Below are 110,449 nucleotides of genomic sequence, written 5' to 3'. Positions count from 1 at the left end.
CCGCATCGACCCGTTCTACGACGAACCCACCGTCTTCCTGCACTGCGATGTGATCGATCCGGCCGACGGCAAGGGCTACGACCGCGACCCGCGCTCCATCGCCAAACGCGCCGAAGCCTATCTTAAGGCCTCCGGCCTGGGCGACACCGCCTATTTCGGCCCGGAACCGGAATTCTTCATCTTCGACAGCGTGACCTGGGGCACAGACATGTCCGGCTGCTTCGTCAAGATCAAGGCCGAAGAAGCCGCCTGGGCTTCCGCCGAGGAGTTCGAAGGCGGCAATATGGGTCACCGCCCGGGCATCAAGGGCGGTTACTTCCCGGTGCCGCCGGTGGATTCCTCGCAAGACATCCGCTCCGCCATGGTGCTGCTGCTCGAAGAGCTGGGCATCCCGGTGGAAGTGCACCACCACGAAGTGGCCACCGCCGGCCAGAACGAGATCGGCACCAGGTTCAGCACCCTGACCCAGCGCGCGGACTGGACCCAGATCCTGAAATACGTGGTGCACAACGTGGCCCACAGCTACGGCAAGACCGCCACCTTCATGCCCAAGCCCATCGTCGGCGACAACGGTTCCGGCATGCACGTGCACCAGTCCATCTGGAAGGACGGCAAGAACCTGTTCGCCGGCGACGGCTACGCCGGCCTGTCCGAAACCGCGCTCTACTACATCGGCGGCATCATCAAGCACGCCAAGGCGCTGAACGCGATCACCAACCCGGGCACCAACTCTTACAAACGCCTGGTGCCGCACTATGAAGCGCCGGTGAAGCTGGCCTACTCCGCCAAGAACCGCTCCGCGTCCATCCGCATTCCGCATGTGGCCAGCCCCAAAGGCCGCCGCATCGAAGCGCGCTTCCCGGACCCCTTGGCCAACCCCTATCTGTGCTTCTCCGCTCTGCTGATGGCCGGCCTGGACGGCATCCAGAACAAGATCCACCCGGGCGACGCCGCGGACAAGAACCTGTACGATTTGCCGCCGGAAGAAGACAAGCTGATCCCGACCGTGTGCGCCAGCCTGGACGAGGCGCTGGCCGCTCTGGACAAGGACCGCGAGTTCCTGACCCGCGGCGGCGTGTTCTCCAATGACTGGATCGACGCCTACATCGAGCTGAAGATGCAGGAGGTCAACCTGACCCGCATGACCACCCATCCGGTGGAATTCGCGATGTATTACTCGCTGTAATACCGGCGCATGGAAAAACGGCAGCCTCCGGGCTGCCGTTTTCATATATGACTTGTCCGGCGGATTTGCATATCATTGCAGAGCTGAAACCCGGAACTCGACACGCCGCCCATGAAAACTCTATCGCTTTGTCTCTTGCTGTTGCTGAGCGCCTCCGCTCACGCCACCGTTTACAAGTACGTGGACAAAGACGGCAACGTCACTTTCACCAATGTGCCGATACGCGGCGCGCAGGCGATCCGGCTCAACCCGCTCTCCTCCTATCCCAGCCAGCACAAGAAAAGCGCCTCCCCCGCCAATAGCAGCGGCGGCAACGGAGACGCCAAGCCCTCCGGCAGCTACCCCAGCGTCGATCCCGGCACCCAGAAGCAGCGCGACAACGGCCGCCGCAAGATCCTGGAACAGGAGCTCGCCAATGAGCAAAAAGCGCTGAGCGAGGCGGAAAAAGCGCTGACCGACGGCAAGGCCACGCGCAACGGCGACGAAACCCGCAATTACCAGAAATACCTGAACCGGGTGCAGAAGCTGCAGGACGAAGTCACCGACCGCCAGAAAAACGTGGAAGCCTTGCGTCGCGAGCTGGGGCAGAACTAGTTTGACGCACCATCATGGTGCATACTGAAAAGAAATGGGCCATTCCCGGGCGCGCGGGCATGGCCCGAATTTTGCTCAGCCTGCGCAAGCCCTCCGCCTCAGCCTACAGGACACACCGCACCATGCCGCCGACCAGCTTTGCCGGACTAGAACTGCTGGACACCCCCGTGCTGATCGTCGACGCCGACGGCGCGCTGCATTTCGTCAATCCCGCATGCGAGAACCTGCTGGCGCTGGGCAGCCGCGAACTGCGCCGCCACAGCCTGTTCGATCTGTTCCAGCCCTGCCCGGCGCTGCGCCAGGCGCTGTCCACCGCGCTGCGCCACAACGCCAGCTTCATCGAGCACGATCTGGAACTGATCCCGCAGCACAGCGAGCAGGCGCTGCACATCGCGCTGTCGGTGGCGCCGGTGGACGCGGACGGCGGACTGGCGCTGATCGAACTGCGGCCGCTGGATCAGCAGTTGAAGATCGCCAACGAGGAACGGCTGCTGCTGCAACACCAGGCCAATCGGGAGCTGATCCGCAACCTGGCGCATGAGATCAAGAACCCGCTGGGCGGCATCCGCGGCGCGGCGCAATTGCTGGAGCACGAGTTGCTGGACCGCCCGGAGCTGAAGGAATACACCGCGGTGATCAAGGAGGAGGCGCTGCGGCTGCAATCGCTGGTCGACCGGCTGCTGGCGCCGCACCGCAGCCATGTGCGCGGCGAGATCAATATCCACGAAGTGCTGGAACGCGTGCGCAGCATCGCGCTGGCCGAATATCCGCAGGGCCTGCAGATTCGCCGCGACTACGACACCAGCCTGCCCCAGCTGGTGGCCGACAAGGAACAGCTGATCCAGGTGGCGCTCAACATCGTCAAGAACGCCGTTCAGGCGATGAAGGGCCGCGGCCAATTGATTCTGCGCACCCGGGTGGCGCGCCAGGTGACGCTGGCGCGCAAGCGCCACACCCTGGCATTGAAATTGCAGATCATCGACGACGGTCCCGGCATCCCCGACGAGATCAAGGACCATATTTTCTACCCGCTGGTCACCGGCCGCGCCGAAGGCACCGGCCTGGGGCTGACCCTGGCCCAGGCCTTCGTCCACCAGCACGGCGGCAATATCGAATTCGACTCCCGGCCGGGACAGACCTGCTTCACCGTGACCTTGCCTTTCGCCACGGATTGAGCGGACCCGCCCACCCCAAACACATTGCCGCCGCCCGCTCACGCCGGCGGCGCCGAGCACAAGGATTTCGCGATGAACCAAGCGGTATGGATTATTGACGACGACAAGGCGATACGCTGGGTGCTGGAAAAGGCGCTGGGGCGCGCCGGCATCGGCTTCGACAGCTTCGCCAGCGCCGACGACGCGCTGAACGCGCTCTACGACCGCGCCCCGCAAGTCATCATTTCGGACATCCGCATGCCGGGCACCGACGGGCTGAAATTCCTATCCAAGGTCAAGTCCGAGCACCCAACGCTGCCCGTCATCATCATGACCGCGCACTCCGACCTGGATTCCGCGGTGGCGGCCTTCCAGGGCGGCGCCTTCGAATACCTGCCCAAACCCTTCGACGTCGATCAGGCGGTGCTGCTGATCGAGCGCGCGCTGGCGGAAAGCCGGCCGGACATCGCGGTCAGCGATCATCCGGAAGCGATGCCGGTGCTGCTGGGCCAGGCGCCGGCGATGCAGGACGTGTTCCGCGCCATCGGCCGGCTGTCCCAGTCCAACGTCACCGTGCTGATCACCGGCGAATCCGGCACCGGCAAGGAGCGCGTGGCCGAGGCCCTGCACCGCCACTCGGTGCGCGCGGGCAAACCCTTCATCGCGCTGAACACCGCCGCCATTCCCAAAGACTTGCTGGAGTCGGAACTGTTCGGCCATGAAAAAGGCGCGTTCACCGGCGCGCAAGCCACCCGTCGCGGCCGCTTCGAGGAGGCCGAGGGCGGCACCCTGTTCCTGGACGAGATCGGCGACATGCCCACCGAGCTGCAAACCCGACTGCTGCGCGTGCTGTCCGACGGGCACTTCTACCGCGTCGGCGGCCACACCCCGATCAAGGCCAATGTCCGCGTCATCGCCGCCACGCATCAAAACCTGGAACAGCGCGTGCGCGACGGCCAGTTCCGCGAAGACCTCTACCACCGCCTGAACGTAATCCGCCTGCGGCTGCCGCCGCTGCGCGAACGGCGCGAGGACATCCCGCTGCTGGCCCGCCACTTCCTGGCCAAGAGCGCCACCCAGCTGGGCGTGGAACCCAAGCGGCTCAGCGACGCCGCCATGGACGTGGTCAAGCACAGCCTGTTCTCCGGCAATGTCCGCGAACTGGAAAACCTGTGCCAGTGGATCAGCGTGATGGCGCCCGGCCAGACCGTGGAAGTGGCCGATCTGCCGCAGGAACTGCGCGACCCGGCCGCCGGCGCGCGCCATGCCGGCGGCGCGGAAGCGGGACAGCTTGACTGGCCGCAGCTGCTGGCCGAAGAGGTCAGCCGCCGCCTGCGCGCCGGCGAGGCCGGCATCATCGACGAGCTGACCCGGCGCTTCGAAACCAGCTGCATCCGCAGCGGCCTGACCCATACCGGCGGCCGCAAAGTGGAGGCCGCCCACCTGCTGGGCTGGGGCCGCAACACCCTGACCCGCAAGATCCAGGAACTGGGTTTGGAGGCCCATGCCGATGAAAGCCATGACAAGGCCGATCTCGGGCTCATAAAATGAATCCATGATCATTCCGCAAGGACCCGCCCATGTCCAAATCCGCGCTGGCGCTGCTCACCCTGCTGGCCGGCGGGTGGGTCCACGCCGCTCCCGTCCTGCGCATCGTCGTCGGCAGCGCCGAACCGGCGCCCTTCATCCAACAGACCTCCTCGCAACTGTCCGGCCCCGTCATCGACCTCGCCCGGCAAGCGGCGGAACACTGCGGCCTGCACGCCCAGTTCCAACAGCTGCCGGCGCGACGCCTGCTGCGCAGCCTGGCGCTGAACCAGGCCGACGCCGCCGCCATGCTCTCCTTCCAGACTGACCGCGCCAAGCAGATGCTCTATCCGATGCGCGGCGAGCTGGCGGACAGCCGGCTGAGGCTGACCGCGCTGTCCTACGTGCTCTACGTTCCGCAAACTTCAACACTGCGTTGGGACGGCCACCGGCTGGACCTGCCCGAGGACGACAGCGTCGGCGTCAATCGCGGCTGGTCGGTCATCCGCGTATTGAAAGCCCGCCGGATTCCCACCGAGGCCGGCGCCGATCTGGAAGAAAATTTCGCCAAGCTGCAGGCGGGCCGCATCGCCGCCTTCGCCATGCACGAACCCGGCGGCGACGCTTACCTGGCGCAACACTCGCAGCTGCGCATGAAAAAGCTGCTGCCGCCGCTGAAGACCGAAAACAGCTATCTGGTGTTCGGCAAGGCTTACGGCCAGGCGCATCCGGAACGCATGCGCTGCGTCTGGAATCAATTGCCGTCGCTGCGCCGGCAATTGGACCTGCCCTAAGAGCCGGTTCACAGTCTCGTGAGCAAGGGCGAGACCAGCGGAGAAAGCGGAATCTACTCGTGGCGCATGAGCATGTCGCAGACGGCGCGCAGCCGATCGTAAACCGCTTCCCAGTCAGGCGGCCGCGCCCAGCGGCGTCAGCCCCGGCAAGGTGGCGAAGCTCTGCTCTCTCACCGTGACCAGAAAATCCTGCATATAGGCGAGGCCGCCGTCGTCGCTGCGCACCGCCGCGTACAACTCGCTGCTCAAACCGCTCTCGCCTATCGGCCGCGCCACCACATAGCCGCGCTCAAGATAGGGCTTGACCGCCCAGTAGGGCAAGGCCGCCACCCCGCGGCGGCTGGCCACCAGCTGGATGATGGCGATGGTCAGCTCGCTGCTGCGCCGCGCCGGGTTGACGCCCGCCGGGCGCAAAACCTTGCGCACCAGATCCAGCATCTCGTCCGGCACCGGGTAATGGATCAGCGTTTCCCCGGCGAAGTCCTCCGCCAGCCAGCAGCGCTTGTTCGCCAGCGGGTGATCCCGCGCCACGATGCCCACCATCTCATAAGCGAACAGCGGCTGGTAATCGACGCCGGCCTGCGGCTCCGCCTCCGACACGATAGCCAGATCGGCGCGATGGCTCAGTAGCAGGCTGACCGGATCGGTGTGGAAGCCGGACACGATGTCCAGTTCAACGCCCGGCCAATGCTGGCGGAATGCGTCCATCGCCGGCATCAACCAGTCAAAGCAGGTATGGCACTCCACCGCCACCCGCAACTCGCCGGCCTCCCCTGGCGCAGCCGCGCCAGATCGCGCTCCGCCGACGCCACCCGGGCGTTCAGGTCATGCGCCAGCGCCAGCAGCCGCTCGCCGGCGGCGGTGAAGCGCAGCGGCTGGGTCTTGCGCTCGAACAAGCTCATGCCATAGCCCTGCTCCAATTGTTTCAACTGGTGCGACAAGGCGGACTGGGTCAGGAACAGGCGGCTGGCCGCCAAAGACACGCTGCCGGTTTCGGCCAGCGCCAGCAGGGTGCGCAGATGTCGGATCTCCAGAATGCTCATCATGAATTCATTTCATGTTAACTGGCAAAATAATGAGTTTGTATCATACAACAGCTTGCGCAATGCTAGGGACATCACGAACCAAGGAGTCCGCCATGACCACCCTGCACCTGCTCGGCTTTCCCCGCATCGGCGCCAAGCGCGAACTGAAGACCCTGCTGGAAAACTACTGGAAAAACGAAATCGACGAAGCCGCGCTGCTGAGCGGCGCGCGCGAACTGCGCCAGCGCCACTGGCTGCTGCAAAAAGGCGCCGGCGTGGAACTGTCCCCGGTAGGCGACTTCTCCCTGTACGACCACGTGCTGGACGCGCAGCTGCTGGTGGGAGCTATTCCGCCGCGCTTCGGCTTCGACGCCGCCCGGCTGAGCACCGAGCAATATTTCCAACTGGCGCGCGGCAACGCCGGCCAGCCGGCGCTGGAAATGACCAAATGGTTCGACACCAACTACCACTATCTGGTGCCGGAATGGCATGAGGACACCGCCTTCCAGGCGCAGCCGGAGCGCCTGCTGGCGCAAGTGCGCGAAGCCCAGGCCCTGGGCCTGCGCGCCAAGCCGGTGCTGCTGGGACCGCTGTCGCTGCTGTGGCTGGGCAAGGCCAAGCACGCCGGCCTGGACAGGCTGTCCTTGCTGCCCGCCCTGCTGCAGGCTTATCGCGACGTGCTGGCCGCGCTGGCGGCGGCCAAGGTGGAATGGGTGCAGATCGACGAGCCCATTCTGGCGCTGGACCTGCCGCCGGAATGGCTGGCCGCCTTCGAACCCGCCTACCGGCAATTGCAGGGCAGTTCCTTGAACCTGCTGCTGGCGACTTACTTCGGCAGCGTCGCCGAACACGCCGAGCTGCTGCAACGCTTGCCGGTGGCCGGCCTGCACCTGGACCTGGTGCGCGCGCCGCTGCAACTGGCGGCCTTCGCCGACGGCTGGCCGCAGGACAAGGTACTGTCCGCCGGCGTCATCGACGGACGCAATATCTGGCGCGCCGATCTGTCCCGCGTGCTGGCCAGCCTGCAACCCTTGGCCGCCGATCTGGGCGAGCGTCTGTGGATCGCCCCCAGCTGCTCGCTGCTGCACGCGCCCTTCGACCTGGCCGCGGAAACCCAGCTCGACGTCGACGTCAAAACCTGGCTCGCCTTCGCGGTGCAAAAACTCAATGAGCTGAAAGTGCTGAAACGCGGCGTGGAGCAAGGCCGCGAAGCCATCGCCAACGAACTGGCCGGCAGCGACTACGCCCGTCAGCAGCGCGCCGCCAGCCCGCTGATCCACCGCCCCGAAGTCCAACAGCGCCTGGCCACGCTGCCGGCCGACGCCGACCGCCGCCACAGCGCCTATCCGGCGCGCGCCGCCGCGCAGCAAGCTTGGCTGAAGCTGCCGCTGCTGCCCACCACCACCATAGGTTCCTTCCCGCAGACGGCCTCCATCCGCGGCGCTCGCGCCGCCTTCAAACGCGGCGAGCTGTCCGCCGACGCCTACCGCCAGGCGATGCGGCAGGAAATCGAGCTGGCGATCCGCCGTCAGGAGGCTTTGGACATCGACGTGCTGGTGCACGGCGAGGCCGAACGCAACGATATGGTGGAGTACTTCGGCGAGCAATTGTCCGGCTTCGTGTTCACCGCGGGCGGCTGGGTGCAAAGCTACGGCAGCCGCTGCGTGAAGCCGCCCATTTTGTTCGGCGACGTGGCGCGGCCGCAAGCAATGACCGTGGAATGGGCGGAGTACGCGCAAAGCCTGACCCCGCGTCCGGTCAAGGGCATGCTGACCGGCCCGGTCACCATCCTGCAATGGAGCTTTGTCCGCGACGACCTGCCGCGCGGCGAAGTCTGCCGCCAGATCGCCCTGGCGCTGAACGACGAGGTGCGCGACCTGGAGACCGCCGGCATCCGCGTGATCCAGATCGACGAACCGGCCATCCGCGAAGGCCTGCCGCTGAAGCGCGCCGACCGCGCCGCCTATCTGGATTGGGCCGGCGAGGCGTTCCGGCTGTCTTGCCACGGCGTGGCCGACGCCACCCAGATCCACACCCATATGTGCTATTCGGAGTTCGGCGACATCCTGCCGGCCATCGCCGCGCTGGACGCCGATGTGATCACCATCGAAACCTCGCGTTCGGACATGGAGCTGTTGCAGGACTTCGGCCACTTCCGCTATCCCAACGCCATCGGCCCCGGCGTCTACGACATCCACAGCCCGCGGGTGCCGCCGGAAGCAGAAATCCAGCAGCTGCTGGAAAAGGCGCTGCAAGTGATCGAGCCGGAAAAACTGTGGGTCAACCCCGATTGCGGCCTGAAAACCCGCGGCTGGCCGGAGGTGGAAGCCGCGCTCTCCAGCATGGTCAAGGTCAGCAAGACGCTGCGCCGGCGTCTGGCGCAGGAGGCCGACGCCGTCGTTTGAAGCGTTCAATCTGCCGGCACAATAGAAAAGGCCCCTCGATCGAGGGGCCTTTTTTCGTTCCGACTCAAGGCTGCAACATGCCCGGCGTCATCATCGCCTTCAAACGCGTCTGCTCTATGCCGTGGCGCTCGCGGTGGCTCAACCACCAGATCGAGCCCTTCTTCACGCTCCACAACTGCTGCTGCTCGGACAACAGGCTGGACGCCAGCCAGCCGATATAGGGCTGATGGCCGACCAGCACCACGGTGCGGTCCGTCTCCGGCCAGCCTATCGCCTCCAGCACCTCCTCCGGCGACGCCGTCGGGTTCAGCGCCGGCAAGGTCTGAAAGCTTTTCGCCAGCAAGGCCGCCGTCTGCTGCGAACGCTTGGCCTCCGAGGCCAGCAGCAGATAATCGCGCGGCAGGCGCACCCGCAGCCAGGACGCCATCTGGCTGGCCTGCTGCTGTCCGCGCCGCGTCAGCGCGCGAGCCAGATCATCGGAGCCGTCCTCGGCCTCGGCGTGGCGCCACAAAATCAAATCCATACACACCCCTCGTCAAATATTTTTAATTCGGCACAAGCGAGCCAAGTCGGGCACCCGCCCAGGGCGGGATGCGCGGCTTGGCGCGACTGCGAAATGAAAACCGCCGGCGCGCTACAACGGGAACAGCGCCAGCAGCAAGGGCACCAACAAGGCGGTGAGCACCCCGTTCAAGCCCATCGCCAGGCCGGCGAAGGCGCCCGCAGTCTCCGACAGCTGAAACACCCGCGCCGTTCCAATCCCGTGCGCGGAAATGCCGGCGGCCACGCCCAGCGCCATATCGTCGCGCAGGCGCAGACCGTTGAACAAGGGCCGCGCCGCCACCGCGCCGAAAACGCCGGACAGGATCACGCACATCGCCGCCAACTCCGGCACCCCGCCGATGCTTTGCGACACGCTCATCGCGATCGGCGTGGTCGCCGCCCGCGTGCTCAGCGACAGCAAAACCTCGCGCGGCAAGCCGAACAGCCAGCCCAGGCCCACGGCGCTGACGACGCCGGTGACGCCGCCCAAGGCGATGCTCAGCGCCAGCGGCCCGGCCGCGCGCTTGAGCCGGCTCAGATTGCCGTACAAGGGCACCGCCAAAGCCACCGTCGCCGGCCCCAGCAACATCTGTATCCACTGCGCGCCCTGCATGTACTGCCGGTAATCGGTGCGCGTCAGCAATAGCCAGCCCAGCACCAGCAACACCCCGATCAAGACCGGGTTGGACAGCGGATGGCCGCGGCAACGGCGATTAAACCCCAAGGCCAGCCGGTAAGCCAGCAGCGTGATGAACACCCCGGTCAGCGGCGACTCCCTCAGCGCGGACAATACGCCGACGCTAGTCATGCCCGCCTCCTCGCCGCCGCGCCAGCATCCAATGCAAGGCCAGCCCCGGCACCAGCAAGGTGATCAAGGTCGACAAGACCAGCACCGCCGCCAGGCGCGCGCCGTAATCGGCCAGCAAGGCCTGATACGCCAGCACCGCGCCGCCGGCCGGGATGAACAGCAAGGACATATGCGCCAGAAAACGCGGCGCATGGGTCTGCAGCGTCGCCGGCACCCCGCGGCGGGCGCACAAGGTGACGAACAGCAGCAGCATGCCCAGAACCGGTCCCGGCACCGGCACGCCCAAACCGCGCGACAAGACCTCCCCCGCCAATTGATAGCCCAGCAGCCACAGCGCAGTCTCCATCATGCGATCATTCCTCCTTCCCCTTGATGACGCCATGATAATCCGCCGGCTTGCGCTTGGGGATAGACAGATGGGCGCGCGTCGCGTCGCAGAAGGGGCGGGACAAGCCCCCGCCGGCTTTGGCATAATGCGCGCCATGCCCAATCCTCCAATCTGGCTGCCGGAACCGCCGGCGCTGTCCGCCGCCGCGCAATCCTGTCTCACCGAAGCCGGCTCGCTGACCGAACGGCTGCAAAGCACCGGCCGCCGCTTCGCCGTGCGCGTGCTGCGGCAAGGCCCCGACGCCTGCCTGGAAGACGAGGCGCAGCCGCTCGGCCTGGCCGCCGGCGCGCCGCTGCAGGCCCGCGAGGTGGCGCTGACCCTGGACGACACCCCGGTGGTGTTCGCCCGCAGCGTCACCCGTCTGGACTGCGCGGCCTGGCAGCCCATTCTAGACCGCGGCAGCCGCTCGCTGGGTCTGACATTGTTCGGCGGTCTGCCCGATTTGCTCCGCGACCCGCTGCGCTACCGCCTCATCGCCGCCGATCATCCGCTGTTCGCGCCGGCGGCCCGACTCAGCCCGCACGCCAGCTACCCGGCGCGGCGCTGCCGCTTTCTGCTGCGGCAGGCGCCCTTGCTGGTTTGCGAACTCTTTTTGCCGGAGCTGGAGAATTTCCTGCGATGAACGCCACCCGCCTCAATGAACGTTTGACGGTTTACATGCAACTGATGCGCATGGACAAACCCATCGGCACTTTCCTGCTGCTGTGGCCTACGCTGTGGGCGCTGCTGATCGCCGGCCAGGGCCGGCCCGACCCGCTGATCGTGCTGATCTTCGTCGTCGGCACCTTTCTGATGCGCTCGGCCGGCTGCGTGATCAACGACTACGCGGACCGCGACTTCGACGGCCACGTGGCGCGCACCCGGCAACGGCCGTTCGCCCGCGGCGCGGTCGGCAAGAAGGAGGCCTTGCTGCTGGCAGCAGGTCTGGCCTTGCTGTCGCTGCTGCTGATCCTGCCGCTGAACGGCCTGACCCTGCTCTTGAGCGTGCCGGCGCTGTTCATCGCCGCCAGCTATCCGTTCACCAAGCGCTTCTTCCCGGTGCCGCAAGCCTATCTGGGCCTGGCCTTCTCCTTCGGCATCCCGATGGCCTTCGCCGCCCAGACCGGCGAGGTGCCGGCGCTGGCCTGGCTGCTCTTGCTGGCCAACGCCAGCTGGACGCTGGCTTACGACACCGCCTACGCGATCAGCGACAAGCCGGACGATCTCAAGATCGGCATCAAGACCTCGGCGATCACCTTCGGCGACTACGACGTGCTGGCCATCATGCTGTTCCACGCCGTCTTCCTCGCGCTGATGGCCGGTATCGGCCTGCATCTGGCGCTGGCCTGGCCTTTTTACCTGTCCTTGCTCGTGGCCGTCGTCTTGATGGCCAAGCAATATCAGGACATCAGGGAACGCGACCGCGCCGCCTGCTTCAAAGCCTTTCTCGACAATAATCGCGTAGGCGCGGCCATCCTCGTCGGCGTGGCGCTCAGCTACTGGTTGCCGTAAAACCCAATGTCATCATTTTGCGGCGCAGCGATACTTTGTGAATTCCTGTGAACTTTTCGAGAAGGGTTCAATCCCAGAGAAGGCATATTCCACCCATTTGGAATTGCAGCCGACATGCACCACCGGCTTCACACAAGAAAGGACATATCATGAAACTGATTTCCGCTCTGATCGCCGCTGCTTTCGCCACTAGCGCCCTGGCCGCCTCCCCGGCGTCCGCGCCCGCCGCCGAAAAGAAAATGGAGCATAAGGCCGAACACAAGCAGGCCGGCAAAAAGCACCACAAGAAGCATGCTTCGGGCGCCGCGCACCACAAGAAATCCGGCCACAAGCATTCGGGAAAGAAAGCTGAACACAAAGCGGCTTCCGCCGCCAAGTAATTGATCGCCGGGCCGAGGGCCCGACGCAAAAACGCCGCGGCTCGCCATGCGCCGCGGCGTTTTCATATCCGGGTACGATCAAAGGCCGGCCGGAGGCCGGCGGCGGGCGTCAGCCGGGCGGAGAATTATTCGCCGAAGCCACAGAACACCTCGCGCATCATCTTCAAGACTTCCAGCGTGCGGATGTCGCCGACGCGGTAATAAACGCGGTTGGCGTCCTTACGCGTGCGCAACACGCCCTTGTCGCGCATAATGGCCAAATGCTGAGAAATATTGCTCTGCGACGTGCCCACCTGCTCGACTATATCCTGCACGCTCACTTCCTGGTCTTCCAGCACCGATATGATCTTCAAACGCAGCGGGTGCGACATAGCCTTCATCGCCCTCGAGGTCTGCTCGATCTGGTCATCGTTGAACAGCAAGGCTTCTCTCCCTGTAGAGTCATTTTATTTAGTCTGACTGCGGTACAATACTACACTAAATCCAATACCATCAAGATTTTCTAATATTCAGAATGTGAATGCCATGAAATCCATCAAACCGGTGTTGTTGTTGATTCTCGACGGTTTTGGCCATCGCACCGAAGGCGATGACAACGCAATTCTTCATGCCTCGATGCCTAATTGGAACCGTCTGCGCCAGACCTTCCCCTACGGCACCATCAACGCCTCGGAAAACTTCGTCGGCCTGCCCTCCGGCCAGTTCGGCAATTCCGAAGTGGGCCACCTCAACATCGGCGCCGGCCGCGTGGTGCAACAGGACATCAGCCGCATAGACTGCGACATCGAAGACGGCCGCTTCGCCGCCAATCCCGCGCTGGTCTCCGGCATCGCCAAAGCCAAGGACGCGACGCTACACATCATGGGCCTGCTGTCCGACGGCGGCGTTCACAGCCATGAAAACCACATTCACTCGCTGATCCGCGCGGCCCAGGCCGCCGGCGTCGCGCGCATCCACGTGCACGCCTTCCTGGACGGCCGCGACACACCGCCGCGCAGCGCCAAGACCTATCTGGAACGGCTGGACGCGGTGCTGGCGGAATGCCCGGCCGCGCGCCTGGCGTCCGTGACCGGCCGCTACTGGGCGATGGACCGCGACAAACGCTGGGAGCGCCTGGAGCCGGCTTACCGGCTGCTGGTGGAAGGCGAAGGCCTGTTCCACGCCCGCAACGGCCTGGAAGCGCTGGAAGCGGCCTACGCCCGCGACGAGAACGACGAGTTCGTCAAGGCCACCGCCATCGGCGAGAGCGCCCGGATGCGCGACGGCGACGTCGTGGTGTTCATGAATTTCCGCGCCGACCGCGCGCGCCAATTGGTCAGCGCGCTGACCGACCCGGCCTTCGACGGCTTCAAGGCGCGCCAGCCCAAGTTCGCCGACTTCGTCACCCTGACCTCCTACGGCGAAGCCTACAGCCGCCTGTCCATCGCCTATCCGCCGCAGAAAATCAGCAACGGCTTCGGCGAATACCTGGCCAGCCAGGGCCTGAAACAGCTGCGCATCGCCGAAACCGAGAAATACCCGCACGTCACCTACTTCTTCAACGGCGGCGAGGAGCAGGTCTATCCCGGCGAAGACCGCATCCTGGTGCCATCGCCCAAGGTGGCCACTTACGACCTGCAGCCGGAAATGAACGCAGGCGAAGTCACAGACAAAATCGTCGCCGCCATCGCCTCCGGCCAATATCAGGCCATCATCTGCAATTACGCCAACGGCGACATGGTGGGCCACAGCGGCATCTTCGACGCCGCGGTCAAGGCGGTGGAAGCGCTGGACGGCTGCGTCGGCCGCTGCGTGGAGGCGATGCGCGCCGCCGGCGGCGAGGTGCTGATCACCGCCGACCACGGCAACTGCGAGCAGATGTACGACGCAGAGCATCACCAGCCGCACACCCAGCACACGCTGAGCCCGGTGCCCTTCCTCTACGTCGGCCGTCCGGCCCGGATTCGCGCCGGCGGCTCGCTGCGCGACATCGCGCCGTCGCTGCTGGCGATGATGGGCCTGGAACAACCAGCGGAGATGACCGGTCAATCGCTGATCGAACTCCAATAAGACCCGCCGCCGCCGGCCCCGCCGGCGTCAAGGAGCCGGACCCCTCGCTCGAGGACGGGGCGTCCGGCCCGCGGCCCAAGCAGAAAGCATATTCCCGGCCATGAAACCCTATGTCCTGATGGCAGCCTTGATCGCCGGAAGCAGCCACGCCGCGCCTCCGGCCTCCGCCGCGCTGTCCACCGCCCCGCACCAGCAAGATCTCAAATCGGTGCGCAAGGAAATCGACACCCTGAAAAAAGACATCGCCCAGAAACAGGCGGTGCAAAAAGAAGCCCAATCGGCGATCAAGGAATCGGAACAAGCCATTAGCCAGACCAGCCAGGCGCTGGTGAAGCTGGAAAAGAAACAAAGCAGCTCGGAACAGCAGCTCGAAGCGCTGCGCGCCCAGATCAACGCCAGCCGCAACAGCCTGGCCGCGGTGCGCCAGCGCGTGGCCCTGATGCTGGCGCGCCAGTACAAGAGCGGCCAGCACGACGCGATGAAGCTGATGATGAACGCGAACGACCCCAATCAGAGCGCGCGCGACCTCGCCTACTATCAGCACATCGCCCGCGCCCAACAGCAATTGGTGGCCCAGCTGATCACCCACCAGCACGAGTTGGAAGCGCTGTCCTTCCAGCTGGAGCAGGAACTGGCGCGGCTCAACTCGCTGTCGGACCGCAAGAGCCAGGAAAAGAGCTCGCTGCAGCAGGACAAGGCCAGCCAGCAGCAAGAACTCAACAAGGTCACCGGCGAGATCAAGACGGGACAGAGCAAACTCAGCCAGTTGCAGGAAAACGAAAAACGCCTGACCGGCCTGATCGCCCAGATCAACAAGGAAATCCAGCGTCGCCGCGCCGAGATCGCGCGCAAGGCGGCGGAAGAACGCAAGGCCAGGCTGGCCGCCGCCCGCGAAGCCGCGCGCAAGGAAAACGAACGCCGCCGCAAGCTGGCGGAAAACGCCAAGAAACAAGGCAAGCCGGTGCCGGAGGAAGCCAAGCAGACGGTCACGGTGAAAGAGGAAGCCATCACCGACGTGGCCGACGACAGCGCCGCCGGCCGCGCCTTCGTCAGCCTGCAGGGGCGGATGAAAATGCCGGTGGCCGGACAATTGGTCGGCCGCTTCGGCAAGCCGCGCCAGCAAGGCGTCAGCTGGAAAGGCCTGTTCATCCAGACCGCCAACGGCACCCCGGTGCGCAGCGTGGCCGACGGCACCGTGGTGTTCGCCGATCAACTGCGCGGTTTCGGCAACGCCGTTCTGGTCGATCACGGCGGCAATTACATGACGGTCTATACCGGACTATCGGTGATAGGCAAATCCGTGGGCAGCAGCGTCAAGGCCGGCGACACGATCGGCAACACAGGAACACTGGACAGCGGCGAATCCGGCCTGTACTTTGAAATCCGACACATGGGACGACCCCTAAACCCGCAAGCCTGGGCGCGCTAAGCCAGGCAACGGAGACAGATAACAAACATGAGCAGCCAAAGAATGAAGAAGATTGCCTGGCTAGTGGCCGGCGCCATGGCCGGCGGCGTGCTGACGCTGAGCATGCAAGCCTTTGCCGACAAGGGCGAATCCCCTCTGCCGCTGAGCGAGCTGCGCACCTTCGCCGAAGTGTTTGGCCGCATCAAGCAGGACTACGTCGACCCGGTGGAAGACAAGAAGCTGATCACCGCCGCCATCAAGGGCATGCTGACCGGTCTGGACCCGCACTCCGACTACATGGACCCGGAGGCCTTCAAGGAACTCAAGGAAGGCACCCAGGGTGAATTCGGCGGCCTGGGCATCGAGATCGGCGCCGAGGACGGCCTGGTCAAGGTGGTGTCCCCTATCGAGGACACGCCGGCGCAGAAGGCGGGCATCAAGAGCGGCGACCTGATCATCAAGATCGACGACACCCCGGTGCGCGGCCTGTCCCTGACCGACGCGGTGAAGAAAATGCGCGGCAAGCCGGGCACCAAGGTCACGCTGACCATCGCCCGCAAGACCGAGACCAAACCGCTGGTGTTCACGCTGGCGCGCGCAGTGATCAAGACCAAGAGCGTCAAATACAAGCTGTTGGAGCCGGACTTCGGCTATGTGCGCATCACCCAGTTCCAGGAGCACACCTCCGAGGACCTGGCCGCCGGCGTGCAGGCGCTTTACAAGGAAAACAAGCAGGGGCTGAAAGGCCTGGTGCTGGACCTGCGCGACGATCCGGGCGGACTGCTCAACGGCGCGGTCGGCGTATCCGCCGCCTTCCTCGCCAAGAACCAGCTGGTGGTCTACACCGAAGGCCGCACGCCCGACGCCAAGATGCGCTTGACCGCCAATCTGCAGAACTACGCTCGCCCCAACGGCAGCGACCCGCTGGCCCGGCTGCCGGTGGAAGCCCGCAACGTGCCGCTGGTGGTGCTGGTCAACGGCGGCTCCGCCTCGGCGTCGGAAATCGTCGCCGGCGCGCTGCAAGACCACAAGCGCGCGGTGCTGGTGGGCACCCAGACCTTCGGCAAGGGCTCGGTGCAATCCATCATGCCGCTGGGCAACGCCGGCGGCATCAAGCTGACCACCGCGCGCTACTTCACGCCCAACGGCCGCTCGATCCAGGCCAAGGGCATCGTGCCCGACGTGGTGGTGGAGGACGGCACGCTGACCGCGGCGGAACAAGCCATCCGCGTGCGCGAAGCCGATCTGGAAAACCACTTGGCCAACCCCAACGGCGAGGACAAGCCGGCGTCCAAGAGCAGCGTCAAGCCGGCTCCCGCTCCGGCCCCCAGCCGGCCCCGGCCAAGCCGGACGACGGCAAGGACAAGGCCAAGCCGGAAGAAAAGAGCCAGTTCGGTCCGCGCGATCCCAACCCCAAGAACGACAACCAGCTGTCGCAGGCGCTGAACATTCTCAAGGTGCAGCAAATCCTGCAGAAAAAAGGCAGCTGATCCCGCGACGGCAGCCATCGCGCGCCCCTGGTTTTTCCAGGGGCGTTTTTCATGCGCGCCCGCTATTGTCCTCCTGCAAAACACCGTCATTCCTGCTACGCTATCCGGCTCAACCCTAGTTTTCCGGCCGGAGCCGCTGACCCCATGCTTACCCGCGAATTCGTGCTTTCCTTTCGCGAAGCCGCCCCTATATCAACGCCTACCGCGGCAAGACCTTCGTGCTGGCCGTCAGCGGAGAAACCCTGCAGGACGGCGAATTCGCCAGCCTGGCCCAGGACATCAACCTCTTGGTCAGCCTGGGCGTGCGCATCGTGCTGGTGCACGGCATCCGCCCGCAGATCGAAGGCCTGCTGAAACGACACGGCATCGCCCGCCTGTTCCACCGCGACCGCCGCGTCACCGACGCCGCCACCATGGATGTGGTCAAGCAGGCGGCCGGCGCCACCCGCTGCGACATCGAAGCGCTGCTGTCCATGGGCATGCCCAATTCGCCGATGCACGGCGCCCATCTGCGCGTGGCCGGCGGCAACTTCGTCACCGCCCAGCCGCTGGGCGTGCTGGACGGCGTGGACATGCAATACACCGGCCAGGTGCGCCGCGCCGACGGCGCCGCCATCCGCGCCCGCCTAGACCACGGCGAACTGGTGCTACTGTCGCCCATCGGCTACTCGCTGACCGGCGAGGCCTTCAACCTGACCATGGAAGAGCTGGCCACCCATGTCGCCATCACCCTGAAGGCGGAAAAGCTGATCTTCGTGATCGAGCAACGCGGCGTGATGCTGGACGAGGAACTGATCAGCACGCTGACCGCGCAGCAGGCCGAGGACCTGCTGGCCTCCGGCCGGCTGCAGGAAGACGTCAGCGCCTACCTGCCCTACGCCATCCGCGCCACCCGCGAAGGCATTCCGCGCGCCCACTTGATCAGCCGCCACGCCGACGGCGCCTTGCTGGTGGAACACTTCACCCGCGGCGGCAACGGCACCATGATCGCCCGCGATCCGCTGGTGAGGGTGCGCAACGCCAGCATCGAAGACATCGGCGACATCATCGGCCTGATCCAGCCGCTGGAAGAACAAGGCGTGCTGGTCAAGCGCAGCCGCGAACACCTGGAAGTGGAGATCGGCGAATACTCGGTGCTGGAGCACGACGGCAAGATCTACGGCTGCGTGGCCATGCACTCCTTCCCCGACTCCGGCACCGCCGAACTGGCCTGCCTGGCGGTGGCTCAGGACAAGCGCGACGGCGGCTTCGGCGAGATGCTGCTCAAACATGTGGAATACCAGGCGCGCACCCAGGGCCTGCAATCGCTGTTCGTGCTCACCACCCAGACCGCGCACTGGTTTGTCGAGCGCGGCTTCGCCGAGGCGGACAAGAGCGCGTTGCCGCTGGCGCGGCAGCAGTTCTACAACTATCAGCGCCGCTCCAAGGTTTTCGTCAAGGTCTTGTAAGCCTAGGGCCGCGTCGAGGTTGGAAGCGTTTCATCTCTGTGACACAATATTGAATTAACCTTTTTCCGATATTTTAAGGATTGCGCCATGAGCAGAACCGTCAATTGCGTCAAGCTGGGCCGCGAAGCCGAGGCCCTCGACTTCCCGCCGCTGCCGGGCGAACTGGGCAAGCGAGTGTTTGAGAACGTGTCCAAGGAAGCCTGGCAAGGCTGGCTGCGCTATCAGACCATGCTGATCAACGAAAACCGCCTGAGCCTGGCCGACGCCCGCGCCCGCCAGTATCTGGCCGCGCAGCTGGAAGCCTATTTCTTCGGCGACGGCGCCGACGCTCCCGCCGGCTATACTCCGCCGCAGAACTAATCGCCATGCCCAGCCCTCCAAGCGAGGGCTTTGTTTTTCCCTGAACTCTCCACTGTTGGCTTGAACCCCGTATGTCACACACGCAAGACCTGCTGATCAACCGCGAACTTGGCCTGCTCGAATTCAACCGCCGCGTGCTGGCCCAGGCGGAAGACGCCAACCTGCCGCTGCTGGAACGGCTGAAATTCCTGTGCATCGTGTCCTCCAACATGGACGAGTTCTTCGAAGTGCGCGTGGCCTGGCTGCAGGAAACCGCCGAGGCCACCCCGGAGCGCATCCTGGCCGACGGCTCCACGCCGGAACAGGCGCTGGCCAAGGTGGCCACCGCCGCGCACCAATTGGTGCGCGACCAGTACGCGGTGATGAGCGAAGTGCTGTTCCCGGCGCTGCGCGAGGAAAACATCATCTTCCTGCGCCGCAATGAATGGAGCCCGGCTCAGCAGCAATGGGTGCGGGATTTCTTCTTCCGCGAACTGATGCCCATCCTGACCCCGATAGGTTTGGACCCGTCCCACCCCTTCCCCAAGGTGCTGAACAAATCCTTGAACTTCGCGGTGGAGCTGGAAGGCCGCGACGCCTTCGGCCGCGCCTCCGGCATCGCCATCGTCCAGGCGCCGCGCATCCTGCCGCGCGTGATCAAGCTGCCGGCGGACGTCAGCGACGGCCACCGCCACACCTTCGTCTTCCTGTCCTCCATCCTGCACTCGCACGTGCACGAGCTGTTCAGCGGCATGGCGGTCAAGGGCTGCTACCAATTCCGCGTCACCCGCGACAGCGAGCTGACGGTGGAAGACGAGGAAGTGAAAAACCTGCGCACCGCCTTGCAAGGCGAGTTGCGCCAGCGCCAGTTCGGCGACGCGGTGCGGCTGGAGATCGCCGACACCTGCCCGGCGCACATGGAAGAATTCCTGCTGACCCAGTTCAACCTCAAGCCGCGCGACGTCTACCGCGTCAACGGCCCGGTCAATCTGGTGCGGCTGATGCAGGTGCCGGACCTGGTGGACCGGCCGGATCTGAAGTTCACGCCCTTCATCCCCACGCTGCCGGAAATGCTGCGCAAGAAAACGCCGCTGTTCGACGCCATCCGCAAAGGCGACATCCTGCTGCATCACCCCTTCCAGAGCTTCCAGCCGGTGATAGACATGCTGACGCTGGCCGCGTCCGATCCGCACGTGGTGGCCATCAAGATGACGGTGTACCGCACCGGCACCGACTCGGTGCTGATGGAATCGCTGATCGCCGCCGCCCGCGCCGGCAAACAGGTGACCGTGGTGGTGGAATTGATGGCCCGCTTCGACGAGGAAGCCAATATCGGCTGGGCCAGCCGGCTGGAAGACGCCGGCGCCCACGTGGTCTACGGCGTGATCGGCTACAAAGTGCACGCCAAGATGCTGATGGTGGTGCGCCGCGAGGAACACGGCCTGCGCCGCTACGTGCACCTGGGCACCGGCAACTACCACCCGCGCACCGCCCGCCTCTACACCGATTTCGGCCTGCTGACCTGCAATGAGCAGATCGCCAGCGACGTCAACGACATCTTCGTGCAGCTGACCGGCCTGGGCCGCGCCAGCCAGCTCAAGCTGCTGTTCCAGAGCCCGTTCACCCTGCACAGCATGGTAATGGAGGCGATAGACCGCGAAATCGCCCACGCCCAGGCCGGCAAGCCGGCGCAGATCATCGCCAAGATGAACGCCCTTCTGGAAAGCCAGGTGATTCACGCGCTGTACCGCGCCAGCCAGGCCGGGGTCAAGATCCAGCTGATCGTGCGCGGCGTGTGCGCGCTGCGGCCCGGCGTGCCGGGGCTGTCCGACAACATCGTCGTGCGCTCCATCGTCGGCCGCTTCCTGGAACACCCGCGCGTGTTCTACTTCCACAACGACCGCAAGGAAGACCTGCTGATCGCCAGCGCCGACTGGATGGGCCGCAACTTCTTCCGCCGCATCGAAACCTGCGTGCCCATCGTCGACGTCAAACTCAAGCGCCGGGTGATCAAGGAAGCGCTGCGTCTCTATCTGGACGACAACGTCAACGCCTGGGACATGCTGCCGGACGGCAGCTACAAACGCCGCAGCTCCCGCGGCAAGCCGCACTGCGCGCAACTGCAATTGCTGGAAGAGTACACCCGCTGACACCCGGCCCGCGGCCAGGCCGCGGGCGCGTTCCCCCGCAAGGACCACCATGGAAATCGCCGGCTACAGTCTTGCCGCCCTGCTCATCGTCGCCGGCCTGGCCGGCACCATGCTGCCCATCATCCCCGGCCTGCCGCTGATGTTCGGCGGCCTGCTGCTGGCCGCCTGGCTGGACAACTTCAACCACCTGGGCGCCATCAGCCTGATCATCATGGCCCTGCTCACCGCGCTGGGCCTGGTAATTGACTTCTTCGCCGGCCTGCTGGGCGCCAAGGCTAGCGGCGCCAGCAGCCAGGCGCTGTGGGGCGCCTTCATCGGCGGCATCGTCGGCATGTTCTTCGGCCTGGCCGGCGTGCTGCTCGGCCCGCTGGTCGGCGCCGTCATCGGCGAGTTCATCGCCCGCAAGGACGCCTTCCAGGCCGGCAAGGTCGGCATCGGCACCTTTATCGGCTTCATCGTCGGCGCGGTGGCCAAGGTGGCCTGCGCCTTCGCCATGCTGGCGACGGCGGCGCTGGCGCTACTGTTCTAGCGACCGCGCGGCTGACCTAAGAACCTATTCAACGTCTACTGCGCTTCGGCGATACGGCGTTGAAACCGGCTTCAGAATGCTCATGTACCGTATGTACATTCCGCTTCTTCAGCCGTTTTCGCCTTGTCTCGCCCTTGCTCGCGAGACTTTGAACAGGCTCTACACCGGGGGATTTGGTAGAATCCCGGTTTATCCCCTTCAATCCAGCGTGAATACCGATGGCACAATATGTAATGTCCATGCTCCGCGTGAGCAAGATCGTTCCGCCCAAGCGCCAGATCATCAAGGACATCTCCCTGTCCTTCTTCCCCGGCGCCAAGATCGGCCTGCTGGGCCTGAACGGCGCCGGTAAATCCACCGTGCTGCGCATCATGGCCGGCGCGGACAAGGAATACGAAGGCGAGGTGCAGCACCTGGCCGGCGTCAAGATCGGCTACCTGCCGCAGGAACCGCAGCTGGACCCTGAAAAAACCGTGCGCGAGGAAGTGGAAAGCGGCATGGGCGACGTGATGGGCGCGCAAAAGCGCCTGGAAGAGGTCTACGCCGCCTACGCCGACCCGGACGCCGACTTCGACGCGCTGGCCGAAGAACAAGCCAAGCTGGAAGCCATCATCGCCGCCGGCGCCAACGACAACGTAGAACACCAGCTGGAAATCGCCGCCGACGCGCTGCGCCTGCCGCCGTGGGACGCCAAGATCGCCCCGCTGTCCGGCGGCGAGAAGCGCCGCGTGGCGCTGTGCAAGCTGCTGCTGTCCAAGCCCGACATGCTGCTGCTGGACGAACCCACCAACCACCTGGACGCGGAATCGGTGGAATGGCTGGAGCAATTCCTGGTGCGCTTCCCCGGCACCGTGGTGGCCGTCACCCACGACCGCTACTTCCTGGACAACGCCGCCGAATGGATTCTGGAACTGGACCGCGGCGAAGGCATCCCGTGGAAAGGCAATTACTCCAGCTGGCTGGAGCAGAAGGAAGCCCGCCTGGCGCAGGAATCCAAGAGCGAAGGCGCGCGCATGAAGGCGATGAAGCAGGAACTGGAATGGGTGCGCCAGAACCCGAAAGGCCGCCAGGCCAAATCCAAGGCGCGTCTGGCCCGCTTCGAGGAACTGTCCAGCTACGAAACCCAGAAGCGCAACGAAACCCAGGAAATCTTCATCCCGGTGGCCGAGCGCCTGGGCAATGAGGTGATCGAGTTCAACGGCGTGTCCAAGGGCTTCGGCGACCGCCTGCTGATCGACAATCTCAGCTTCAAGGCCCCGCCGGGCGCCATCGTCGGCATCATCGGCCCCAACGGCGCCGGTAAATCGACGCTGTTCAAGATGATTGCCGGCAAGGAACAGCCGGACAGCGGCGAGGTCAAGATCGGCCAGACCGTGCAGATGGCCTTTGTCGAGCAGACTCGCGAGGGCCTGGACGGCGACAAGACCGTGTTCGAGGACGTGGCCGCCGGCGCCGACATCCTCACCGTGGGCAAGTTCGAGATGTCCAGCCGCGCCTACCTCGGCCGCTTCAACTTCAAGGGCGCCGATCAGCAGAAGAAGGTGGGCATGCTCTCCGGCGGCGAACGCGGCCGCCTGCACCTGGCCAAAACCCTGCTCCAGGGCGGCAATGTGCTGCTGCTGGACGAACCGTCCAACGACCTGGACGTGGAAACCCTGCGCGCGCTGGAAGACGCCTTGCTGGAATACGCCGGCACCGTGTTCGTGATCTCCCACGACCGCTGGTTCCTGGACCGTATCGCCACTCACATCCTGGCGGCGGAAGGCGAATCGCAATGGACCTTCTTCGACGGCAACTATCAGGAATACGAAGCCGACAAGAAGAAACGCCTGGGCGAGGAAGCCGCCAAGCCCAAGCGCATCCGCTACAAGCCGATCAGCCGCTAAAACAAAGCCCGGGTTCTCCGGGCTTTTTTCATGCGCTCACAGCGTCTTCAGGCGCCCGCGGAACTCATCCAGCCGCTGGTAACCCTTGGCCTGCATGATGGCGGCCAGCTCCGCCTCGATGCGATCGAAGGCGCTGACGCCCTCCTCGTGCAGGCAGGTGCCCACCTGCACCGCGGCGGCGCCGGCCAGGATGTGCATGAAGGCCTCCGCCCCGCTCTTCACCCCGCCGCAGCCTATCACATGCTTGTCGGCCAGCAGCAGGGCGAACTCGCGCACATTGGCCAGCGCCGTCGGCAACACGTAGTCGCCGCCCAAGCCGCCCAGCCCGCCCTTGGGCTTGATCACCGCGGACTCGCTGTCCAGATCGATCACCAGGCCGTTGCCCACCGAGTTGATGCAGGTGACGAAGCGCAGCAGCGGGAAGGCGTTCAACACCGCGGCCATGGCGGCGAAGTGCGCCGGATCGAAATACGGCGGCAACTTGACGCCGAACGGTCGCGCGTACACCCGGCTGATCGCCGCCAGAGCCTCGGCGCTGGCGGCGAAGTCATAGCCCAGCTGCGGCTTGCCCGGCAGATTGGGGCAGGACAGGTTCACCTCCGGCAGGCAGGGCAGCTTCAGCGCCGCCAGTTCGGTCAGGATGGTCAGGGTGTCGTCCAGCGTCATGCCGGACACGGACAGAAACAGCGGCTTGGCGTCGTCGTAAGCCTGGGCGTAGTCCAGGTAATAGCGGTAGCCCTCGTTGGGCAGGCCCATGGAATTGATGCTGCCCAGCGTGGTGCGCCGATAACGCGGCTCGGGATTGCCGGCGCGCGGCTCCAGCGTGCAGCTCTTGGTCACCACCGCGCCGGCGGCGGAGCGGCGCACCTGCTCCAGTTCCTCCCGCGTGCGGCAATAGACGCCGGAAGCGTTGAACAGGGGGCTGGCCATCTTCATGCCCAGCCAGGAAACGGATAGATCCAGCGACATCGCGCCCTCCGGCGAATTCATCTGCCGGCGATGATAGACGCAAGCCTCGCCGGCCATGCTGCGCCAAGTCAAAACCGGCGCGGGCGCCGCAAAACAAACGGCCGCCCTGAAGGCGGCCGCGTCTTAACGCCGAAATCCCCGGAGCTTACATTTGCGACTGGATATAGTTCTGCTCACCCACCATATCGATCAGGCGCAGTTGCTGCTCCAGCCAGTGGGCGTGGTCGTTCTCGGTCTCTTCCAGCAGCACCATCAGTTCCTGGCGCGTCACGTAGTCCTTCACGCTCTCACAGTGGGCCACCACTTTTTTCAGCAAGTTGCCGACGCGGTATTCCACTTCCAGATCGCTGGCCAGCATCGCCCGCACGTTCTCGCCCACCACGATGGGCACGCGCTTGGCCACGTTTGGCTTGCCTTGCAGGAACAAGGTGCGCGCGATCAGCACCCGCGCGTGCGACAACTCGTCCTCGCGCTCGTGATCGATGCGCTCGAACAGCTTGTGCAGACCGAAGTCCTTGTACATCTCGGCATGAATGAAATACTGGTCCGCGGCGGACAGTTCTTCCGCCAGCAGTTCGTTCAGCAACTCGATGGTTTTGGGATCACCTTGCATAAAACGACCTCTTGTTGTTGTAGTTCAATAACGCCGGCGGGCGCGCCGCCGGCGCGAACGGAATTCGCGAACCATTCATTCTAAGCCCTCAGGGCCACAGTTGCACGCCGGCTTGATAAAACGCGAACGACAACAACCAGGCCAGTCCCACCGACCACGCCACCGACATCGCGGTGTAGGCCTTGCTGCGCGACTCGCGGTACATCGCCGCCACCGTGGACAGGCAGGGCACGTAGATCAAGGTGAAGATCAGGAAGCTCATCGCCGAGCGCCAATCCAGATGTTGCAGCAAGGCCGCGCCCAGGCCGGCTTCCGGCACCCCGTAGATCACCGCCAGGCTGCCCAGCAGGATTTCCTTGGCGATGAAGCCGAACAGCAAGGCCGCCGCCAGTTCGTGGCGGATGCCTATCGGGTCCAGCACCGGGGCCAGCAGGCTGCCCAGAGCGTCGGCCAGGGTCTTGCCCTCGCCCGCCGGCACATGGGTCAGCAGCCAGACCAGCACCACGCCCAACAGGATGAAACTGGAGGCCAGTTGCAGAAAGGCCCGCACCTCCCCCACCGCCCGGCTCAGCAAATGGCTCAAGCCGGGCAGCCGGTACGGCGGCACTTCCAGCAAGAAGGCCTCGCCGCCGGCGTAACGGCGCTTGAACACCCAGGCGGTCAACACCGCGACGGCGAAGCTCATCAGATAAAGCCCCATCAACACCCACGGCGCCTGCGTCGGCGTGAACAACAGCCCGGCGAAGAACACCACCACCTGCAAACGCGCCGAACACAGCGAAAACGGGATTACCAGCATGGTCAGCAGCCGCTGCTTGCGCTCGCGCATCACCCGAGTGCCCATGATGGCCGGCACATTGCAGCCAAAGCCCATCAGCTGCATCACGAAGCCGCGGCCGTCCAGCCCCAGCCGCGCCATGAAGGCGTCGGTCAGATAGGCGGCGCGCGCCAGGTAGCCGGAATCCTCCACCATCGCCATCAATACGAAAAACACCAGCAAAATGGGCGCGAAGGTCAGCACCGTCGACACCCCCTGCCAGATCCCGTCCAGCGCCAGGCTCTGCACAATCTCGGGCAAGGGCGCGAGCAAGGGCGTCAGCGCCTGCTCCTTGATCCAGTCCAGACCGGCGCCGGCCAGCTCCTGCAATGGGGTGCCGATCTGATACGTCAGATTGAACAGCAGCGCCATCAGCGCGAAGAACAGCGGCAGACCCAGCCATGGATGCATCAGCCAATGGTCCATCTTCTCCGTCAGCCCCGCCGGCAGCACGGGCGGCAAGGCCCAGCAGCCCGCCAGCCGCCGCTTGGCCTCCGCCATCGCCTCCCGGGTGTCCGGCACCGCGTCCAGCCTGGCGCGCGTCGCCGGGCCGCCGTCGTTGGCCAGCCGGTTCAAGCCCGCCATCAGCGGCGGCCAGCCCTGCATATGCCGGGCCGAGGCCAGAAACACCGGCGCGCCCAGGCGCTCCGACAAGCGCTCCACATCCAGGCTCACGCCCAGGGCCTTGGCCTCGTCGGCCATATTCAGCACCACCAGGCAGTTGAGGCCGCTGGCCAGCACCTGCAAGGCCAGCGGCAGTTGCCGGTCCAGCTGGCTGGCGTTGAGCACCAGGACGGCGCCGTCGAAGGCGCTGGCCAGCAGCACGTCGCGCACCACCGCCTCGTCGTCGGAATAGCCGGTCAAATCATTGACGCCGGGCAAATCCACCAACTCCACCATGTGGCCGCCCAGCAACAGGCGCGCGCTGCTCAACTCTATGGTCAGGCCCGGCCAGTTGCCGACGCGCTGCGACATGCCGGTCAGACGGTTGAACAAGGTGGACTTGCCGGTATTGGGCAGGCCGATCAGGGCGAAACGCTTCATACCGCCACCCTCGCCACGATGAGGCGCGCCAGGCTGCGGCGCAGCAGGAAGCGCGTGGCGCCGACGTCCAGCAATAATGGCCCGCCCAAGGGCGCCGCCCGACGCAGATAAAACCGGCAGCCCGGCTCCAGGCCAAAGGCGGCGACGCGGCGCATGGCCTCTTCGGCCAGCTCCAGGCTGTCGACCACGCCGTGGCGTCCGGCGGGGAATGCATCCAAAGTCAACATGATGATCCGATCAAGAACGAGAATGGTTTGCATTAGTATATCCAGCCGAACCCCGTCGAATATCGGCAAACCGCGGCAATTCCCGCCCTGCTTGACCTGCATCAATAGCATTGTCCTATCCGGATCGACGATGGATTATCGATAGCCGGCCACTGCGCTTGCGGTTAAAATCGCGGACAATCAATCGACAAGCTACGGGCCCAAGACAATGAGCATCAAATCGGACAAGTGGATTCGCCGGATGGCGGACGAGTACAAAATGATCGAACCCTTCGAGCCCAACCAGATCAAGATGGTGGACGGCCAGAAGGTGATCTCCTACGGCACGTCCAGCTACGGCTACGATATCCGCTGCGCCGACGAATTCAAGGTGTTCACCAATATCAACAGCACCATCGTCGACCCGAAAAACTTCGACCCCAATTCCTTCGTGGAAGTCTCCGGCAAGGGCTATTGCATCATCCCGCCCAATAGCTTCGCGCTGGCCCGCACCGTGGAATACTTCCGTATCCCGCGCTCGGTGCTGACCGTCTGCCTGGGCAAATCCACTTACGCCCGCTGCGGCATCATCGTCAACGTCACCCCCTTCGAACCGGAATGGGAAGGCTATGTGACGCTGGAGTTCTCCAACACCACGCCGCTGCCGGCCAAGATCTACGCCAACGAGGGCGTGGCCCAGGTCTTGTTCTTCGAATCCGATGAAATTTGCGACGTGTCCTACAGCGACCGCGCCGGCAAATACATGGGCCAGGTGGGCGTGACCCTTCCGCGCCCCTGAGACGCTTCCCGCCAGCAAAAAAGGGATGGCTTAGCCATCCCTTTGTCATTTAAATCCCGCCAAATCCGTCCTCGCAATTTCACCTTAATGTTCTAGGATAAACAGAGGGTTAGCTGACTTTCCCGGTTGGTCGGCCCTTGTACAGCAATTGATTTCTTCTTGGGGCGTAGCGGTTCCCCCTTGCCGTTGCGCCCCTTTTTTTATCCGCCGATCCCATTGCCCTGCCTCCGGTTTCTTGCCATGATCTTCGCTTTGGCGAAAGGCGGAAATATGCCGGACATATATGATTTTTCCATTGAGTCTTTAAACGGGCAGACCCTGCCGCTGGCGAGCTATCGCGGCAAAGTGCTATTGCTGGTCAACACCGCCAGCGAGTGCGGCTTCACCGCGCAATTGGGCGGCCTGGAACAGCTGTACCAGCGCTACCGCGAGCAAGGCCTGGAGATCATCGGCTTCCCCTGCAATCAGTTCGGCGGCCAGGAGCCTGGGGACGCCGCCGCCATCGGCCAGTTCTGTCAGAAGAATTTCGGGGTCAGCTTCCCGCTATCCGCCAAGATCGACGTCAACGGCGCCGACGCGCATCCGCTCTGGCGTCATCTCGTCGCCGCCAAGCCCGGCTTGCTGGGCAGCCGGCGCATCAAATGGAATTTCACCAAATTCCTGGTGGACGGCGAAGGGCGCATCCGCAAGCGTTTCGCCCCCTACGTCAAGCCGGCGGCGCTGGAGCGCGCCATCGAAAGCCTGCTGCGAACGCAGAAGCACTAGATTCTCTAGCGACAGCTCAGCTCAGTTCGCCGGACAGATAGAACCAGCGGCCGTCCTCGCGCAGGAAACGGCTGCGCTCGCGCATGCGTTCGGCCTTGCCGCCCACCTTGTAGCGCGCGGAGAACTCCACCACGCCCTCGGCGTCGGCCGCGCCGCCGGCCTCGGTCGCCAACACCTCCAGGCCCAGCCATTTGACCAAGCCGGCGTCCGCGGCCAGATCCAGCGCCTGCGGCCGGGTGCTGGGATGCCAGCTCGCCAGCAGATACGCCTCGTCGCCGCGCGCGTAAGCGGTGTAGCGCGAGCGCATCAAGGCTTCCGCCGTGGGCGCGGGCGCGCCGTCCGCCCCAGGTAACGGCCGCAACAGGCCGCGTAAGCGCCGCCCAGCCCGCAGGGACAGCCGGCCGCGTCCGGCTTGGCTTTCTTGCCCATGCTCAAGCCCCCAGGGCCGGCAAGCCGTACAGCTTGAGCAGGAAGTTGGTGAAGGCAGGCTCGGCCGGTTTCGGATTCATCTTGGGCCAGCGTCGCATCCATTCCCGCAGACGCTCGTCCATCTTGGCGCGAAACGTTTCCTGGTCGATGCGGCCCGCCTCGCGCTCCACCGTCAGATAGCGGTACATGGCGAAGGTGTTGTCGTCGATGGGATTGGAGCCCACCGCCTTGAGCCGGAACGCGCCCAGTTGATCCGCGGCGGCCAGCCGGGTCAACTCGCCGCTCTTGACCTTGTCGGCCAGGCGGTTGGCTTCCCGCAGCAAGGCGTCCGATTTGGCGCTGGGCGCCGGCGCCGTCTGCGGCCGGCCCTTGACCGGCGAGGAAGGATGCGAGCTGATGGGCGCGCCCAATTGCTGCAGCGCGCTGCAGGCGGACAAGCTCAGGGCCATCGCGGCCCACAAGAAATAACGTTTCATGCCGGGAATTCTACTCCTGTCCTGATTCGGCGCCGCCGCGCGGCGCGTTCTGCTGCGACCGCCCCGCCCACGCCAATGTTCCGTCCCGCCAATGCAAAACAGCCTGACAAACGGATCTGTCAGGCTGTTTTACGTTCATGCCACGCGGCCGCGGCACGCTTATTCCGCCGCGTCGCCTGCGGGTTCGGCCGGAGCCGGGGCAGGGGCCGCCGCGGCCGGCTTGGGCGCGGACATCTGTTCCGCCGCCTTTTTCTCCTCGGCGCTGACTTCGCCCACCGGCTTGTTGGCCAGATCGAACCGCTTGCCGCCGCGCGCCAGAGACTTCACGTAGCGCGGCTTGCGACAGTGATTGGCCACCACGCGGGAGATCAGCGTAGAGTCGAACTGCGGCAAAGCCGCGATCAGGCTCTCATGGATGCCCAAGGCCAGCGGACGAAACTGGCGGAAAACGTCGAACTTGCTGTAGACATGATCCGCGATCATCTCGGTCTGCTTTTTCTTGGACAGACTTTGTACAGCGGACTTAAGTGCAGCACCGAGTGCCGTTTCAGTATTTGGCTTCATGAACTTCTATCTAGATCCATTGATGCAAAAGCAGCGCATGCTGCCCAATCAAGCGAAGCGCCGCAACCCGCCGCCCGGCCAGCTTGACAGCCGGTGAAAAAATGACGACATCGTAATGCGGTTTGACCAAGGCGCTCCGACAAGACGCCGGCGCGCCGTAAAAAATCGCCGAACATGGCGAAGGCCTGGAACCGGGCCCAAGCGGCGCGGCCGGTCCGAAGACCAGGCGCCCGCCCCCATCGACCGCCGCTGTTTGTCGGCGGAGGCGCCGACTTGGCGGTCATGGGCGAAAACACCAGACGGAACGCTCCGGGCGTTCCCTCGCTCGGGCTGGCGCTTACGAGGGAGGGAGAGTACTAAGTAATGCCCCTTGATGTCCAGCATTAGACGCCGATTGCGCCCTTTCCGCCCTTATCCCGTCTTTCTTTTGCCACTTTCTCAAGCGTGAGCCGGCGGCTTACAGGCAGGCGACGGGAAAGCGGCGATTCAAGCTGTCCCAGTCCGTCGCCGCGTCAGGGCCGGCGCTGGCCACCACGCAGGCCGCCAGCCGATTGCCCAGATCCACCGCGTAATGCAGCGGCCAGCCGCTGGACAGGCCGGCCAACAAGCCGGCGCAATGCGCGTCGCCGGCACCTATGGTGTCCACCACCGAAACCTGGTAGCCGGGCAGGTGCCACGGCGCGTCGGTGCCCGGGCACACCCAGGCGCCGTCCTGCCCCAGCCGGCAGATCAGCGTCAGCCGGTAATCCTTGGCGAAACGCTGCGCCGCCGCCACCGGATCGCCGTCGCCGCACAACAGGGCGATCTCGTCCCGGTTCAGCGTCAGCAAGGTCTCGGTGCCGCTCAGGGCGGACAGAAACGCCGGCTCCAGCAAGACGACGCGCGGACCGGGGTCTATCACCCGCAACTGTTCCGCCGGCAAGGCCAGCAGCCAGGCGCGCAACGCCCTTCCGCCCTCTCCGGCCAGTTCATAGCCGTTGGCGTACACCAGGCCGTCGGCGGGCAAGGGCAGCGCGTCCAACTGCTCGCGCGTCCATTCCGTCTCGCAACCGGAGATCGAAATGAAGCTGCGCTCGCCGCTGGGCTCCACCATGGCCACGCACCAGCCGTTGTCGCGATCCGCGTTGCGCAGCAGCACCGGCAAGCCCAACTCCCGCATGGCCGCGTCTATCGCCGCGCCCCAAGGGCCGTTGCCCACCGGCATGCCGTTGATCACGGGAGCGTTCAACTGGCGCAACGCTCGCGCCACATTGAAGGCGCAGCCGCCGATCTCGCGTTCCTGCTGCAACGCCTCCACGTCGGCGCCGCTGCGCGGCAATGCCGGGAGGGTCAACACCACGTCGCCCACGGCGCCGCCCAAAGCCAGGATGGCTCTGGTCGGATGATAGTTTGGACACGGAATGGTCATGCGCGTCGCTCCTTCAGCAACAAATACAATCCATAAGCCAGCAAACTGGTCCCAAAGGATACAAACAGCCCCAGGCTGGAATCTGCGAAAACGCCCACAGCCAGCGGGCCGTCGATGAAGCCGGTCTTGCTCACCAGCAGGCCGCAAGCGGCGCCCAGCAGCCAGCACAGCAGCGGACCGCCGCGGAAGGCCTGCCGCCCGTCGCCGGACAGGGCCGCGGCCTCATAGCCTTGGCGGTGACGCAACAAGAGGTAATCCAGCACGAACACCGCCTCCCAGGCCGCCAGAAACACGCCGCAAAACAATAGAAACGCGATGAAGGGCCCCAGGAAGTCGCTGGACACGAACAAGACGTAAGCGGCGATGGCCAGCACGATCAGCGCATTGATGGACACCGCCTGCGCCTGTCTGACCTTGACGCCTATGGTCAGCAGATTGAGGCTGGCCGAATACAGGCTAAGCACGGCCATGGTGACGATGCCCGCCGTCGCCGTCAGCAGATAGGGCACCGCCATCCAGGCCGGCAGTACCGCGCCGATCTTGGCGATGGGATTGGCCGCGCTGGCCAGGTCCGGTATCTGCGCCGACAACAGCACCCCGGTGAAGATCAGCAGCATCAGCGGCAACGACGCCCCCACCATCACCGCGCCGAAAATGCTGCCGCCGGACGCCCCGCTCCGCTGGTAACGGCTGTAATCGGCGCCGGCGATGGCCCAGCTGATGCCGGTGCCCGCGGCGATCACCGATACCGCCGGCCAGAAACCGGTCAGCCAGTCGCCGTCCGGCCGCGCCAAGATAGCGCCCCAGTTCGCGGTCGTCGCCACGTACAGAATCACCACCAGGGTCATGCTGCCGAAGATCCGGCTCAGCCAGCTTTGCATCCAGACCACGGTGGCCTGGCCCAGCAGGCTGACCACGATGGTCAGACCGATGAACAGGAACAAGCAGACCGCGGTCAGCGGACGGCTTTCCGCCATGCCCAGCGACTGGCACAAGGCCGCCAGTGTCAAGGCGCCGGTCACCACATTGACCGCCTCCCAGCCCATCAGGTTGAACCAACTGAAGGCGGTGGGCGCGGCGTTGCCGCGCAGGCCGAAAATGGCCCGCGACAAGGTCAGCGTGGAAGTGCGGCCGCGCTGGCCGGCAATGCTGGTCAAACCCACCAGCGCGAAACTGGCCACTCCGACCGCCGCGGCCAGCAAGGACTGGTAGAACGACAGCCCGAAGCTGGTGACGATGCCGCCGTACACCACGCCCAGGATGCCGATATTGGCGGCCAGCCATACCCAGAACAACTCCACCGGCCGGCCCTTGCACTCATGCTCCGGCACCAGATCTATGCCCGCGCTCTCCAGCCGCCAGCCGTCTACCGCTTGTACATCGCTCATCCCCTCACCCCCTAAACCGCAATGCGCACAAAGCCCGCGCGTAAGATTCGAAATCAACGCCATTCACGTCCCGGATGCGTTCCCGCCATGCAGCCGGCAAGGCGTCCGCCCCCTGCAAGGCGCCGCACACCGCGGTCGCCATCGCGCCTATGGTGTCGGTGTCTCCGCCCAGATTCGCCGCCAAGACCGCGCAGCGGCGCGGATCGCCTTGCGCGCAGTCCACCAGGGCCAAGGCGGCGGGCACCGACTCTATGGTGTCCATGCCGGCACCCAAGGTCTGGTACAGCTCGGCCACCACGGCCGCATCGTCTTGGCCCCGCAAGCCTTCCGCCAGCTCGAAGCCCCAGACCAGACGCCGGCTCAGCAAGGGGCTGAACGTCGTCACCCGCTCCAGCTGCGCCAGATCGGCAATGGCGGGCAGCTCGGCCCGGATGTCGGACCAGGCCGCGCCCTCCACCGCCCGCGACACCGCCCAGGCGATGGCCGCCGCGCCGGCCACCGCGATATCGGACTGATGCGTGGGGCTGCAACTCAGCCTCACCGCCTGCACGAAAGCCGCGCGGTCCTGGCTGGACAGCAGGCAACCCAGCGGCGCCACCCGCATCGCCGCGCCGTTGGTCACGCCGTTGGCGCCCAGAGAATCAATGGACTGGCCAGACAAAATAGCCCTGAGCGCAGCCTTAGAACTGGGCCCCAGAATATTCTTGTTGAAAGCGTCGATGCGCTCGGCCCAGGCAATGATGTTGTCCGCGATGCGCTCCGGCTCCACCGCGCCGTCCGCGGCGATCAACGCGTCCATCAAGGCAATGGCCTGCTGGGTGTCGTCGGTAAACTCTCCGGCGGCGAACTCGGAAGCGGCGAAATTCTCGGCCGGGCCCGGCAGAAAATCGTCTATCCAACCAAAAAACGCCCGTACCTGCCGCTGCGGCCACAGCTCCGAAGGCATGCCCATAGCATCTCCCGCCGCCTGCCCGTACAGGGCCCCGAGAATGGACTGGTAGCCCTTGCTGATCATCGTCAAACCCTGCCTCTCCGCCAGGATGCCCATCGACCGCCAGAACCCGCTTACGATCCGCCACGCGTCAAGGAAACAAGGAGCCGCCTGCGAAACGCCCATGCCTCGCAGGCGCATTCCGCTTTCCCGGCTGTTTCACCTTGCCCCGCCTTCGCACAACGCGAGCGTAAACAGGAACCATGGACTTCGATTGGCATCGTATGATAAGTCCAATACAAATCCAATAGTACATAACCATACTATTGATCAGGAAAGCATGCCACAGAGCTCAGCCCACCCCATTGCCGTCGGCATTGATTTAGACTGAAGCCCGCACGCACAGGAGCTTTCACACGATATGAGCGAGATTCTAGAATGCCTGTCCGCCAGCCTGCGGCAGCCCGGCGCAACGCCGCGCTATCTGCTGATCGCCGACGCGCTGGAACAGGCCATCCGCCAGCACCAGTTGCCCGAAGGGGCGTTCCTGCCGACCGAGCGGCAGATGGCGGAAAAACTGGGACTGTCGCGCGTCACCATCAGCAAGGCGATGGCGGAACTGGAACGCAAGCGGCTGATCACCCGTCAGCAAGGCCAGGGCACTCGCGTCGCCCAAGCCTTTCGCTATTCGCTCAACGACAGCGGAGGTTTCACCGAGCAGGTGCTGCGCAGCGGCGGCAGCGTGGCCAATCAGTGGCTGTTGCGGCGGCGGGAAAGCGCGCCGGCCGCCATTGCCAGCCTGCTGCGCCTGCCTGTCGGCGCGGACATCGCCAAGCTGCGCCGCCTGCGGCTGATGGACGGCACGCCGGCGGCGCTGGAAACCACCTATATCCCGCTGGCCTACCTGCCCGAACCGGAGCGTCTGGAACACTCGCTATACCAATGGTGGGAACGCCATGGCGTCGAGATCGGCCGCAAGACCTTCCGTCTGGCCTCCTGTGCGGCGGATCAGGACAGCGCCGCCCTATTGCATGTGCAGGCCGGCACACCGCTGCTGCGCATCCGGCAGACCAGCTTGAACGCGGCGGAACAGGTATTGGAGTTCAGCGAAGTTTTGTGCCGCAGCGATCTCTATGAATTCGAGGCGCAGCTTTAAGAGAAGCCGATAAAAAAAACCCGCCCAGCGCCAGGCTGTGCGGGTTGTTTTCGTCTCGTGGACGGTTTTGCCGTAGTGGTGCCCCGGGCCGGGATCGAACCGGCACGACCGAAGTCGAGGGATTTTAAGTCCCTTGTGTCTACCAATTTCACCACCGGGGCGGGCAAAGAGACGGCGATTCTATCCCAGAGCCGGGCCGCTGGCAAACAGGGATGGCTCCGGGCCAGACAAAGAGCCACTCTATAGGAAGCAGGGCCGGAGTTGAACGGCATAGGCAGATTTTCAATCCATCATGCACTCTAAGGCCCAACCTCCCTCAACCACTTAAACAAACAACTAACAAAAATCAATATAACAAGCTGGCGGCCAGACTTGATATTGCTAAAAGAGGTCAACTTGTCATCCAAGTATCAACCTGGCCAGATTCGGTAGGCGGCACACCGAAAGCTGGATACGCCCTCTTCTCCGCTGAAGCTTACTAGCTAGTTGGCTGGCCTGCAGCTTATAATTTTTTTGCTAGCACCTCTTAATCATTTTTAACCCTCTTATTTATAAGAGACTTTCCTCGCCCTGTTTTCAACACCTTAGATACAAAATTTCGAAGCGCATTGTCGGCTGTTCCTACAAAGCGTTTGATGCTTTCATCAGGCCTGCCAGTAAAAGAAGTAACGTGAAAGTATTCTGTATGATCAGGAGACTGTTTTGAGAAGTAGTAGTTTGATACGCAGCAACGTGGACAATTAGCAACAACGGGACTCACTGAGTGCCAGCTTGTTTTGTTAGTCTCCATTACTGCCAACCTATTTGTCAGAGCTGCAATAGTTTTTGGAATTGTTTTATCTTTATCCCATAGCTCTAGATTTCCACCGTTCTCAACCCTCCACTCTGGCGACACATAGTAGAGCAGATTTAATCTTCTATAACGCAGACGATCCCCATCATGGCTATTGTCTATATGAGGATTTAGAAAATCTCCGGGAAACATCATCGACAGGCCACCGGCATACAAATTGGGATCCGGATCAATCTCAGCAAAGCCGACAAGCTCAGACAACAAATCAACGACTCTTTTGTCTTGTAGAGCATAGGTAATATCAGACAACACCTTGTCATAACTACTAAGATCTGCAGACGTTTTTTTCTTCTCTCGAAAGGATTCCCGATCAAAAAAACCATTACCATCTCTAGGAAATGCATTATAAATCTGGGCACACAATTCTGGCTCTAGAAGCTCATCAATAACAAAGTGCCTTGTTTCCGTCCCTTCAGGATTGAACCACTGCTGTTTAATTGACTCTGCAGACTCCGTTATTTTATTCAAAATCGTTAACGTAATTTTCTCTTGTGCATTCACAATCTATTATCCTTTGATGATTTTTTCCAATGGTATCCGGCCGAGTTAGACAGTAGCTTTTTCGACCCTGCTTTGTTTGAGAATTGATTTTTCACGTCAACCATCTATTCTTACAGAAATGATTACACCTTGGATATACTCTATCTGGTGACTTCCCAAGGATTAACCAGAGATTTTTAGAAGTACACGCTACCCAGGGAGAAACGTCAATCCACACCTCAAATAACTGCTAATAAATTTTATCGACAAGTACACAAAACAAACAGACTTAAGCAGCGATAAATACTTACCCAAGCATTAATCTATAGCTTGCCAAATCCGAATATTGGTTTGGCCCCAGTCTATTCGACCGCATTACCGCTGATAGGAATCATACGGCACGCCGCACTCATAGTACATATGCAGCAATTCAATACCAAACGCCCAAACGAGCAGTGAGCCTCGGAGTTCGCCCCATGTTTCTACCTAGCAAGACAATGTCCTCAGCAGACATTGCGATCGGTCCGTACGTACTACCTTGTTGGCTACGGGTCAGCTACCCAACGGGGAGGGACCTCGTACCCGACGCACGGGAACATCGGTACTCACATAGCAACCAGAACGGAAGGGTACCTCAATTCATCGCAGCGGCCGAGGCCTTCCTGAAAATTCAAACGTCATTTGAAGCACCTAACAGAGCTAGCATCAAGTCTTCGGAAAACATTACTGGCCGAAACAATCGATACATTCAAGGCCGAAGCAGGCTATCACCGATACTTTGCTGAGCAGACTGCGCCGGTCCGCCCCACATCAACGCCCCCACAAAATATAGGACGACTCTAGTTTCTCGCTGAACAGCCAAGGTGACACAATGCCGTACTCCAGAAGAGCGCCGTCCCCTCACTGCCCCCCCTCCTCGCTAGAAGACAATGGACGCAACGCTCGACAGTAAGCCTTTGCAACAGACAATGCCCCGAGGTACTGATGTTTTGTGGCCATGCAAACTCGCGTAGTCGGCAAAAACTACAGTCTACGCGTGGTTCGCTGCTCTGAGCGAGTGGTTAAGGACCGAAATGGACGGGGAAAAGCTAGAATTTCGGTGGTTGACCGCTGGGGCCAAACAAAGCAAAAGCCCCGCAAGTCTTTGACTTACGGGGCTTTAACTGGAGGCGGGGGTCGGAATCGAACCGGCGTAGACGGATTTGCAATCCGCTGCATAACCACTTTGCTACCCCGCCGTTGCCGGCGAACCACCAGCCATGGCTGATGATTTTAATTTGGAGCGGGAAACGAGGCTCGAACTCGCGACCTCAACCTTGGCAAGGTTGCGCTCTACCAACTGAGCTATTCCCGCAGGGGTGATACAACAACAAGCATGTGGGCGCTGGAGCGGGAAACGAGGCTCGAACTCGCGACCTCAACCTTGGCAAGGTTGCGCTCTACCAACTGAGCTATTCCCGCGTCGCACAATGCTATTGCAGAAGTTTTGGAGCGGGAAACGAGGCTCGAACTCGCGACCTCAACCTTGGCAAGGTTGCGCTCTACCAACTGAGCTATTCCCGCGTCGCATAACGCTATTGCAGAGGATTTGGAGCGGGAAACGAGGCTCGAACTCGCGACCTCAACCTTGGCAAGGTTGCGCTCTACCAACTGAGCTATTCCCGCATTCAAAACTGCTGCAATACTTCTGCTTTCTCTTCGCTGCTGCTGGAGCAGCGCTGAGAGATGCGAATTATAAGGATTTATCAGTCACTGTCAACACTTCAAACATCAATTTTTTTCCCGGAAAACTCCTTGGCGGCCATCCTCAGGTAATAAACCATTGACCACAAAGTCAAAATCACCGCCACCACCATGAAGGCATTGCCCAAAATTAATGTCGAAACCCCCGGCAGCAGCGGGCCGGCATACAGCAACAGCAGAATCGCCACCATTTGCGCCGCGGTTTTCAACTTGCCGATATAGGCCACCGCCACGCTTTTGCGGGTGCCCATCTCCGCCATCCATTCCCGCAGCGCGGAGATGGCGATCTCCCGGCCGATGATGATCATCGCCATCCAGCCCTCAGTGCGCCCCATCTGCACCAGCAGGATCAAGGCCGCGGCGACGATCAGCTTGTCCGCCACCGGATCCAGGAAAGCGCCGAAGGCCGAGGTCTGACCCAACTTGCGCGCCAGATAGCCGTCCAGCCAATCGGTGATGGCCGCCAAGGCGAAGATGGCGGCGCCTACCTGGTTGCGGCTTTCCAGCAGCAGCACGGAATCCGGCAAAAAGAAGACCGCTACGCAGATGGGGATCAGGGCAACCCTGAGCCAGGTTAGGAATATCGGCAAATTGAAGGGCATCGGTGTCAGTAATCTTATTGTTTGCGGCTCGGTCAAAAACTGCGCGTCCGCCCCAAGCCACAACGGGACGCACGGCAATGGTTACAGTGTATAAACGATGGCGCGCCGGCAATCAATGCAGCGCGTTGTAAATCTTCTCCGCCAGGGTGCGGCTGATGCCGTCCACCTGGGCCAGGTCGTCCATGCTGGCGGCGGTCACGCCGCGCAGGCCGCCAAAGCGCATCAGCAGCTGTTGCCGGCGTTTGGCGCCCACGCCCGGAATCTCCTCCAGCGTGGACGCGGTGCGCGCCTTGGCGCGCCGCGCGCGGTGGCCGGTGATGGCGAAGCGGTGGGCTTCGTCTCGCACCGTCTGGATCAGATGCAGCGCCGGATGGTCCTGCCGCAGCTGCAGGCTCTTGTCCAGATAAGGCAGGATCAAGGTCTCCAGGCCCGGCTTGCGCTCCTCGCCCTTGGCGATGCCGACGATGGGCAGGTTCAGGCCGATTTCGGCGAACACTTCCAAAGCCACGCCCACCTGCCCCTTGCCGCCGTCGATGAACACCGCGTCCGGCAATTTGCCGTCGCCCGCCGCCAGCTTGCCGTAGCGACGTGACAACACTTCGCGCATCGCCGCGTAATCGTCGCCGGGCTTGGCGGTTTCGATATTGTAGCGCCGGTATTCGCCGGGCTGCATCGCGCCCTTGTCGTAGATCACACAGGACGCCACCGTGGCCTCCCCCATGGTGTGACTGATGTCGAAGCACTCGAAACGGCCGGCGCCCTCCAATTCCAGCACCTCGTTGAGCTGGGCCAGCCGCTGGTTTTGGGTGGCCTTGCTGCTAGCCCGCTGCATGATGGCCAGCGCGGCGTTCTTCTCCGCCATTTCCAGCCACACCCGTCGTTCGCCGATGGGATTGCTGGCGATGGCCAGCTTGCGCTCGGCCTGCCGCTCCAGATGCTGGCGCAGGGTCTCGGAAATCTCGCCGTTGATGATGATGGCCGGCGGCAAGGGCGCGCCCAGATAATGCTGGGCCAGGAAGGCTTCCAGGCTGTCCGCCAGTTCCCCCTCCTCCCCGCTGACCGGGAAAAAGCTCTTGTCTCCCAGATGCCGGCCGCCGCGTATCATCACCAGATTGACGCAAAGCATGCCCTCCTGCTGCACCGCGGCCACCACGTCGCAATCCTGCTGGCTGGAGTTGCTAGACACGAACTGCTTCTCTTGCACCCGCGCCAGCGCCTGGATCTGGTCGCGCAGTTCCGCCGCCTGTTCGAACTCCATCGCCTCGGCCGCCGTCATCATGCGCTGGGTCAGGCCGTCGATCAGCTCGCTCTGGCGGCCTTGCAGGAAGGCCACCGCGCTGGCCACGTCGCGCGCGTAATCGTCCTTGGAGATATGGTCGACGCAGGGGCCGGAACAACGCTTGATCTGATACAGCAGACAGGGACGGGAGCGATTGGCGAACACCGCGTCCTCGCAAGTGCGCAGCCGGAACACCTTTTGCAGGATCTGGATGCTCTCGCGCACCGCGTAGCCGTTGGGATAGGGGCCGAAGTACTGGTGCGGCCGCTTGGGGTCGCCGCGGTAATAGGCCATTTGCGGGAAGACGTGACCGCTCAGCATCAGATAGGGATAGGACTTGTCGTCGCGGAACAGGATGTTGTAGCGCGGCGTCAGCGCCTTGATCAGATTGTTTTCCAGAATCAGCGCTTCCGCCTCGGAACGCGTGACCGTGGTCTCGATGCTGGCGATCTGGCGCACCATCAGCTGGATGCGCGGCGACTGGTCGTTTTTCTGAAAGTAGGAACTGACCCGCCGTTTCAAGTCTATCGCTTTGCCGACATAAAGCACGCTGCCCGACGCGTCGAGCATTCGATACACGCCGGGCAGATTGGGCAGGGAAGCCAGTACCGCCTTGTAGTCAAAAACCGGTTTCGTCACTTATTTTCCGCACCAGGTTTGCACATTGGCCTGCGCCTGGGTAATCAGCTCGTTGCGCTGGGCGTCGGTGGCCAGCGCATTGGAACCCGGCATGCGGATGCGGCTATTGGTCTGCACCGAGGCCAGCTGATTGCGCGCGTTCTGGCAATTCTGCTCGCGGATCTTGGCGTTGGCCTCCACGATCTTGGCGTTTTCCGCCGCGATCTTGGCGTTTTCCCCGCCGGCGTCCTTGCCCGACGCTTTCTTGCTTTCCTTGGCCGGAGCCGATGCCGGCGCCGGCGCGCGCGTATTCATGCGGCGGGCGTTGACGCTGGCCGGCGGCTGGTCCGAATACACGGTTTTTCCGGCCTCGTCCTTCCATACATAGACTTCCGCGCTGGCGGCGGAGGAGCCCAGCAAAGCCAGCAAAAAGGTCCATACTAAGGTTGACTTCATCATCGACTCCCTGACCCGAATGCGCTGCAGATACTCAAATTGTAAGGCCTGCGCGGCCTGCGAGCAAAAAGGTAACAGGGTTGCGGGCGGAAAGCCCCTTTTTTTGCAATAGCGACAATGCCTCGGTATAATGCCGCTTTGCCGCAAAGGAAACGCCAAGATGCGTATCATCGAGAAAGCCTATACTTTCGACGACGTTCTCCTCGTCCCGGCCCATTCTGAAGTTCTGCCGCGCGACGTAGTTCTCTCCACCAAGCTTACCCGCAACATCACCCTGAACCTGCCCCTGGTGTCCGCCGCCATGGACACGGTGACCGAAGCCCGTCTCGCCATCGCCATGGCTCAAGAAGGCGGCATCGGCATCGTGCACAAAAACATGGACCCCGCGAAACAGGCCAGCGAAGTGTCCAAGGTGAAACGCCATGAAAGCGGCGTGGTCAAGGATCCCATCACCATCGCCCCGGACATGCTGGTGCGCGATCTGGTGCTGCTGACCCGCCATCACAAGATTTCCGGCCTGCCGGTGATCGAAGACGGCAAAGTGGTCGGCATCGTCACCAACCGCGACCTGCGCTTCGAGACCCGTCTGGACCAGAGCGTCGGCTCCATCATGACCCCGCGCGAGCGCCTGATCACCGTCAAGGAAGGCGCCAGCATCGACGAAGCCCGCGAGCTGATGCACACCCACCGCCTGGAGCGCGTGCTGGTGATCAACGACGCCTGGGAGTTGAAGGGTCTGATCACCGTCAAAGACATCATCAAGACCAGCGAACACCCCAACGCCAATAAGGACAACCAGGGCCGTCTGCGCGTAGGCGCCGCGGTCGGCACCGGCGGCGACACCGAAGAGCGCGTGATCGCGCTGGTGAAGGCCGGCGTGGACGTGATCGTGGTCGACACCGCCCACGGCCACAGCCAGGGCGTGATCGAGCGCGTGCGCTGGGTCAAGAAGAATTTCCCGGAAGTGGACGTGATCGGCGGCAACATCGCCACCGCGGCCGCCGCGATGGCGCTGGTTGACGCCGGCGCCGACGGCGTCAAGGTCGGCATCGGCCCCGGCTCCATCTGCACCACCCGCATCGTAGCCGGCGTGGGCGTGCCGCAGCTGACCGCCATCCACAATGTGTCCGAAGCGCTGAAGGGCACCGGCGTGCCGATGATCGCCGACGGCGGCATCCGCTTCTCCGGCGACATTTCCAAGGCGCTGGCCGCCGGCGGCAATTGCGTGATGCTGGGCGGCATGTTCGCCGGCACCGAGGAAGCCCCGGGCGAAGTCGAGCTGTTCCAGGGCCGTTCCTACAAGTCCTACCGCGGCATGGGCAGCCTGGGCGCGATGAGCCAGGGCTCGTCCGACCGCTACTTCCAGGACAACGAAGGCAATGTGGAAAAACTGGTGCCGGAAGGCATCGAAGGCCGCGTGCCGTACAAGGGCTCCATCGGCCAGGTGATCCACCAGTTGGTGGGCGGCCTGCGCTCCTCGATGGGCTACCTCGGTTGCGCCACCATCGCCGACATGCACGCCAAAGCGGAGTTCGTGGAAATCACTTCCGCCGGCATCCAGGAATCCCACGTCCACGACGTGCAGATCACCAAGGAAGCGCCGAACTACCACGTATCCCGTTAAGACCCGACGTCGTCAGGCATCCTTTACGGCAAAACCCGCGCCAAACGGCGCGGGTTTTTTCATGGCTGAACCACCAGCGCGGTCAGGCCAGCGACAACATCAGCCGAGTGCGCAAGGCGGTGGGCGGATTGTCGTAAGGCGAATTCAAATACTCCTCCACGCACGGCACCTCGCCGAGCGCGCGCCCGCTGCCGGGCAGCCAGTGCCGGTACAGCCAGGACCAGGCCGTGGACAGTTCCGCGTACGGTCCCAGATGCGTCACGCAAGCGTACTCTCCTGCGGGAATCTCCCCCCATTCAAACCCATCCGGCAGCGTCCGGTCCTGCCAGGAGTCCGGCACCGTCACGCAGGCGATGGAGCGCAGCTTGGCCTCCTCCGTCTGTTCCGTATCATCCAGATACATCCCGAATGTGCGGCCTGGCGCGTCGCCGGCCGCGCAAGCCGGGCTGATGGCCTGCAAAGCGCCGAAGGCCTGGCCGATCTCCATATAACTGCCGATATGGCGGCGCATCAGCACCCTCAGCCCCTTATCCTGCTTGAGCAATGTCACTTCATGCATAACGGTCTCCCAGTCTTGCCTAGAAATGAACGCTCTGCGCTGGCGATAGCGGCCCGGACTCTCGCCGTAAGCCCTGGCGAAGGCCCGGACGAAGGCCGCGGTGCCGCCGTAGCCGGCGCGCGTCGCCACCCTAGACAAAGGCAGCGAGCCGCCGTCCAACTGCCCGGCCGCGCGATGCAGCAACAGCCGCTGCCGGGTCTCTCCCACCGTTTCGGCCATCAGGCCGCGATACACGCGGTGAAAGTGAAAGGGCGACAAGCAGGCCTCCTCCGCCAATCTTTCTAGCGGCACCGGCCCATCCAGATGGCGCCACAGATAGTCCAGCACCCGCAGCATCCGCCACAAATACGGCGAATCCGGGCCGCCGTTGCGATAGAGCGTTCTCATGAAGTGAGCTTATCCCGCATCGATTGATTCGTTTTGCTGAGTTGGCTGTTGCAGCAGCAACCATTGCATGCGCTGGCACAGCTCCACCACGTAGTCCCACACCACGCGGTAGCGCAGCGTGCGGCGGATGTCGCTGCGGCCGCTGATCCAGTAAGAGCGGATGATGCGCAGTTCCGGCAACAACTGGCGCAGCCGCGCGTCGTCGTAGGTCAGATAATACGGCAATACCGCGATGCCGCCGTCGGCCAGCGCCGCCTGCTGCTGGCCCACCACGCTGGTGCAGCGCAGAGGGATCAAGGGGTTGCGGCACAGGCCGCGATGGAACATCAGTTCGCGCGAGAACAGCAGATCGTCGACATAGCCGACGATGGGATGCCCGGCCAGGTCCTCGCGCTCGCGGATGGGCGCATGCGCGTCCAGATAGGCCGGCGTCGCGTACAGGCCCAGGCAGTAATCGGTCAGCTTGCGCGTCACCACCATATTGGCCTGCGGCCGCTCCAGCGCGATGGCGATGTCCACCTCGCGGTTGGTGATGCTGACAAAGCGCGGCACCGACACCAGATCGATCTCCAGCGCCGGGTAACGCTCCGTCAGCCGCGGCAGGTGCCGCGCCAGAAACAGCGAGCCCAAGCCCTCCGGCGCGCCCAGCCGCACCAGGCCGGCCACCTCCACATGACCCACCCGCGCCTCGTCCTGCATCCGCGACGCGGTATTTTCCAATTGCTCGGCCAGGGGCAGCAACTGCCGGCCGGCCGCGGTCAATTGATAACCGTCCGGCTGCTGCACGAACAGCGGCTGGCCCAGCTGCCGCTCCAACTGTTCGATATGCCGGGCCACCGTCGCATGCGTGGTGCGCAGCTGCCGGGCCGCCGCCAGCAGCTTGCCGCTGCGCTGCAAGGCCAGAAAATAACGGATGTCGTTCCAGTCGAACATCAAGCCCTCCCCGTGTTTATGGTGCGCTTGCACACAAATATGACAGGCTTCAATTGCGCGGCTGTTTGAAAACTAACAGCTGTTGTTCCACTCTGGCTATTTCCAGGCCGGCCCGGCTTGATCTTATATGGTGGCGATACAGACGTCATAGGAAAGCGCGGCATGCAGGCATTGGCGGACACATTCGACTACATCATCGTCGGCGCGGGCAGCGCCGGCTGCCTGCTGGCCAACCGCCTGTCGGCCAATCCGCAGCACCGCGTGCTGTTGCTGGAAGCCGGCGGCGAGGACAACTATCCGTGGATACACATCCCGGTCGGCTATCTCTACTGCATCGGCAATCCGCGCACCGACTGGTGCCTGCGCACCGCGCCCGAGGCCGGCCTGGGCGGACGCAGCCTCAACTACCCGCGCGGCAAGGTGCTGGGCGGCTGCTCCTCGATCAACGGCATGATCTATATGCGCGGCCAGGCCGCGGACTACGACGGCTGGGCGGCGCAGGGCTGCTCCGGCTGGAGCTGGGACGAGGTGCTGCCGGACTTCCTGCGCATGGAGGACCACTTCGACAGCGCCCGCGCCCAGCACGGCCACGGCGGCGAATGGCGGGTGGAACGGCAGCGGCTGTCCTGGGCGATCCTGGACGCCTTCCGCGACGCCGCGGAGCAGAGCGGCATCGCCCCGGTGGACGATTTCAACGGCGGCGACAACGCCGGCTGCGGCTATTTCGAAGTCAATCAGCGCGGCGGCCTGCGCTGGAACACCGCCAAGGCTTTCTTGCGCCCGGTGCGCCAGCGCCCCAACCTCACCGTGCTGACCCATGCCGAGGCGGAAACCCTGCTGCTGGAGGACGGCCGCGCCACCGGTATTGCATTCCTGCAACAGCGGCAACGCTGGCAGGCGCGCTGCCGCGGCGAAATCATCCTGGCCGCCGGTGCCGTCGGCTCTCCGCTTTTGTTGCAGCGCAGCGGCATCGGCCCGGCCGCGCTGCTGCAAGAGCACGGCGTCGCCGTGCGTCACGCGCTGGCAGGGGTCGGCGCCAATCTGCAAGATCATCTGCAACTGCGCATGGTGTTCAAGATCAGCGGCGCGCGCACGCTGAACCAGCTGGCCAATAGCTGGAGCGGCAAGCTGGCCATGGGCTGGGAATACCTGTGGCGGCGCAGCGGCCCGCTGGCGATGGCGCCCAGTCAGTTGGGCGCTTTCGCCGCATCCGGCCCGGAACAGACGCGCGCCAACCTGGAATACCATGTGCAGCCGCTGTCGCTGGAACGCTTCGGCGAGCCGCTGCACCCCTTCCCCGCCTTCACCGCCTCGGTGTGCGACCTGCGTCCGCTCAGCCGCGGCCGGGTCGCCATCGGCGGCGCGGGGCTGGACGCCTCCCCGCTGATCCAGCCCAACTACCTCAGCCACCCGCGGGACCGCGCCGTCGCGGTGGCCGCGCTGCGGCTGACCCGGCGCATCGTCGCCGCGCCGGCGCTGGCGCGCTACAGCCCGGAAGAATACCTGCCCGGCCTCGCCGCCCAGAGTGACGAAGAGCTTGCCGCCGCCGCCGGCCGCATCGGCACCACCATTTTCCATCCGGTCGGCACCTGCAAAATGGGACAGGATACCGATGCGGTGGTCGATGCCAGACTGCGCGTTCACGGACTATCCGGATTGAGAGTGGCGGACGCTTCCATCATGCCCGCCATCACCTCGGGCAACACCAACTCGCCCACGCTGATGATCGCGGAAAAAGCCGCCCGCATGATTTTGCAAGACCGCGCCGCGCCGGACTGAGCGCCGCGCGACATCGGAATCCACCCAAACAGAGGAAGCCCACTTCCCGCCCCACAACTTGTCGCAAAGCCACACCAAGAGGAGACAGCACCATGAGCAGCACCCTGACGCCCGCCGCCACGGCGGGACACACGATCAGCGGCTCCGAGCGCAAAGTGATCTTCGCCTCGTCGCTGGGCACCGTTTTCGAGTGGTACGATTTTTTCCTGTACGGCGCGCTGGCGGCGGTGATCAGCAAGCAGTTCTTCGCCGGCGTCAATGAAACCACCGCCTTCATCTTCGCCTTGATGACCTTCGCCGCCGGCTTCCTGGTACGCCCCTTCGGCGCGCTGCTGTTCGGCCGGCTAGGCGATATGATAGGCCGCAAATACACCTTTCTCGCCACCATCCTGATCATGGGCGTGTCCACCTTCCTGGTGGGCCTGCTGCCCGGCTACGCCAGCATAGGCATCGCCGCGCCCATCCTGCTGGTGGTGCTACGCATGCTGCAGGGCCTGGCGATAGGCGGCGAATACGGCGGCGCGGCCATCTACGTGGCCGAACACGCGCCGGATCACAAACGCGGCGCCTACACCAGCTGGATCCAGGTCACCGCCACCGCCGGCCTGCTGCTGTCGCTGCTGGTGATCCTGGCCTGCCGCAAACTCACCGGCCCGGCTTTCGACGACTGGGGCTGGCGCCTGCCCTTCCTGCTGTCGCTGGCGCTGCTGGCCATCTCCACCTGGATCCGGCTGTCCATGCACGAATCGCCGGCCTTTCTGAAAATGAAAGCCGAAGGCAAGCATTCCAAAGCGCCGTTGACCGAATCCTTCACCAACTGGAAGAACCTGCGCATCGTGCTCACCGCGCTGTTCGGCATCAACGGCGGCCAGGCGGTCACCTTCTATTGCGCGCAGTTCTACTCGCTGTTCTTCCTCACCCAGATCCTCAAGGTCGATTCGCAGATCGCCACCCAGCTGCTGGTGATGTCGCTGCTGATCGCCGCGCCGCTATTCCTGTACTTCGGCTATCTGTCCGACCGCATCGGCCGCAAGCCGGTGATGCTGACCGGCCTGCTGCTGGCGGCCTTGCTGACCTTTCCCGCCTTCAAATGGCTGACCGCCTACGCCAGCCCGGACATCGCCAACGCCGCGCGCCAGGCGCCGGTGGTGGTGGTGGCGGACCCCGCCAGCTGCCGCTTCCAGTTCGATCCGGTGGGCAAGGCCAAGCTCAGCAGCAGCTGCGACCAGGCCAAGGCCCTGCTGGCCAAGAACGGCGTGCCCTACCAGCGCCAGACGGCGCCCGCCGGCGGCGAAACCCAGATCAAGGTGGGCGAACAAACGCTGACCGGCTTCGACAAGGCAGCGCTGCTGGCCGCGCTGAAGCAGGCCGGCTATCCGGACAAGGCCGACCCGGACAAGATCAACTACCCGATGGTGGTGGCCGTGCTGGTGCTGCTCAGCCTGATCGCCGCCATGGTCTACGGTCCGCTGGCCGCCACCATGGTGGAATTGTTCCCCACCCGCATCCGCTACACCTCGATGTCGCTGCCCTACCACATCGGCAACGGCTGGATAGGCGGCCTGTTCCCCACCGTGGCCTTCTCGCTGGTGGTCTACACCGGCGACATCCTCTACGGTCTGTGGTATCCGGTCATCGTCTACAGCGTCAGCTTCATCGTCTGCCTGTTGGGCTTGAAGGAGACGCACCGCGCCGACATCCATCAATAAGCCCCTTCCCATCCGCACGGCGAACCTCCCGGTTCGCCGTGTTTCTGGGTAGACTGGGGCTTTCGTCCCAACACCCGCGCCGCCATGCCGATTCAATGCCTCAGCCAGTCCGAAACCCTGACCCTCAACCGCCACCGCCATCATCTGCGTCGCTGGGGCCCGCGCGACGCGCCGCTCTTGGTGCTGCTACACGGCTGGATGGACAGCTCGGCCACCTTCCAATTCCTGGTGGACGCGCTGCCGGACGGCTGGCAAGTGGCGGCGCCGGACTGGCGCGGCTTTGGCGACAGCGACTGGAACGACGGCAGCTACTACTTCCCCGACTACCTGGCCGATCTCGACGCGCTGCTGGACGCGCTGTCGCCGCAACAGCCAGTCAAGCTGCTGGGCCACAGCATGGGCGCGATGATTGCCGGCATCTACGCCGGCATCCGCCCCGAACGCATAGAAAAGCTGGTGCTGGCCGAAGGCTTCGGCCTGGCCGCCACCAAGCCGGCGGAAGCGCCGGGCCGCTATGCGCGCTGGCTGCGCGAAACCCGCGCCGCGCCGGAGTTCGGCGATTTGCAGTCGCTGGACGCCGTCGCCGCCAAACTATTGGAACGCAACCCCAGGCTGACGCCGGAACGCGCCCAATGGCTGGCGCGCGAACTGACCCTCCAGCGCGACGACGGCCTCTACTACCGCGCCGACCCGCGCCACAAAATGGTCAACCCGGTGCTGTACCGGCTGGAAGAAGCGATGGCTTGCTGGCAGCGCATCAGCGCGCCGGTGCTGTGGGCGCTGGGCGGCGACACCGACGACCACCCGCTGGCCAAGAGCGTGGCCGCCAGCATGACGCAGCGGCGCGCCTGTTTCGCCCAACTCCAGGAAACCGTGATCGCCGACGCCGGCCACATGCTGCAATGGGAGCAGCCGGAAACGCTAGCGGCGGCGATCCACGCGTTTTTCAGCCAATCCCAATAAGAGCCGCTAAGAAAACCTCGCAGAGAACCTGAGCCAAGGCGCGTCGACGCAGGCAGTACAAGTGGTACGACAAGGAGGCGCAACGCAGGATCAGGGGTTTGATTAGCGGATCAAAAAAAAGCGCGGCCAAGCCGCGCTTTTCATCTGCCTTCCACAAACTCAAACGCCTAGATAACGCCGCTCCAGGTGCGCCTTGAAATGCGCCGGGTTCAGCGTCTCGCCGGTGGCGCGCCGCACCAGTTCGTCCGTGCTCCAGCGGCTGCCCTGGCTCCAGATATGGGTGTTCAGCCAATTGAAGATGGGCTCCAGATTGCCAGCCGCCACTTGCGCGTCCAGCTCCGGCTCGGCGCGGCGCAAGCTGGCGAAATACTGCGCCGCGTACATCGCGCCCAGCGTGTAGCTGGGGAAATAGCCGAAGCCGCCGTCGGTCCAGTGGATGTCCTGCATGCAGCCGTTGGTGTAATTACCGCGGGTGTCCACGCCCAGATAGGCCATCATCTTCTCGTCCCACAGCGCCGGGATGTCCTCGGCCTCGATCTCGCCGTCCATCAGCGCGCGCTCGATTTCGAAACGCAGGATCACATGCGCCGGATAGCACAACTCGTCGGCGTCCACGCGGATGTAACCCGGCTGCACCCGGCTGTACAGGCCTTGCAGATTTTCCAGTGTAAACGCCGGCTGCTCGCCGAAATGGCTGCGGATCAGCGGCGCGATCAACTGCAGGAAGGCCGGGCTGCGGCCCAGCTGCATCTCGAAGGACAGACTCTGGCTCTCATGAATACCCATGGAACGCGCGCGGCCCAGCGGCTGCTCCAGCCAGTCCTTGGGCAGGTTCTGCTCGTAACGGGCGTGGCCGGTTTCGTGAACAATGCCCATCAGGCTCTGGACGAAATCATCGTCGCGGTAGCGGGTGGTGATGCGCACGTCTTCCGGCACCCCGCCGCAGAAGGGATGGCTGCTGACATCCAGCCGGCCGCCGTCGAAGTCGAAGCGCAGCAGCTTCATCGCCTCCACGCCCAAGGCGCGCTGCTGCGCCACCGCGAACGGCCCCACCGGCTCGATCACCGTTTCCGACGCCTGCTTGGCGCGCGCGCGTTCGATCAGGCCCGGCAGCCAGGACTTCACCTCGGTGAAAATGCGCTCGATCTCCGCGCTCTTCATCCCCGGCTCGTACTTGTCCATCAGCGCGTCGTAACGGCTGCCGCCGCTGGCCTCGGCCAGCAAGCGGCCCTCCTCGCGCGACAGTTTGACCACCTCGCGCAGGTTTTCCAGAAAGCCCTTCCAGTCATTGGCCGGGCGCTGGCTGCGCCAGGCGTGCTCGCAGCGCGCGCCGGCCAGGGTTTTGGCCTCCACCAGCTCCGCCGGCAGCAGATTGGCCTGCGCCCATTCGCGGCGCATCTCGCGCAGATTGGCGCGTTGCAGCTCGTCCAGGTTTTCCTGTTCCGCCGCGTCCAGCTGCTCCTTCAGCTGCGGCGCGGTGATGATGCCGTGGGTCAGCACTCCCAGCTCCGCCAGCGCGGCGGCGCGGGCGTTGTTGCCCTTGCTCGGCATCATCGCCGCCTGATCCCAGCCGGCGATGGCGCCGAGGTGGTTAAAGCGGTGCAGGCGGGCGAAAGTGTGGGTTAAAGCCTGGTAGGCGGATGTGTGCGTCATCTTGTCTCCTCTCTATAAAGAACCGATTTACGATCTGCTGCGCGTCGGCGATACGGTGTTGAGAACCGCTGCAGAATGCTCATCTAGCGCTACTCCTTCCGCTTTCTCAGCCGCAACGCCTGGTCTCGCCCCAGCTCGCGAGATCGTAAACACGCTCCACTTGTCAAAGCATGATGCCATCAGACTATTTGATCTGACAACTTCCGCCCCAAAATCCGCCAAAGCCGCGTATTGACAAGAATTTTGATTTTGTACATTATCAATACTCCATGACTAGCATGAGGTAAAATCATGCCATCCATCGCCGCCCAACTCTTTCTCGCCTACCAGGACCGCGACTGGGAACGCGCGCGCCGCCTGCTGCGCGACGACGCCGTGATGCTATGGCACTGCAGCGGCGAGTGCTTCCGCGGCGCGGACGCCATCGTCCACGTCAACCGCGTTTATCCGGAGGGCTGGAGCATACGCCTGCTGCAGGACAATCTGCTGGCCGACGGCCGCTGGCACGTGGTGGCGCAGGTGGACCACGGCGAGGCGCGCTTCTTCGCCAATTCCCTGTTCACGCTGGAACACGGGCTGATCAGCCAGATCGAGGAATACTGGGCCAGCGCCGAAGCGCCGCCGGCCTGGCGCGCGGGTTTGCCGGGCCGGGCCAGGCTGGAAGCCGCGCAGCCGGCTTGAGACCGCGGGAACGAAAGCGTCTGGGGATGAAATAGCGGGCTCGGCGGTCCGCCTCAAGCCGCCGGCTGGCCGGCGTTGCGCGCCTGGGCTTGCGGGAATTGGTGCCAGTAATAGAAGTACTCGCGCACCAGCAACAGAAAGGTGTTTTTCAGCTCCGCCTCGCGCAGATGCAATAACACCGCGTCCACCATCATGCGGAAGCTGTCGCCCTGTATGGGCTGGCCGTCCAATAGATAGAGCAGGGATTTGAGCAGGCGCTCGCGCAGATGGATATCCGGCTCGGACATGCCGTCCTCGAACAGCTTGCCCAAGTACAAGCCCAGCGACGGCGGAAAGCGGGAGAAGCCGTCGCGCTCCATCCGCGTCAGCAGCCCTTCCCAATCCGTCTCCAGCCACACCCGCACATTGCGCACCGAAAAACCGCTGCGCGCGGTGATCTCCACCACTTTCTTGGTATCGCCCAGCCAGAAGTAATAGAACTCGCGGGTACAGGTCAGCGCCAGCACCTGCTCGTCCGGCGAGCAGGCCTGCAGCAGGCGTTCGCAAGGACCGCGGAAACCTTCCGCGTTGCGCTCGACGCCGTCCAGCCAGGGCAGCAGCAGTTCCAGAATGCGACGCCTCTCGTCGATCACCTGAGCCGGCGCGCCCTGACGCGCCAACAATCGCATATAAGCTTCCAGCGCCGCCTTCAAATCGCTCATGCCCTTTCCCCAGCCCTCCCGGATGCCGCGACTGCCCCGAATGCGAAAGCGAGCCGTTCTTGGCGGCCCGTCCTGAGCGTGCGTTCGCGCCCGCCGTCACGCGTCATGCGCACAGCGGGCGAACTGCTCTTATTTTCGGACAGAAATGTTGCAGACTCCAGACGGGATTCGCGGCGACGCGGTCATTTTCCCAAGCGTGGAGGCCATCCTCGCCTTGTCTCGCCCTAGTTTGCGGGACCTTGAGCAGCCGCCAAGACCGGCGTCAGGCTCAGGCGCAAATCCGCGCCCACCATGCGCGCGTCGCGTATGCTCAGCCGCTGCTTGTCGGCCAGGTCTTCCAGCGGCGGCCAGGCGAACAGGCCGCGCGCGGCGTCGCCGGCCAGCGACGGAGCCAGGTAGAGCACGATCTCATCCACCAGCCCGGCGCGCAACAGCGCGCCGTTGAGGCCGGCTCCGGCTTCCACCATCAGCATATTGACGCCGCGTTGCGCCAAGGCCGCCAGCAAAGCCGGTAGATCGGCATGGCCGTCGGCCAGCCGCGGCAAGCTCAGAAGCTCCGCGCCGGCGCGGTAGGGCTCCAAACGCGCGGCCTCGTGATCGCAGGTGGCCAGCAAGGTGGCGCCGTCCTGATAGATGCGCTGTTCCGGCCGCGTGCGCAGATCGCTGTCCAGCACCACCCGCAGCGGCTGGCGCTCGCAGGGGACTTCCCGCACCGTCAGTTGCGGATCGTCGGCCAGCACGGTGCCGCTGCCGGTGAGCACCGCGCAATGCTCGGCGCGCAGGCGATGCACATCCCGCCGCGCCTCCGGGCCGGTGATCCATTGGCTGCGGCCGTTGAGCAAGGCGGTCTTGCCGTCCAGCGTGGCGGCGGCCTTGAGCGTGACCCAGGGGCAGCCGCGCTCGACGCGCGACAGAAAACCGCGATGCACTTGCCGCGCCTCGGCTTCCATCAGCCCGGCGTCGGCGGCGATACCGGCGGCGCGCAGCATGGCCAGGCCGCGGCCGGCCACTTCATGGTAGGGGTCCACCATCGCCGCGGCCACCCGGGCCACGCCCTCGTCGATCAGACGCCGCGCGCACGGCGGGGTGCGGCCGTGGTGGCTGCACGGCTCCAGCGTGACGTAGGCGGTGGCGCCGCGCGGGGACAGGCCGCGCGCCAGACAGTCCTTGATCGCCTGGATTTCCGCATGATCGCCGCCCACTTCCAGGGTGGCGCCCTCGCCGATCACCGCGCCGTCGCGCACCAGCACGCAGCCCACGCCCGGGTTGGGCGCGGCGCGGCGGGTGGCCGCGGCGGCCAGCCGCAACGCGCGCTGCATGTGACGATGGTCATCGGCGGAATAATTCATGATTCATTGCTTCCATTCTTGAGCCAGCAGGCTGTACTGCCTGGCGTCGCAATAGCGGCCCTGCAACAACAAGTACTCGCGCAGCACGCCTTCGTAGCGGAAGCCCAGCCGCTCCGCCACCGCGCAGCTGCGATGATTGTCCGCCGCCGCGTCTATCGCCACCCGGTGCAGGCCCAAGGGGCCGAAGGCTTCGGCCAGCAACAGGCGCAGTGCCGCCTGCATCACGCCCTGCCCCACCTGGCGGCGGTCCAGCCAATAGCCGACGAAGGCGTGGCGGTTCAAATCGTCGATGGCGTGCAGATCGCAAACGCCGGCCAGCGCGCCGTCGCGCAATACCAGCCAAGTATAGGCCTTGCCGATCTGACGGCCGACGGCGGCGGATTCCAGAAAAGCGCGGGAGTCCGCCTCGGAGCGGGTCAGGGGCTCCCACGGCATCCACGGCCGCAGCGCGTCGCGGTTGGCGTTGATCAGCGCGAACAGCGCCGGCGCGTCGGACAGCTCCGGCGCGCGCAGCGAAACATTGGAAGGCAGGGGTTCTACCATGGAGGGCACCCGCGATGACGGAAGAATAGAGCAGTCTACTCCAGCCGCCCGCCGGTCGGTCAATGCGAAGACTTCTGGATTTCCTTGATGGCGTCGGAAAACTCGGACACATCCTGAAAACTGCGGTACACCGAGGCGAAACGCACATAAGCCACTTTGTCCAGGCGCGCCAGTTCGTTCATCACCATTTCGCCGATCTCGCGGCTGGAGACTTCGCGCTCGCCCAATTGCAGCAGCTTGTGACAGATGCGATCTATCGCCTCGTCCACCAAGGCGGTGGGCACCGGGCGCTTGTGCAGCGCGCGCAGGAAGCTGGTGCGCACTTTCTCGATGTCGAATTCCGAACGATGGCCGGCGGTTTTCACCACCTGCGGCATGCGCACGTCGGCGGTTTCAAAGGTCGTGAAACGCTTCTCGCACACCGGGCAGCGCCGCCGCCGCCGGATGCTGCTGCCGTCCTCACTGACGCGGGAGTCGATTACCTGAGTATCGGCATTGCCGCAGAACGCGCATTTCATGACTTAATCCTAAGGGTTCCAATGTAGGGATGTTATCAGCAATGCGCAGTCAAGTTAATGCCGCTATCGCCCGCCCATGAAAAAGACGCCCCTGGGGGCGTCTTTCAGCGGCCGAGACCAGCTTGGCTTATTTGGAGTACACCGGGAAACGATGGCACAGCGCGGTGGCTTGCTCGGCCACGCGGGCGATCAGCGCGTCGTCGTTCGGGTTGTCCAGCACGTCCGCCACCAGATTGGCCACCTGGATGGCTTCGGCTTCCTTGAAGCCGCGGGTGGTGATGGCCGGGGAGCCGATGCGGATGCCGGAGGTCACGAACGGGGTTTCCGGGTCGTTCGGAATCGCGTTCTTGTTCACGGTGATGTGGGCGCGGCCCAGCAGCGCGTCGGCCGCCTTGCCGGTCAGGCCCTTGGCGCGCAGGTCCACCAGGAACACATGGCTCTCGGTGCGGCCGGATACGATGCGCACGCCGCGCTCGCCCAGGGTCTTGGCCATGATGGCGGCGTTCTTCAGCACTTGTTCCTGATACACCTTGAACTCGGGCAGCAGCGCTTCCTTGAAGGCCACGGCCTTGGCGGCGATCACGTGCTCCAGCGGGCCGCCTTGCAGGGTCGGGAACACATTGCTGTTGATGCTCTTCTCGAACTCGGCCTTGGCCAGGATGATGCCGCCGCGCGGACCGCGCAGGGTCTTGTGGGTGGTCGAGGTCACGAAGTCGGCGAACGGCACCGGGTTCGGGTAAACGCCGGCGGCGATCAGACCGGCGTAATGCGCCATGTCCACCATGAAGTAAGCGCCGCATTTCTTGGCGATCTGACCCATGCGCTCGAAGTCGAAACGCAGCGCATAAGCGGAAGCGCCGCCGATGATCAGCTTGGGCTTGGTTTCCATCGCTACGCGCTCCATGTCGTCGTAGTCGATTTCTTCCTTGTCGTTCAGACCGTAGGCGACGATGTTGAACATCTTGCCGGACAGGTTGGCCGGGGAGCCGTGGGTCAGGTGGCCGCCGTGGCCCAGGTTCATGCCCATCACGGTGTCGCCCGGCTTCAGGATGGAGAAGTACACCGCCTGGTTGGCCTGGCTGCCGGAGTGCGGCTGCACGTTGGCGTATTCCGCGCCGAACAGCTGCTTGACGCGGTCGATGGCGAGCTGTTCCACCACGTCCACGTGTTCGCAACCGCCGTAGAAGCGCTTGCCCGGGTAGCCTTCGGCGTACTTATTGGTCAGTTGGGAGCCCTGGGCTTCCATCACCGCGGGGCTGGTGTAGTTTTCCGAGGCGATCAACTCGATGTGATCTTCCTGGCGTTGACACTCGGCCGCAATGGCGGCGGCGAGTTCGGGGTCGAATTTGGCAATCGTCTGGTCAGCAGCGAACATCTTTGACTCATCCATCAAAGGGTTAACGATGCGGGCATTCTACACGAAATGCCGGAGCGAAATCCTTAACGTGAAGCAATTGCGAGAGGCAACGACAAGCCCCTGCGCGCCACTTCCATCGCCCCCACACCCCACCGATAAAGGGACAAAGCCACAGCGATTTGCAGCCCAGCATTGGATAAAGCAACAATGCCAAGCGCCCATGGATCGCTTTGCAAGGGCTACGACCTTGCTTGTATCTCACTCTTGTGGCAAGCGCCCTCTTCCAATGGTTCGTCTCAGTGGAGAAAGATGAATGTTTTGGCTGGAGCAAAACCAAGCCATGCCCACGGAGTGGTTCGCAGGTGCGCCCACGCCGGATCAGCGCTCCGCGTGGGTGGGGAATATCTACCGTGTCCCCTTAGCCCATCATGCCGATGGCTTCTTCGAAGTCGTGCCATTTGTTTTTAGCGCCTACCGCTACCTAATGTATTTTGCCAGCCTGGCGGGAGAAGTGCCTGGAGACGATGAGCAGGAGGTACGTGACTTTATCCGGACTTGGGCGCATGACTTTGAACCCGATATGCGCACAAGCCGGTTGGTAAAGTTCATGCGAGCCGACGCTATCAGCCGCGACCATATCTACGAGCCGGCCTCATGGCGCCTGGACAACCCCCGCCAAATTTTCAGTTTTGGGCAACATTTACTTGAAATTGTTGTCTACCATAGTCGGCTTGTAGCTGAAACAAGGCAGTACTTTTACAAGCCGGCTCCGGGGCTTGGCAGGTTCTATGATAGAGTTTGTCACTGTAATCACCTGCTCATACAAGAACTGGGTTTTAGCGCCATCCACAACGCGGGACTTGAGAATACGGGGTATATCGGCTATGAAAAACAGCGTTAAATCACCCAATGCCAAGAAGCGGGTCTATGTGTCCCAGAGCACCGCCCACAGCTTGGCTAAGCTAAGCCATGATCTCGGTGAGGCTTGTTCCAAAGGAACTGTAGTCAAGGTGGAATCCAACCCACCATCATCGAAGAAACCGCCAACGCGCAAACTGCGCGTGGTTTGAAAAAAGCGCCGGACACCCGGCGCTTTGTCTTTCATTCCCTCACTCCCGGCTATCCACCAGAATCAGCTCGGCGTCTTCGCTGGCGACAATGCGCAAAAGCGCTTCATCTTTGATCGCCGCGCCGTCGCGGGCTTGCAGCGCCACGCCGTTGACTTCCGCCCGGCCGCGGGCCAGCACCAGGTAGCCGCGGCGCTCCGCGCCCAGCGGATAGTCCGCGCTTTCGCCGGCTTTGAGGGTGGCGCCCAGCACGCGGGCGTCGGCGCGGATGGGCAAGGCCTGATCGTCGCCGTCCATGCCGCTGGCCAGCGCGACGAAGGCGCCGGAGCGGTCCGCCTTGGGAAAGGGCTTGCTGCCCCAGGACGGGTCCCCGCCGCGTCGCTCCGGCATGATCCAGATCTGGAAGATGCGGGTGTCGACGGCTTCCAGATTGTATTCGGAATGCACGATGCCGCGGCCGGCGCTCATCACTTGCACGTCGCCGGCCTCGGTGCGGCCCTGGTTGCCCAGATTGTCGCGGTGGCTGATCGCGCCTTCGCGGACATAGGTGACGATTTCCATGTCCGCGTGCGGGTGCGGCGGGAAGCCGGTGCCCGGCGCGATGACGTCGTCGTTCCACACTCGCAGCGCGCCCCAGTGCATGCGCGCCGGGTCGTGGTATTCGGCAAAGGAGAAATGGTGCTTGGCGTCCAGCCAACCATGATGGGCGCCGCCCAAAGCGGCGAAGGGACGATGCTCGATCATATGGTCCTCCGATATTGTGGCGAGGCGCCGCCTGCGCGGCGACGCGTCCGATGCAGCCACTATACGCAGCGGGCCAGGGGCTGGTAAGCCGAGGGATCGAATAGCATTCTTTCCATTTTTGATGCAATCAATGCGCCATACTGATTTTTGAACGCTAAAATTGGAATCAATCTATCCAACTCCTGCCTATTTATGAAACGACTGCCCGATCTGGAAGCCTGGGCGATTTTCGCCAAGGTGGCGGAATGCGGCTCCTTCGCGCGCGCCGCCACGGAGCTGACGCTGTCCCAGGCCACGGTGTCCAAGGCGATTTCCCGCCTGGAAGCCCGGATGAAAACCATGCTGTTGCACCGCAGCTCGCGGCGGCTGTCCTTGACCGAGGCCGGCCACGCCGCGCTGGAGCGGGCCAGCCGCATCCTGGCGGAAGGCGAGGCGGTGGAGGCCGACATCGCCGAGCAATCCTCCAGCTTGCGCGGGCCGGTGCGGGTGACCGCGCCGATGTCCTTCGGGCTGTCCCACCTGGCGCCGCTGCTGCCGGAGTTCATGGCGCGGCATCCGGAAGTGGAGCTGGATTTCCATTTCAGCGACGAGCAGGTGGACCTGGTGGCCAAGCGCCTGGACCTGGCGCTGCGCATCGCCTCGCTGGCCGATTCCAGCCTGCTGGCGCGTCGCCTGTGCTCAGTGCGCATTCTGTTGGTGGGCTCGCCGGCGTATTTCGCACGCCACGGCCGGCCCAGCCATCCCCACGAGCTGTCCGCGCATCGCGCGCTGTTGTACAGCAACGCGCCCGGCGGCGAGTTCTGGCGCTTCCGCCACGCGGAGCAAGGCGAATTCGCGCTGGAAATGCCTACGTCGCTGCGGGTCAACAACGCCGAGGCGCTGACGCCGGCGCTGCGCACCGGCCTGGGCCTGGCCTTGCAGCCGGAGTTTCTGGCCTGGCGGGACTTGCAGGCCGGCGAGCTGGAAACCGTGATGATGGATTGGCAGGTGGACCCGATCGCGCTCTACATCCTGACGCCGCCGGGCCGCAGCCGGCCGGCGCGGGTGCAGGCCTTGATCGACTACCTGGCGGCGCGGCTGGCCATCGCGCCGTGGGCGGATTGCCGTTAGCGGCTAACGATAAGCGCAATGACAAAGCCCCGCTCGAGGCGAGGCGTGATCACCGGACAAGGCGGGACGAGGCTTACAAATCGTCGGCGGTGAAGAACAGCGGCACGCCGTCCTTGCTGTCCGGATGCAGCTCGGCCAGCACATGCACTTCGCGCACATGGCATTCCGCCATCAGTTCGCGGAAGCTTTCCTCGATCAGCGGCACAGTGTCCAGCGCCGCCAGCGGCCAGACGAAGGCTTCCCAGTTGCGCTCGTCGCCTTCGGCGGACAGGGTGATGTGCAGTTCGCCGTTGTCGTGGGCGGACAGGATGGCCACCGGCTCCTTGTTCAGTTCGCGCAGTCTGCGGATCTGGCTGCTGGCGAATACCTGCATCGCCACCTCGAAGCGAGCGTAGTTGCCGGCCACCATCGCCTGCATCGCCGGCATCGGCGGGCGGGCGATGGGGAAGAGCGTCACGCCCTCAGTCTTCAATTGCTCGCCCAGGAATTTCATCAGCGGCATGCCCCAAGCGCCCACCGCGCCGCCCAGGCGCAGCGGCGGCTCCGCGCCTTCCGGCTGGATCGCTACCCCCAGCAGGTAGCGCAGGAACACGCCCTCTTCCTTCACCGTGACCGGCGCCGGCTGTTGCGGCAGCAGCGCGCGCGCATGGGCCGGATCGCGGTTCAGCTTATAGAGCTGGGCGGAGTCCAATCCCACCACGCTGTCCGGGTGCAGCAGCGCGCCGCCCAGCGCGACATCGGCATCGGCGGCGAACACGCCGTGCTCGCGCAGCAATTGGTTCAGGCCGGCCACATCTGCGATCTCGCCCGGCAGTGTGGTCTGGTTCTTGCTGCCGGCCACCAGCACCAGCGGCATGGCGAAGACGATGGCGCGGCCGCCGCCGGTGCTTTCCACCGCGTCGCGCAGCGCGTCCCACACCAGTTGATAGCATTGCTGAGACGGCACCATGGCCAGCGCCACCGAGATAGACAGCAGTTCGCCGCGCGCCAGCATCTCGGCCATCGCGTCGCGCACCGCGGAGAACCACATTTCCCGATCGGACTCGGTCTTGGCGTTCAACGCCGACTGGGCGTTGTGAATCAGCATATTGGTCAGCGCCACTTGCGGGTGGTACTGGCGCGGATCGGGAAGGGTGTGGCGTACGGCGTCCATGAAGGGGAATCCTGCGGCAATCGGAAAACCGCTATTTTGGCACAGCTGCGACAGCCATGGTGCGCCGCGACAGCGGCGGCCTCGGCCGCGATGTACCAGATGCGCGACAGAAAATTATAATTTCACACATTTGCGAAAAACAACATGTTGACACTCGATACCGCAATCTGGATAATTCGTTCTCGTTGAGATGCAGCAATTGCTTCTTGATAGTTTCTCCTCTATTTCTCCTTTGTAGACTTGGCGCGGACCTAACGGTACCGCGCATTTTTTTTGCCTTTTTCCGGCGACGCCCCATGCTAAGCAAACGCTAAGCTTCTGTTAAATCAATAGAATTATTAAAATCCGTGTAGCCAGGGAACTTGCCTGCCGGCACCGATCAGCGTCTCTGTTTTCTTCTTCACCCCCATCTCGCCCCTGCTCCGCCCCAGCCGAATCTTAGTCCCAAACAATGCCATTTAGATTTAAACAGACCAAGTATATGATTAATGGCATTAGAACGGATTTCGTTTGTGAAAATTTAGGAAAACAAGCGGGAAGGAACTGTTGGATTCGAAAACAAATGAACAAGACTAAGACGCCGCCGAAAACCGGGAGGCTGGGGAGAGACGGGGCCGCGCCAGTGGAAAGCGGCGGCGGACGAATGAGGAGCAGATGGTTGCTGCGCCCCAAAAAACAATGGGCCGCGCGGCAAAAAACCGCACGGCCCGAATCCTATCCGGAAACCGGTTAAGGAAATATGACAAATATCAACGGCGTTCGACTTGCGTCACGTCGCGCACCGCGCCGGTGTCGGCGCTGGTGGTCATCGCCGCGTAGGCGCGCAAGGCCGGGCTGACCACGCGGTCGCGGCCCAGCGGTTTCCAGGCGTCGCGGCCCTTGGCTTCCATCGCCATGCGCCGCGCCGCCAGCGTTTCATCGCTGATCGCCAGACGGATGGAGCGGCCGGGGATGTCGATCTCGATGCGGTCGCCCTCTTCCACCAGGCCGATGGCGCCGCCCTCGGCCGCTTCCGGCGACACATGGCCGATGGACAGACCAGAGGTGCCGCCGGAGAAGCGGCCGTCGGTCAGCAAGGCGCACTCCTTGCCCAGGCCCTTGGATTTCAGATAGCTGGTGGGATAGAGCATTTCCTGCATGCCCGGGCCGCCCTTGGGGCCTTCGTAGCGGATCACCACCACGTCGCCGGCCACGATGCGGTCGGCCAGGATGGCCTCCACCGCCGCGTCCTGGCTTTCGAAGATGCGGGCGCGGCCGTTGAATTTGAGGATGGAGTCGTCGACGCCGGCGGTTTTGACGATGCAGCCGCGCTCGGCGATATTGCCGGACAGCACGGCCAGGCCGCCGTCCTGGGAATAAGCGTGCTCGCGGTCGCGGATGCAGCCCTCGGCGCGGTCGTCGTCCACCGTCGGGTAACGCATGGACTGCGAGAAGGCGATGGTGGTGGGCACGCCGCCCGGCGCCGCGCGGTAGAAGCGCCGCGCTTCGCTGTCTTCGCCGTGGCGGCAGATGTCCCAGGCTTCCAGCGCTTCGCCCAGCGTGGCGCTGTGCACGGTGGGCACTTCGCGGCGGATCAGGCCGGCGCGGTCCAGCTCGGCCAGGATGGCCACCACGCCGCCGGCACGGTGCACGTCTTCCATATGGTATTTCTGGGTGGCCGGCGCCACCTTTGCCAGACACGGCACCGAGCGCGAAATGCGGTCGATGTCCGCCATCTTGAAGTCCACGCCGGCTTCCTGCGCCGCCGCCAGCAGGTGCAGCACGGTATTGGTGGAGCCGCCCATGGCCACGTCCAGGCTCATCGCGTTCTCGAACGCGGCCTTGGAGGCGATGGCGCGCGGCAGCAAGCTGGCGTCGTCCTGTTCGTAATGTCGCTTGGTGATATCCACGATCAGGCGGCCGGCGCGCAGGAACAATTCCTTGCGGTCCGCGTGCGTGGCCACCAGGCTGCCGTTGCCGGGCAGGGACAGACCCAACGCCTCGGTCAGGCAGTTCATGGAGTTGGCGGTGAACATGCCGGAGCAGGAGCCGCAGGTGGGACAGGCGGAGCGCTCCACGCGCTCGACGTCCTCGTTGGACACCGCGCTGTTGGCGGCTTCCACCATCGCGTCCACCAGGTCCAGCTTGCGGATGTCGTTGCCCCATTGCACCTTGCCCGCTTCCATCGGGCCGCCGGAGACGAACACCACCGGGATGTTCAGACGCATCGCGGCCATCAACATGCCGGGGGTGATTTTGTCGCAGTTGGAGATGCACACCAGCGCGTCCGCGCAGTGGGCGTTGACCATGTATTCCACGCTGTCCGCGATCAGGTCCCGGCTGGGCAGGCTATAGAGCATGCCGCCGTGGCCCATGGCGATGCCGTCGTCGATGGCGATGGTGTTGAATTCCTTGGCCACGCCGCCGGCGCGTTCGATTTCCCGCGCCACCAGTTGACCCATATTGTGCAGGTGCACGTGGCCGGGCACGAACTGGGTGAAGCTGTTGGCGATGGCGATGATGGGTTTGCCGAAGTCGTCGTCCTTCATGCCGGTGGCGCGCCACAGGGCGCGGGCACCCGCCATATTGCGGCCGGCGGTGGAAGTGCGGGAGCGGTATTGGGGCATTGCTGATTCCTTAATTTCTACATGAGGGGAAAGGCGCTCCGGGCCTGGCCTGCTTTAAGGCCGGGCCGCCTGGCTCCGGGTGCCGGGGAGCTCAAGGCAAAAATGCGTCGGGCGGCGGGTGGGCCGCGCGACGCGTGGGAACGCTTTCCCATATAATCCGTCCACATTCTTTTACCGCAAACGCACACGGCTGACAAATGATCATTCATCCGCAGTTCGACCCCGTGGCCATCCAGCTGGGCCCGTTGGCCATTCATTGGTACGGCCTGATGTACTTGCTGGGCTTCGCCAGCTTCCTGATCCTGGGCAACTACCGCATCAAGCGCGGCCACGCTTTCCTCACCTCCAAGCTGCTGGACGATCTGCTGATGTACGGCGCCGTCGGCGTGGTGCTGGGCGGCCGCCTGGGCGAGGTGCTGTTCTACCAGCCCGGCTATTATTTTAGTCATCCGCTGGAGATTCTGATGGTGTGGAAAGGCGGCATGTCCTTCCACGGCGGTTTCATCGGCGTGCTGATCGGCGTGGCGCTGTTTGCGCGCAAGCACGGCCGCAGCTTCTGGGAAGTCACCGACTTCATCGCGCCGCTGGTGCCGCTGGGCCTGGCCGCCGGCCGCATCGGCAACTTCATCAACGGCGAGCTGTGGGGCCGGGTGGCCGATCCCCAACTGCCGTGGGCGATGCTGTTTCCGCAGGCCAAGATGGACGATCTAATCCAGGCGCAGCAATCGTCCGACCTGATGGTGACCCTGCTCAAATACGGCGGCCTGCCGCGCCACCCGTCGCAGCTGTACGAGTTCGCGCTGGAAGGCCTGGCGCTGTTCGCGCTGCTGTGGTGCTTCAGCGCCAAGACCCGCGCGCGCGGCCAGGTGTCTGCGCTGTTCCTGATGGGCTACGGCCTGGCGCGCTTCGGCAGCGAATACTTCCGCACTCCGGACGCCGGCATCTTCGGCCAGTCCGACGTGATCAGCATGGGCCAGTGGCTGAGCCTGCCGATGATCGTGATCGGCCTGGCGCTGTTCTACCTGTTCGGCAAGCGCAAGGCGGCCTAAGCCGGGCTAGGCTAGAATGCTTGCTATACGCGGCGGTTTTTAGTCCGCCGCTTCAGGGCCAGTCTTAATGACTGGCCTTTTTGAATCGCCGGCCCGCCGGCGCCAGCCCTTGCGGCTTTTCGTCCGCAATAGAGGAAAACACTGCCATGACCGCCATCAAACTGACGCTGGCCGGCGCGCTGCTGGCCGCCGCCGCCCTGGCCCACGCCGCCCCGACCGTGCTCAAGGTCTCCGCCATCCCGGACGAATCCCCCACCGAGCTGCAGCGCAAGTTTGCGCCGCTGGGCCAATACCTGGAAAAAGAGCTGGGCATCCCGGTGCAGTTCGTGCCGGTGTCGGACTACGCCGGCGTGGTCACCGCGCTGACCTCGGACAAGCTGGACATGGCCTGGCTGGGCGGCTTCACCTATGTGCAGGCCAGCCAGCGCGGCAAGGTGGTGCCGCTGGTGCAGCGCGAGGAGGACAGCAAGTTCACCTCCACCTTCATCACCAGCGGCCCGGCCAAGAGCCTGAAGGAGCTCAAGGGCGACAGCTTCGCCTTCGGTTCCGCCTCCTCCACCTCCGGCCACCTGATGCCGCGCTATTTCATGCAGAAGGACGGCCTCAAGCCGGAAAGCTTCTTCAAGAACGTCGCCTATTCCGGCGCTCACGACGCCACCGTGGCCTGGGTGGCCGCCGGCAAGGTGGAGGCCGGCGTGTTGAACAGCTCGGTGTGGCAGAAGCTGGTGGAAAGCAAGAAGGTGGATACCGCCAAGGTGCGCGTGATCGCCACCACCCCGGCCTACTACGACTACAACTGGACGGTGCGCGGCAGCATGGACAAGGGCTTGCAGGACAAGATCCGCCAGGCCTTCCTCAAGCTGGACGCCAAGAACCCGGATCAGAAAGCCGTGCTGGATCTGCAACGCGCCAGCCGCTTCATCCCCACCAAGCCGGACAACTATAAGGGCATAGAAGCCGCCGCCGCGGCCGCCGGGCTGCTGAAATGAGCCTGGAGCTGCGCGGCGTCGGCCTGAGCCTGGACGGCGCCGTCATCCTGCGCGGCATCGATCTGCAACTTGCCGCCGGCGAACAGGCGGCCCTGATCGGCCCGTCCGGCGCCGGCAAAAGCACCCTGCTCTTGCTGGCCAACACCGGCCTGCGCCCGGACTGCGGCGCGGTCCGGCTGCTGGACGCCGATCCCTGGCGCTTGCCGCGCCGCGCCTTGCGCGCGCTGCGCGCGCGCATAGGCAGCGTCTACCAGACGCCGCCGCTGCCGCCGCGCCAGCGCGTGATCCACGCGGTGGCCGCCGGCCGGCTGGGCCAGGGCGGCGAACTGGCGGCCTTGCGCCGCCTGCTGTGGCCGGACGACGCCGCCGGCGTCGTCGCCGAGCTGGAACGGCTGGGCCTGGCCGACAAACTATGGCAGCGCTGCGATCAGCTGTCCGGCGGACAGCGTCAGCGCGTCGGCATCGCCCGCGCGCTGTACCAGCGGCCAGACCTGATGCTGGCCGACGAGCCGGTGTCGGCGCTGGACCCCAGGCTGGCCGACGACAGCATACGCCTATTGTGCGAGGACGCCCGCGCCCGCCGCGCCACCCTGCTGGCCAGCCTGCACTCGGTACAGCTGGCGCTGGCGCACTTCCCGCGCATCATCGGCCTGCGCGACGGCGCCGTCGTCTTCGATCTGCCGCGCGAGCAAGTCCATACCCAGCTGCTGGCCGAGCTCTACGCCGGCGAGATGCCCGAGACCGCGGTGGAGCCGGCCGCGCCCGCCGCGCTCAGAGGCTTGCAATGCTGAGACCCGCGCCGCGCGACCCGGCCGCCCGCGCGCGGCTGGGCTGGCTGCTGCTGACCCTGGCCTTGCTGCTGCCGACGCTGCCGCTGACCCAGTTCACGCTGAGCACTCTGTTCAACGGCGACACCTGGCTCAGCCTGGCGCGTTTCGCCGCCGGCTTTCTGCCGCCCGCCCACGACGGCGACTTTCTGAAAGAAGTGGCCAAGGAAACCGCCACCACGCTGGCGGTGGCCAGCGCCGGCCTGTGCCTGGCCATGCTGCTGGGCGCGCCGCTGGCCTTCGCCACCAGCCGCGCGCTGGACGATCACCAGCTCACCGCAGTTCGGCCGCGCCGCACCGTCCTGGCCGCGCAAAGCCTGCTGCGCGGACTGATGGTGTGGCTGCGCGGCGTGCCGGACATCGTCTGGGCGCTGCTCTTCGTCCGCGCCGCCGGCCTGGGCAGCCTGCCGGCGGCGCTGGCCTTGGGCCTGGCCTACGGCGGCATGCTGGGCAAGGTTTACGCGGAAATCCTGGAATCCCAACCGCGCGCGCCGGCCCAGGCGCTGGCGGCGGCCGGGGCCAGCCGCTGGCAACGGCTGTGCTGGGCGCTGTGGCCGCAGGCCTTGCCGGAATTGATCAGCTACAGCGTCTACCGCTGGGAATGCGCGATCCGCGCATCGGCGGTGATGGGCTTCGTCGGCGCCGGCGGCATCGGCCAATTGCTGGACAGCAGCCTGAAAATGCTCAACGGCGGCGAGGTCGGCGCCCTGCTCCTGGTATTCCTGCTGCTGGTGGGCTTGAGCGAGGGCGTCAGCCGCTGGTCGCGGCGCGCGCTGGAGCGCGACGGCGGCGGACGCCGCCTATTGCTGGCCGGCGGCGCGCTGACCGCGTTCAGCCTGTGCTGGCTGTGGCCGGATTGGCGCGCCAACGGCTTTGATTGGCGCGGCCTGCCGCGCTTCGCCATGGAATTCCTGCCTCCGGACCTCTCCGCCCCAAACTTGCGGCCACTGGGGCAAGGCGTGGTGGAAACCCTGGCGATGTCGGCGCTGGGCACGGTGCTGGCCGCCTTGCTGGCCATGCCGCTGGCGCTGCCGGCCGCCGGCCGGCTGGGCGCAGCCGCCAAGCGCGCGACGCGGCTGTTGCTGAATATGCTGCGCGGCATTCCGGATCTGCTGTGGGCGGCGCTGGCGGTATTGGCGTTAGGCCTGGGGCCGGCCGCCGGGGTGCTGGCGCTGGCAATGCACACCGCCGGCGTGCTGGGCCGTCTGTTCGCGGAAACGCTGGAAAACGCGCCGCCGCAAGCGGAACAGGCGCTGCTCAACGCCGGCGCGGGCCGCATCGCAGCCTTCTGCTACGGGCCGCTGCCCATGGTGGCCAGCCAATGGCTGGCCTATACGCTGTACCGCTGGGAAAACAATATCCGCATCGCCACCGTACTCGGCATCGTCGGCGCCGGCGGCCTGGGCCAGCAGCTGTATCTGGCGCTGTCGCTGTTCCAACAGCAAGCCGCCGCGGCCGTCATCCTGGCGATGGTGGCGCTGTCCTGGGGCGTGGAACAGCTGAGCCGCGCGCTGCGCCGGCGCATGGGCTGAAACGAGGACGGGGCGGCAAGCCTAAGCCTGCCGCCCCGTCGTCTCGCGCCTTCATCCCACGTCTATCGAGCTTCCCTGCACGCGGCCAGGCCGCAGAGAAACATCGCCAGCGCGGCGAAAGCCAGCCCCTTGGCCAAGACGAACGGCCACGCCGCCGAGCCGGCGTCCGCCAACGCCATGCCCAGCAAAGCCACCGCGCAAGCGGCCGCGGCCATGCACAAGGAGCCGAGATACCATCCTTTCTTGCTCATCACGTTTCTCCTCTTCCCACACATCGAATCTTCTTATTGTTCCAGCCTGCCTCGCCAGACGACGTCCACGAACGTCGCCCGTTCAGATTGCCAGCCATGGCCGGCTGCCGCAATAGGCCGTCCCCCCAAGCCCGCAAAGGGTCGGACGGCGGCGTCTCAGCCCTCCTGCTCCGCCGGCGCGGCGGGCAGCGTTTTTTGCTTCAAGTACAACAAGGCTTCGCGGATACGGTCGCGGAAAGCCGTTTTCTCTTCCAGCCACTGTAACGGCCGACCGATGGCGATGTCGACGAAGAAGGGCACCGGCAGCCATTGACCGCGCCCCATCGCCCGGCCCAGGCCGTGCAGATAGACCGGCACCACCGGCACCTCGGGGAAATCCCGGCTCAGATACCAGATGCCGGATTTGATCTCGGACAGCACCTCGGGCTCGCCGCGCGAGCCTTCCGGAAACAGGATCAGGATGCGGCCCTGGCGCAGCGCCTCGCGGCAGCCCTCCAGCGGGTCCAGGCCCTTGGCCACGCCCCCGCGCACCACCGGGATGATGCCCACCACCTGGGTGGCGAACCAGGCGAACAGGCGGTTTTTCAGGAAGTAGTCCGCCGCCGCCGCCGGCTGCACCTCGGGGATGCGGCCCAGCGGAAACAGGCTGTACAGCGCCAGGATGTCCAGGTGGCTGTTGTGATTGGCCACCACGATGGCCGGGCCGCGCAAGGGCAGCCGTTCCTGGTGGCGCACCGTCACCCCCAGCCACAGACGCACCACCGGCCGGGCCAGCAGCAGTACGAACAGAATGCGCAGCAATCGGCTCATCATCGGCTCAGAAGTACAAGTAATGGACATAGTGGAAGAACAGCGGCGCGGTATAGGTCAGCGAATCCAGCCTGTCCAGCACCCCGCCGTGGCCGGGCAACAGGCGGCCGGAGTCCTTGACCCCGATGTCGCGCTTCACCGCGGAAATCACGATGTCGCCGATAAAGCCCATCACCCCGATCAGCAGGCCGGCCAGCGCCGCGTGCAGCGGCGAGAACGGCGTCAGCAGCGGCCCCAGCAACCAGCCCAGCAGGCAGGTGGTCAGCGCGCCGCCGAGGAAACCCTCCAGCGTCTTGTTGGGCGACACCTTGGGCGCCACCTTGCGCCGGCCGAAGGCCTTGCCCCACAGGTATTGCGCCACGTCGTTGAGCTGGGTCAGCGCCACCAGGTAGAACAGCAGCATCGCGCCCTGGGCCGGTTCGCCGATATGGGTCAGCTGGGGCAGGGTCAGCACCGCGGCCATATGGCTCAGGCAGAACACGCAAATCATCAAGCCCCATTGCAGCGAGGCGGCGGCCTTGAGAAAGCCCTGGGTCTCGCCGATCAGCACCATACGCATCGGCAGGAACAGGAAGATGTAGACCGGGATGAAAATGATGAACATGCCGTACCAGTGAACGCCCAGCCAGTAATACTGCAGCGGGATGCTCAGATAGGCCCAGAACAGCACCACGTGATCGGCGGTGCGGGTGGCGCACAGCGTCAGGTATTCCTTCAGCGCCAGGAAGCTGATCAGCGCGAACACCACCAGCGCCAGCGGCACATTGCCCAGCAAGGTCAGCGAGAAGCAGGCGACGATCCACCACCAGGTGCGGATGCGCAGCTTCAATTCCAGCCAGTTCTTCTGCGGCGAGCGGCTCTCCAGCACGCGGATGGCGACGCTGGCGATCACCAGCAGCGCGAATACGGCGCCCAGCGCCCAGATCAATGCTTGCGGCAACAGCGGTTTAAACATCTTCGCCCTCTTTCAAAATGGCCCGCGCCCGGTTGACGCAGGTCAGCGCCATCAAGGCGGCGCTCAATCCAAACACCCAGCCGCCCCAGGCCGCCGCCTGCGGCCACAAGCCCAGCAGCAGCGCGAAGGCGCCGTAAACAAAAGCGCGGTCGCTCTTGCCCATCGGCCCGTCGTAGCGCCGGCTCGCGCCAAGGCCGGGCCCCAGCACGCCGACGAACTCGGTCAGCAGCGCCAGCGCCACCGCCAGCACCGCCCAGGCAGGCTGGGCCAGCAGCAGGGCGAAGGGCAGATAGAGCGCCGCGTCGGACACCACGTCGCCCACCTCGTTGAGAATGCCGCCCAAGCGCGACTTCTGGCCGTGCTCGCGCGCCAGCATGCCGTCGATGGCGTTCAAGGCCATGCGCAGGAACAGGAAGACGGGCAGCAGCAACCAGGGCAAGGCCTGATCCGGCCGGCAGGCCAGCCAGCCGCCGTAGGCGATGGAGGCCAGCATGGCGCCGAGCGTGACGTGGTTGGCGGTGACGCCAAGGGAAACCAGGCCGCGCAGCAAGGGGCGCAGCAGGTCCTGAAAACGGGATTTGAGTTGATAGATGCTGGGCATTTCGGCTTCGGCTCGTCTGCTTCGTCCCGGCGCGCTTTCGCGCCAGTCATCACAGTCGTCAAGAAAAGTTGCAAATCCGTCGACGCGTCCGCCAATGGGGAACGCACGGAAAACGCGATTATGCCGATTGCAGAAAAGCGCGGCAAAGGAAATTGTTTGGCAATCCTACCTCGAACAAAAATACCGGCCCGCCGCCGCCGCGGCCTCAATGCGGACAAGGCATTGTTCCAATGAGGAAAATCACACAATCAAAACAAATTAATATATAAGACTAATTTTTAATAATTTCCAAGAATTTGCAAGATGCCTTAGCATCAGCTCATCGCATGTCATGGGTTTATCCATGGCAGGAAATTTCTCAGAATCACGATGCGCCGGCATCTTCTGAAACCGCGCCGCCAACAGGCGCGATCGAAACCCGCGGCGCGTCTTCAGACTAGGGGTATCATCATGAAACACGCCATCGCATTGGCCATCGCCTTGAGCGCCACCGCCACCGCCGCCTGGGCCGACCGTCTGGACGACATCAAGAAAGCCGGCGTGCTGCGCGTCGCCGCCTTCGACAGCAACCCGCCCTTCGGCTTCCTCGACGCCAAGACCCGTCAGATTTCCGGCCTGGACGTGGACGTGGCCCAACACATCGCCAAGAAACTGGGCGTAAAACTCAGCCTGATCCCCACCAATCCGGCCAACCGCGTGCCGCTCTTGGTGTCCGGCAAGGCCGATCTGGTGGCCGCCAACTTCACCGTCACCGACGAGCGCAAAAAGCAAGTGGCGTTCAGCCTGCCCTACTTCGCCTCCGGCCAGCAGTTCATCGCCCGCAAGGGGTCGCTGCAAAAGCCGGAACAACTGGCCGGCCTGCGCGTGGGCGTGGACAAGGGCACCACCCAGGAAGTGAATCTGCGCGACAAATACCCGAAAACCACCGTGGTGGCTTACGACGACACCCCGCTGGCCTTCACCGCGCTGCGCAACGGCAACGTCCAGGCCATCAGCCAGGACGGCTCCAAGCTGGCCGCCTTGCTGGCCAATGCGCCGGACAAGGCCAAGTTCGAACTGGCGCCGTTCACCCTGACCCGCGAATACCAGGCCATCGGCCTGCCCAAGGGCGAGGCGCGTCTGCTGAAAGCGGTGAACGACAGCCTGCTGGAACTGGAAAAATCCGGCCAGGCCGCCAAGATCTACAATCAGTGGTTCGGCCCGGCCACCAAGGCGCCGCTGCCTAGGGACTTCAAGATCGGCGAAGCCAGCTAAGACCCGCGTTTTCCCATCCGTATCCCCAGCCGCCGGGCGCGCCCGGCGGTTTCGCCATTTCAGACGCCGCCGCGCTGAAAGGCGGAGCGCAATCGCAATACAGGACAGCAAGCAATGAATCCCCCTCCTGGCTCGGCCACCACTGGCTGGAGCCCCACTACCTGAGCTGGCTGCTCAAGGGCGCGCTGCTCACCGGCTGGCTGGCCCTGCTGGTCTGCGCCGCCGCCACCGCGCTCGGCATGCTGCTGACCGCGGCGCTGGAGTCGCGCTGGCGCGCGCTCGGCCGCGGCGTCGGCCTCTGGGTCAGCTTGCACCGCAACACTCCGCTGATGGTGCAATTGCTGCTGTGGTATTTCGGCGTGGCCGGCCTGCTGCCTGAAGCCGCCATGCTGTGGCTGAACACCCCGCGCAGCCTGCCCTTGCCGGGCGGTCTGGCCTTGCCGTGGCCGTCCTTCGAATTCCTGGCCGCGCTGGTGGGCCTGACCCTGTACAGCGCCAGCTTCATCTGCGGCGAACTGCAGGCCGGGCTGCGCGGCGTCGCCGCCGGCCAGCGCCAGGCCGCGCGCGCGCTGGGCATGAACGGCTGGCAGGAATTCCGCTGGGTGGTGCTGCCGCAGGCCTGGGCGCTGGCGCGCCGGCCCTTGGTCGGCCAATACACCGCGGTGGTGAAGAACACCTCCTTGGCGATGGCCATAGGCGTGGCCGAGCTGTCCTACACCTCGCGTCAGGTGGAAACCGAAACCCTGCTCGCCTTCCAGGCCTTCGCCGTCGCCACCGCCGCCTATCTGCTGCTGGTGTTGCTGACCCAGGCGCTGAGCCAGCGCGGCGAGCCGGCATGGAGGGCGCCGCGATGATGCCGCCGGTGATTCAGGACAATCTCGATTATCTGCTGTGGGGCAATCTGGCCAACGGCGAGCCCGGCGGCCTGCTGCTGACCCTGGCCATCAGCGCCGCCGCCGGCGTGCTGGCCAGCCTGCTGGGCCTGGCCGGCGGCATCGCCCTGGTGATGGGCGGGCCCGGCCCGCGCCGCGCGCTGGGCGCGCTGGTGGCGCTGCTGCGCGCCATCCCGGTGCTGATGCTGATCTTCTGGTGCTATTTCCTGCTGCCCATCCTGTTTGGCGTGGACATCCCCGGCGTGCTCACCGTGGTGCTGGCGCTGGCGCTGATCAACGCCGCCTATCTGAGCCAGTCGGTGCGGGCCGGCATCGCCGCCATCGGCCCCGGCCAATGGGCGGCCGGCCTGTCGCTGGGGCTGGACCGCTGGCAGACGCTGCGGCTGATCGTGCTGCCGCAGGCGCTGCGCATGATGCTGCCCTCCTTCGTCAATCAGTGGATCACCCTGATCAAGGACAGCTCGCTGGCCTATGTGGTGGGCGTGGCCGAATTCACCTTCGTCGCCACCCAGGTCAACAACCGCGAGCAGGTCTACCCGCTGGAGATTTTCGCCTTCATCGCGCTGGCTTATTTCCTGGTCTGCGGCGGCCTGCAGTTGCTGGGCCGCTGGAGCGACAAGCGCTGGAGCCTGCCGGCCCGGGCCTGAGCCCGGGGAAAACCGCCCCGGCGCTGGAGCCGACCTCATCGAGCAGAACAGCGTAGGAGCCGGAGTCCTGTAGCGCGGGGCTCCGGCTTTTGGATTTGAACTGGATGCGCTCCGGCGGGAAACGCGGCGAGCAAGCGCTTGATCCGCGTCAAGCCGCCTCGCAACAGCCCGTGCGTCCGCCGGGCCGCCGGGCGTAGCCTGTTTCGGTCTCGGACAATCAGGATCATCATCATGCACTTGCCGCTACGCTTCGCCATCGTTTCCGCCTTCGCCGCCCTGCACCTCAGCCCGCCCGCGCACGCCATGCCGGCCGCGCCGGACTACATCGACGACAGCCAATACCTGTCCGCCGCGCGCCAGCGGGTGTTGCCGCCGGACATCCCCTGGCAGGGCGACAGCCAGCGCTTCGCCGCCAAGGCGGACGACCCATGGGCCACCCCGCTGGAAGCCAGCGGCTTCAAGCACACGCCGGCCTATCCGGAAACCATCGCCTATCTGAACCGGCTGGCCGCGGCCAAGCCGGCGCTGCTCAAGCTCAGCCCGATGGCGGAGAAAACCGACCAGGGCCGCGACATGATGATGGCGGTGGTGTCCGCCGCCGCCGATAAATCGCCGCAGGGCCTGCGCGCCAGCGGCAAGCCGCTGATCTATGTGCAAGCCGGCATCCACCCCGGCGAAGCCAACGGCAAGGACGCCGGACTGATGCTGATCCGCGACCTGCTGATCCGCGACGACGCGCTGCTATCCAAGGTCAACCTGCTCTTCGTCCCCACCGTCAACGTGGACGGCGACATGCGCTACGGCAAATACGGCCGCATCAACCAGAACGGGCCGGAACAGACCGGTTGGCGCGTCAACGGCCGCAACCTCAATCTGAACCGCGACTTCACCAAGCTGGACAGCCCGGAAATCCGCAATGTGGCGCGCGCGCTCAACGACTACCAGCCGGACTTCTTCATCGACACCCACAGCACCGACGGCGTCAACTACCAATACGACGTCACTTATTGCAATAACGGCCAGGGCTGGTCGCCCGCGTCCAGCCGCTGGATGGACCAGGTGATGACGCCCGAGGTCTATCGCGAGCTGCGCCGCTACGGCCACGAGCCCAATGTCTGCATCTCGATGAACGACAACGAGAACCCCGACAAGGGCTATTACCCGTACTACAGCGACCTGGCGCGCTTCTCCAACCAATACGCGGACGCGCGCGGCATCCCCGCCATCCTGGTGGAACTGCACGCGCTCAAGCCCTACAAGCAGCAAGTGCTGGGCAACTACGTGCTCTACCGCGCCATCTTCGACAGCGTGTCCCGCCATTACGACGGCCTGCGCGCCGCCATCGCCAAGGACCGCGCCGCGCGGCCGGACCCGGTGACGCTGACCTGGAAGGAGGCCGAGGGCAAGCCCAAGCTGGTGGACTTCAAGGGCGTCAAATTCGACAAAGTGCCCTCCCCCGTCACCGGCGACAAAATCATGCGCTGGAGCAATCAGCCGCGCGACTACCGCCTGCCCATCACCCCGCTGACCGTGCCGGACCTGATCGCCGCGCGGCCCAAGGCCTATGTGGTGCCGGCGCAATGGCATGAGGTGATCGCCCGCCTGCGCGCCCACGGCATCCAGCTACGCGAACTGAGCCGGCCGGAAACCCTGGACGTCACCGTCTACCGGCTGGACGACATCAAGCTGGGCACCCCGTTCGAGCCCGATCGCGAATCCGCCGACAAGATCCCCGGCTATGAAGGCCGCTTGCTGATAGACGGCAAGCCCAGCCCGCTGCAGCGCAAAGTCACCTATCCGGCCGGTTCCGTGGTGGTGGACCCGCAACAGCCGCTAGGCACGCTGGCGATGCTGCTGCTGGAACCCGCCAGCCCGGACTCCTTCCTGCACTGGGGCTTCTTCAACGCCAACCTCACCTCGGCGGAAGCGCCGGAAGCCTATGTGATGGAGCCGATGGCGCGGCGCATGCTGGCGGAAAGCCCGGCCCTGCGCCAGGCCTTCCAGGCCAGGCTCAAGGACCCCAAGTTCGCCAAGGACCGCAACGCCCGGCTCAACTGGTTCTATGAGCAGACCCCGTTCGCCGACAGCAACCGCTTCCTCTACCCGGTAGGCATCGTGCGCTGATCCCGTCCCGCGCAAGCGTCCGCCGGCTTGTCTACAATGAATAGATTAAAGCCGGCCGAACCTCACGGCGCAGGCGCCCACTCAAGGCGGGGCGGGCAGCGGATCGTTTCCATGTTTGCAGCGGCGGACCGGCCAGGCCGGTCAACGGCCGCAACCAGGAGAAACCCATGCACATCAAGATTCTCGGCGCCGCCGCCTGCATCGGCCATCCCGGCCACACCACCAGTTTCCTGATCGACGAGGACACCCTGATAGACTGCGGCACCGGCGTCACCAGCCTGCGCCCGGACGAAATGCTGTCCATCCGTCAGGTGCTGCTCACCCACAGCCACGCCGATCACTGCGGCTGCCTGCCGCTGCTGGCCGACGTCCACGCCAGCCGCCGCGGGCCCGGCCTCACCGTTTACAGCCAGCAGGAAACCCTGGACGCGCTGCGCGCCCACCTGTTCAACGGCGAGCTGTGGCCGGACTACACCCGCCAGCCCAGCGTCGAGCAGCCCTGGCTGCGGCTGCAGGCGGTGGAACCCGGCTACGCGCTGCCGCTGGGCGAAGGCCTGGCCACCGCGCTGCCGGCCAATCACAGCGTGCCGGCGCTGGGCTGGCTGATAGAAGGCAGTTGGCGCGCACTGGCCTTCAGCGGCGACAGCGGCCCCTGCCCGGCTTTCTGGCAATGGGTGTCCAATGTGCCCTCGCTGACCGACGTGATCTGCGAACTGACCTACACCGACGAACGCCAGGGCGAGGCCGCGCGCCAAGGCCATATGACGCCCTTGCTGCTGCTGCCCTTCCTGCCGCAGCTGCCGGCCAACACCCATCTGTGGATCAGCCACATCGACCCCGGCTGCCGCGAGCACCTGCTGGAACAGCTGCGCTCGGAATACCCCAGCGGCCTGCGCGTCTGCCCGCTGCGCGAAGGCATGGTGATCGAACTGTAGCCGCAGGAGACCCGCGCCATGCAAGGCTATCAACTCTCTTTCTTCACTCAGCAGGGCCACAGCCACGACGGCCTGCCCTTGGCGGAATGGATACTGCAACAGGCGCGGCGGATGGGCGTCCGCGGCGCCACGCTGTTTGCCGCCAGCGAAGGTTACGGCCGCCACCGCCGGCTGCATTCCGCTCACTTCTTCGAACTGGCGGACCAGCCCGAGGAAGTCACGCTGGCGCTCAGCGCCGACGAGGCCGAACGACTGCTGGCCGCGCTCGCCGCCGCCGGTATCAAGGTGTTTTACGTGAAGACGCCGGTGGAGTTCGGCGTGCTGGGGGAGGAGGAATAAGAACCTGCCCCGTCTCAGCAGAAAGGAAGACGGTTCGAATCGATCAACCGCGGATGAGCACCTCGGCGGGAATATGCAAGCCTTCATGCAAGCGGCGGATCATCGCGAGGCTGAGCGGCCGCTTGCGATTCAACACTTCATAGACGCGGTTGCGCTTGCCCAGATAAACCTGCATGTCCGCCACCGTCAAACCGCCCTGCTCCATACGGAATTTGATCGCCTCGATCGGGTCCGGCAAATCGATGGGAAAGTGCTTGGCCTCATAGGACTGGGCCAGCGTGGCCAGAATGTCCAGACGCTCGCCTTCCGGCGAATCCAGCGCCGGGTCCATCTCCACCAGTACGGATATTTCCTTGAGCGCGGCCTGATAGTCGGCTTCGCTGCGGATAGGACGGATATTCATGGAGACTCCATTTCCACGGTGGCGGCATCGACGGCATCGTACTGAGCGTGAGTGCCGATGAACTTGATGTAGACGATGCCCACCCGGTAAGCAACGGCAACGATCAAGCGGTAGTCATTGCCCTTGATATTGAACACCACCCGATTGGCCCTGACGAAGCTGGCGCTGCGGTAACGGTCCTTGATGTCTTGCGGACAGGTCCAGCACGCCTGGCTCGCCTCATCCACCCACGCTTTCAGCGCTTGCTCGGCAGGGGATGCAGCGCCCAAAAAGTCTTCAAGGCGCGCGTGGCGATGATCTTCATGGCTGCATGATAGTCCCGATACGGGACCATAACAAGCCAAGCAGAAGACTGGCCGCATCCTTTGGCCACATGCTGGCGCCCAAAGAAACAGGGCACGGCCCGCAAGCCATGCCCTGTTTCGCTACGTCGCCGTTTAAGGCTCAGCGCGTCACGTCGAAACCCGCGTCCTCCACCGCCGCCGCCAACTCCTCCGGCGACACGATCTCCGCGTCGTACACCACCTTGGCCTGCTTGGCCTCCAGGCTGACCTCGGCCTCGCTGACGCCGGCCATGCCGCTGAGCACGCCGCTGACGCTTTTCACGCAACCCTGGCAGGTCATGCCATCCACTTTCATGATCAATTCGGACATTGCTTTCTCCTGAAAAAATTCAAAACTTCGCTAGCGCCGATGCCGCCCTATTTCCAGCGCCGCAACAACAGCGAATTACTCACCACCGATACCGAACTCATCGCCATCGCCGCGCCGGCGATCACCGGGTTCAACATGCCCAGCGCCGCCAGCGGTATCCCCATCACGTTGTAGATGAAGGCGAACAGCAGATTCTGCCGGATTTTGCGCAGGCTGGCGCGCGACAGCCGGATCGCGTCCACCGCGTGCATCAGGTCGCCGTGCATCAGCGTGATGTCGGCGGCCTCGATCGCCACGTCCGAGCCGGCGCCCATCGCCAGGCTGACGTCGGCGGCGGCCAGCGCCGGCGCGTCGTTGACGCCGTCGCCCATCATCGCCACCTTGAAACCCTGCGCCTGCCAGCGCCGCACCTCCGCCGCCTTGTCCTGCGGCTTCACCTCGGCGCGGTAATCGCGGATGCCCGCTTCCGCGGCGATGCCGGCGGCAGTGGCCGGGTTGTCGCCGGTCAGCATCGCCACCCGTATGCCCATGGCCTGCAACTGCGCCACCGCCTGGGCCGAGCTGGGGCGGATGCGGTCGGCGATCGCCAACAGGCCCAGCAGCTCCTCGCCGCGCGCCACCGCCACCACGGTGTTGCCCGCCTGCTGCAGGGGCAAGGCGGCGGACAGCGCCTGCTCGCCCAGCCAGCCGGGCACGCCGGCGCGCACCAGGCCGTGGCCGGCCACCTCAGCCTGCACCCCCTGCCCCACCTGGGCGGCGAAGCCGCTGACCGGCAGCAAGGGTAGGCCCTGCTGCTGCGCCTGCTGCAGGATGGCGCGCGCCAGCGGGTGTTCCGAACCGGCCTCCACGCTGGCGGCCAGTTGCAGCACCAGGTCCGCGTCCGCCGCCAAGGGCAGCACTTGTTTCACTTGCGGCTTGCCCTCGGTCAGCGTGCCGGTCTTGTCCACCAGCAACACCCCCACCTGGCTGGCCAGTTCCAGCGCGGTGGCGTTGCGGAACAGAATGCCGCGCCGCGCGCCGTTGCCCACGCCCACCATCACCGCCGTCGGCGTGGCCAGGCCCAAGGCGCACGGGCAGGCGATCACCAACACCGCCACCGCGTGGATCAGCGCCGCCGACCAGTCCTGCAGCCACAGGCCGGTGACGACGAAGGTCAGCAGGCTGATGCCCACCACCACCGGCACGAACACGCCGGAAATCACGTCCGCCAATTGCTGGATCGGCGCCTTGGAGCCCTGGGCCGCGCTGACCAGACGCACGATCTCGGCCAGTTGGGTGTCGCCGCCCACGCCGGTGGCGCGCACTTTAAGCATGCCGTCCTGATTGCGGGTGGCGGCGTAGACGCTGTCGCCCACCCGCTTGGCCACCGGCAGGCTTTCGCCGGTGAGCATGCTTTCGTCCAGCGCCGCCGCGCCGTCCACCACCTCGCCGTCCACCGGCAGGGTTTCGCCGTGGCGCACCACCACCACATCGCCCTGGCGCAGCGCGGTGACCGCCACCTCTTCCACCCGGCCGTCCTCGCGCTCCACGCGAGCGGTCTTGGGCGCCAGCCGGATCAACTCTTCGATCGCCGCCGAAGTCTTGCCCTTGGCGCGCGCCTCCAGCAGCTTGCCCAGCAGCACCAGGGTGATCACCGAGGCGCTGGCTTCAAAATAAATATGCTGGTCCTCCAGGCCCAACAACGTCACCGCCGCCGACAACAGCCAGGCCATGCTGGTGCCCAGAGCCACCAGCACGTCCATATTGGCGCCGCCGCCGCGCAGCGCCGCCCAGGCGCCCTTGTAGAAACGCCAGCCAACGACGAACTGCACCGGCGTGGCCAAAGCCAGCTGCCAGTAACGCGGCAGCCAGCCATGGTGGCCGCCGCTGAACATCGCCGCCATTTCAATGACGAAAGGCAGCGTCAACAGAGCGGAAAACGCGAACCACAGCCGCTCGCGCCGGTAGCGGCGCGCATGCTCGGCGGCCAGGGTGTCGTCGCCCGGCCCGGCTTTGGGCGCGGCCTGGTAGCCGGCGCGGCTGACCGCGGCGATCAGCGCCGCCTCGTCGGCCAGCCCGGCCACGTAATCGATGCGCGCGCTCTCGCTGGCGAAGTTGACCTGGGCGGACACGCCCGGCAACCGGTTCAGCACCTTCTCGATGCGGCCGGCGCAGGCGGCGCAAGTCATGCCCTGGATGTCCAGTTCCGCCTGCCGGCGCGGCACGGCGAAACCGGTCTTGGCGATGGTGTCCACCAAAGTTTGCGGCGGGGTTTTGACCGGGTCGAACGAGACCTTGGCCGATTCGCTGGCGAAGTTGACCGCCGCCTCCACCCCGTCCAGCCGGTTCAACTGTTTTTCAATCCTGGCGGCGCAGGCCGCGCAACTCATGCCCTCAATCGGCAAATCCACGGTGCTTGCTGTCATGATGACCTCCTGAGCCGAATTATATACCCCCATAGGGTATTTGTGGCAAACCCTTTTTTCACTCTTGTCACCGTGGCGGGCTTTACCACGCCAGCGGCCGCGTGGTAACAAGATAGGCTGAGAACCCTTGCAGGAAAACGCTATGCCCCTGAAACGCTACGGCGACGATTGCGCCTTGATCGTGGTGGACGTGCAAAACAGTTTTTGTCCCGGCGGCGAACTGGCGGTGGCCGACGGCGATCAGATCGTGCCGCTGATCAACCACATGATGCAGTTCTTCAACCGGGTGATCCTGACCCAAGACTGGCATCCGGCCAAACATGTGTCCTTCGCCAGCCGGCATGCCGGCAAGCAGCCTTTCGACAGCATCCAGCTGCCGTATGGCGAGCAGACGCTGTGGCCGGATCACTGCGTGGCCGGCAGCCATGGCGCGGCATTCCACCCCGAGCTGGACACCAGCCAGGCCCAACTGATCATCCGCAAGGGCTGCAACCCGGCTCTGGACAGCTATTCCGCCTTTGTCGAAGCGGATCGTCAAACCCCCACCGGCCTGGCCGGCTACCTGGCCGAGCGCGGCGTCAAGCGGGTATGGCTGGCCGGGCTCGCCACCGACTACTGCGTGGCCTGGAGCGCGCTGGACGCGCGCGCAGCCGGCCTGGAAACCACGGTGGTGGACGACGCCTGCCGCGGCATCAATCTGAACGGCTCGCTGAGTAGCGCCTGGGCGCAGATGCTGGCCGCCGGCGTGCAGAGGCTGCGCTCGGACGAGGTGTAAGAACCTGTTTACGATCTGCTGCGCGTAGTGAAGCGTTGCACGGTGAGTACGAGCTCAAAATGCTCATGTACCACCTGTACACTCCGCTTTTTCGCTCGTTTCCGCCTTGTCTCGCCTTAGCTCGCGAGATCGTGGACAGGTGCTAAGCAAGCCCGGCGCTGGCAGGCGCCTGGAAACAAAAACACTTAGGAGAAAAAGAATGAAGCTATTCCAACACGCCCGCCTCTGGCTGGCTGCCGGCCTGCTGCTGGCCGGGCTGGCGCGCGCAGATGCGCCACTGGTGCTGATGACGGACTTCGGCCTCAAGGACGGCGCGGTGTCGGCGATGCGCGGCGTCGCCTACTCGGTGGACCCCAAGCTGACGCTGTCCGACCTGACCCACGAGATCCCCGATTACGATATCTGGAGCGGCGCCTACCGCCTGTACCAGACCGCCAACTACTGGCCCAAGGGCACGGTGTTCGTGTCGGTGGTGGACCCGGGCGTCGGCACCGAGCGCCAGTCCGTGGTGCTGAAAACACGGGACGGCCGCTACTTCGTCAATCCCAACAACGGCCTGCTGACCTTGATCGCTGAACGCGACGGCGTGGCCGAACTGCGCCGCATCGACGAAAAAACCAACCGCTTGCAGGGTTCGGCCGACTCCTACACCTTCCATGGCCGCGACGTCTACGCCTACACCGGCGCGCGGCTGGCCGCCGGCAAAATCCGTTTCGAGGACGTGGGCCCGCCGCTGCCGGCCGCCGCCGTGGTCAAGCTGTCGTATCAGCGCGCGGAAGCCGCCGACGGACGGCTCAAGGGCATGATCCCGGTGCTGGACCCGCAATACGGCAATGTGTGGACCAATATCCCCAAAACCTTGTTCGAAGCCCAGGGCTTCCGCCCCGGCGACACGGTGAAAGTGCGCATCTTCAAGCAGGGCAAGCCGGTGGACGAAGTGGTGGCGCCTTATCGCCGCACCTTCGGCGAAGTGCCCAGCGGCCAGCCGCTGGTCTATCTGAACAGCCTGCTGGACGTGTCGCTGGCGCTGAATATGGACAACTACGCCGCCAAGCGCGGCATCGGCTCCGGACCGGAGTGGTCGGTGGAGCTGAGCCGGCCCTGAACGCCGCCGCTACTCGAAATCGAACTTCAAAGTGGCGCTGCCCTGGAACCCGCCCGGCGTCGGGTTCTCCACCATCTTGACCGGCCAGGCGGTCAAGCCGAACAAGGCGCGCAGATTGTCGTAATCCAGCGCGATCGGAATCAATTGCCCGCCGGCCGGCGTCCCGCCAGGCAGGCTGGGCGGCACCAGCTTGCCGGCGCTCTCCATCGCCACCGCCACGTTCTGATGCGTGGTTTCCAGATAGCGCGCGTCCCGGCCGTGCGGCCGTCCTTCCAGCGCCAGATTGATCTTGACCCCGGCGGAGATATTGGTGCATTGAATCTGGAAAGTGCGGCTCACCGCGCTTTGCCTGGCCGCGCCGGAACGGGCCAATTGCCCGGCGATCAAGGGGCCGAAATCGATAGTGGTTTGCTGCCCCGCGGCCAGCTTGCAGTTCTGCGGCACCGTCACGCCCATGCTCATGAACAAGCTGACCATGGGGACGCTGCCCGGCGCAGTGGCGTAACCTTGCACGCCGAACACATCCAGCACTTTGAATTCAGGCACATTCAAAGTACCGACAAAGGGGCGGCTGATCAGCAAATGCACTCGCCCCCGGCTGCCGGTCTCAAAGGGCCGCGAGTCGATTGACTCGCCGTTTCTACAGCGCCGCTGACCAGTCATCTCATTGCTCAAACCGTCCCACGGCACCGCTTTATACTGTCGAACCTCCCCGGCGAGAAAGACCTCCACCCCCACTTGCAGATTGCGGTTCAAGACATAGAACTGCAACGGCACGCCATTGACCGTTCTGCGCTCCCCCTTGGGCAGCTCGGTCCTGGTGGTGTAGAACACCTTGAAAGGTGTCTCCGCCCCGGCACAAGCGCAGCGCGCCACATAAGTATCGCCCAACTCCCATCTATGGGCGTTCGGGTACAAGGCCCCCGCCGCATTGTCATCCGGCGAGGTAAAAGTCCGGTTAAACGCGAAACTGAACCGGGGAACCGAGCCTGTAGGCTCGCAAGGCCCCGCATTGGCCATGCCTCCAAGCAGGAAGCTCAGCAGCATGACGCCGATGCTCCGCCGGATTTTGATGTGCTTCATTCGCTGATGCTCCACTCGATCATATTGCAAAGTCGGCCCGCTCCTACGGGCTAGCCGCAGTTCAGAGTCCGCCGCTGATAATAGCGGCCGGCCTTGGCCGGCGGCAGCCGGTAATCGGCCGTACACTGGCCTCCCCGCCATTTCACCGTCAGCCGGCCGGTCTCCCGCTTCAGCAAGGCCAGCACCTTGCCCCTGGGGTCGACGATGCCCAGCGGTTTGCCGTCGGCGTCCTCCACGCTGGCGCCAAACGGCGCCGGAGCACCGTCCTGCCGCAGCAGGGTGAACTGGGCGCGCTGGCCGCTTCTGGCCTTGAACACGCCCTTGACCACGGCGCCGCGCCGCGGCACCACCAGCTTGACCGTGTCGTCCAGTTCCACGTCGGCCCCCAGCTGCCGGGTGTCCAGGCTCAGGGTGTTGACGCGGTAGGGCTGCGCGTAGGGTTGCACCGCGTAGCCGTTGCGCCCCAGTTCGCCGCCGTTGCCGGTGCGCAGCGCCGGTCCGGTCACGCCGTCCACTTGCAAGAGCGCGAAAGTGTCGCCCACCGGACGACTCAGGTTGACGCCGCCGCCATGGGCGACAATGGCGCCGGACAGGCCGACGCTGGCGGACTGGTAATGACGCGCCGCGTTGTAGGCCGCGCTCAATTGCACGAAATCGGCGTTGTGGTTGACGCTGAGCCCGCCCGAGGTGCTGCCGTTGCGCCCGGCATGGCCAAGCTGCACGGAATAGCTGGTGTTCTCGCCCAGATGGCCGCTGACCCCGGTTTGCAGCGTGGAGCCGTTGCCGGAGGTGTGGCTCAGGTTGGCGTACATCCGCGGCGAGCGCGGCTTGGGCCCCAGCGGCACGGTAAAGGTCAGCATCACCTGGTTGCTGCTGACGCCGCCGGGCCGGCTGTCGCGGCTCCGGCTCAAGGTGAAGTTGTAGCCCAGCAGTTTCCAGTTGTTGCCGTAGCCCAGGCCCACGCTGCCGCTGCTGCCGTTCTGTCCCCAGTAGCTTTGCTGGCTCAGGTTCAGATACAGGCTGCCGAAACGCCGCTCGCGGCCCAGGTCCTGCTGGGTGCTCAAATCGATGCGCGAGCGGCTGCGGCCGAACTGTCCCTGGCTATTGCCGGCGAGATCGTTGGCGTGGTCGTTGAAACTGCGATAGCCGGAGGTCGAATAGCGATACGCGGCCAGCGTCAGGTTGGTCAGGGTGCGGGTAAAGGTTTTGGCGTAAAGCAGTCTCAAGCTCTGCCCTTGCCGCCGCGCGCCCCTGATCCGGCTATTGGACTGGGTGAAGTCCAAGGACAGCGCGCCCAGCGGGGTGTTGGCGCCCACGCCCAGGTTGACGGCCTGAAAATTCGATGTGAGCTGGAAGCCCGCCGCCACCGTGCTGTCGTCGCCCGCGCCGTAGACCAGGGTGCCGGCGGCGAAGCTGGGATGCACGTCCTGGCTGCCCTGATACTCGCCGAAGGCGGCGCTGTAGCGCCAGCGGCCCTTGCGCAGCATCAGGGGCAGGCTGGAGAAGGACTGCTGCGTCACCCGCTTGCTGCCGTCGGCCTCGGTGACGGTGATTTCCAGATCGCCGTTGGAGCCGGACGGGAAAATATCGGTTAGCTCGAACGGCCCCGGCGGCACATTGGCGCGGTACAGCGTATAGCCGTTCTGGCGGACTTCCACCACCGCGTTGCTCTGCGCCTGGCCGCGCACCACCGGCGCGTAGCCGCGCTCGCCGTCCGGCAGCATCGCGTCGTCGCTGGCCAGCTGCGCGCCTCGGAAGCGCACGCTGTCGAACAAGGTGGAGTCTGCGTATTGCTCGCCCAGCGCCAGCTGGCTTTTCCAACCGATCAAGTCGCGCTGCAACACGCTGCGGTTGCTGCGCGCGCTCATGGACTGGCCGTCGGCCCAGTTGAAGGTGCTGTCGTTGCGCAAACGCCAAGCGCCCAGATTGACGCCGTTTTGCAAGCCGAGGAAGGCGTTGCGGCGGTTGACCCCGCCCGGCTCGCTGCTGCGGCTCTCATTGCCGTTGAACTGGTAGTTGACGTAGGCGGCGGCCACGCCGGCGTCCCAGAGCGCCGGGTCGATATAACCGCGCGCGCCGCGGCTGAGAAAGGCCTGGGGAATGCTCAAGCTCAGTTGCAGCCGATTGGCGTCGTAGTCCGCCGCCGCCAGGTCCATCAGCGCCGGCAGGTCCAGGCAGGCCGGGTCGTCCGCGGACAAGGGCGGCGTCAGGCTTTGCAGCTGCACGCCGGCCGCCTGCAGCAAACCGGCGTCGATGCAGGCTTCCACCTTGCCGCTGGCCGCCTGGAGAAACAGCACGTCGCGGCGGCCGGTCAGATTGCCGTTGACCAGCACGTCCACGCGATAGTTGCCGGGCAGCAAGGCGTTGCCGGCGCTGAGCACCGCGCTCAAATCCGGCATCCGGCCGGAGCCGTTGATGAAGTTGGTGTTGAAGGCCAGCAAGACAGGCGCGGACTGCGCCTCTCCTTCCGCCGCCTCCGCCCGGGCCAGTTCCGCCAGCGCCATCAACAGGGCCAGGCAGCCGGGCTTCAGCGCGGAACGGCGTCGGATCGAGGTTTTATTCCAGGGCTGACGATTTGGACGTATGCGCATGATTGGGCTTTATACGGGGGGATCCGGCAGATGGCCGAGGAAGATGGAAGCGACATGGTCAAGGTTCCTGGGGGCGCTGCTGAGGGCGGCCTTCCCGGCCGGCTTCGAGCGCGACCTCGTACTCCACGAGCCCGCCGAAGTCGTTGATGATGCCGTAGCGCAGTTGCGCGCTGCCGGCGGCGGACGGTTTCAGCGGCCATTGCCCGCTGCCGCCCGGCGCCACCATATAGGCGCTCGCCAGCTCCTGCGCTCCGGCGCCGGCCTTGAGTGTCAAATCCACCACCGTCACGTGATAGCGGCTGGGGTTGTCCACGCGCAAGGCCGGCCTGCCGTCGGCCTGGAGCAGGCTCCAGCGCAAGCCTTCCGGCGCTTGCAAGGCGGCGTCGCTGCCCAGCCCCTGAGGCCGGAAGAACACCTTGACGCGCTGGCGCACCGCCAGTTGCAGCACATTGTCTCCGCGCGCCGCCTGGGGGATTTCCTGCACGTTCAGCCAAAATACCGACTCCCGGTCGGGCGCCGCTCCGGCGCCCTCGTACAACACCCGCAGCAACTGCTGCTGTTTAAGCGGCAAGCGCGCCAGCGGAGGCGTCACCGCGAACGGCAGTTCGTCCGGCTGGCCTTCCGCCGACTCCAGCCAGGACTGGACCAGGATCTCCTCGCCCAGATTGCTGACGATGATGGAGGCCTCCTTGTCATTGCCGTCAAAGATGACGCGGGTGCCGTTAAGCGCGATGCCGGCCCAAACCGGACTGATGAGCAAGGCCAGGGAGAGGAACAGAATGATTTTCATGAGTGAGGCCACGAAATATCCAACAATGGTCCCAAGGCGGCTGACGCGGCCGGGAACGCGATGAGGAAAGGGAGGACGGCGCGCCGCCCTCCTGGCAGAGCCTGTTCAAGGGACTGCGCGGCGCGGCCAGTCCCGCACCGCGGGCATGGCGCGGACGCCTGACGACGCCGCGCCGGCGCTTTAGTCGTAGCTCAGGGTAAACGGCAGGCTGGCGTTGGCGATGCCTGGCGACATGGCCCCGCCGGAACCGACATAGGCGGCGGCGAAGCTGACGCGACGGATATCATCGGGCTGACCCGGCTGGTCCTCCTGCAAGAGAACGCCGCTGGTCAGGTTGTAAGCGGAGGGGTTGGCCACCGCGGCGCTGTCGAACACCGCGATGCCGACGCCCCGGGCAAAGCCCGGAGACGAGGTGCCGTTGTTGACGCGCAGGATGTTGTTGCCGCTCATCACTTCCGGCGACGCGCCGGCCAGCTTCATCGTCACTTTGCTGGCGGTTTTGCAAATGATGTTGAAGTTCACCTGCCGGCTGCCGGCGCCGGTGAACTTGGGATTGGCCAGCGTGCCGATGTCCTCCACCGACACCGTGCCCATGTCCACCTTGATGCTGTTGGCGTCGCCATTGGGCGAGCTGAGCCGGCAAGAATCGGAAATCACTCGGCCGGTAAAGTCGATCTGGCCAGAAAGGGTATCGGCAAAGACCGGACTGACGGCAAAGGCGGCCAGCGCCGCCACAACGAATTTCCCTTGCTTGCTGTTTAACAATTTCATGCAAAACCTCCCTCAGATTGAAAAAGCCGCAGACCAAAGCCTGCGACGTTCGAATGGCGAAAACACGCCAATGCCAAGATTGTCAAACAATCTGAAGAGGATTTTAGGTTTTCAAATACTTATGAAATATAGGATTTATCCTATTTTATTGTCATATGGTTATATGAAACGATAACCATTAGGTAATCATCTTAAAATCGCATAATATTAATATGCGAAATTAATGGATTTTTATTGGGAAACTCCATACAAAAATAAATCCCCTCAGGGGAAGGAGAAAAGCCCAAGGCAAGCTGGGCCGAAAGAGGACTCGCCGCGCTTTTCAAGCGCGCAACGCGCGGGCGGAAAAAAAACGGCAGCCGCCGTACAGGCGTCTGCCGTTTCTCAGGGAACACGCTGGGCTGGTCCGGCCTAGGCGGGACCGCACCTCAGAGCCAGCGCCGCTTCCAGAACAACCACCCCAGCCCGCCGGCGATGCCCAGCATCGCCACCAGCACCAGGTGATAGCCGTAATGCCATTTCAGCTCCGGCATGTATTCGAAGTTCATGCCGTAGATGCCGGCGATCAGCGTCAGCGGCATGAAGATCATGGTCAAGACGGTGAGCACCCGCATTTGCAGGTTGAGCCGATGGGACTGGGTGGACAGGTAGAGGTCCAGCATGTCGCCCACCATCTCGCGCGACATCTCCAGCGATTCGATCACATGCATGGTGTGATCGTAAGCGTCGCGCAGATAGACCAAGGTCTCCGGCTTGAAAAAGCCATGCTCGCCGCGGTTCAGCGAAATCAGCATTTCCCGCATCGGCATCAGCGCGCGGCGCAGCTTCAGGCAATCCCGCTTCAGCCGCTGGATCTGCAGCAAAACGCCCTGATCGCGTCCGCGCAGCAGCATGGTGTCCATGCGCTCCACTTTTTCGTTGAACTCGGTGAGCACGCCGAAGTAGTCGTCTATCATCGCGTCCAGCAAGGAATAGCCCAGGTAGTCGGCGTCCTTGTGGCGCAGCAGGCCGCGTCCGCGGCGCAGCCGTTCCCGCACCTCCTCGAACACGCCGGTGGGCCGCTCCTGAAAGCTCAGCACGAAACGGCGGCCGATGACCAGATAGATCTGATCGGACAACAAGCGCCCGGCGCCGTTTTCACTGTGCTGGTGGTAGTCGAACACCCGGCTGGCGACGAACAAATAATCGCCGTAGTCCTCCACCTTGGGCCGCTGGCGCGCGTTCATGATGTCTTCCAGCACCAGGGAATGCAGGCCGAAGCGCTGGCCGATGGCGCGCATCACCTCGGGCTGGTGCAGGCCGTAGACGTTGAGCCACAAGACGCCGCCGCCGGGCTGGTGGGCCAGGCCCTCGGCCACGGTCTGGAACACGGTTTCCTGCAATTGCTCCGGGCCGTATTCGAATAGCGAGATCGAGGCTTCCGGCAATTTCGCCTCGCCCACCGACAGCAGGGTGCCGGGCGCCTCGCCCAGCGTGGGAATGCGTTTTTTCAGCGTGGCGTGGCGCATGGGCAGATCACACTTGCACGATGTCGAGCACGAAGCCGACGTTCTTCCACTGGCCGATCTCCTGCTTGAAGCCGCTCGCCGTCAGCGGGCTGCCCTTCAGCCAGACCTTGTTCAGCGTCAGCGCGAAGCCGGTGGCGTGCTGGCGCAGGTCCAGCATTTCCGGCAGCGCGATGCTGTTGCGGCTGCGGTGGAACAAGACCGCCAGCCGCAGCGACACCACCGCCTGCCACAGGCTGGAGTCTTCCATGTATTGCCGCATCTTGCCCATGTCGCCGCGGTGGCCCAGCACGATGGCGGCCAGCGTGGCCTGTTCGCGCTTGGAGAAGCCGGGCATGTCGGCGTGCTGCAGGATGTAGGAAGAGTGCTTGTGATAGGCGGTGTGCGAGATGGTCAGCCCGATCTCGTGCAGCTTGGCCGCCCACAGCAGGCGCTTGAGCATGGCCTGGTCCACGTCCTCGCCGGCCACCATCCGGTACAGGCGCTCGGCCAGCGCGGTGACGCGCTCGGCCTGGGCGGTGTCCACATGGTAGCGGCGCTTGAACTGGGTGACGGTGGTATCGCGCATGTCCTTTTCACGCTGACGGCCCAATAGATCGTATAGCACGCCATCGCGCAAAGCGCCTTCGGCCACCGTCATCTTGTCGATGGCCAGTTCCTGGAACACCGCGATCATGATGGCGAGGCCGCCGGCCAGCACCGGCGCGCGGTCGGCCTTGAGGCCGTTGACGTCGATGGCGGCGATGCCGCCCTGGCGGATCAGCAGCGCCTTGAGCTTTTCCATGCCGGACAAGGTGATGTCGGCCGTGCTCCAGTCGTTGATTTCCAGCACGTCGCGCAGGGAACGCGCGGTGCCGGAGGTGCCCACCGCCAGCTGCCATTCTTCGCGCTGGTATTGGTGGGCGATGCGCTGAATCTCGTTGCGCGCGGCCAGGATGGCGTCCCGGAAATTGGCCTGGGTCAGCTTGCCGTCGCCGAAATAACGCAATGTGTAGCTGACGCAGCCCAGGGGCAGGCTTTCGGTGACCAGGGCTTTGTAATGGCTGCCGATGATGAACTCGGTGGAGCCGCCGCCAATGTCCACCACCATGCGCCGCTCCTTGGTGTCCGGCAGCGAATGGGCGGCGCCCAGATAGATCAGCCGCGCCTCTTCGCGGCCGGCGATCACCTCGATGGGAAAGCCCAGCAAGGGCTCGGCCTTGGCGATGAAGTCCGCCGCGTTCTTGGCCACGCGCAGGGTATTGGTGCCCACCGCGCGCACTTGCGCCGGGGTGAAGCCGCGCAGGCGCTCGCCAAAGCGGGCGAGACAGGCCAGGGCCTTGTCCTGGGTTTCCTGGTCCAGTTGTTTGTCGGCGGTCAGGCCCGCGCCCAGGCGCACGGTCTCCTTCATCACGTCCAGCGCGTACAGCTGGTCGTCCACCACCCGCGACACTTGCAGGCGGAAGCTGTTGGAGCCCATATCGATGGTGGCGAGCACGTTGTTTGGGGGCGTGGTCAGTGTCAAAGACACCCCTTCTCTCTTTATCAAGGCCCGCGCCCGCGCGGCGGCGCCGGCGGAAACGGGGGGATTCATCATCAGGTTGGATCGCCGGGGGACTGGCACGGACGCCGGACGCAACAATGGCGGTAACACCGAATGTTACCGCCATTTTAGGCAAACCGTCATGTCAAGTCGCCGTGGCCGGCGCGGGCCGGCTCAGCCCAGGGTTTCGCGCTTCTTGGTTTCCAGCGTAGTGTGGCGGATGTCCTTGCCCTTGACCAGATAGACCACGTATTCGGAAATATTGGTGGCGTGATCGCCGATGCGCTCTATCGCCTTGGAGATGAACAAGGTGTCGATGGACATGCTGATGGTGCGCGGGTCTTCCATCATGAAGGTGATCAGCTGACGCAGTTCGGCGGCGAAGTCTTCGTCCAGCTCCTGGTCGGCTTCGGCCAGTTCCAGCGCGGCGCTGGTGTCCAGGCGGGCGAAGGCGTCCAGCGCGCGGCGCAGCATGCCCAGCGCCGCGTCCGCCATTTTCTCGATCTCGCGGAAGCGCGGCACCTGATAGCGTTCGGACTGGTAGATGGTCTTGCCCATGCGCGCGATCTTCTTGGCTTCGTCGCCGATGCGCTCCAGATCGGTGATCACCTTGATCACGGTGAACACGATGCGCAAGTCGCTGGCCGCCGGCTGGCGGCGGGCGATGATGTGCAGGCAGTCGTCGTCGATGGTGACTTCCATCGCATTGACCAGCGCATCCTCGGCGATCACCTTGTCCAGCTTGTCAATATCGCCGGCCAGCAGGGCTTCCACCGCGGACAAAATCTGCTGCTCCACCAGTCCGCCCATCTGCAGGACGCGGGTGCGGATGGTTTCCAGCTCCATATCGAACTGTTTGGAAATATGCTCTGCCATGTCTGCCCCAAACCAAAACCAGTCAAAAAACGCTATGTTAATGCGGGCAGATGACGCCGATGTGACAATTCATCTGCCCGCCTGCGGGCGGCCTGCTCGAAGGCGGACGGCCCTTAACGGATTTCTTCCACGCCGTTCTGCCGCCCCAACACCAGCACGTCGGCGCGACGGCGCGCGAACAGGCCGCAGGTGACCACGCCGGCCAGATGGTTGATGATCTCCTCCAGTTCCACCGGCTTCTGAATCTTCAAGCCGTGCACGTCCAGGATCACGTTGCCGTTGTCGGTGCTCACGCCCTGGCGCAGTTCCGGGTGGCCGCCCAGCTTGACCAGTTCGCGCGCCACATAGCTGCGCGCCATCGGAATGACCTCGATGGGCAGCGGGAAGCCGCCCAGCATGGCGACGTATTTGCTTTCGTCGGCGATGCAGATGAATTGATCGGCCACGCTGGCGACGATTTTCTCGCGGGTCAGCGCGGCGCCGCCGCCCTTGATCATGTGCAGGTGGTGGTTGATTTCATCGGCGCCGTCGATGTACACCGGCAGCGCGTCCACTTCGTTCAGGTCGAACACCGGGATGTGGTGAGCCTTGAGGCGGGCGGTGGAGGCGTCCGAGCTGGACACCGCGCCGCGGATGCGGCCCTTGATGGCGGCCAGCTCTTCAATGAACAGATTGACGGTGCTGCCGGTGCCGACGCCGACGATGCTGTCGTCCGGCACGAATTCGATGGCCTTCTTGGCCACGGCAAGCTTCAGTTGGTCCTGAGTCAACATGGTAATGCCTCCTGTGTTGGGATGGTATTGCGCCGGGCGGATTATGGCACGGGGCGGGCCGCCGGACACCTGTCATCAATCTCGAACGGCGAATCTCGGCGCGGTTTTACACGGGCATCAGCAGGCAGGCGGCTTGCGCCTCTATCGCCTCGCAGCGGCCCAGATAGCCGAGCTTTTCATTGGTCTTGCCCTTGACGTTGACCGCGCCGATCTCCAGGCCCAGGTCTTCGGCGATGGCCGCGCGCATCGCGTCGATGTACGGAGCCAGCTTGGGCTGCTGCGCGATCAGCGTGCTGTCCACGTTCACCGGACGCCAGCCGGCGGCGCGCACGCGCTTGGCCGCTTCGCGCAGCAGCGCGCGGCTGTCCGCGCCTTTGAATTCGGGATCGGTGTCCGGAAAATGGCGGCCGATGTCGCCCAGCGCCGCCGCGCCCAGCAAGGCGTCGGTAATCGCGTGCAGCAAGGCGTCGGCGTCGGAGTGGCCCAACAGGCCCTTATCGTGCGGAATGCGCACGCCGCCCAGGATCAACGGCCGGCCGGCCACCATCTGATGCACGTCGTAGCCCTGTCCAACTCGAAACATATCAATCCTTTCTTGCCGCCAGCACCGCGCGCGCCAAGGCCAGATCGCGCGGATAAGTCACTTTGAAATTCTGGGCGTCGCCCTCCACCAGCCGCGGCTTGCCGCCGCAGCGCTCAATGGCGGAGGCTTCATCGGTCACATCCGCCAGATCGCCGCCTTGCAGCGCTTCCCGCAATTTGCCGCGGCGGAACATCTGCGGAGTTTGCGCCAGCCACAGGCCGGCGCGGGAAACGGTGACCGCCACGCGCTGTTCGGCGTCGGCGCGCTTGACGGTGTCCGGCACCGGCAGGGCCAGCAGGCCGCCCACCGGATCGTCGCCCACCTCGGCCAGCAGCCGCTCCACCGCGTCCGCGGTCAGACAGCAGCGCGCGGCGTCGTGCACCAGCACCCAGTCGTCGTCGGCGCAGTCCAGCGCCTCCAGGCCGTTGCGCACGCTCTCGGCGCGGCTGACGCCGCCCGCGCGCAGCACTTGCAGCTTGGGGATGTCCCAGTCGAAATCGTCGAACCACTCGTCGCAAGGAGAGATCACCACCGCCACCGTCTCCACGGCGGGCACCGCGGCCAGCGCCTGCAGGGTGTGCCACATCAGCGGCCTGCCGTTCAATTGCAGGTATTGCTTGGGGCTGGGCGCGCCGAAGCGGCTGCCGTGGCCGGCCGCCGGCACCAAGGCCAGATAGCGGCTCACGCGCCCTCTCCGGCCGGCGTCTCCAGGCTGCGCCACAGGCAGCTGCCCTTCACCGACTTGTCCAGATCGTTCAAATAACTTTGATGATCGGCCAGCTCCCGCTCGTTGGCGCGCTTGACGATCAGCGGCTTGCGCTCAAAATCCATCGCGCCGTGCTGGCCGCCGGGCAGATCGACGTCGATGTCCATCACCAGGCTTTCCTGGCCGCGGGTCATCCACAGATAGACTTCGGACAGCAGCTCGCAGTCCACCAGCGCGCCGTGCAAGGTGCGGTTGGAGCGGTCGATCTCGAAGCGGTCGCACAAGGCGTCCAGGCTGTTGCGCTTGCCGGGGAACTGGTCGCGCGCCTCGCGCAGGGTGTCAATCACATTGGCGCACAGGTTCTTGATCGACGGCAGGCCCACTCTTTCGAATTCGGCGTTGAGGAAGCCGACGTCAAACGGCGCATTGTGGATGATCAGTTCCGCGTCGCGCAGGAAGTCGGCCATTTCCTCGGCCACCTCGCGGAACTTGGGCTTGCCTTCCAGGAACTCCAGCGAGATGCCGTGCACGCGCTGGGCGTCCGGATCGATGTCTCGCTCCGGGTGGATGTAAAGATGCAGATGCTTGCCGGTCAGCTTGCGGTTGATCATTTCCAGGCCGGCGAATTCGATGATGCGATGGCCTTGGGCGTGTTCGAGACCGGTGGTTTCGGTATCGAGAATGATTTGTCTCATGCGCTATCCTGGCGGCGGCCGCCGGCGGCGGCGTCGCTCTGACTTCAGAAGAAGGGCGGACGCGGCCGGCTCAGGCCAGCTCTACGCCGCGGTTGGCCAGCTGATCGGCCCTTTCGTTGAACTCATGGCCGGCGTGGCCTTTGACCCAGCGCCACTCCACATGCAGATGGCGGTTGCGCTCGGCGTCCAGTTGCTGCCACAGATCGGCGTTCTTCACCGGCTCCTTGGCCGCGGTCTTCCAACCGCGCGCCTTCCAGCCGTGGATCCATTCGGAAATGCCTTTTTGCACGTATTGGGAGTCGGTGTACACCACCACCTGACACGGCCGGTTCAAGGTGGCCAGGCCCTTGATCACCGCCAGCAACTCCATGCGGTTATTGGTGGTGTTGGCCTCGCCGCCGCACACTTCCTTTTCCTTGCCCTTGAAGCGCAGCAAAGCGCCCCAGCCGCCCGGTCCCGGATTGCCCTTGCAGGCGCCGTCGGTATACATCTCTACCTTGTCTTCAGTCGTCATGCTGTCTCGTCATTGCCGGGGCTCGCGCCCCGCTTGCTGTGTTGTTTCATGGTTCCCGGTGGCTGTGATGGCGCTCGTTGCCGGCGGCCACCGCCAGGCCGGCCTTGGCCTTGCCCTGCTTCCAATTGGGCAGGATCAAGCGCATCCCGCGCTGGCGCTTGATCGCCTCGATGCCGTACACGCCGGCGGCCAGCGGCCACCAGCGGTCCCCAGCCCGCTCCATGAAGCGGAAACGCTGCACCCAGTCGCAGCGGGAGAACGGCGGCGCGTAGCCCATGAAGCCTCCGCTCGCGGGCTCCAGCTCCAGCAGGGTCAGCCAGTCCTTGATGCGCACCAGCGACAGGAAGTTGCCGCTCCACGGCGCGTTCTCGCGCCCTTGGACCAGTCGGCGCACGCCCCACAGCGACACCGGATTGAAGCCGGTGAGGATCAGGCGGCCCTCCGGCATCAGCACGCGCTCGGCTTCGCGCAGTACCTGATGCGGCACGGTGGTAAAATCCAGCACATGCGGCATCACCAGCAGGTCCAGGCTGCGGCTTTCGAACGGCAGTTGCTCCGGAGCGCACAGAATCTGCGCCGGTCCGGAATCCGAAACGCGGCACTGCCAGGGAATGCGGTTGGCGCGCAGGAAATCGACTTCCGGCAAACCCAGCTGCACCGCATGAAAGCCGAACACGTCGGCGACGGCGCGGTCGAAATAAGCCTGCTCGCGCTCCAGCAGATAACAGCCCAATTCGCTGGAGCTCAGCCAGTCGCTAAACGAATTCTTCATCGAGAGAAGCCTTATGCCAGCCAAATACACCGTCAGCCCGGTAGGGGCCTTCAGTGACAATTATATCTGGGTTTTGCATCACAGCGGCCGCGCTGTCGTGGTCGACCCGGGCGAAGCCGCGCCGGTGGCCGCCTTCCTGGAACGGGAAGGACTGCAACTGGAAGCCATCCTGATCACCCATCACCACGCCGACCACATCGGCGGCGTGGCCGAGCTGTCCGCGCGCTGGCCGGACGCCGCCGTCTACGGCCCGGCCGACATCGCCTCGGTCTCCCGCCCGGTGATGGACGGTGCCCGCGTCGAGCTCTCCTTCGGCGCGGCCGCGGTGCTGGAAGTTCCGGGCCACACGCTGAACCACCTGGCCTATGTAATCGACGACGCGCTGTTTTGCGGCGACACCCTGTTCGGCGCCGGCTGTGGCCGGCTGTTCGAAGGCACGCCGCGGCAAATGCACGATTCGCTGGCCAAGCTGGCCGCGCTGCCGGACGCCACCAAGGTCTATCCGGCCCATGAATACACCTTGGCCAATCTGCGCTTCGCGCTGACGGTGGAGCCGGGCAACCCGGTGCTGGCCATCCGCATGAGCCGAGACCTGAAGCTGCGCGAGCAGAACCTGCCCACCCTGCCCTCCACCATCAGCCTGGAACGCGCCAGCAATCCCTTTCTGCGCGCGCATGAACCGGCGGTGCGCCAGTCCGCCGCGCACTGGAGCGGCCAGCCGCTTAATGATGTTGTCGAGGTCTTTTCCGCGCTGCGCGAGTGGAAAAATCGCTTCTGAGGGATTTGTTCACAATCTTGCAAGCCAAGGCGAAACACGGCGAAAACGGCAGGGAAAACGACGGGAAAAACGGAAAGCGCGTCGCGGTCCATTCGTATTTCAAAACGGTTTTCAAGGCCGTATCGCCTACGCGCGGCCTACCGCGAACGGCCCCTCAAACCATGACAAGGAACTGAATCCTGAGCGCCACTGTTAAAAATAACTGGCGCAGGACAGTCTGCATGGCCTATATGTCAGCAAAGCACATGAAGTTATTTGGTTTTTTGGTTGACACCCCTATGTTGGCTGTTTAGCATCAGCCGAAATCAGAATTCCGGGCCCGCCAAATGAATCGCTTCACCCCGTTGGCACTTTCGCTGTCATTTGCTTTTTTATTTGCCTCCGCCGCGCACGCGGACGGGGCGTTTCGCCAATCCGTCGGCGTGGACGAGGGCCTGGCCTCCGGCCTGGACATGATGCTGCTGAACTCCAGCCTGCTTCGCAACGGCGACAATGTCTGGGAGCGCGCGCGCGAAGGCTTCCAACTGCCGGAAGTGAACGCCGACATCGTGCGCCGCCAGGAACGCTTTTATGCCAGCAAGCCGGAATACTTCCGCCGCACGCTGGACCGCAGTAGAAAATATCTGTTTCACATCATGAACGAGGTGGAGCGCCGCGGCATGCCCACCGAACTGGCGCTGCTGCCGCTGGTGGAAAGCGCCTTCGTTCCCACCGCGAAATCCCATGTCGGCGCCTCCGGCCTGTGGCAATTCATGCCGGCCACCGGCCGCCACTACGGTCTGGAACAGACTTGGTGGTACGACGGCCGCCGCGACGTGATGGAAGCCACCCGCGCCGCGCTGGACTACCTGGAAAACCTGTACGGACAGTTTGGCGACTGGAATATCGCCTTGGCCGCCTATAACTGGGGCGAGGGCAACGTCTCCCGCGCCATCGCCCGGCTGCAGGCCAGCGGTCAGGAAGTGACGTACGAAAACATCCGCATGCCCAACGAAACGCGCAACTACGCGCCCAAGTTGCTGGCGGTGCGCAACATCCTCAACGATCCGGCCAAGTTCGGCGTGCGCCTGGACAAATTTCCCAACAAGCCTTATTTCGTCGCGGTTTCCACCGGCAAGCACATGAATATCGACATCGCCGCCAAGCTGGCCGGCGTGTCCATCGGTGAATTCAAAGAACTGAACCCGGCCTTCAACCTGCCGGTATACGCGCACAAAAACGGCCGCCAGATGCTGATCCCGGCGGCCAAGGCCGATAAGTTCCAAGCCAATCTGGCCAAGTGGGACAAGCCGCTGCTCACTTGGGAAGTCTACACTCCGCCCGCGGACGCCAACGTCAGCCTGATCGCCAGCGAGCACGGCATGAGCGCCGGCCAATTGATGAGCGCCAACAATCTGAGCAGCAGCTCGCTCAAGGCCGGCCAGCCGGTGCTGGTGGCGATAAGCAAGGATCAGCGCGATATCCGTCCGCTGGACGCCACCGACACCGCCTTGCCGGAAAGCGGCGACAGCGCCACCCTGTTGGCGCAGGCGGAAACGCCGCGCGCCGCGCCGGCGGTGATGGTCGCCTCGGCCCAAGCCGTCCCGCAAGCCATCCCCGTCGCTCAGGTTCAGACGCCGCCGGTCGCCGTCCAGCCCGCTCCCGCCCTGGCGGCAGCGCCGGAAGCCCCGCCGGCCCGGCCAAAACCGTCCTCGTGGCGGCCGCACCCGCGACAACGGCCACGGCCGACGCCGACGGCAATTACACCGTGGCCGCGGGAGACACCCTGTACAGCGTCGCCCGTCGCTTCAACCTTAGTCTGGACGATTTGAAAACGGCCAATCAGTTGGACTCCAACACCGTTCTGGTCGGCCAGGTGCTCAACGTCAACAAAACCCTGGACAAGAGCGTGACCCTGCTGGCGGACAGCCGCGCCAGCCAGGCTCAGCAAGACGCCTTGCTGAAAGTCAGCGGCCTGCAGATCAACCAGCGCGCCACCGGCAGCGTGCCGGCGGAATACGTGGTGCAGCGCGGCGACACCCTGTTCAGCATCGCCCGCCGCTTCGGCGTCAATCACAACGACATCCAGCGCTGGAACGATTCCCGCCAGTTGACCCGGCTGCAGCCGGGCCAGAAAGTGCGCATCCAGGGCCTGTAAGGACTTGGGCCGCAAAAAAAAGCCAGGGCTCGCCCTGGCTTTTTTTCATGTCCGCCGCTAGCGGCTGCGCCCCTGGCTGGCGCTGCTCAGCCAGTGCCACACCATCAGCAGCACCCCGCGGCTGGGCGGCGGCACCTGCATCAGGCTGGGCAGCAGCAGCGCCAAATCCTCGCGCAAATGCTCGGCGACCAGATTGAACTCCGCGGTCAGCCAGTGGCAATACGAGGGCTTGTCCAGCGCCAGCGGACTGACCGCCTCGCTCAGCACCTCCGCCAACATCGCCGGCTGATTGAAGCGCATGCCGTGAGCGGCGCGCATCAGCGTACGCACGATGGCGCGGCGCTGCTCGGCGCCGTCGCTCAGGGCCGGCGTGTTCTGGGCCACCTCGCCCATCCGGTCCAGCAAGCTGCACAGCGCGCGCTGACGCCGCTGGATGGCGTCGAAACCCGCCGCGGGCAGGCCGGACTCCTGCACCGCCGCCGCCACCAAGGCACGCATGCGGATCAAGCGGCTGTTGAAACGCTCCAGCGCCAGGCCAGCGTCCACCTCGCGCCGCCGCGCGATCTTGCTGTACAGGGTGGCCGCTTCGCGCAAATTATCCGCCAGCAAAAAACGCCAGCTGTCTATCGCCCGCAAAGGAAACAGGCCCGCGGCCACCAAGCCCAGTAGGGAACCGGCCAGCACATTGAAGCCGCGCCACAGCGCGGCCTCCACCGGCTCGTTGCCCAGGCCGGCGACAATCACCATGGTCAGCCCCACCAGCAGCGCCAGATACTCGCCCTTGCCCAGCGCGAACCAGGCGCTGAGCATCACCAGCGCCGTCATCCACAGATAGCAGGACAGCGGCGAATGGCGGTACAAGGCCATGGCCACCAGGCCGGCCGCCGCCCCCAGCAAAGAGCCGCCCATGCGCTGCAAGGCCTTGCGCCTTACCCCGCCCCAGTGCGGCACGCTGCCCAGCACGATCAGAATGGTCACCAGCATCCAGCTGCCATGCGGTATCTCGAACAACAGGTTCAAGGCCAAACCCACCAAAAACGCCGCGGCCACCCGCAGTACATGCGCCTGCCGGGCGTACAGGTTCAGATAATACGGCGTCAGCAGAATGCGCCAGGAGCGCCAGCGGCTGCCTTCCATCTCTCACTCCATCGTCTTGCTGTCCAGCCAGATCGTCACCGGACCATCGTTGACCAGCGCCACCTGCATGTCCGCGCCAAACACCCGGTGGGCACCGGCTTGCCCAAGGTCTGCGCCATCGAGGCGACAAATTGATCGAACAGGGGGCTGGAGCGCTCCGGCCGCGCCGCGCGCGAATACGACGGCCGATTGCCCTTCTTGGTGCTGGCGAACAAGGTGAACTGGCTGACCGCCAACACCTCGCCGCCGCAATCCAGCACCGAGCGGTTCATCACGCCGGCCTCGTCGTTGAAGATCCGCAGTTGGCTGAGCTTGCGCGTCAGCCAGGCGATATCCTCCGCCCGTCTTCCTCCTCAATGCCCACCAGCAACAGCAGGCCGGGACCGATCTCCCGGTCACGCGCCCTTCCACCGTCACCGACGCCTGCCTCGCCCTTTGCACCAATACCCGCATGTCCTCTCCTTGCCAGACCATCATAGATTCAAATCCCGGCCTGCATTCTAGAGCCAAGCGCGCCGCCGGTCACGACGACGGCCAAGCCCGGCGCAGTCCAGTACAATGACGGTTGCTCAATAAGGATTCGCCTCATGCTGATGGTCATCTCCCCAGCCAAGACGCTGGACTTCGACACCCCCGCCGCCACCGATCACTACACCCAGCCGGACTTTCTACATCACAGCGCCGAACTGATTCAGGTGCTGCGCGCCAAGAGCCCGCTGGAAATCGGCAAGCTGATGAGCATCAGCGACGCGCTGGCCCAATTGAACGTGGGCCGCTACCACGACTGGCAAGCGCCGTTCAGCCCGGCCAACGCCAAACAGGCGGTGCTGGCCTTCAAGGGCGACGTCTACGAAGGCCTGAACGCCGCCAGCCTGGAGCCGGGGCAGATGAGCTATCTGCAAAACCATTTGCGCATCCTGTCCGGCCTCTACGGCGCGCTGCGGCCGCTGGACCTGATGCAGCCCTACCGGCTGGAGATGGGCACCCGCCTGAGCAACCCGCGCGGCAAAAACCTGTACGAGTTCTGGGGCGACACCGTCACCCACGCGCTGAACGCGGTGCTGGAGCAAAGAAAAGACCCGGTGCTGGTGAACTTGGCCTCGGAGGAATACTTCAAGGCGGTGAAGCCGGCCAAGCTCAACGGCAGCCTGATCACCCCGGTGTTCCAGGACCGCAAGAACGGCCAGTACAAAATCATCAGCTTCTACGCCAAGCGCGCGCGCGGCATGATGGCGCGCTGGGCCGCGCTGCATCAGGTCAGCCAGCCGGAGCAGCTCAAGCACTTCGACAGCGCCGGCTACGCCTTCGATGCGGCGGCCTCCAGCGAACTCAACTGGGTGTTCCGCCGCGACCTGCCCTAAGAACCTCTAAAGTCTGCTGCGCTTCAGCGATACGGCGTTGAAAACCACTTCGAAATGCTCATGTACCCCCGTACATTCCGCTTTCTCAGCCTCAACGCCTTGTCTCGCTCTGGCTCGCGAAATCGTAAACAGACGCTAAGACCCGCTAACAGCATCGCTGATCCTGCGTTGCGCCTTCTTGTCGTAGGACTTGTACTGCCTGCGTCGGCACGCCTTGGCTCAGCTTCTCTGCGCAGTTTTCTTAGCAGCCCCAACTAGGCGGATACGGCGTTGACCAGCGCCTCTCCGCGCTCGAAAGCGCCGGCATTGCCCAAGGTGGTGTCGGCGATATTCATCAGCGCCTCGCGCGTCAGAAAGCCTTGGTGCGAAGTCACCAGCACATTGGGGAAAGTCAGCAGCCGCGCCAGCTGATCGTCCTGCAGCCCGCTTTCCGACAGGTTCTCGAAAAACACGCCCTCTTCCATCTCGTACACGTCCAGGCCCACACCGGACAAGCGCCCGGCCTTCAAGGCCTCCAGCAAGGCGGCGGTATCGATCAGTCCGCCGCGGCTGGTATTGATCAAGACCGCGCCCGGCTTCATCCGCGCCAGCGTCTCGCGATTGACCACATGCCGGCTCTCCGCCGTCAGCGGCAGATGCAGGCTGATCACGTCCGCCTGCCGCCAGACCTCCTCCAAGGACACGAACTCGCAGCCCAGGCTCGCCGCCAGCTCGGCGTTGGGATACAGATCGTAAGCCAGCACCCGCATGCCAAAGCCGCGTGCGATGGACATCGTGGCCTGGCCGATACGGCCGGCGCCCAACACGCCCATGGTCTTGCCGTGCAAATCGAAACCCACCAGTCCGTCCAAGGAAAAATCCATCTCCGCACCCGGGTATAGGATTTGTGGATGCGGCGCACCACTGCCAGCAGCAAGGCGAAGGCGTGCTCGGCCACCGCGTGCGGCGAATAGGCCGGCACCCGGGTCACCGCGATGCCGTGCCGGCGGCAGGCCACCAGATCCACGCCGTTGTAGCCGGCGCAGCGCAAAGTCACCAGCTTCACCCCGCCGCGCCAGTTTGGCCACCACCGCCGCGTCCAGCCTGTCGTTGACGAAGGGGCAGACCGCGTCCACGTCCTGAACCAGGCCCACGGTGTCCAGATTCAGACGCGGTTCGAAAAACTGCAATTGATGATGGTGGCTTTGATTGGCGGCCTCCAGCGCGTGGCGGTCGTAATTCTTGGCGTCGAAAACGGCAATGCGCATGCTGCGGCTCCTGAATGCGGATGGATGAAAGCACTATAAGGCAGCGCGGCATCCAGCAACAGCCTCCCTCTCGACACCGCGACGACGAGGACGCCGGAAAATATGAACCACAGTAATAGCCTGGATGCATATTGATGATTTGACGACACCTGCTCTGTGCGCAATAAATTCACCTTGCCGGCAATACGATCAACCCTCTCCAAGGCGGACCACCGACATGGAAAATATTATTTCAGGTAATAGCAAATCCGGGCAGCTTGCCCCAGGCGCCCGTCAACCGGCGCGCGCCGGACTGGCCGCCTTTGTCGGCACCATGATCGAATGGTACGACTTCTACATCTACGGCACCGCCGCCGCCCTGGTGTTCGGCCAGTTGTTCTTCCCTCCCGGCGATCCCTTTCTCAGCCGCATGGCCGCGCTTGGCACCTTCGCCGTCGGCTTTTTCGCCCGTCCCTCGGCGGCATCGTCTTCGGCCACCTGGGAGACAGGCTGGGCCGCAAAAAGTCCCTGGTCATCACCCTGATGCTGATGGGGATCGCCACCGTCTGCATCGGCTATTGCTACCTACCAGCAGATCGGCCTTTGGGCGCCCGTCGCGCTGGTGGCGTTGCGGGTGCTGCAAGGCGTCGCCGTAGGCGGAGAATGGGGCGGCGCGGTGCTGATCGCCGGCGAACACGCCGGCCGCCAACGCCGCACCTTGTTCGCCTCCTTTGCCCAACTCGGCAGCCCGGCGGCTTGATCCTGTCCTTGCTGGCCTTCAAGTGGGTCACCGCCATGGAGCCGCAGGCCATGCTGGACTACGGCTGGCGGCTGCCCTTCCTCGCTAGCGCCGGCCTGCTGCTGATCGGCCTGCTGATTCGCTTGGGCGTGAACGAATCCCCGAGTTTGAAACCAGCCGCCAACAGCGGGCCGCCAGCGCCGCGCCGCTGTTGGAGGTGGTTCGTAAGGCCTGGCCCTTGCTGCTGTTGTGCATAGGCGCCAACACCATAGGCATTGCCGGCGTCTATTTCACCAACACCTTCATGATCGTGTTCACCACCGAATACCTGGGCCTGGCCAATCCGCGATTCTGGCCTGTCTGTTCTACGTCGCCTTCATTCAATTCGCCATCCAGCCGCTGGCCGCCTGGCTGGGCCAAAGATTCGGCGCCGCCCGCTTCCTGAAAATCGCCGCGGCGCTGGCCATCCTGTCCCCTATCCGATGTTCGTGCTGGTCAAGCAAGGCGCGGCCAGCGGCAATGCTGGTTGATGGTGATGGGCATCGCCATCTGCGTGATTTGCATGGCCAGCTTTTACTCGGTGATCGCCGGCTTCGTCAGCGGTATCTTCGAAACCCGGGTGCGCTATACCGCCATCTCCCTGTCCTACCAAGTCTGCGGCGCCATCGCCGGCGGTCTGACGCCTTTGATAGGCACCATGCTGGCCAGCGCTACCACGGCGAATGGTGGCCGCTGGCGATATTCTATTCACTGATGTCCGCCGTCTCCCTGCTGTCCGTCGTGGCGCTGGACCGCTGCGCCACCTCCATGCAGACCAAGCCTGAGGGGCCCCTCCATGCTGAACATAGACTCCGCCCGCCTATGGCAAAGCCTGCTTGCCATGTCTCAAATCGGCGCCACCGGCCGCGGCGGCGTCTGCCGCCTGGCACTCAGCGCCGAGGATGTCGCCGCCCGGCGGCAGTTCTCCACTTGGTGCCAGCAAGCCGGCCTGAGCCTGGAGAGCGACGCCGTCGCAATCTCTTCGCCCGCCGCCGGGGACGCTGCGCCGAACTGGCGCCGGTGATGATGGGCAGCCATCTGGACAGCCAGCCGGAAGGCGGCAATTTTGACGGCGTCTACGGCGTGCTGGCCGCCTTGGAAGTGATTCGCGCGCTGAACGACCATGATGTCGAAACGCGACGTCCGCTCGAGATCGCCTGCTGGACCAATGAAGAAGGCGCGCGCTTCGCGCCCGCCATGCTCGGCTCCTCTGTGTTTGCCGGCGAATTGCCGTGGAACAGGCGCTGCGCGCCGCCGACAGCCAGGGCGTCACGCTGGCCGCCGCCTTGCAGGCCAGCGGCTGTCAGGGCCGCGCGCAACGCCCGGCCCATGCCGGACGCCTATTTCGAAGCGCACATCGAACAAGGCCGGTTCTTGAGTCGCGGCGGCTGCCGATCGGCGTGGTCAGCGGCGGACAAGGCATCTTGTGGCTGGAGGCGGAGCTTGAAGGCGCCGGCGCCCAGCCGGAACACCCCTCGGACATACCGCAGGGACGCGCTGCAGGCGGCGGCCGCCATCCTGACGCAATGGGAGAACGACGCGCCCAGCCGCTACCCGCAAGCCTTGTGGACTTGCGGCCAGCTGACGATAGGCAAACCTTCGCGCAACACCGTGCGGGCAAGGTTCAATTCAGCCTGGACTTGCGCCACCCGGAGCCGCCGGCTGCAGCTCATGGCAACGACATCTGCGAGCGATCCGCGGCGTCGCGCAGGCGCGCGGCATCGCCGCCCGCATCGAAACGCTATGGCATGCCCGCCCACCCGTTCGACGCCGGCTGCCAGCGCTTGCTGGCCGAGGCCGCGCCCGGCTGGGGCTATCCCACCAAGACATCGTCAGGGCGCCGGCCACGACGCCATCGTGCTGGCTCGCCACTGTCCCAGCGCCATGGTCTTCATCCCTGCCGCGACGGCATCAGTCATAACGAAGCCGAATCCATCGAACCCGAGCATGCGGCCATGGGCGCCAATGTGCTGCTCCACGCGTGCTGGCTCGCGCCAACGCCAGGACAACGCTCATGAAAACTTTTTTCCATCCGCTGCAACGCCGGCATCAACGCAAAGCTATCTGTCTCGCGGCCAAATGCGCCAAGCGCAGGAAGTGCCGCAGCGCATCGAGCCCTATTGTCCGCGGTGCGTCAATGGCAATTCCGCTCCACAGCGCCGACCACGGCATGGCCCCTCGAAGCGGTGCATCAGCGCGACTACTTGAATTCTCCAGCACGGGCACGAGGCCTGGCTTGCCGCCGCAGGGCGAATGGGCGATGAACTGATATCAATATCTTTGTGCGTTCGCCCAACGCCGGCCGGCATCCTGCCCAAGCGCCAACACCAGCTGGACGGCAGCTGCCCGGATTGGCGCGACACCTGGCTGGCCGCATATTGGTCGGCCCAGAGCGCGGTTTCGGCCGCGGCGCCGTCCAGGCGGGAGAACGCTTCGCTAGCCTTGTGTCGCCCGCCCGGCATCATGCCCGTCCGACGGCGCCGGCGGTTTCTGTTATCTGAACAATGCCGCCATCGCCGGGAAAGCCTGCGCCCGCCTGCCTCGCATCGCCATCCTGGACACCGACATGCACCACGGCCAAGGCACTCAGGACATCTTCTATGCGCGCGACGACACGTATTCGTCTCCATCCACGGCGATCCCACCAATTTCTACCGGTGGTGGCCGGCTTCGCCGACGAATGCGGCGCAGGCGCCGGCCAGGGTCACAATCTGAACCTGCCCCTGCCCCATGGCAGCGATGAAGAGGCCTTCTTCCGACAACTGGAACCGGCCTGTGCCGCAATCCACCGCTTCCAGGCCGACGTCCTTGTGCTGTCGCTGGGCTTCGACATCTACCAGGAGGACCCACAATCCAAAATCGCCTTCAGCAGCCCGGCTTCGCCCGCCTGGGTCGGCGGATCGCTCAATTGCGCCTTCCCACCGTCATCGTGCAGGAAGGCGGCTATCACCTGGACAGCCTGGGCCGCAACGCCGGACAGTTCTTCTCCGGCCTGCTGCGGCCCTGAGCGCGAGAGGCTCGCATGGAAAAGCGCGCCAACACTGTGGAAGCCGTCTTCGGCCGGCTTAACGACACCCTGGACTGGAACCTGCTGCGCACCTATCTGGTCATCGTCGAAGAGCGCGGCATCAGCCGCGCCGCCGCCCGCCTGCACCTGACTCAGCCGGCGATCAGCCGCTCCTTGCAAAGACTGGAAGAACATCTGAACATGCGCCTGATCAGCCAGCGCTCGCCGCAGCACTTCCCGGCAAGGCCGGAGGAGGGTTTCGCATCGCCGGCTCCCGGCTGCAACTTGGTCGCGCGCATGGAGAGCCCCTGGGGCACCATCAGCCGCATCGAATCACTAAACAAATCTGGGCCTGCATGTGCGCGTGCTGCGACGCCGCATCATCACCGCTGCTCGCAGCCCTGAGCCTGGAGCGGGCTTGGAAAAGAGCAAGTCTGTATTTTCCCGCAGCGCTTTGCGCTGTATTGCGGCCGGCATCACAGGCTTTCACGGAAAACTTCGTCAGCTTTTCAGCGATCAACTGACTGTCTCCGCTGACCATTTTCCGCGAACAAGCCGGCTTCACCGGCCGCATCGTCGCCAGTTCTCCCAGCCTGGACGAGATTCGCCGCATGATCTTCGCCGGCTACGGCATCGGCGCGCGCGGAACATAGCGTCGCAACGACATTGTGCAGCAGCGCTTATGGCGGCTGCCGCCGGAACAAGGCGTCGCCGATATCGACATCTACCTGATGTGGCATCGCGAGCGCAGCCTCAGCGTCGCGGAAACCGCCTTCCTGAAATTTTTCCGGACATTCATGCTGGCCTACCCGCCCTGTGAACGACTGGGCGCCGTCAGCGGCATTTGAAAGGCAAACTCATGGACCAAGCCGCCTTACGCCCATCCCCAAGCATGCCGGCGACGATTCCGATGCTGACACTGCTCCGCCAGAACCTGGAGCAGCTGCGGCGGGAGCCGCAGCCGGAATGGCCGCAATTGGAACACGCGTTTGGCGCAAGTGGAAAAGACGCTGGAGCAAAAATCTGGTGGAACTGAGCGGAGTCAACGCCGCGCTGGCCACCTTGGCCGGCCTGCTAGGCCATCATGAAGACCGGGCGCTGTCCGGCCCGGAGTGCAGGCGCTGCTGGAGCCCTTGCAACTGAAGCTGGAAGATATTTTCCGGCAGTTGAACGAACTGGCTTAATCGAGAAGGAAAGTAAAACGCAAAAAACCCGAAGCCGTTTGGCTTCGGGTTTTTTAACTTGGTTGCGGGGGCAGGATTTGAACCTACGACCTTCGGGTTATGAGCCCGACGAGCTACCAGACTGCTCCACCCGCGTCTGATCTGTCTGCTGTGTTTCGTGCAGAGGAGCGAACTATACCCCGCCCCGTTTTTCTGGTCAAGCGTTTTGGAAAAAAAGATTTCTGATGCGGGGAAAGTTCGCACCAAGACGATTCATACTTGTTAACAGTTGATCTTTACTACCACACACCTGATCAACAAAGACCGTCTAAAGTGAACTCAAGGTCAGCGCAGTCGTTCTCCCCGAGCGCCCGAGAAGTCAGCGCCTGTCTGCCAACAGGCGCTGCCGATGCGGGCGCGATCTTGTGCATTTTGGAAGACATTGCCGCTGCGGTTTCGACTGCCAGCGAAGCCGCAAAACAAGCAGCCGTGTCTTTCCTCCTAAGTGTTCATCACGGAACTTCAGGGCCGCTTTTGCGGCCCTTTTTTTTTGTCTATTCGCCCGCGATCCGCTTCAAAGCGCGGCCATGGCCACGGCGGCTTCGCGGCGCATCTTCCGCCTATACAGCAAGGTCATCAGGCACAGCCCGCCCATCACGCCGTAGCTGATGAAGGGCGCCACCAGCAGAAAACGCTCCACCGGCCAGGTCCAGGCCAGATAAGCGCGCCGCCCGCCTCCAGGCTCAAGCCCAAGCCCCACCACAGCGTCATTTGCTGGATGGCGCGCCTGAAGCCATCCGCGCGCCATAGTTGTTCGAACCGTTCCCGCCCCTGCTCCGATTCCCGCGCCAAGGTCGCCCGCGCCAGATAGAACACCAGCGGCCGACGCAGCGCCAGGGACAGCAGAAAGCCGCAGCCGATCAAACCGGTGATCAGGGACTCGCAGCAACAGCAGGCGCGCGTCGCCGCCCAGCAGCATGGCCAGCAAGGACAAGCCTATGCCCAGCAACACCAGCAGGCTCAAAGCGTCCACGCGCCGGAAGCGCAACAGCTCGATCACGCTCCACAGCACCGGCGGCAAGGCGGAAAAACATCAGCGCCCGGCTTCGCCCCAGCGCGGCTCGCCATAGCGGTAGCAGCAGCAGGAAATTGACGATGATTTCCAGTATCAGTTTTGCGCGTTTCGGCACGCGCCAAATGCAAAAGCATGAACATTTGCATCGAAACGTCAACTGCCTGACTTGAGTTTTTCGCAGGGGGAGAAAAAGGACGGGCCAAAAACAAAGCCCCGCATTTTGCGGGGCTTCATCTGTAATCTGCGCAATGGAATGGACAAACGCAGGGGAGTGGCATCAGGCGGCCGCCTGAATGAAGGCGTTGGCGGGATACAAGGCGCTGGCCAAGCCCAAGGCGGACTTGAAAGTCACTTCAAACATCTTGCCAACCTGTCGAATGCTGACCACTTCGTAATGCATGGTAGAGCCGCTGTCCTTGTGCTCAAGGATTTTGTAGCCGGGTTTCAGTTGAGAAATTTTCATGATGGTTCATTCCTTTTTCTTTTTTTTGGGTTGTTCAAAATTCATTTCATCTAGAGACATACCATATTTTCAAAAGTTCCGCCAGCCGGACGAGAATGTTTCGCATTTGGCTTGCAGTGAATGTAACAGCCTCAGATGACAGCCCGGTGAAGGTTTCGGGGCCGCGAAATGACGCGGCCCCTGCATGCCAATATGACAGCAGGGGCCGCGGGACCCAACTAGTAAAAAGAACAGTCAGGATTAGGAACTACCGGCTCAGCCTATGCGCATGCCCGGCTTGGCGCCTTGATCGGCGTCCAGCAAGAACAGGCCTTCGCTGTCGTCTGGCCGGAAGCGCAGACGATCATGCCTTGCGATACGCCGAAGCGCATCTTGCGCTCGGCCAGATTGGCCACCACCACCACATTGCGGCCCACCAGTTTTTCCGGCTCCTGATAAGCCTTGCGGATGCCGGAGAAGATGTTGCGCTTCTCAAAGCCCATATCCACGGTGAACTGCAGCAGTTTGTCCGAGCCTTCGACAAAGTTGCACTCCAGCACCTTGCCGATGCGCAGGTCCAGCTTGGCGAAGTCGTCGATCTTGATGGTTTCGGCCAGCGGCTCGTATTGAGCGGCGGCCGGGGTGTCTGCGGTGGCTTGCATATTCTGTTTGTTCGCTTCTCTTTTGTCGATCAGCACGGGTCGATGCGCATGCATCAGGTGCTGGTAGGCGTGGATCTTCTTGCCCAGCAGCAGGTTGGCGGCGTCGCTCCAGGCGAGCGGCGCCACGTCGAGGAAGGCTTCCACGCCTTCGGCCAGCTTGGGCAGCACCGGCTTCAGGTAAATGGTGAGCAGGCGGAAGGCGTTGATCAGCACGGTGCAGACTTCCTGCAAGCGCGCGTCCTGGCCTTCCTGCTTGGCCAGTTCCCACGGCTTGTTGGCGTCCACGTAGGCGTTGACCACGTCCGCCAGCGCCATCACGTCGCGCAGCGCCTTGGCGTATTCGCGCGCCTCAAAGGCGGCGGCCAGTTCATCGGCGGCGGCCTGCAGCTTGGCGAGGATGTCGCCGTCGCTGACCTGGCTGGCCAGCATGCCGTCAAAACGCTTGGCGATGAAGCCGGCGGAGCGGCTGGCGATGTTGACGAACTTGCCCACCAGATCGGAATTCACCCGCGCGACGAAGTCGTTCAGGTTCAGATCGATGTCTTCGATGCGGCCGTTCAGTTTTGGCGGCGATGTAATAGCGCATCCACTCCGGATTCAGCCCGCAATCCAGATAGCTCTTGGCCTGGATGAAGGTGCCACGCGACTTGGACATCTTCTGCCCGTCCACGGTGAGGAAGCCGTGGGCGAACACGCCGGGCGCGGAGGCCGGCAGCATCCGGGAGCGCGTGGTACAGGGTGGTACTTGTGTCTCGGTTGGTCCTTGCCAACCTCGTCGAAATTCAGGCGATCGCACAGTTCTTGAAGCTGTAGCCATGGGCCGAGCACCGGGACTTGCCGGCGCGCGGGGATTCGAAGCCGAAGCGTCGCGGCTGATGTCCCAGCTGCCGGAAATCCACTCGCTTGTTCAATTCGGCTGCAATGCGGCTGCGCGCCGTCGGCGCGCACCTGCCCGCCACCGCACTGCCAGAAATAACTCGTTTTCAGCACGGCCCGCCGCGGCGCCGCGTTTTCAGTCGGTGGTTGTAAGTGGCGCCGCAGACTTCACAGTTGTCGCCGTATTGATCCTTGGCGCTGCACTTGGGGCATTCGCCCTTGACGAAGCGGTCCGGCAGGAACATCTGCTTTTCCGGGTCGAACAACTGCTCGATGGTGCGGCAGGCGATCTTGTCGTCGGCTTTCAAGGCCAGATACACCTGCTCCGCCAGCGCCTTGTTCTCCGGGCTGTTGGTGCTGTAGTAGTTGTCGTGGCCGATCAGGAAGCCCTGGGAATCCGCCAGGTGCAGTTCGCGCACGCTGTCCACCAGCTGTTCCGGGTGATGCCCTGTTTTTCCGCCGCCAGCATGATGGGGCGCCGTGGTGTCGTCGGCGCAGACGTAATAGCATTCGTGGCCGCGCATCTTCTGGAAGCGCACCCAGATATCGGTCTGAATCTGTTCCAGCATGTGACCCAGATGCAGCCCGCGTTGGCGTAAGGCAGTGCGCTGGTCACCAGAATCTTGCGTTTGCTCATTAGGATTGTTCCAAAGGTGCGATCTGAAACGATCGATTATAGAGGCAGTCGCCCCCGGCGGTCACGACGGATATCCGGGAAACGGCGGCCATCAAAGACAAAGCCCGGCGTGCAGCGGGCCGGGTTCGGGCTCAGGGCCTCCGGCTTGGCCTCGGCTTTCCGGCTGCCTTTGGCCCGGCCTGTTGCGCGCGCGCCAGCGCCCCAGCGAAAGGGCCAGGCCGCCATGCCACAGCGAAGCGAGCGATAAGCGAAGCCTGCGCACTGCGTGCGCCAGCCGCAGCACAGGCTCATGCTGGCGGACAACTGCCTTGCCTTGCGTCGAGGACATCAGCGCGAAACGGCAACACGCCAGGCGGCCGGAATCAGCGTCAAGCCATGCCACCATGCGCGGATGCGCGGACAACAGCACGCCGGAGGGCTGAGGCCGATCACGATGGGCCACATGCGATCAGCGCGGAACGGCCCAGCGGCCAGCGGCCGGCCACCAGCACCAGCGCCAAATTGCCGGCGATCAGGCCGCCGAACACCGGCAGCTGCATCAGGCCGTATTCCAGCGCGCTCATGTGCAGATCATTCACCAACAGCACCGGCGACATGGCGATCCAGCCCATCAGCGGCAGCGCCAGCAGCGGGATGCACAGCGCGGACAGCACGAAGCGGCCGTTGCCGAACACTTTCAGATAATCGCGGCCCATCTGCGCCAGCGGCAGTTTCTCGTGGCTGGGCTGGGTGGTTTCCGGCATTTTCCAGATCAGGCCAGCAAGGCCAGGAAGGACAGCGCGGCGATCAGCAGGAAGCTGGTGCGCCACGGCGCC

Annotated in this window: 110 protein-coding genes, 7 tRNA genes and 5 pseudogenes (1 of these 122 cut by a window edge); 54 read left to right on the top strand and 68 right to left on the bottom strand. The window is 64.3% G+C overall.

Annotation, left to right across the window (positions count from 1 at the left end; genetic code table 11):
• From glnA to HQN78_RS00575, 5 genes are all read left to right on the top strand, one after another.
• Positions 1-1,186 carry the 3' portion of a glutamate--ammonia ligase gene (glnA, locus tag HQN78_RS00595; RefSeq protein ID WP_107798505.1) on the top strand. Its footprint begins 233 nt before the window's first position, so the window shows 1,186 of its 1,419 coding nt (coding positions 234-1,419); its start codon lies beyond the left edge, outside the window; it ends in the stop codon at positions 1,184-1,186.
• 111 nt (positions 1,187-1,297) lie between these two features.
• Positions 1,298-1,780 carry a DUF4124 domain-containing protein gene (locus tag HQN78_RS00590; protein ID WP_107798504.1) on the top strand — a complete coding sequence of 161 codons (483 nt, stop codon included), beginning with the start codon at positions 1,298-1,300 and terminating at the stop codon, positions 1,778-1,780.
• Between the two features lie 122 nt (positions 1,781-1,902).
• Complete coding sequence (gene glnL, locus HQN78_RS00585) at positions 1,903-2,955, top strand: nitrogen regulation protein NR(II) (RefSeq protein ID WP_107798503.1); 1,053 nt, start codon at positions 1,903-1,905, stop codon at positions 2,953-2,955.
• 72 nt (positions 2,956-3,027) lie between these two features.
• Complete coding sequence (gene ntrC, locus HQN78_RS00580) at positions 3,028-4,485, top strand: nitrogen regulation protein NR(I) (RefSeq protein ID WP_107801688.1); 1,458 nt, start codon at positions 3,028-3,030, stop codon at positions 4,483-4,485.
• Positions 4,486-4,514: 29 nt separating this feature from the next.
• Entirely contained in the window at positions 4,515-5,255 is a 741-nt protein-coding gene (locus HQN78_RS00575) for an ABC transporter substrate-binding protein (RefSeq protein ID WP_235087310.1), read from the top strand.
• Between the two features lie 114 nt (positions 5,256-5,369).
• On the opposite strand, the pseudogene HQN78_RS00570 reads toward HQN78_RS00575, so the two are convergent.
• A pseudogene (locus HQN78_RS00570) lies at positions 5,370-6,301 on the bottom strand (LysR family transcriptional regulator).
• 11 nt (positions 6,302-6,312) lie between these two features.
• Here HQN78_RS00570 and metE point away from each other — a divergent pair.
• Positions 6,313-8,685, top strand: coding sequence for a 5-methyltetrahydropteroyltriglutamate--homocysteine S-methyltransferase (metE, locus tag HQN78_RS00565; RefSeq protein WP_370646585.1), 2,373 nt, complete (start codon positions 6,313-6,315; stop codon positions 8,683-8,685).
• Between the two features lie 64 nt (positions 8,686-8,749).
• On the opposite strand, the gene HQN78_RS00560 is transcribed toward metE, so the two are convergent.
• The 3 genes from HQN78_RS00560 to HQN78_RS00550 form a co-directional block, all read right to left on the bottom strand.
• Positions 8,750-9,208 carry a histidine phosphatase family protein gene (locus HQN78_RS00560; RefSeq protein ID WP_107798500.1) on the bottom strand — a complete coding sequence of 153 codons (459 nt, stop codon included), beginning with the start codon at positions 9,206-9,208 and terminating at the stop codon, positions 8,750-8,752.
• 111 nt (positions 9,209-9,319) lie between these two features.
• Positions 9,320-10,036 carry an LrgB family protein gene (locus HQN78_RS00555; RefSeq protein WP_235087306.1) on the bottom strand — a complete coding sequence of 239 codons (717 nt, stop codon included), beginning with the start codon at positions 10,034-10,036 and terminating at the stop codon, positions 9,320-9,322.
• Positions 10,029-10,385, bottom strand: a complete 357-nt coding sequence (locus HQN78_RS00550) for a CidA/LrgA family protein (RefSeq protein WP_107798498.1) — start codon at positions 10,383-10,385, stop codon at positions 10,029-10,031. The genes HQN78_RS00555 and HQN78_RS00550 overlap by 8 nt, the downstream gene beginning before the upstream one ends.
• Positions 10,386-10,518: 133 nt before the next feature.
• Here HQN78_RS00550 and HQN78_RS00545 point away from each other — a divergent pair, with 133 nt between their 5' ends.
• The 3 genes from HQN78_RS00545 to HQN78_RS00535 all read left to right on the top strand — a co-directional run bounded on the left by HQN78_RS00545 (position 10,519) and on the right by HQN78_RS00535 (position 12,295).
• The gene (locus HQN78_RS00545; RefSeq protein WP_227104441.1) at positions 10,519-11,046 is read left to right on the top strand and encodes a chorismate lyase; all 528 of its coding nucleotides are present in this window, start codon (positions 10,519-10,521) and stop codon (positions 11,044-11,046) included.
• The gene (gene ubiA / locus HQN78_RS00540) at positions 11,043-11,915 is read left to right on the top strand and encodes a 4-hydroxybenzoate octaprenyltransferase (protein ID WP_235087302.1); all 873 of its coding nucleotides are present in this window, start codon (positions 11,043-11,045) and stop codon (positions 11,913-11,915) included. The genes HQN78_RS00545 and ubiA overlap by 4 nt, the downstream gene beginning before the upstream one ends.
• Before the next feature lie 149 nt (positions 11,916-12,064).
• On the top strand, positions 12,065-12,295 hold the full coding sequence (locus tag HQN78_RS00535) for a hypothetical protein (RefSeq protein ID WP_199225815.1): 231 nt from the start codon (positions 12,065-12,067) through the stop codon (positions 12,293-12,295).
• 125 nt (positions 12,296-12,420) lie between these two features.
• Here HQN78_RS00535 and HQN78_RS00530 read toward each other — a convergent pair whose 3' ends face one another.
• Complete coding sequence (locus tag HQN78_RS00530; RefSeq protein WP_019100570.1) at positions 12,421-12,717, bottom strand: helix-turn-helix transcriptional regulator; 297 nt, start codon at positions 12,715-12,717, stop codon at positions 12,421-12,423.
• Between the two features lie 103 nt (positions 12,718-12,820).
• On the opposite strand from HQN78_RS00530, the gene gpmI reads away from it, so the two are divergent.
• From gpmI to ettA, 8 genes are all read left to right on the top strand, one after another.
• A complete protein-coding gene (gpmI, locus tag HQN78_RS00525; RefSeq protein WP_107798495.1) occupies positions 12,821-14,344 on the top strand; it encodes a 2,3-bisphosphoglycerate-independent phosphoglycerate mutase in 1,524 nt (507 codons plus the stop codon).
• A 100-nt stretch (positions 14,345-14,444) separates the two neighbouring features.
• Positions 14,445-15,773: a murein hydrolase activator EnvC gene (locus HQN78_RS00520; RefSeq protein WP_107798494.1), complete on the top strand. Its 1,329-nt coding sequence runs from the start codon at positions 14,445-14,447 to the stop codon at positions 15,771-15,773.
• 27 nt (positions 15,774-15,800) lie between these two features.
• The gene (locus HQN78_RS00515; RefSeq protein WP_235087300.1) at positions 15,801-17,198 is read left to right on the top strand and encodes a S41 family peptidase; all 1,398 of its coding nucleotides are present in this window, start codon (positions 15,801-15,803) and stop codon (positions 17,196-17,198) included.
• A gap of 262 nt (positions 17,199-17,460) precedes the next feature.
• Positions 17,461-18,690 carry an amino-acid N-acetyltransferase gene (argA, locus tag HQN78_RS00510; protein WP_235087297.1) on the top strand — a complete coding sequence of 410 codons (1,230 nt, stop codon included), beginning with the start codon at positions 17,461-17,463 and terminating at the stop codon, positions 18,688-18,690.
• 87 nt (positions 18,691-18,777) lie between these two features.
• Positions 18,778-19,050, top strand: a complete 273-nt coding sequence (locus HQN78_RS00505; protein ID WP_048409108.1) for an oxidative damage protection protein — start codon at positions 18,778-18,780, stop codon at positions 19,048-19,050.
• Positions 19,051-19,121: 71 nt separating this feature from the next.
• Positions 19,122-21,179, top strand: coding sequence for a polyphosphate kinase 1 (gene ppk1 / locus HQN78_RS00500; RefSeq protein WP_227104447.1), 2,058 nt, complete (start codon positions 19,122-19,124; stop codon positions 21,177-21,179).
• Between the two features lie 49 nt (positions 21,180-21,228).
• Positions 21,229-21,708 (top strand): DUF456 domain-containing protein, encoded by a 480-nt coding sequence (locus HQN78_RS00495; RefSeq protein WP_019100492.1) that lies wholly within the window; start codon positions 21,229-21,231, stop codon positions 21,706-21,708.
• A 218-nt stretch (positions 21,709-21,926) separates the two neighbouring features.
• Entirely contained in the window at positions 21,927-23,594 is a 1,668-nt protein-coding gene (gene ettA / locus HQN78_RS00490; RefSeq protein ID WP_107798490.1) for an energy-dependent translational throttle protein EttA, read from the top strand.
• A gap of 36 nt (positions 23,595-23,630) precedes the next feature.
• On the opposite strand, the gene HQN78_RS00485 is transcribed toward ettA, so the two are convergent.
• The 4 genes from HQN78_RS00485 to HQN78_RS00470 form a co-directional block, all read right to left on the bottom strand.
• Positions 23,631-24,563 (bottom strand): dihydroorotate oxidase, encoded by a 933-nt coding sequence (locus tag HQN78_RS00485; RefSeq protein ID WP_235087295.1) that lies wholly within the window; start codon positions 24,561-24,563, stop codon positions 23,631-23,633.
• Between the two features lie 145 nt (positions 24,564-24,708).
• Positions 24,709-25,176: a bacterioferritin gene (gene bfr / locus HQN78_RS00480; protein WP_043591049.1), complete on the bottom strand. Its 468-nt coding sequence runs from the start codon at positions 25,174-25,176 to the stop codon at positions 24,709-24,711.
• 88 nt (positions 25,177-25,264) lie between these two features.
• The gene (gene feoB, locus HQN78_RS00475) at positions 25,265-27,037 is read right to left on the bottom strand and encodes a ferrous iron transport protein B (protein ID WP_235087292.1); all 1,773 of its coding nucleotides are present in this window, start codon (positions 27,035-27,037) and stop codon (positions 25,265-25,267) included.
• Positions 27,034-27,297 (bottom strand): FeoA family protein, encoded by a 264-nt coding sequence (locus tag HQN78_RS00470; protein WP_199225814.1) that lies wholly within the window; start codon positions 27,295-27,297, stop codon positions 27,034-27,036. The genes feoB and HQN78_RS00470 overlap by 4 nt, the downstream gene beginning before the upstream one ends.
• A gap of 175 nt (positions 27,298-27,472) precedes the next feature.
• Between HQN78_RS00470 and dcd the strand changes: the two genes are divergently transcribed.
• Complete coding sequence (gene dcd / locus HQN78_RS00465; protein ID WP_048412542.1) at positions 27,473-28,042, top strand: dCTP deaminase; 570 nt, start codon at positions 27,473-27,475, stop codon at positions 28,040-28,042.
• Positions 28,043-28,312: 270 nt separating this feature from the next.
• A complete protein-coding gene (locus HQN78_RS00460) occupies positions 28,313-28,807 on the top strand; it encodes a glutathione peroxidase (protein ID WP_235087290.1) in 495 nt (164 codons plus the stop codon).
• 16 nt (positions 28,808-28,823) lie between these two features.
• Here the strand turns inward: HQN78_RS00460 and HQN78_RS00455 are convergent, their stop codons facing one another.
• The 6 genes from HQN78_RS00455 to HQN78_RS00430 form a co-directional block, all read right to left on the bottom strand.
• Complete coding sequence (locus tag HQN78_RS00455; RefSeq protein WP_235087287.1) at positions 28,824-29,114, bottom strand: YchJ family protein; 291 nt, start codon at positions 29,112-29,114, stop codon at positions 28,824-28,826.
• A 124-nt stretch (positions 29,115-29,238) separates the two neighbouring features.
• On the bottom strand, positions 29,239-29,712 hold the full coding sequence (locus HQN78_RS00450) for a hypothetical protein (RefSeq protein ID WP_235087284.1): 474 nt from the start codon (positions 29,710-29,712) through the stop codon (positions 29,239-29,241).
• Between the two features lie 159 nt (positions 29,713-29,871).
• Complete coding sequence (locus HQN78_RS00445; RefSeq protein ID WP_107798484.1) at positions 29,872-30,276, bottom strand: ProQ/FINO family protein; 405 nt, start codon at positions 30,274-30,276, stop codon at positions 29,872-29,874.
• Positions 30,277-30,733: 457 nt separating this feature from the next.
• Positions 30,734-31,684, bottom strand: coding sequence for a PfkB family carbohydrate kinase (locus tag HQN78_RS00440; RefSeq protein ID WP_235087280.1), 951 nt, complete (start codon positions 31,682-31,684; stop codon positions 30,734-30,736).
• Positions 31,681-33,072: a cytosine permease gene (locus HQN78_RS00435; RefSeq protein ID WP_107798482.1), complete on the bottom strand. Its 1,392-nt coding sequence runs from the start codon at positions 33,070-33,072 to the stop codon at positions 31,681-31,683. The genes HQN78_RS00440 and HQN78_RS00435 overlap by 4 nt, the downstream gene beginning before the upstream one ends.
• A 4-nt stretch (positions 33,073-33,076) precedes the next feature.
• Complete coding sequence (locus HQN78_RS00430; protein ID WP_235089917.1) at positions 33,077-34,087, bottom strand: ADP-ribosylglycohydrolase family protein; 1,011 nt, start codon at positions 34,085-34,087, stop codon at positions 33,077-33,079.
• Between the two features lie 337 nt (positions 34,088-34,424).
• On the opposite strand from HQN78_RS00430, the gene HQN78_RS00425 reads away from it, so the two are divergent.
• Positions 34,425-35,159 (top strand): GntR family transcriptional regulator, encoded by a 735-nt coding sequence (locus HQN78_RS00425; protein WP_235087278.1) that lies wholly within the window; start codon positions 34,425-34,427, stop codon positions 35,157-35,159.
• A 76-nt stretch (positions 35,160-35,235) separates the two neighbouring features.
• On the opposite strand, the gene HQN78_RS00420 is transcribed toward HQN78_RS00425, so the two are convergent.
• The 10 genes from HQN78_RS00420 to HQN78_RS00375 form a co-directional block, all read right to left on the bottom strand.
• Positions 35,236-35,320, bottom strand: a tRNA-Leu gene (locus HQN78_RS00420).
• Between the two features lie 365 nt (positions 35,321-35,685).
• Positions 35,686-36,513 (bottom strand): 2OG-Fe(II) oxygenase, encoded by an 828-nt coding sequence (locus tag HQN78_RS00415; protein ID WP_235087275.1) that lies wholly within the window; start codon positions 36,511-36,513, stop codon positions 35,686-35,688.
• A 1,143-nt stretch (positions 36,514-37,656) separates the two neighbouring features.
• Positions 37,657-37,730 (bottom strand) — tRNA-Cys (locus tag HQN78_RS00410).
• Between the two features lie 40 nt (positions 37,731-37,770).
• A tRNA-Gly gene (locus HQN78_RS00405) sits at positions 37,771-37,846 on the bottom strand.
• A gap of 31 nt (positions 37,847-37,877) precedes the next feature.
• A tRNA-Gly gene (locus HQN78_RS00400) sits at positions 37,878-37,953 on the bottom strand.
• A gap of 26 nt (positions 37,954-37,979) precedes the next feature.
• Positions 37,980-38,055 (bottom strand) — tRNA-Gly (locus HQN78_RS00395).
• Positions 38,056-38,081: 26 nt separating this feature from the next.
• Positions 38,082-38,157 (bottom strand) — tRNA-Gly (locus HQN78_RS00390).
• A gap of 98 nt (positions 38,158-38,255) precedes the next feature.
• Positions 38,256-38,837 carry a CDP-diacylglycerol--glycerol-3-phosphate 3-phosphatidyltransferase gene (gene pgsA, locus HQN78_RS00385; protein ID WP_107798479.1) on the bottom strand — a complete coding sequence of 194 codons (582 nt, stop codon included), beginning with the start codon at positions 38,835-38,837 and terminating at the stop codon, positions 38,256-38,258.
• Positions 38,838-38,949: 112 nt separating this feature from the next.
• Positions 38,950-40,755, bottom strand: coding sequence for an excinuclease ABC subunit UvrC (uvrC, locus tag HQN78_RS00380; RefSeq protein WP_235087272.1), 1,806 nt, complete (start codon positions 40,753-40,755; stop codon positions 38,950-38,952).
• Positions 40,756-41,190: a DUF4124 domain-containing protein gene (locus HQN78_RS00375; RefSeq protein ID WP_158274239.1), complete on the bottom strand. Its 435-nt coding sequence runs from the start codon at positions 41,188-41,190 to the stop codon at positions 40,756-40,758. It lies immediately after the preceding gene.
• A gap of 160 nt (positions 41,191-41,350) precedes the next feature.
• Between HQN78_RS00375 and guaB the strand changes: the two genes are divergently transcribed.
• Entirely contained in the window at positions 41,351-42,814 is a 1,464-nt protein-coding gene (gene guaB / locus HQN78_RS00370; protein WP_107798476.1) for an IMP dehydrogenase, read from the top strand.
• An 82-nt stretch (positions 42,815-42,896) separates the two neighbouring features.
• Here guaB and HQN78_RS00365 read toward each other — a convergent pair whose 3' ends face one another.
• Together HQN78_RS00365 and HQN78_RS00360 are read right to left on the bottom strand one after the other, a co-directional pair.
• Complete coding sequence (locus HQN78_RS00365; RefSeq protein WP_227104556.1) at positions 42,897-43,760, bottom strand: GyrI-like domain-containing protein; 864 nt, start codon at positions 43,758-43,760, stop codon at positions 42,897-42,899.
• Positions 43,761-43,769: 9 nt separating this feature from the next.
• A complete protein-coding gene (locus tag HQN78_RS00360; RefSeq protein ID WP_107798474.1) occupies positions 43,770-44,693 on the bottom strand; it encodes a LysR family transcriptional regulator in 924 nt (307 codons plus the stop codon).
• Positions 44,694-44,855: 162 nt separating this feature from the next.
• Here HQN78_RS00360 and HQN78_RS00355 point away from each other — a divergent pair, with 162 nt between their 5' ends.
• The 3 genes from HQN78_RS00355 (at position 44,856) to HQN78_RS00345 (ending at position 49,144) form a co-directional block, all read left to right on the top strand.
• A complete protein-coding gene (locus tag HQN78_RS00355) occupies positions 44,856-46,472 on the top strand; it encodes a GMC family oxidoreductase (protein WP_235087270.1) in 1,617 nt (538 codons plus the stop codon).
• A gap of 92 nt (positions 46,473-46,564) precedes the next feature.
• Positions 46,565-48,181: an MFS transporter gene (locus HQN78_RS00350; RefSeq protein WP_235087268.1), complete on the top strand. Its 1,617-nt coding sequence runs from the start codon at positions 46,565-46,567 to the stop codon at positions 48,179-48,181.
• A gap of 84 nt (positions 48,182-48,265) precedes the next feature.
• Positions 48,266-49,144 (top strand): alpha/beta fold hydrolase, encoded by an 879-nt coding sequence (locus HQN78_RS00345; RefSeq protein WP_235087265.1) that lies wholly within the window; start codon positions 48,266-48,268, stop codon positions 49,142-49,144.
• Positions 49,145-49,303: 159 nt separating this feature from the next.
• On the opposite strand, the gene HQN78_RS00340 is transcribed toward HQN78_RS00345, so the two are convergent.
• Positions 49,304-50,797 carry a carboxypeptidase M32 gene (locus HQN78_RS00340; protein ID WP_235087263.1) on the bottom strand — a complete coding sequence of 498 codons (1,494 nt, stop codon included), beginning with the start codon at positions 50,795-50,797 and terminating at the stop codon, positions 49,304-49,306.
• Between the two features lie 291 nt (positions 50,798-51,088).
• Here HQN78_RS00340 and HQN78_RS00335 point away from each other — a divergent pair, with 291 nt between their 5' ends.
• Entirely contained in the window at positions 51,089-51,478 is a 390-nt protein-coding gene (locus tag HQN78_RS00335) for a nuclear transport factor 2 family protein (RefSeq protein ID WP_107798469.1), read from the top strand.
• Between the two features lie 53 nt (positions 51,479-51,531).
• Here the strand turns inward: HQN78_RS00335 and HQN78_RS00330 are convergent, their stop codons facing one another.
• The 5 genes from HQN78_RS00330 to glyA all read right to left on the bottom strand — a co-directional run bounded on the left by HQN78_RS00330 (position 51,532) and on the right by glyA (position 55,964).
• A complete protein-coding gene (locus tag HQN78_RS00330) occupies positions 51,532-52,179 on the bottom strand; it encodes a hypothetical protein (protein WP_107798468.1) in 648 nt (215 codons plus the stop codon).
• A 224-nt stretch (positions 52,180-52,403) separates the two neighbouring features.
• A complete protein-coding gene (ribD, locus tag HQN78_RS00325) occupies positions 52,404-53,528 on the bottom strand; it encodes a bifunctional diaminohydroxyphosphoribosylaminopyrimidine deaminase/5-amino-6-(5-phosphoribosylamino)uracil reductase RibD (RefSeq protein WP_235087261.1) in 1,125 nt (374 codons plus the stop codon).
• Between the two features lie 3 nt (positions 53,529-53,531).
• Positions 53,532-54,071 carry a GNAT family N-acetyltransferase gene (locus HQN78_RS00320; protein ID WP_146176579.1) on the bottom strand — a complete coding sequence of 180 codons (540 nt, stop codon included), beginning with the start codon at positions 54,069-54,071 and terminating at the stop codon, positions 53,532-53,534.
• Positions 54,072-54,130: 59 nt separating this feature from the next.
• A complete protein-coding gene (gene nrdR, locus HQN78_RS00315; RefSeq protein WP_019100637.1) occupies positions 54,131-54,589 on the bottom strand; it encodes a transcriptional regulator NrdR in 459 nt (152 codons plus the stop codon).
• 127 nt (positions 54,590-54,716) lie between these two features.
• Complete coding sequence (gene glyA / locus HQN78_RS00310) at positions 54,717-55,964, bottom strand: serine hydroxymethyltransferase (protein WP_081550486.1); 1,248 nt, start codon at positions 55,962-55,964, stop codon at positions 54,717-54,719.
• A gap of 295 nt (positions 55,965-56,259) precedes the next feature.
• Here glyA and HQN78_RS00305 point away from each other — a divergent pair, with 295 nt between their 5' ends.
• Complete coding sequence (locus HQN78_RS00305; protein WP_235087259.1) at positions 56,260-56,847, top strand: hypothetical protein; 588 nt, start codon at positions 56,260-56,262, stop codon at positions 56,845-56,847.
• Positions 56,848-57,055: 208 nt separating this feature from the next.
• Here HQN78_RS00305 and HQN78_RS00300 read toward each other — a convergent pair whose 3' ends face one another.
• A complete protein-coding gene (locus tag HQN78_RS00300; protein WP_227104570.1) occupies positions 57,056-57,757 on the bottom strand; it encodes a pirin family protein in 702 nt (233 codons plus the stop codon).
• Between the two features lie 192 nt (positions 57,758-57,949).
• Here HQN78_RS00300 and HQN78_RS00295 point away from each other — a divergent pair, with 192 nt between their 5' ends.
• Positions 57,950-58,867 carry a LysR family transcriptional regulator gene (locus HQN78_RS00295; protein ID WP_235087256.1) on the top strand — a complete coding sequence of 306 codons (918 nt, stop codon included), beginning with the start codon at positions 57,950-57,952 and terminating at the stop codon, positions 58,865-58,867.
• 73 nt (positions 58,868-58,940) lie between these two features.
• Here HQN78_RS00295 and HQN78_RS00290 read toward each other — a convergent pair whose 3' ends face one another.
• Positions 58,941-60,020 (bottom strand): hypothetical protein, encoded by a 1,080-nt coding sequence (locus HQN78_RS00290; RefSeq protein ID WP_235087252.1) that lies wholly within the window; start codon positions 60,018-60,020, stop codon positions 58,941-58,943.
• A 749-nt stretch (positions 60,021-60,769) separates the two neighbouring features.
• Positions 60,770-62,626 (bottom strand): dihydroxy-acid dehydratase, encoded by a 1,857-nt coding sequence (ilvD, locus tag HQN78_RS00285; protein WP_235087249.1) that lies wholly within the window; start codon positions 62,624-62,626, stop codon positions 60,770-60,772.
• Between the two features lie 197 nt (positions 62,627-62,823).
• Here ilvD and lgt point away from each other — a divergent pair, with 197 nt between their 5' ends.
• From lgt to phnE, 4 genes are all read left to right on the top strand, one after another.
• Positions 62,824-63,675, top strand: coding sequence for a prolipoprotein diacylglyceryl transferase (gene lgt, locus HQN78_RS00280; RefSeq protein WP_107798460.1), 852 nt, complete (start codon positions 62,824-62,826; stop codon positions 63,673-63,675).
• A 146-nt stretch (positions 63,676-63,821) separates the two neighbouring features.
• Entirely contained in the window at positions 63,822-64,664 is an 843-nt protein-coding gene (locus tag HQN78_RS00275; protein WP_107798459.1) for a putative selenate ABC transporter substrate-binding protein, read from the top strand.
• Positions 64,661-65,455: a phosphonate ABC transporter ATP-binding protein gene (locus tag HQN78_RS00270; protein WP_235087247.1), complete on the top strand. Its 795-nt coding sequence runs from the start codon at positions 64,661-64,663 to the stop codon at positions 65,453-65,455. The genes HQN78_RS00275 and HQN78_RS00270 overlap by 4 nt, the downstream gene beginning before the upstream one ends.
• Positions 65,449-67,023 carry a phosphonate ABC transporter, permease protein PhnE gene (gene phnE, locus HQN78_RS00265; RefSeq protein ID WP_235087245.1) on the top strand — a complete coding sequence of 525 codons (1,575 nt, stop codon included), beginning with the start codon at positions 65,449-65,451 and terminating at the stop codon, positions 67,021-67,023. Before HQN78_RS00270 ends, phnE begins: the two co-directional genes overlap by 7 nt.
• A gap of 62 nt (positions 67,024-67,085) precedes the next feature.
• On the opposite strand, the gene HQN78_RS00260 is transcribed toward phnE, so the two are convergent.
• From HQN78_RS00260 to HQN78_RS00245, 4 genes are all read right to left on the bottom strand, one after another.
• Entirely contained in the window at positions 67,086-67,274 is a 189-nt protein-coding gene (locus tag HQN78_RS00260) for a hypothetical protein (protein ID WP_107798457.1), read from the bottom strand.
• A gap of 156 nt (positions 67,275-67,430) precedes the next feature.
• On the bottom strand, positions 67,431-68,084 hold the full coding sequence (locus tag HQN78_RS00255) for a lysophospholipid acyltransferase family protein (RefSeq protein WP_235087243.1): 654 nt from the start codon (positions 68,082-68,084) through the stop codon (positions 67,431-67,433).
• A gap of 7 nt (positions 68,085-68,091) precedes the next feature.
• On the bottom strand, positions 68,092-69,039 hold the full coding sequence (locus HQN78_RS00250; RefSeq protein WP_107798455.1) for a phosphatidate cytidylyltransferase: 948 nt from the start codon (positions 69,037-69,039) through the stop codon (positions 68,092-68,094).
• The gene (locus tag HQN78_RS00245) at positions 69,032-69,640 is read right to left on the bottom strand and encodes a CDP-alcohol phosphatidyltransferase family protein (protein WP_235087239.1); all 609 of its coding nucleotides are present in this window, start codon (positions 69,638-69,640) and stop codon (positions 69,032-69,034) included. Before HQN78_RS00245 ends, HQN78_RS00250 begins: the two co-directional genes overlap by 8 nt.
• A 450-nt stretch (positions 69,641-70,090) precedes the next feature.
• On the opposite strand from HQN78_RS00245, the gene HQN78_RS00240 reads away from it, so the two are divergent.
• The 6 genes from HQN78_RS00240 (at position 70,091) to HQN78_RS00215 (ending at position 75,832) form a co-directional block, all read left to right on the top strand.
• A complete protein-coding gene (locus HQN78_RS00240) occupies positions 70,091-70,894 on the top strand; it encodes an ABC transporter substrate-binding protein (RefSeq protein ID WP_107798453.1) in 804 nt (267 codons plus the stop codon).
• Positions 70,895-70,968: 74 nt separating this feature from the next.
• Positions 70,969-71,748, top strand: a complete 780-nt coding sequence (locus tag HQN78_RS00235) for an amino acid ABC transporter permease (protein WP_235089915.1) — start codon at positions 70,969-70,971, stop codon at positions 71,746-71,748.
• Positions 71,730-72,434: an amino acid ABC transporter permease gene (locus tag HQN78_RS00230; RefSeq protein ID WP_227104588.1), complete on the top strand. Its 705-nt coding sequence runs from the start codon at positions 71,730-71,732 to the stop codon at positions 72,432-72,434. Before HQN78_RS00235 ends, HQN78_RS00230 begins: the two co-directional genes overlap by 19 nt.
• A gap of 231 nt (positions 72,435-72,665) precedes the next feature.
• Positions 72,666-74,558: a M14 family metallopeptidase gene (locus HQN78_RS00225; RefSeq protein WP_235087236.1), complete on the top strand. Its 1,893-nt coding sequence runs from the start codon at positions 72,666-72,668 to the stop codon at positions 74,556-74,558.
• A 167-nt stretch (positions 74,559-74,725) separates the two neighbouring features.
• A complete protein-coding gene (locus HQN78_RS00220; RefSeq protein WP_235087233.1) occupies positions 74,726-75,493 on the top strand; it encodes a 3',5'-cyclic-nucleotide phosphodiesterase in 768 nt (255 codons plus the stop codon).
• Between the two features lie 18 nt (positions 75,494-75,511).
• The gene (locus tag HQN78_RS00215; RefSeq protein WP_107798449.1) at positions 75,512-75,832 is read left to right on the top strand and encodes a DUF190 domain-containing protein; all 321 of its coding nucleotides are present in this window, start codon (positions 75,512-75,514) and stop codon (positions 75,830-75,832) included.
• Between the two features lie 43 nt (positions 75,833-75,875).
• Here HQN78_RS00215 and HQN78_RS00210 read toward each other — a convergent pair whose 3' ends face one another.
• The 4 genes from HQN78_RS00210 to HQN78_RS00195 form a co-directional block, all read right to left on the bottom strand.
• Complete coding sequence (locus HQN78_RS00210) at positions 75,876-76,235, bottom strand: type II toxin-antitoxin system HigA family antitoxin (protein ID WP_107798448.1); 360 nt, start codon at positions 76,233-76,235, stop codon at positions 75,876-75,878.
• Complete coding sequence (locus HQN78_RS00205) at positions 76,232-76,462, bottom strand: type II toxin-antitoxin system HigB family toxin (protein WP_235087231.1); 231 nt, start codon at positions 76,460-76,462, stop codon at positions 76,232-76,234. Before HQN78_RS00205 ends, HQN78_RS00210 begins: the two co-directional genes overlap by 4 nt.
• Before the next feature lie 217 nt (positions 76,463-76,679).
• Positions 76,680-76,889 (bottom strand): heavy-metal-associated domain-containing protein, encoded by a 210-nt coding sequence (locus tag HQN78_RS00200; protein WP_019102750.1) that lies wholly within the window; start codon positions 76,887-76,889, stop codon positions 76,680-76,682.
• Positions 76,890-76,936: 47 nt separating this feature from the next.
• Positions 76,937-79,294, bottom strand: a complete 2,358-nt coding sequence (locus HQN78_RS00195; protein WP_235087229.1) for a heavy metal translocating P-type ATPase — start codon at positions 79,292-79,294, stop codon at positions 76,937-76,939.
• A gap of 142 nt (positions 79,295-79,436) precedes the next feature.
• Between HQN78_RS00195 and pncA the strand changes: the two genes are divergently transcribed.
• Positions 79,437-80,069 (top strand): bifunctional nicotinamidase/pyrazinamidase, encoded by a 633-nt coding sequence (pncA, locus tag HQN78_RS00190; protein ID WP_235087226.1) that lies wholly within the window; start codon positions 79,437-79,439, stop codon positions 80,067-80,069.
• A gap of 199 nt (positions 80,070-80,268) precedes the next feature.
• Positions 80,269-81,174, top strand: coding sequence for an S-adenosyl-l-methionine hydroxide adenosyltransferase family protein (locus tag HQN78_RS00185; protein WP_235087224.1), 906 nt, complete (start codon positions 80,269-80,271; stop codon positions 81,172-81,174).
• Between the two features lie 9 nt (positions 81,175-81,183).
• Here the strand turns inward: HQN78_RS00185 and HQN78_RS00180 are convergent, their stop codons facing one another.
• The 13 genes from HQN78_RS00180 to HQN78_RS00120 form a co-directional block, all read right to left on the bottom strand.
• Entirely contained in the window at positions 81,184-82,008 is an 825-nt protein-coding gene (locus tag HQN78_RS00180; RefSeq protein WP_235087221.1) for a fimbrial protein, read from the bottom strand.
• Between the two features lie 299 nt (positions 82,009-82,307).
• A complete protein-coding gene (locus tag HQN78_RS00175) occupies positions 82,308-84,848 on the bottom strand; it encodes a fimbria/pilus outer membrane usher protein (protein WP_235087218.1) in 2,541 nt (846 codons plus the stop codon).
• Positions 84,849-84,906: 58 nt separating this feature from the next.
• Positions 84,907-85,638: a molecular chaperone gene (locus tag HQN78_RS00170; RefSeq protein ID WP_107798440.1), complete on the bottom strand. Its 732-nt coding sequence runs from the start codon at positions 85,636-85,638 to the stop codon at positions 84,907-84,909.
• A gap of 180 nt (positions 85,639-85,818) precedes the next feature.
• A complete protein-coding gene (locus HQN78_RS00165; RefSeq protein WP_235087215.1) occupies positions 85,819-86,409 on the bottom strand; it encodes a fimbrial protein in 591 nt (196 codons plus the stop codon).
• 428 nt (positions 86,410-86,837) lie between these two features.
• Positions 86,838-87,917 carry a magnesium/cobalt transporter CorA gene (gene corA / locus HQN78_RS00160; protein ID WP_048412489.1) on the bottom strand — a complete coding sequence of 360 codons (1,080 nt, stop codon included), beginning with the start codon at positions 87,915-87,917 and terminating at the stop codon, positions 86,838-86,840.
• Between the two features lie 7 nt (positions 87,918-87,924).
• Positions 87,925-89,418 carry an exopolyphosphatase gene (ppx, locus tag HQN78_RS00155; RefSeq protein WP_256477458.1) on the bottom strand — a complete coding sequence of 498 codons (1,494 nt, stop codon included), beginning with the start codon at positions 89,416-89,418 and terminating at the stop codon, positions 87,925-87,927.
• Between the two features lie 192 nt (positions 89,419-89,610).
• On the bottom strand, positions 89,611-90,312 hold the full coding sequence (phoU, locus tag HQN78_RS00150) for a phosphate signaling complex protein PhoU (RefSeq protein ID WP_107798437.1): 702 nt from the start codon (positions 90,310-90,312) through the stop codon (positions 89,611-89,613).
• Between the two features lie 113 nt (positions 90,313-90,425).
• Positions 90,426-91,085 carry a ribose-5-phosphate isomerase RpiA gene (rpiA, locus tag HQN78_RS00145; RefSeq protein WP_235087213.1) on the bottom strand — a complete coding sequence of 220 codons (660 nt, stop codon included), beginning with the start codon at positions 91,083-91,085 and terminating at the stop codon, positions 90,426-90,428.
• A 106-nt stretch (positions 91,086-91,191) separates the two neighbouring features.
• Entirely contained in the window at positions 91,192-91,668 is a 477-nt protein-coding gene (gene ispF, locus HQN78_RS00140) for a 2-C-methyl-D-erythritol 2,4-cyclodiphosphate synthase (RefSeq protein ID WP_107798435.1), read from the bottom strand.
• Between the two features lies 1 nt (position 91,669).
• Entirely contained in the window at positions 91,670-92,353 is a 684-nt protein-coding gene (gene ispD, locus HQN78_RS00135) for a 2-C-methyl-D-erythritol 4-phosphate cytidylyltransferase (protein ID WP_107798434.1), read from the bottom strand.
• Entirely contained in the window at positions 92,350-93,069 is a 720-nt protein-coding gene (gene dnaQ / locus HQN78_RS00130) for a DNA polymerase III subunit epsilon (protein ID WP_227104610.1), read from the bottom strand. The genes ispD and dnaQ overlap by 4 nt, the downstream gene beginning before the upstream one ends.
• Before the next feature lie 70 nt (positions 93,070-93,139).
• Positions 93,140-93,583, bottom strand: a complete 444-nt coding sequence (gene rnhA / locus HQN78_RS00125) for a ribonuclease HI (RefSeq protein WP_081550245.1) — start codon at positions 93,581-93,583, stop codon at positions 93,140-93,142.
• 46 nt (positions 93,584-93,629) lie between these two features.
• Positions 93,630-94,355 (bottom strand): class I SAM-dependent methyltransferase, encoded by a 726-nt coding sequence (locus HQN78_RS00120; RefSeq protein WP_107798432.1) that lies wholly within the window; start codon positions 94,353-94,355, stop codon positions 93,630-93,632.
• A 13-nt stretch (positions 94,356-94,368) separates the two neighbouring features.
• Here HQN78_RS00120 and gloB point away from each other — a divergent pair, with 13 nt between their 5' ends.
• From gloB to HQN78_RS00105, 3 genes are all read left to right on the top strand, one after another.
• Positions 94,369-95,133 carry a hydroxyacylglutathione hydrolase gene (gloB, locus tag HQN78_RS00115; RefSeq protein ID WP_235087211.1) on the top strand — a complete coding sequence of 255 codons (765 nt, stop codon included), beginning with the start codon at positions 94,369-94,371 and terminating at the stop codon, positions 95,131-95,133.
• 326 nt (positions 95,134-95,459) lie between these two features.
• Positions 95,460-96,944 carry a transglycosylase SLT domain-containing protein gene (locus tag HQN78_RS00110; protein ID WP_235087208.1) on the top strand — a complete coding sequence of 495 codons (1,485 nt, stop codon included), beginning with the start codon at positions 95,460-95,462 and terminating at the stop codon, positions 96,942-96,944.
• Complete coding sequence (locus tag HQN78_RS00105) at positions 96,881-97,270, top strand: LysM peptidoglycan-binding domain-containing protein (RefSeq protein ID WP_235087206.1); 390 nt, start codon at positions 96,881-96,883, stop codon at positions 97,268-97,270. The genes HQN78_RS00110 and HQN78_RS00105 overlap by 64 nt, the downstream gene beginning before the upstream one ends.
• Before the next feature lie 57 nt (positions 97,271-97,327).
• On the opposite strand, the gene HQN78_RS00100 is transcribed toward HQN78_RS00105, so the two are convergent.
• Positions 97,328-98,407 (bottom strand): FUSC family protein, encoded by a 1,080-nt coding sequence (locus HQN78_RS00100; RefSeq protein ID WP_107798429.1) that lies wholly within the window; start codon positions 98,405-98,407, stop codon positions 97,328-97,330.
• Between the two features lie 3 nt (positions 98,408-98,410).
• Positions 98,411-98,703: pseudogene (gene dtd / locus HQN78_RS00095) on the bottom strand (D-aminoacyl-tRNA deacylase).
• Positions 98,704-98,994: 291 nt separating this feature from the next.
• Here dtd and yaaA point away from each other — a divergent pair.
• Positions 98,995-99,768: a peroxide stress protein YaaA gene (gene yaaA / locus HQN78_RS00090; protein WP_107798427.1), complete on the top strand. Its 774-nt coding sequence runs from the start codon at positions 98,995-98,997 to the stop codon at positions 99,766-99,768.
• 254 nt (positions 99,769-100,022) lie between these two features.
• Here yaaA and HQN78_RS00085 read toward each other — a convergent pair whose 3' ends face one another.
• Entirely contained in the window at positions 100,023-100,631 is a 609-nt protein-coding gene (locus HQN78_RS00085; RefSeq protein ID WP_255701203.1) for an NAD(P)-dependent oxidoreductase, read from the bottom strand.
• Positions 100,632-100,687: 56 nt separating this feature from the next.
• Positions 100,688-100,765 (bottom strand): annotated as a pseudogene (locus HQN78_RS00080) (hypothetical protein); the annotation flags it as partial.
• 467 nt (positions 100,766-101,232) lie between these two features.
• Here HQN78_RS00080 and HQN78_RS00075 point away from each other — a divergent pair.
• The 11 genes and pseudogenes from HQN78_RS00075 to HQN78_RS25375 all read left to right on the top strand — a co-directional run bounded on the left by HQN78_RS00075 (position 101,233) and on the right by HQN78_RS25375 (position 105,815).
• Positions 101,233-101,538 (top strand): hypothetical protein, encoded by a 306-nt coding sequence (locus HQN78_RS00075; RefSeq protein ID WP_235087204.1) that lies wholly within the window; start codon positions 101,233-101,235, stop codon positions 101,536-101,538.
• A 78-nt stretch (positions 101,539-101,616) separates the two neighbouring features.
• The gene (locus tag HQN78_RS00070; RefSeq protein WP_235087201.1) at positions 101,617-101,754 is read left to right on the top strand and encodes a hypothetical protein; all 138 of its coding nucleotides are present in this window, start codon (positions 101,617-101,619) and stop codon (positions 101,752-101,754) included.
• A gap of 190 nt (positions 101,755-101,944) precedes the next feature.
• Positions 101,945-102,178 carry a hypothetical protein gene (locus HQN78_RS00065; RefSeq protein ID WP_235087199.1) on the top strand — a complete coding sequence of 78 codons (234 nt, stop codon included), beginning with the start codon at positions 101,945-101,947 and terminating at the stop codon, positions 102,176-102,178.
• A gap of 90 nt (positions 102,179-102,268) precedes the next feature.
• The gene (locus tag HQN78_RS00060) at positions 102,269-102,487 is read left to right on the top strand and encodes a hypothetical protein (RefSeq protein ID WP_235087196.1); all 219 of its coding nucleotides are present in this window, start codon (positions 102,269-102,271) and stop codon (positions 102,485-102,487) included.
• 81 nt (positions 102,488-102,568) lie between these two features.
• Positions 102,569-102,796 (top strand): hypothetical protein, encoded by a 228-nt coding sequence (locus HQN78_RS00055; protein WP_235087194.1) that lies wholly within the window; start codon positions 102,569-102,571, stop codon positions 102,794-102,796.
• Positions 102,796-103,980 (top strand): M20/M25/M40 family metallo-hydrolase, encoded by a 1,185-nt coding sequence (locus tag HQN78_RS00050; RefSeq protein WP_370646584.1) that lies wholly within the window; start codon positions 102,796-102,798, stop codon positions 103,978-103,980. Before HQN78_RS00055 ends, HQN78_RS00050 begins: the two co-directional genes overlap by 1 nt.
• A gap of 274 nt (positions 103,981-104,254) precedes the next feature.
• Positions 104,255-104,374: pseudogene (locus tag HQN78_RS25745) on the top strand (histone deacetylase family protein); the annotation flags it as partial.
• A pseudogene (locus tag HQN78_RS25740) lies at positions 104,373-104,582 on the top strand (hypothetical protein); the annotation flags it as partial. The pseudogenes HQN78_RS25745 and HQN78_RS25740, both read left to right, overlap by 2 nt.
• Positions 104,583-104,794: 212 nt before the next feature.
• Positions 104,795-105,184 (top strand): LysR family transcriptional regulator, encoded by a 390-nt coding sequence (locus HQN78_RS00040; protein WP_235087189.1) that lies wholly within the window; start codon positions 104,795-104,797, stop codon positions 105,182-105,184.
• Positions 105,185-105,447: 263 nt separating this feature from the next.
• Positions 105,448-105,627, top strand: coding sequence for a hypothetical protein (locus HQN78_RS00035; protein ID WP_235087187.1), 180 nt, complete (start codon positions 105,448-105,450; stop codon positions 105,625-105,627).
• Between the two features lie 62 nt (positions 105,628-105,689).
• Complete coding sequence (locus tag HQN78_RS25375) at positions 105,690-105,815, top strand: hypothetical protein (RefSeq protein ID WP_255701202.1); 126 nt, start codon at positions 105,690-105,692, stop codon at positions 105,813-105,815.
• A gap of 207 nt (positions 105,816-106,022) precedes the next feature.
• On the opposite strand, the gene HQN78_RS00030 is transcribed toward HQN78_RS25375, so the two are convergent.
• The 7 genes from HQN78_RS00030 to HQN78_RS00005 all read right to left on the bottom strand — a co-directional run bounded on the left by HQN78_RS00030 (position 106,023) and on the right by HQN78_RS00005 (position 110,377).
• Positions 106,023-106,098, bottom strand: a tRNA-Met gene (locus tag HQN78_RS00030).
• 498 nt (positions 106,099-106,596) lie between these two features.
• Positions 106,597-106,866, bottom strand: a complete 270-nt coding sequence (locus HQN78_RS25735; protein ID WP_370646583.1) for a VC0807 family protein — start codon at positions 106,864-106,866, stop codon at positions 106,597-106,599.
• Between the two features lie 428 nt (positions 106,867-107,294).
• A complete protein-coding gene (locus HQN78_RS00020; protein ID WP_019103612.1) occupies positions 107,295-107,480 on the bottom strand; it encodes a hypothetical protein in 186 nt (61 codons plus the stop codon).
• A 260-nt stretch (positions 107,481-107,740) separates the two neighbouring features.
• A complete protein-coding gene (gene metG / locus HQN78_RS00015; RefSeq protein ID WP_370646582.1) occupies positions 107,741-108,628 on the bottom strand; it encodes a methionine--tRNA ligase subunit beta in 888 nt (295 codons plus the stop codon).
• The gene (locus tag HQN78_RS25730; RefSeq protein ID WP_370646623.1) at positions 108,555-108,776 is read right to left on the bottom strand and encodes a class I tRNA ligase family protein; all 222 of its coding nucleotides are present in this window, start codon (positions 108,774-108,776) and stop codon (positions 108,555-108,557) included. The genes metG and HQN78_RS25730 overlap by 74 nt, the downstream gene beginning before the upstream one ends.
• Before the next feature lie 328 nt (positions 108,777-109,104).
• Positions 109,105-109,566 carry a class I tRNA ligase family protein gene (locus HQN78_RS00010; RefSeq protein WP_370646581.1) on the bottom strand — a complete coding sequence of 154 codons (462 nt, stop codon included), beginning with the start codon at positions 109,564-109,566 and terminating at the stop codon, positions 109,105-109,107.
• A gap of 496 nt (positions 109,567-110,062) precedes the next feature.
• The gene (locus HQN78_RS00005; protein WP_235087183.1) at positions 110,063-110,377 is read right to left on the bottom strand and encodes a hypothetical protein; all 315 of its coding nucleotides are present in this window, start codon (positions 110,375-110,377) and stop codon (positions 110,063-110,065) included.
• Positions 110,378-110,449 lie beyond the last annotated feature (72 nt).

The organism is Chromobacterium sp. Beijing (genome assembly GCF_021496765.1).
Lineage (GTDB): Bacteria > Pseudomonadota > Gammaproteobacteria > Burkholderiales > Chromobacteriaceae > Chromobacterium.
The sequence above is the reverse complement of the archived record's forward strand: the minus strand, read 5'-3'. Positions and strand labels throughout refer to the sequence as shown.

What these genes read in the sequence shown, in the direction of transcription:
- HQN78_RS00590 (WP_107798504.1), top strand. Translation starts at nt 1,298, where the DNA reads ATGAAAACTCTATCGCTTTGTCTCTTGCTGTTGCTGAGCGCCTCCGCT.
- glnL (WP_107798503.1), top strand. Translation starts at nt 1,903, where the DNA reads ATGCCGCCGACCAGCTTTGCCGGACTAGAACTGCTGGACACCCCCGTG.
- ntrC (WP_107801688.1), top strand. Translation starts at nt 3,028, where the DNA reads ATGAACCAAGCGGTATGGATTATTGACGACGACAAGGCGATACGCTGG.
- HQN78_RS00575 (WP_235087310.1), top strand. Translation starts at nt 4,515, where the DNA reads ATGTCCAAATCCGCGCTGGCGCTGCTCACCCTGCTGGCCGGCGGGTGG.
- metE (WP_370646585.1), top strand. Translation starts at nt 6,313, where the DNA reads ATGTTAACTGGCAAAATAATGAGTTTGTATCATACAACAGCTTGCGCA.
- HQN78_RS00560 (WP_107798500.1), bottom strand. Translation starts at nt 9,208, where the DNA reads ATGGATTTGATTTTGTGGCGCCACGCCGAGGCCGAGGACGGCTCCGAT.
- HQN78_RS00555 (WP_235087306.1), bottom strand. Translation starts at nt 10,036, where the DNA reads ATGACTAGCGTCGGCGTATTGTCCGCGCTGAGGGAGTCGCCGCTGACC.
- HQN78_RS00550 (WP_107798498.1), bottom strand. Translation starts at nt 10,385, where the DNA reads ATGATGGAGACTGCGCTGTGGCTGCTGGGCTATCAATTGGCGGGGGAG.
- HQN78_RS00545 (WP_227104441.1), top strand. Translation starts at nt 10,519, where the DNA reads ATGCCCAATCCTCCAATCTGGCTGCCGGAACCGCCGGCGCTGTCCGCC.
- ubiA (WP_235087302.1), top strand. Translation starts at nt 11,043, where the DNA reads ATGAACGCCACCCGCCTCAATGAACGTTTGACGGTTTACATGCAACTG.
- HQN78_RS00535 (WP_199225815.1), top strand. Translation starts at nt 12,065, where the DNA reads ATGAAACTGATTTCCGCTCTGATCGCCGCTGCTTTCGCCACTAGCGCC.
- gpmI (WP_107798495.1), top strand. Translation starts at nt 12,821, where the DNA reads ATGAAATCCATCAAACCGGTGTTGTTGTTGATTCTCGACGGTTTTGGC.
- HQN78_RS00520 (WP_107798494.1), top strand. Translation starts at nt 14,445, where the DNA reads ATGAAACCCTATGTCCTGATGGCAGCCTTGATCGCCGGAAGCAGCCAC.
- HQN78_RS00515 (WP_235087300.1), top strand. Translation starts at nt 15,801, where the DNA reads ATGAGCAGCCAAAGAATGAAGAAGATTGCCTGGCTAGTGGCCGGCGCC.
- HQN78_RS00505 (WP_048409108.1), top strand. Translation starts at nt 18,778, where the DNA reads ATGAGCAGAACCGTCAATTGCGTCAAGCTGGGCCGCGAAGCCGAGGCC.
- ppk1 (WP_227104447.1), top strand. Translation starts at nt 19,122, where the DNA reads ATGTCACACACGCAAGACCTGCTGATCAACCGCGAACTTGGCCTGCTC.
- HQN78_RS00495 (WP_019100492.1), top strand. Translation starts at nt 21,229, where the DNA reads ATGGAAATCGCCGGCTACAGTCTTGCCGCCCTGCTCATCGTCGCCGGC.
- ettA (WP_107798490.1), top strand. Translation starts at nt 21,927, where the DNA reads ATGGCACAATATGTAATGTCCATGCTCCGCGTGAGCAAGATCGTTCCG.
- HQN78_RS00485 (WP_235087295.1), bottom strand. Translation starts at nt 24,563, where the DNA reads ATGTCGCTGGATCTATCCGTTTCCTGGCTGGGCATGAAGATGGCCAGC.
- bfr (WP_043591049.1), bottom strand. Translation starts at nt 25,176, where the DNA reads ATGCAAGGTGATCCCAAAACCATCGAGTTGCTGAACGAACTGCTGGCG.
- feoB (WP_235087292.1), bottom strand. Translation starts at nt 27,037, where the DNA reads ATGAAGCGTTTCGCCCTGATCGGCCTGCCCAATACCGGCAAGTCCACC.
- HQN78_RS00470 (WP_199225814.1), bottom strand. Translation starts at nt 27,297, where the DNA reads ATGCAAACCATTCTCGTTCTTGATCGGATCATCATGTTGACTTTGGAT.
- dcd (WP_048412542.1), top strand. Translation starts at nt 27,473, where the DNA reads ATGAGCATCAAATCGGACAAGTGGATTCGCCGGATGGCGGACGAGTAC.
- HQN78_RS00460 (WP_235087290.1), top strand. Translation starts at nt 28,313, where the DNA reads ATGCCGGACATATATGATTTTTCCATTGAGTCTTTAAACGGGCAGACC.
- HQN78_RS00455 (WP_235087287.1), bottom strand. Translation starts at nt 29,114, where the DNA reads ATGCGCTCGCGCTACACCGCTTACGCGCGCGGCGACGAGGCGTATCTG.
- HQN78_RS00450 (WP_235087284.1), bottom strand. Translation starts at nt 29,712, where the DNA reads ATGAAACGTTATTTCTTGTGGGCCGCGATGGCCCTGAGCTTGTCCGCC.
- HQN78_RS00445 (WP_107798484.1), bottom strand. Translation starts at nt 30,276, where the DNA reads ATGAAGCCAAATACTGAAACGGCACTCGGTGCTGCACTTAAGTCCGCT.
- HQN78_RS00440 (WP_235087280.1), bottom strand. Translation starts at nt 31,684, where the DNA reads ATGACCATTCCGTGTCCAAACTATCATCCGACCAGAGCCATCCTGGCT.
- HQN78_RS00435 (WP_107798482.1), bottom strand. Translation starts at nt 33,072, where the DNA reads ATGAGCGATGTACAAGCGGTAGACGGCTGGCGGCTGGAGAGCGCGGGC.
- HQN78_RS00430 (WP_235089917.1), bottom strand. Translation starts at nt 34,087, where the DNA reads ATGATCAGCAAGGGCTACCAGTCCATTCTCGGGGCCCTGTACGGGCAG.
- HQN78_RS00425 (WP_235087278.1), top strand. Translation starts at nt 34,425, where the DNA reads ATGAGCGAGATTCTAGAATGCCTGTCCGCCAGCCTGCGGCAGCCCGGC.
- pgsA (WP_107798479.1), bottom strand. Translation starts at nt 38,837, where the DNA reads ATGCCCTTCAATTTGCCGATATTCCTAACCTGGCTCAGGGTTGCCCTG.
- HQN78_RS00375 (WP_158274239.1), bottom strand. Translation starts at nt 41,190, where the DNA reads ATGAAGTCAACCTTAGTATGGACCTTTTTGCTGGCTTTGCTGGGCTCC.
- guaB (WP_107798476.1), top strand. Translation starts at nt 41,351, where the DNA reads ATGCGTATCATCGAGAAAGCCTATACTTTCGACGACGTTCTCCTCGTC.
- HQN78_RS00365 (WP_227104556.1), bottom strand. Translation starts at nt 43,760, where the DNA reads ATGAGAACGCTCTATCGCAACGGCGGCCCGGATTCGCCGTATTTGTGG.
- HQN78_RS00360 (WP_107798474.1), bottom strand. Translation starts at nt 44,693, where the DNA reads ATGTTCGACTGGAACGACATCCGTTATTTTCTGGCCTTGCAGCGCAGC.
- HQN78_RS00355 (WP_235087270.1), top strand. Translation starts at nt 44,856, where the DNA reads ATGCAGGCATTGGCGGACACATTCGACTACATCATCGTCGGCGCGGGC.
- HQN78_RS00350 (WP_235087268.1), top strand. Translation starts at nt 46,565, where the DNA reads ATGAGCAGCACCCTGACGCCCGCCGCCACGGCGGGACACACGATCAGC.
- HQN78_RS00345 (WP_235087265.1), top strand. Translation starts at nt 48,266, where the DNA reads ATGCCGATTCAATGCCTCAGCCAGTCCGAAACCCTGACCCTCAACCGC.
- HQN78_RS00340 (WP_235087263.1), bottom strand. Translation starts at nt 50,797, where the DNA reads ATGACGCACACATCCGCCTACCAGGCTTTAACCCACACTTTCGCCCGC.
- HQN78_RS00335 (WP_107798469.1), top strand. Translation starts at nt 51,089, where the DNA reads ATGCCATCCATCGCCGCCCAACTCTTTCTCGCCTACCAGGACCGCGAC.
- HQN78_RS00330 (WP_107798468.1), bottom strand. Translation starts at nt 52,179, where the DNA reads ATGAGCGATTTGAAGGCGGCGCTGGAAGCTTATATGCGATTGTTGGCG.
- ribD (WP_235087261.1), bottom strand. Translation starts at nt 53,528, where the DNA reads ATGAATTATTCCGCCGATGACCATCGTCACATGCAGCGCGCGTTGCGG.
- HQN78_RS00320 (WP_146176579.1), bottom strand. Translation starts at nt 54,071, where the DNA reads ATGGTAGAACCCCTGCCTTCCAATGTTTCGCTGCGCGCGCCGGAGCTG.
- nrdR (WP_019100637.1), bottom strand. Translation starts at nt 54,589, where the DNA reads ATGAAATGCGCGTTCTGCGGCAATGCCGATACTCAGGTAATCGACTCC.
- glyA (WP_081550486.1), bottom strand. Translation starts at nt 55,964, where the DNA reads ATGTTCGCTGCTGACCAGACGATTGCCAAATTCGACCCCGAACTCGCC.
- HQN78_RS00305 (WP_235087259.1), top strand. Translation starts at nt 56,260, where the DNA reads ATGTTTTGGCTGGAGCAAAACCAAGCCATGCCCACGGAGTGGTTCGCA.
- HQN78_RS00300 (WP_227104570.1), bottom strand. Translation starts at nt 57,757, where the DNA reads ATGATCGAGCATCGTCCCTTCGCCGCTTTGGGCGGCGCCCATCATGGT.
- HQN78_RS00295 (WP_235087256.1), top strand. Translation starts at nt 57,950, where the DNA reads ATGAAACGACTGCCCGATCTGGAAGCCTGGGCGATTTTCGCCAAGGTG.
- HQN78_RS00290 (WP_235087252.1), bottom strand. Translation starts at nt 60,020, where the DNA reads ATGGACGCCGTACGCCACACCCTTCCCGATCCGCGCCAGTACCACCCG.
- ilvD (WP_235087249.1), bottom strand. Translation starts at nt 62,626, where the DNA reads ATGCCCCAATACCGCTCCCGCACTTCCACCGCCGGCCGCAATATGGCG.
- lgt (WP_107798460.1), top strand. Translation starts at nt 62,824, where the DNA reads ATGATCATTCATCCGCAGTTCGACCCCGTGGCCATCCAGCTGGGCCCG.
- HQN78_RS00275 (WP_107798459.1), top strand. Translation starts at nt 63,822, where the DNA reads ATGACCGCCATCAAACTGACGCTGGCCGGCGCGCTGCTGGCCGCCGCC.
- HQN78_RS00270 (WP_235087247.1), top strand. Translation starts at nt 64,661, where the DNA reads ATGAGCCTGGAGCTGCGCGGCGTCGGCCTGAGCCTGGACGGCGCCGTC.
- phnE (WP_235087245.1), top strand. Translation starts at nt 65,449, where the DNA reads ATGCTGAGACCCGCGCCGCGCGACCCGGCCGCCCGCGCGCGGCTGGGC.
- HQN78_RS00260 (WP_107798457.1), bottom strand. Translation starts at nt 67,274, where the DNA reads ATGAGCAAGAAAGGATGGTATCTCGGCTCCTTGTGCATGGCCGCGGCC.
- HQN78_RS00255 (WP_235087243.1), bottom strand. Translation starts at nt 68,084, where the DNA reads ATGAGCCGATTGCTGCGCATTCTGTTCGTACTGCTGCTGGCCCGGCCG.
- HQN78_RS00250 (WP_107798455.1), bottom strand. Translation starts at nt 69,039, where the DNA reads ATGTTTAAACCGCTGTTGCCGCAAGCATTGATCTGGGCGCTGGGCGCC.
- HQN78_RS00245 (WP_235087239.1), bottom strand. Translation starts at nt 69,640, where the DNA reads ATGCCCAGCATCTATCAACTCAAATCCCGTTTTCAGGACCTGCTGCGC.
- HQN78_RS00240 (WP_107798453.1), top strand. Translation starts at nt 70,091, where the DNA reads ATGAAACACGCCATCGCATTGGCCATCGCCTTGAGCGCCACCGCCACC.
- HQN78_RS00230 (WP_227104588.1), top strand. Translation starts at nt 71,730, where the DNA reads ATGGAGGGCGCCGCGATGATGCCGCCGGTGATTCAGGACAATCTCGAT.
- HQN78_RS00225 (WP_235087236.1), top strand. Translation starts at nt 72,666, where the DNA reads ATGCACTTGCCGCTACGCTTCGCCATCGTTTCCGCCTTCGCCGCCCTG.
- HQN78_RS00220 (WP_235087233.1), top strand. Translation starts at nt 74,726, where the DNA reads ATGCACATCAAGATTCTCGGCGCCGCCGCCTGCATCGGCCATCCCGGC.
- HQN78_RS00215 (WP_107798449.1), top strand. Translation starts at nt 75,512, where the DNA reads ATGCAAGGCTATCAACTCTCTTTCTTCACTCAGCAGGGCCACAGCCAC.
- HQN78_RS00210 (WP_107798448.1), bottom strand. Translation starts at nt 76,235, where the DNA reads ATGAATATCCGTCCTATCCGCAGCGAAGCCGACTATCAGGCCGCGCTC.
- HQN78_RS00200 (WP_019102750.1), bottom strand. Translation starts at nt 76,889, where the DNA reads ATGTCCGAATTGATCATGAAAGTGGATGGCATGACCTGCCAGGGTTGC.
- HQN78_RS00195 (WP_235087229.1), bottom strand. Translation starts at nt 79,294, where the DNA reads ATGACAGCAAGCACCGTGGATTTGCCGATTGAGGGCATGAGTTGCGCG.
- pncA (WP_235087226.1), top strand. Translation starts at nt 79,437, where the DNA reads ATGCCCCTGAAACGCTACGGCGACGATTGCGCCTTGATCGTGGTGGAC.
- HQN78_RS00185 (WP_235087224.1), top strand. Translation starts at nt 80,269, where the DNA reads ATGAAGCTATTCCAACACGCCCGCCTCTGGCTGGCTGCCGGCCTGCTG.
- HQN78_RS00175 (WP_235087218.1), bottom strand. Translation starts at nt 84,848, where the DNA reads ATGCGCATACGTCCAAATCGTCAGCCCTGGAATAAAACCTCGATCCGA.
- HQN78_RS00170 (WP_107798440.1), bottom strand. Translation starts at nt 85,638, where the DNA reads ATGAAAATCATTCTGTTCCTCTCCCTGGCCTTGCTCATCAGTCCGGTT.
- HQN78_RS00165 (WP_235087215.1), bottom strand. Translation starts at nt 86,409, where the DNA reads ATGAAATTGTTAAACAGCAAGCAAGGGAAATTCGTTGTGGCGGCGCTG.
- corA (WP_048412489.1), bottom strand. Translation starts at nt 87,917, where the DNA reads ATGCGCCACGCCACGCTGAAAAAACGCATTCCCACGCTGGGCGAGGCG.
- phoU (WP_107798437.1), bottom strand. Translation starts at nt 90,312, where the DNA reads ATGGCAGAGCATATTTCCAAACAGTTCGATATGGAGCTGGAAACCATC.
- rpiA (WP_235087213.1), bottom strand. Translation starts at nt 91,085, where the DNA reads ATGTTGACTCAGGACCAACTGAAGCTTGCCGTGGCCAAGAAGGCCATC.
- ispF (WP_107798435.1), bottom strand. Translation starts at nt 91,668, where the DNA reads ATGTTTCGAGTTGGACAGGGCTACGACGTGCATCAGATGGTGGCCGGC.
- dnaQ (WP_227104610.1), bottom strand. Translation starts at nt 93,069, where the DNA reads ATGAGACAAATCATTCTCGATACCGAAACCACCGGTCTCGAACACGCC.
- rnhA (WP_081550245.1), bottom strand. Translation starts at nt 93,583, where the DNA reads ATGACGACTGAAGACAAGGTAGAGATGTATACCGACGGCGCCTGCAAG.
- HQN78_RS00120 (WP_107798432.1), bottom strand. Translation starts at nt 94,355, where the DNA reads ATGAAGAATTCGTTTAGCGACTGGCTGAGCTCCAGCGAATTGGGCTGT.
- gloB (WP_235087211.1), top strand. Translation starts at nt 94,369, where the DNA reads ATGCCAGCCAAATACACCGTCAGCCCGGTAGGGGCCTTCAGTGACAAT.
- HQN78_RS00110 (WP_235087208.1), top strand. Translation starts at nt 95,460, where the DNA reads ATGAATCGCTTCACCCCGTTGGCACTTTCGCTGTCATTTGCTTTTTTA.
- HQN78_RS00100 (WP_107798429.1), bottom strand. Translation starts at nt 98,407, where the DNA reads ATGGAAGGCAGCCGCTGGCGCTCCTGGCGCATTCTGCTGACGCCGTAT.
- yaaA (WP_107798427.1), top strand. Translation starts at nt 98,995, where the DNA reads ATGCTGATGGTCATCTCCCCAGCCAAGACGCTGGACTTCGACACCCCC.
- HQN78_RS00085 (WP_255701203.1), bottom strand. Translation starts at nt 100,631, where the DNA reads ATGGATTTTTCCTTGGACGGACTGGTGGGTTTCGATTTGCACGGCAAG.
- HQN78_RS00075 (WP_235087204.1), top strand. Translation starts at nt 101,233, where the DNA reads ATGGAAAATATTATTTCAGGTAATAGCAAATCCGGGCAGCTTGCCCCA.
- HQN78_RS00060 (WP_235087196.1), top strand. Translation starts at nt 102,269, where the DNA reads ATGGGCATCGCCATCTGCGTGATTTGCATGGCCAGCTTTTACTCGGTG.
- HQN78_RS00055 (WP_235087194.1), top strand. Translation starts at nt 102,569, where the DNA reads ATGCTGAACATAGACTCCGCCCGCCTATGGCAAAGCCTGCTTGCCATG.
- HQN78_RS00050 (WP_370646584.1), top strand. Translation starts at nt 102,796, where the DNA reads ATGATGGGCAGCCATCTGGACAGCCAGCCGGAAGGCGGCAATTTTGAC.
- HQN78_RS00040 (WP_235087189.1), top strand. Translation starts at nt 104,795, where the DNA reads ATGGAAAAGCGCGCCAACACTGTGGAAGCCGTCTTCGGCCGGCTTAAC.
- HQN78_RS25375 (WP_255701202.1), top strand. Translation starts at nt 105,690, where the DNA reads ATGCTGACACTGCTCCGCCAGAACCTGGAGCAGCTGCGGCGGGAGCCG.
- HQN78_RS00020 (WP_019103612.1), bottom strand. Translation starts at nt 107,480, where the DNA reads ATGAAAATTTCTCAACTGAAACCCGGCTACAAAATCCTTGAGCACAAG.
- HQN78_RS25730 (WP_370646623.1), bottom strand. Translation starts at nt 108,776, where the DNA reads ATGTCCAAGTCGCGTGGCACCTTCATCCAGGCCAAGAGCTATCTGGAT.
- HQN78_RS00010 (WP_370646581.1), bottom strand. Translation starts at nt 109,566, where the DNA reads ATGCTGGAACAGATTCAGACCGATATCTGGGTGCGCTTCCAGAAGATG.
- HQN78_RS00005 (WP_235087183.1), bottom strand. Translation starts at nt 110,377, where the DNA reads ATGCCGGAAACCACCCAGCCCAGCCACGAGAAACTGCCGCTGGCGCAG.